The 107,094-nt window shown below is 74.2% G+C and carries 102 protein-coding genes and 1 pseudogene; 51 read left to right on the plus strand and 52 right to left on the minus strand.

Annotated elements, in window-relative coordinates; genetic code table 11:
- Positions 1–91: 91 nt before the first annotated feature.
- Positions 92–1,561, minus strand: a complete 1,470-nt coding sequence (locus AC0B61_RS28025; protein ID WP_471743815.1) for a DUF2252 domain-containing protein — start codon at positions 1,559–1,561, stop codon at positions 92–94.
- 194 nt (positions 1,562–1,755) lie between these two features.
- On the opposite strand from AC0B61_RS28025, the gene AC0B61_RS28030 reads away from it, so the two are divergent.
- The gene (locus tag AC0B61_RS28030) at positions 1,756–2,178 is read left to right on the plus strand and encodes a ribosomal maturation YjgA family protein (RefSeq protein ID WP_471743817.1); all 423 of its coding nucleotides are present in this window, start codon (positions 1,756–1,758) and stop codon (positions 2,176–2,178) included.
- Positions 2,179–2,212: 34 nt separating this feature from the next.
- Here the strand turns inward: AC0B61_RS28030 and AC0B61_RS28035 are convergent, their stop codons facing one another.
- Positions 2,213–2,995 carry an SGNH/GDSL hydrolase family protein gene (locus tag AC0B61_RS28035; RefSeq protein ID WP_471743819.1) on the minus strand — a complete coding sequence of 261 codons (783 nt, stop codon included), beginning with the start codon at positions 2,993–2,995 and terminating at the stop codon, positions 2,213–2,215.
- A 217-nt stretch (positions 2,996–3,212) separates the two neighbouring features.
- Between AC0B61_RS28035 and AC0B61_RS28040 the strand changes: the two genes are divergently transcribed.
- A complete protein-coding gene (locus AC0B61_RS28040) occupies positions 3,213–4,175 on the plus strand; it encodes an MBL fold metallo-hydrolase (protein ID WP_471743821.1) in 963 nt (320 codons plus the stop codon).
- Positions 4,176–4,441: 266 nt separating this feature from the next.
- On the plus strand, positions 4,442–5,263 hold the full coding sequence (gene ddaH, locus AC0B61_RS28045) for a dimethylargininase (protein ID WP_471743823.1): 822 nt from the start codon (positions 4,442–4,444) through the stop codon (positions 5,261–5,263).
- Between the two features lie 34 nt (positions 5,264–5,297).
- Here the strand turns inward: ddaH and AC0B61_RS28050 are convergent, their stop codons facing one another.
- Positions 5,298–6,479, minus strand: coding sequence for a globin domain-containing protein (locus tag AC0B61_RS28050; RefSeq protein WP_471743825.1), 1,182 nt, complete (start codon positions 6,477–6,479; stop codon positions 5,298–5,300).
- 108 nt (positions 6,480–6,587) lie between these two features.
- Positions 6,588–7,031, minus strand: coding sequence for an RrF2 family transcriptional regulator (locus tag AC0B61_RS28055; protein ID WP_471743827.1), 444 nt, complete (start codon positions 7,029–7,031; stop codon positions 6,588–6,590).
- Positions 7,032–7,361: 330 nt separating this feature from the next.
- On the opposite strand from AC0B61_RS28055, the gene AC0B61_RS28060 reads away from it, so the two are divergent.
- Both AC0B61_RS28060 and AC0B61_RS28065 read left to right on the plus strand, forming a co-directional pair.
- Positions 7,362–8,972 carry a YVTN family beta-propeller repeat protein gene (locus tag AC0B61_RS28060; RefSeq protein WP_471743829.1) on the plus strand — a complete coding sequence of 537 codons (1,611 nt, stop codon included), beginning with the start codon at positions 7,362–7,364 and terminating at the stop codon, positions 8,970–8,972.
- A 222-nt stretch (positions 8,973–9,194) separates the two neighbouring features.
- Positions 9,195–10,325, plus strand: a complete 1,131-nt coding sequence (locus tag AC0B61_RS28065) for an aminotransferase class I/II-fold pyridoxal phosphate-dependent enzyme (protein ID WP_471743831.1) — start codon at positions 9,195–9,197, stop codon at positions 10,323–10,325.
- 110 nt (positions 10,326–10,435) lie between these two features.
- On the opposite strand, the gene AC0B61_RS28070 is transcribed toward AC0B61_RS28065, so the two are convergent.
- Together AC0B61_RS28070 and AC0B61_RS28075 are read right to left on the minus strand one after the other, a co-directional pair.
- Positions 10,436–11,218 carry a glucosamine-6-phosphate deaminase gene (locus AC0B61_RS28070; RefSeq protein WP_471743832.1) on the minus strand — a complete coding sequence of 261 codons (783 nt, stop codon included), beginning with the start codon at positions 11,216–11,218 and terminating at the stop codon, positions 10,436–10,438.
- A gap of 284 nt (positions 11,219–11,502) precedes the next feature.
- Positions 11,503–11,910, minus strand: coding sequence for a hypothetical protein (locus AC0B61_RS28075; RefSeq protein ID WP_471743833.1), 408 nt, complete (start codon positions 11,908–11,910; stop codon positions 11,503–11,505).
- A gap of 321 nt (positions 11,911–12,231) precedes the next feature.
- Between AC0B61_RS28075 and AC0B61_RS28080 the strand changes: the two genes are divergently transcribed.
- The 3 genes from AC0B61_RS28080 to AC0B61_RS28090 all read left to right on the plus strand — a co-directional run bounded on the left by AC0B61_RS28080 (position 12,232) and on the right by AC0B61_RS28090 (position 15,746).
- The gene (locus AC0B61_RS28080; protein WP_471743835.1) at positions 12,232–12,993 is read left to right on the plus strand and encodes a serine/threonine protein kinase; all 762 of its coding nucleotides are present in this window, start codon (positions 12,232–12,234) and stop codon (positions 12,991–12,993) included.
- Positions 12,990–14,555, plus strand: coding sequence for a protein kinase domain-containing protein (locus AC0B61_RS28085; RefSeq protein ID WP_471743837.1), 1,566 nt, complete (start codon positions 12,990–12,992; stop codon positions 14,553–14,555). Before AC0B61_RS28080 ends, AC0B61_RS28085 begins: the two co-directional genes overlap by 4 nt.
- Positions 14,556–14,645: 90 nt before the next feature.
- A complete protein-coding gene (locus AC0B61_RS28090) occupies positions 14,646–15,746 on the plus strand; it encodes a calcium:cation antiporter (protein ID WP_471743839.1) in 1,101 nt (366 codons plus the stop codon).
- Positions 15,747–16,127: 381 nt separating this feature from the next.
- Here the strand turns inward: AC0B61_RS28090 and AC0B61_RS28095 are convergent, their stop codons facing one another.
- Positions 16,128–16,358, minus strand: coding sequence for an LPXTG cell wall anchor domain-containing protein (locus AC0B61_RS28095; RefSeq protein WP_471743841.1), 231 nt, complete (start codon positions 16,356–16,358; stop codon positions 16,128–16,130).
- Positions 16,359–17,046: 688 nt separating this feature from the next.
- On the opposite strand from AC0B61_RS28095, the gene AC0B61_RS28100 reads away from it, so the two are divergent.
- From AC0B61_RS28100 to AC0B61_RS28130, 7 genes are all read left to right on the plus strand, one after another.
- Positions 17,047–18,330 carry a geranylgeranyl reductase family protein gene (locus AC0B61_RS28100; RefSeq protein WP_471743843.1) on the plus strand — a complete coding sequence of 428 codons (1,284 nt, stop codon included), beginning with the start codon at positions 17,047–17,049 and terminating at the stop codon, positions 18,328–18,330.
- A 159-nt stretch (positions 18,331–18,489) separates the two neighbouring features.
- A complete protein-coding gene (locus tag AC0B61_RS28105) occupies positions 18,490–19,164 on the plus strand; it encodes a TNT domain-containing protein (RefSeq protein WP_471743845.1) in 675 nt (224 codons plus the stop codon).
- Between the two features lie 157 nt (positions 19,165–19,321).
- Positions 19,322–19,963, plus strand: coding sequence for a GNAT family N-acetyltransferase (locus tag AC0B61_RS28110; RefSeq protein ID WP_471743847.1), 642 nt, complete (start codon positions 19,322–19,324; stop codon positions 19,961–19,963).
- 151 nt (positions 19,964–20,114) lie between these two features.
- On the plus strand, positions 20,115–20,558 hold the full coding sequence (locus tag AC0B61_RS28115) for an HAD family hydrolase (protein WP_471743849.1): 444 nt from the start codon (positions 20,115–20,117) through the stop codon (positions 20,556–20,558).
- A gap of 66 nt (positions 20,559–20,624) precedes the next feature.
- Positions 20,625–21,032 (plus strand): hypothetical protein, encoded by a 408-nt coding sequence (locus tag AC0B61_RS28120; protein WP_471743851.1) that lies wholly within the window; start codon positions 20,625–20,627, stop codon positions 21,030–21,032.
- Positions 21,033–21,036: 4 nt separating this feature from the next.
- Positions 21,037–21,336: a PRC-barrel domain containing protein gene (locus AC0B61_RS28125; protein WP_471743853.1), complete on the plus strand. Its 300-nt coding sequence runs from the start codon at positions 21,037–21,039 to the stop codon at positions 21,334–21,336.
- An 11-nt stretch (positions 21,337–21,347) separates the two neighbouring features.
- A complete protein-coding gene (locus AC0B61_RS28130; RefSeq protein ID WP_471743855.1) occupies positions 21,348–21,932 on the plus strand; it encodes a type 1 glutamine amidotransferase domain-containing protein in 585 nt (194 codons plus the stop codon).
- Between the two features lie 33 nt (positions 21,933–21,965).
- On the opposite strand, the gene AC0B61_RS28135 is transcribed toward AC0B61_RS28130, so the two are convergent.
- From AC0B61_RS28135 to AC0B61_RS28155, 5 genes and pseudogenes are all read right to left on the minus strand, one after another.
- A complete protein-coding gene (locus AC0B61_RS28135; protein ID WP_471744007.1) occupies positions 21,966–22,844 on the minus strand; it encodes an ATP-dependent DNA ligase in 879 nt (292 codons plus the stop codon).
- Between the two features lie 93 nt (positions 22,845–22,937).
- Positions 22,938–23,816: pseudogene (gene ligD, locus AC0B61_RS28140) on the minus strand (non-homologous end-joining DNA ligase); the annotation flags it as partial.
- Positions 23,817–23,914: 98 nt separating this feature from the next.
- Positions 23,915–24,262 (minus strand): MmcQ/YjbR family DNA-binding protein, encoded by a 348-nt coding sequence (locus AC0B61_RS28145; RefSeq protein ID WP_471743857.1) that lies wholly within the window; start codon positions 24,260–24,262, stop codon positions 23,915–23,917.
- Between the two features lie 4 nt (positions 24,263–24,266).
- Positions 24,267–24,692: a VOC family protein gene (locus AC0B61_RS28150; protein ID WP_471743859.1), complete on the minus strand. Its 426-nt coding sequence runs from the start codon at positions 24,690–24,692 to the stop codon at positions 24,267–24,269.
- A gap of 30 nt (positions 24,693–24,722) precedes the next feature.
- Positions 24,723–25,643, minus strand: coding sequence for a helix-turn-helix domain-containing protein (locus tag AC0B61_RS28155; protein ID WP_471743861.1), 921 nt, complete (start codon positions 25,641–25,643; stop codon positions 24,723–24,725).
- 210 nt (positions 25,644–25,853) lie between these two features.
- Between AC0B61_RS28155 and AC0B61_RS28160 the strand changes: the two genes are divergently transcribed.
- The gene (locus AC0B61_RS28160) at positions 25,854–26,288 is read left to right on the plus strand and encodes a CBS domain-containing protein (protein ID WP_471743863.1); all 435 of its coding nucleotides are present in this window, start codon (positions 25,854–25,856) and stop codon (positions 26,286–26,288) included.
- 213 nt (positions 26,289–26,501) lie between these two features.
- On the opposite strand, the gene AC0B61_RS28165 is transcribed toward AC0B61_RS28160, so the two are convergent.
- Positions 26,502–27,398: a helix-turn-helix domain-containing protein gene (locus tag AC0B61_RS28165; protein WP_471743865.1), complete on the minus strand. Its 897-nt coding sequence runs from the start codon at positions 27,396–27,398 to the stop codon at positions 26,502–26,504.
- Between the two features lie 138 nt (positions 27,399–27,536).
- On the opposite strand from AC0B61_RS28165, the gene AC0B61_RS28170 reads away from it, so the two are divergent.
- Positions 27,537–28,121 carry a pyridoxamine 5'-phosphate oxidase family protein gene (locus AC0B61_RS28170; RefSeq protein ID WP_471743867.1) on the plus strand — a complete coding sequence of 195 codons (585 nt, stop codon included), beginning with the start codon at positions 27,537–27,539 and terminating at the stop codon, positions 28,119–28,121.
- Between the two features lie 4 nt (positions 28,122–28,125).
- Here AC0B61_RS28170 and AC0B61_RS28175 read toward each other — a convergent pair whose 3' ends face one another.
- Together AC0B61_RS28175 and AC0B61_RS28180 are read right to left on the minus strand one after the other, a co-directional pair.
- Positions 28,126–28,566, minus strand: coding sequence for a GNAT family N-acetyltransferase (locus AC0B61_RS28175; RefSeq protein WP_471743869.1), 441 nt, complete (start codon positions 28,564–28,566; stop codon positions 28,126–28,128).
- Positions 28,567–28,709: 143 nt separating this feature from the next.
- The gene (locus AC0B61_RS28180; RefSeq protein WP_471743871.1) at positions 28,710–29,105 is read right to left on the minus strand and encodes a transglycosylase family protein; all 396 of its coding nucleotides are present in this window, start codon (positions 29,103–29,105) and stop codon (positions 28,710–28,712) included.
- Positions 29,106–29,578: 473 nt separating this feature from the next.
- Between AC0B61_RS28180 and AC0B61_RS28185 the strand changes: the two genes are divergently transcribed.
- The 5 genes from AC0B61_RS28185 (at position 29,579) to AC0B61_RS28205 (ending at position 36,010) form a co-directional block, all read left to right on the plus strand.
- Positions 29,579–30,157, plus strand: a complete 579-nt coding sequence (locus AC0B61_RS28185; RefSeq protein ID WP_471743873.1) for a universal stress protein — start codon at positions 29,579–29,581, stop codon at positions 30,155–30,157.
- A 119-nt stretch (positions 30,158–30,276) separates the two neighbouring features.
- Positions 30,277–31,731, plus strand: a complete 1,455-nt coding sequence (pdxR, locus tag AC0B61_RS28190) for a MocR-like pyridoxine biosynthesis transcription factor PdxR (protein WP_471743874.1) — start codon at positions 30,277–30,279, stop codon at positions 31,729–31,731.
- A gap of 395 nt (positions 31,732–32,126) precedes the next feature.
- Positions 32,127–33,533 carry a family 2B encapsulin nanocompartment shell protein gene (locus AC0B61_RS28195; protein WP_471743876.1) on the plus strand — a complete coding sequence of 469 codons (1,407 nt, stop codon included), beginning with the start codon at positions 32,127–32,129 and terminating at the stop codon, positions 33,531–33,533.
- A gap of 840 nt (positions 33,534–34,373) precedes the next feature.
- Positions 34,374–35,258: a hypothetical protein gene (locus AC0B61_RS28200; RefSeq protein WP_471743878.1), complete on the plus strand. Its 885-nt coding sequence runs from the start codon at positions 34,374–34,376 to the stop codon at positions 35,256–35,258.
- Entirely contained in the window at positions 35,237–36,010 is a 774-nt protein-coding gene (locus AC0B61_RS28205; RefSeq protein ID WP_471743880.1) for a bestrophin-like domain, read from the plus strand. The genes AC0B61_RS28200 and AC0B61_RS28205 overlap by 22 nt, the downstream gene beginning before the upstream one ends.
- Before the next feature lie 204 nt (positions 36,011–36,214).
- On the opposite strand, the gene AC0B61_RS28210 is transcribed toward AC0B61_RS28205, so the two are convergent.
- Positions 36,215–38,590, minus strand: a complete 2,376-nt coding sequence (locus tag AC0B61_RS28210; protein ID WP_471743882.1) for a glycosyl hydrolase family 18 protein — start codon at positions 38,588–38,590, stop codon at positions 36,215–36,217.
- A 233-nt stretch (positions 38,591–38,823) separates the two neighbouring features.
- Here AC0B61_RS28210 and AC0B61_RS28215 point away from each other — a divergent pair, with 233 nt between their 5' ends.
- From AC0B61_RS28215 to AC0B61_RS28225, 3 genes are all read left to right on the plus strand, one after another.
- Complete coding sequence (locus AC0B61_RS28215; protein WP_471743884.1) at positions 38,824–39,471, plus strand: class I SAM-dependent methyltransferase; 648 nt, start codon at positions 38,824–38,826, stop codon at positions 39,469–39,471.
- A gap of 50 nt (positions 39,472–39,521) precedes the next feature.
- On the plus strand, positions 39,522–40,187 hold the full coding sequence (locus tag AC0B61_RS28220; RefSeq protein WP_471743886.1) for a hypothetical protein: 666 nt from the start codon (positions 39,522–39,524) through the stop codon (positions 40,185–40,187).
- 269 nt (positions 40,188–40,456) lie between these two features.
- Positions 40,457–41,044: a TerD family protein gene (locus AC0B61_RS28225; protein WP_471743888.1), complete on the plus strand. Its 588-nt coding sequence runs from the start codon at positions 40,457–40,459 to the stop codon at positions 41,042–41,044.
- Positions 41,045–41,225: 181 nt separating this feature from the next.
- Here AC0B61_RS28225 and AC0B61_RS28230 read toward each other — a convergent pair whose 3' ends face one another.
- From AC0B61_RS28230 to AC0B61_RS28240, 3 genes are all read right to left on the minus strand, one after another.
- Positions 41,226–42,140 carry a TIGR03619 family F420-dependent LLM class oxidoreductase gene (locus AC0B61_RS28230; RefSeq protein ID WP_471743890.1) on the minus strand — a complete coding sequence of 305 codons (915 nt, stop codon included), beginning with the start codon at positions 42,138–42,140 and terminating at the stop codon, positions 41,226–41,228.
- A 225-nt stretch (positions 42,141–42,365) separates the two neighbouring features.
- Positions 42,366–43,829 carry a lytic transglycosylase domain-containing protein gene (locus tag AC0B61_RS28235; protein WP_471743891.1) on the minus strand — a complete coding sequence of 488 codons (1,464 nt, stop codon included), beginning with the start codon at positions 43,827–43,829 and terminating at the stop codon, positions 42,366–42,368.
- Between the two features lie 280 nt (positions 43,830–44,109).
- Positions 44,110–44,268 carry a mycothiol transferase gene (locus tag AC0B61_RS28240; protein WP_471743893.1) on the minus strand — a complete coding sequence of 53 codons (159 nt, stop codon included), beginning with the start codon at positions 44,266–44,268 and terminating at the stop codon, positions 44,110–44,112.
- Between the two features lie 233 nt (positions 44,269–44,501).
- Between AC0B61_RS28240 and AC0B61_RS28245 the strand changes: the two genes are divergently transcribed.
- Together AC0B61_RS28245 and AC0B61_RS28250 are read left to right on the plus strand one after the other, a co-directional pair.
- Positions 44,502–44,885: a hypothetical protein gene (locus AC0B61_RS28245; protein WP_471743895.1), complete on the plus strand. Its 384-nt coding sequence runs from the start codon at positions 44,502–44,504 to the stop codon at positions 44,883–44,885.
- A 44-nt stretch (positions 44,886–44,929) separates the two neighbouring features.
- On the plus strand, positions 44,930–45,304 hold the full coding sequence (locus AC0B61_RS28250; RefSeq protein WP_471743897.1) for a hypothetical protein: 375 nt from the start codon (positions 44,930–44,932) through the stop codon (positions 45,302–45,304).
- Between the two features lie 9 nt (positions 45,305–45,313).
- Here AC0B61_RS28250 and AC0B61_RS28255 read toward each other — a convergent pair whose 3' ends face one another.
- The 3 genes from AC0B61_RS28255 to AC0B61_RS28265 form a co-directional block, all read right to left on the minus strand.
- Positions 45,314–46,927 (minus strand): alpha/beta hydrolase, encoded by a 1,614-nt coding sequence (locus AC0B61_RS28255; RefSeq protein WP_471743899.1) that lies wholly within the window; start codon positions 46,925–46,927, stop codon positions 45,314–45,316.
- A 186-nt stretch (positions 46,928–47,113) separates the two neighbouring features.
- Positions 47,114–47,755, minus strand: a complete 642-nt coding sequence (locus tag AC0B61_RS28260; protein WP_471743901.1) for an NAD(P)-dependent oxidoreductase — start codon at positions 47,753–47,755, stop codon at positions 47,114–47,116.
- An 81-nt stretch (positions 47,756–47,836) separates the two neighbouring features.
- On the minus strand, positions 47,837–48,775 hold the full coding sequence (locus AC0B61_RS28265; RefSeq protein ID WP_471743903.1) for an EamA family transporter: 939 nt from the start codon (positions 48,773–48,775) through the stop codon (positions 47,837–47,839).
- Between the two features lie 111 nt (positions 48,776–48,886).
- Between AC0B61_RS28265 and AC0B61_RS28270 the strand changes: the two genes are divergently transcribed.
- Positions 48,887–49,384 carry a MarR family winged helix-turn-helix transcriptional regulator gene (locus tag AC0B61_RS28270; protein WP_471743905.1) on the plus strand — a complete coding sequence of 166 codons (498 nt, stop codon included), beginning with the start codon at positions 48,887–48,889 and terminating at the stop codon, positions 49,382–49,384.
- Positions 49,385–49,475: 91 nt separating this feature from the next.
- On the opposite strand, the gene AC0B61_RS28275 is transcribed toward AC0B61_RS28270, so the two are convergent.
- On the minus strand, positions 49,476–50,324 hold the full coding sequence (locus tag AC0B61_RS28275; RefSeq protein WP_471743907.1) for a methyltransferase domain-containing protein: 849 nt from the start codon (positions 50,322–50,324) through the stop codon (positions 49,476–49,478).
- 29 nt (positions 50,325–50,353) lie between these two features.
- Between AC0B61_RS28275 and pdxR (AC0B61_RS28280) the strand changes: the two genes are divergently transcribed.
- A complete protein-coding gene (pdxR, locus tag AC0B61_RS28280) occupies positions 50,354–51,844 on the plus strand; it encodes a MocR-like pyridoxine biosynthesis transcription factor PdxR (protein ID WP_471743908.1) in 1,491 nt (496 codons plus the stop codon).
- A gap of 169 nt (positions 51,845–52,013) precedes the next feature.
- Here the strand turns inward: pdxR (AC0B61_RS28280) and AC0B61_RS28285 are convergent, their stop codons facing one another.
- Positions 52,014–52,859: a patatin-like phospholipase family protein gene (locus tag AC0B61_RS28285; RefSeq protein ID WP_471743910.1), complete on the minus strand. Its 846-nt coding sequence runs from the start codon at positions 52,857–52,859 to the stop codon at positions 52,014–52,016.
- A gap of 93 nt (positions 52,860–52,952) precedes the next feature.
- Between AC0B61_RS28285 and AC0B61_RS28290 the strand changes: the two genes are divergently transcribed.
- From AC0B61_RS28290 to AC0B61_RS28310, 5 genes are all read left to right on the plus strand, one after another.
- Positions 52,953–53,513 (plus strand): TetR family transcriptional regulator, encoded by a 561-nt coding sequence (locus AC0B61_RS28290; RefSeq protein WP_471743912.1) that lies wholly within the window; start codon positions 52,953–52,955, stop codon positions 53,511–53,513.
- A gap of 253 nt (positions 53,514–53,766) precedes the next feature.
- Positions 53,767–54,915: a glycoside hydrolase family 3 N-terminal domain-containing protein gene (locus AC0B61_RS28295; protein WP_471743914.1), complete on the plus strand. Its 1,149-nt coding sequence runs from the start codon at positions 53,767–53,769 to the stop codon at positions 54,913–54,915.
- A gap of 231 nt (positions 54,916–55,146) precedes the next feature.
- Positions 55,147–55,608, plus strand: a complete 462-nt coding sequence (locus AC0B61_RS28300) for a hypothetical protein (protein ID WP_471743916.1) — start codon at positions 55,147–55,149, stop codon at positions 55,606–55,608.
- Between the two features lie 231 nt (positions 55,609–55,839).
- Positions 55,840–56,184: an ArsR/SmtB family transcription factor gene (locus AC0B61_RS28305; RefSeq protein ID WP_471743918.1), complete on the plus strand. Its 345-nt coding sequence runs from the start codon at positions 55,840–55,842 to the stop codon at positions 56,182–56,184.
- A gap of 46 nt (positions 56,185–56,230) precedes the next feature.
- Positions 56,231–56,422, plus strand: coding sequence for a DUF6126 family protein (locus AC0B61_RS28310; protein ID WP_471743920.1), 192 nt, complete (start codon positions 56,231–56,233; stop codon positions 56,420–56,422).
- Between the two features lie 84 nt (positions 56,423–56,506).
- Here the strand turns inward: AC0B61_RS28310 and AC0B61_RS28315 are convergent, their stop codons facing one another.
- The gene (locus AC0B61_RS28315) at positions 56,507–59,062 is read right to left on the minus strand and encodes a cytochrome P450 (protein ID WP_471743922.1); all 2,556 of its coding nucleotides are present in this window, start codon (positions 59,060–59,062) and stop codon (positions 56,507–56,509) included.
- 504 nt (positions 59,063–59,566) lie between these two features.
- On the opposite strand from AC0B61_RS28315, the gene AC0B61_RS28320 reads away from it, so the two are divergent.
- From AC0B61_RS28320 to galE, 3 genes are all read left to right on the plus strand, one after another.
- Positions 59,567–61,807 (plus strand): RICIN domain-containing protein, encoded by a 2,241-nt coding sequence (locus AC0B61_RS28320; protein WP_471743924.1) that lies wholly within the window; start codon positions 59,567–59,569, stop codon positions 61,805–61,807.
- Between the two features lie 242 nt (positions 61,808–62,049).
- Complete coding sequence (locus AC0B61_RS28325; RefSeq protein WP_471743925.1) at positions 62,050–62,727, plus strand: hypothetical protein; 678 nt, start codon at positions 62,050–62,052, stop codon at positions 62,725–62,727.
- A 186-nt stretch (positions 62,728–62,913) separates the two neighbouring features.
- On the plus strand, positions 62,914–63,927 hold the full coding sequence (gene galE / locus AC0B61_RS28330) for a UDP-glucose 4-epimerase GalE (protein WP_471743927.1): 1,014 nt from the start codon (positions 62,914–62,916) through the stop codon (positions 63,925–63,927).
- A gap of 66 nt (positions 63,928–63,993) precedes the next feature.
- Here galE and AC0B61_RS28335 read toward each other — a convergent pair whose 3' ends face one another.
- Both AC0B61_RS28335 and AC0B61_RS28340 read right to left on the minus strand, forming a co-directional pair.
- Positions 63,994–64,701: a lysozyme family protein gene (locus AC0B61_RS28335; RefSeq protein WP_471743929.1), complete on the minus strand. Its 708-nt coding sequence runs from the start codon at positions 64,699–64,701 to the stop codon at positions 63,994–63,996.
- 130 nt (positions 64,702–64,831) lie between these two features.
- Positions 64,832–65,038: an antitoxin gene (locus AC0B61_RS28340; RefSeq protein WP_471743931.1), complete on the minus strand. Its 207-nt coding sequence runs from the start codon at positions 65,036–65,038 to the stop codon at positions 64,832–64,834.
- Between the two features lie 256 nt (positions 65,039–65,294).
- On the opposite strand from AC0B61_RS28340, the gene AC0B61_RS28345 reads away from it, so the two are divergent.
- Both AC0B61_RS28345 and AC0B61_RS28350 read left to right on the plus strand, forming a co-directional pair.
- Positions 65,295–65,912, plus strand: coding sequence for a DUF6542 domain-containing protein (locus AC0B61_RS28345; RefSeq protein ID WP_471743933.1), 618 nt, complete (start codon positions 65,295–65,297; stop codon positions 65,910–65,912).
- Positions 65,905–67,650 (plus strand): LCP family protein, encoded by a 1,746-nt coding sequence (locus tag AC0B61_RS28350; RefSeq protein ID WP_471743935.1) that lies wholly within the window; start codon positions 65,905–65,907, stop codon positions 67,648–67,650. Before AC0B61_RS28345 ends, AC0B61_RS28350 begins: the two co-directional genes overlap by 8 nt.
- A gap of 129 nt (positions 67,651–67,779) precedes the next feature.
- On the opposite strand, the gene AC0B61_RS28355 is transcribed toward AC0B61_RS28350, so the two are convergent.
- Together AC0B61_RS28355 and AC0B61_RS28360 are read right to left on the minus strand one after the other, a co-directional pair.
- Complete coding sequence (locus tag AC0B61_RS28355) at positions 67,780–68,589, minus strand: nucleotidyltransferase (protein WP_471743937.1); 810 nt, start codon at positions 68,587–68,589, stop codon at positions 67,780–67,782.
- Positions 68,590–68,873: 284 nt separating this feature from the next.
- On the minus strand, positions 68,874–70,193 hold the full coding sequence (locus AC0B61_RS28360; RefSeq protein WP_471743939.1) for a DUF6777 domain-containing protein: 1,320 nt from the start codon (positions 70,191–70,193) through the stop codon (positions 68,874–68,876).
- A gap of 632 nt (positions 70,194–70,825) precedes the next feature.
- Between AC0B61_RS28360 and AC0B61_RS28365 the strand changes: the two genes are divergently transcribed.
- Positions 70,826–72,172 carry a streptophobe family protein gene (locus AC0B61_RS28365; protein WP_471743941.1) on the plus strand — a complete coding sequence of 449 codons (1,347 nt, stop codon included), beginning with the start codon at positions 70,826–70,828 and terminating at the stop codon, positions 72,170–72,172.
- 35 nt (positions 72,173–72,207) lie between these two features.
- Here AC0B61_RS28365 and AC0B61_RS28370 read toward each other — a convergent pair whose 3' ends face one another.
- From AC0B61_RS28370 to AC0B61_RS28450, 17 genes are all read right to left on the minus strand, one after another.
- A complete protein-coding gene (locus AC0B61_RS28370) occupies positions 72,208–72,582 on the minus strand; it encodes a DUF1304 domain-containing protein (RefSeq protein ID WP_471743943.1) in 375 nt (124 codons plus the stop codon).
- Positions 72,570–73,712 carry a serine/threonine-protein kinase gene (locus AC0B61_RS28375; protein ID WP_471743945.1) on the minus strand — a complete coding sequence of 381 codons (1,143 nt, stop codon included), beginning with the start codon at positions 73,710–73,712 and terminating at the stop codon, positions 72,570–72,572. Before AC0B61_RS28375 ends, AC0B61_RS28370 begins: the two co-directional genes overlap by 13 nt.
- Entirely contained in the window at positions 73,709–74,395 is a 687-nt protein-coding gene (locus AC0B61_RS28380) for a hypothetical protein (protein ID WP_471743947.1), read from the minus strand. The genes AC0B61_RS28375 and AC0B61_RS28380 overlap by 4 nt, the downstream gene beginning before the upstream one ends.
- Positions 74,396–74,616: 221 nt before the next feature.
- Positions 74,617–77,073, minus strand: a complete 2,457-nt coding sequence (locus AC0B61_RS28385; RefSeq protein WP_471743949.1) for an FHA domain-containing protein — start codon at positions 77,071–77,073, stop codon at positions 74,617–74,619.
- A 348-nt stretch (positions 77,074–77,421) separates the two neighbouring features.
- Positions 77,422–77,901: a hypothetical protein gene (locus AC0B61_RS28390; protein ID WP_471743951.1), complete on the minus strand. Its 480-nt coding sequence runs from the start codon at positions 77,899–77,901 to the stop codon at positions 77,422–77,424.
- Positions 77,902–78,124: 223 nt separating this feature from the next.
- A complete protein-coding gene (locus tag AC0B61_RS28395; RefSeq protein ID WP_471743953.1) occupies positions 78,125–78,919 on the minus strand; it encodes a DUF3050 domain-containing protein in 795 nt (264 codons plus the stop codon).
- Between the two features lie 68 nt (positions 78,920–78,987).
- The gene (locus tag AC0B61_RS28400) at positions 78,988–79,956 is read right to left on the minus strand and encodes an alpha-ketoacid dehydrogenase subunit beta (RefSeq protein WP_471743955.1); all 969 of its coding nucleotides are present in this window, start codon (positions 79,954–79,956) and stop codon (positions 78,988–78,990) included.
- Positions 79,953–80,978 (minus strand): thiamine pyrophosphate-dependent dehydrogenase E1 component subunit alpha, encoded by a 1,026-nt coding sequence (locus AC0B61_RS28405; protein WP_471744009.1) that lies wholly within the window; start codon positions 80,976–80,978, stop codon positions 79,953–79,955. The genes AC0B61_RS28400 and AC0B61_RS28405 overlap by 4 nt, the downstream gene beginning before the upstream one ends.
- 125 nt (positions 80,979–81,103) lie before the next feature.
- Positions 81,104–82,018 (minus strand): phytanoyl-CoA dioxygenase family protein, encoded by a 915-nt coding sequence (locus AC0B61_RS28410; RefSeq protein ID WP_471743957.1) that lies wholly within the window; start codon positions 82,016–82,018, stop codon positions 81,104–81,106.
- A gap of 109 nt (positions 82,019–82,127) precedes the next feature.
- Positions 82,128–83,177, minus strand: a complete 1,050-nt coding sequence (gene hppD / locus AC0B61_RS28415; protein ID WP_471743959.1) for a 4-hydroxyphenylpyruvate dioxygenase — start codon at positions 83,175–83,177, stop codon at positions 82,128–82,130.
- A gap of 59 nt (positions 83,178–83,236) precedes the next feature.
- Positions 83,237–84,493, minus strand: coding sequence for a beta-ketoacyl-[acyl-carrier-protein] synthase family protein (locus tag AC0B61_RS28420; protein ID WP_471743961.1), 1,257 nt, complete (start codon positions 84,491–84,493; stop codon positions 83,237–83,239).
- Positions 84,494–84,569: 76 nt separating this feature from the next.
- Positions 84,570–86,183 (minus strand): class I adenylate-forming enzyme family protein, encoded by a 1,614-nt coding sequence (locus AC0B61_RS28425; RefSeq protein ID WP_471743963.1) that lies wholly within the window; start codon positions 86,181–86,183, stop codon positions 84,570–84,572.
- Between the two features lie 197 nt (positions 86,184–86,380).
- Positions 86,381–87,034 (minus strand): beta-ketoacyl synthase chain length factor, encoded by a 654-nt coding sequence (locus AC0B61_RS28430; RefSeq protein WP_471743965.1) that lies wholly within the window; start codon positions 87,032–87,034, stop codon positions 86,381–86,383.
- Positions 87,035–87,048: 14 nt separating this feature from the next.
- On the minus strand, positions 87,049–88,197 hold the full coding sequence (locus AC0B61_RS28435; protein ID WP_471743966.1) for a beta-ketoacyl synthase N-terminal-like domain-containing protein: 1,149 nt from the start codon (positions 88,195–88,197) through the stop codon (positions 87,049–87,051).
- Between the two features lie 83 nt (positions 88,198–88,280).
- Positions 88,281–88,565 carry an acyl carrier protein gene (locus tag AC0B61_RS28440; RefSeq protein ID WP_471743968.1) on the minus strand — a complete coding sequence of 95 codons (285 nt, stop codon included), beginning with the start codon at positions 88,563–88,565 and terminating at the stop codon, positions 88,281–88,283.
- Complete coding sequence (locus AC0B61_RS28445; RefSeq protein WP_471743970.1) at positions 88,562–88,855, minus strand: phosphopantetheine-binding protein; 294 nt, start codon at positions 88,853–88,855, stop codon at positions 88,562–88,564. Before AC0B61_RS28445 ends, AC0B61_RS28440 begins: the two co-directional genes overlap by 4 nt.
- Before the next feature lie 105 nt (positions 88,856–88,960).
- Positions 88,961–90,406 (minus strand): class I adenylate-forming enzyme family protein, encoded by a 1,446-nt coding sequence (locus tag AC0B61_RS28450; protein WP_471743972.1) that lies wholly within the window; start codon positions 90,404–90,406, stop codon positions 88,961–88,963.
- A gap of 185 nt (positions 90,407–90,591) precedes the next feature.
- Between AC0B61_RS28450 and AC0B61_RS28455 the strand changes: the two genes are divergently transcribed.
- The 4 genes from AC0B61_RS28455 to AC0B61_RS28470 all read left to right on the plus strand — a co-directional run bounded on the left by AC0B61_RS28455 (position 90,592) and on the right by AC0B61_RS28470 (position 94,993).
- Positions 90,592–91,686: an alpha-hydroxy acid oxidase gene (locus AC0B61_RS28455; protein WP_471743974.1), complete on the plus strand. Its 1,095-nt coding sequence runs from the start codon at positions 90,592–90,594 to the stop codon at positions 91,684–91,686.
- A 44-nt stretch (positions 91,687–91,730) separates the two neighbouring features.
- On the plus strand, positions 91,731–92,597 hold the full coding sequence (locus AC0B61_RS28460) for a class I SAM-dependent methyltransferase (RefSeq protein WP_471743976.1): 867 nt from the start codon (positions 91,731–91,733) through the stop codon (positions 92,595–92,597).
- A 177-nt stretch (positions 92,598–92,774) separates the two neighbouring features.
- Positions 92,775–93,710 (plus strand): alpha/beta hydrolase, encoded by a 936-nt coding sequence (locus AC0B61_RS28465; RefSeq protein ID WP_471743978.1) that lies wholly within the window; start codon positions 92,775–92,777, stop codon positions 93,708–93,710.
- On the plus strand, positions 93,707–94,993 hold the full coding sequence (locus AC0B61_RS28470) for an aminotransferase-like domain-containing protein (RefSeq protein WP_471743980.1): 1,287 nt from the start codon (positions 93,707–93,709) through the stop codon (positions 94,991–94,993). Before AC0B61_RS28465 ends, AC0B61_RS28470 begins: the two co-directional genes overlap by 4 nt.
- An 86-nt stretch (positions 94,994–95,079) precedes the next feature.
- On the opposite strand, the gene AC0B61_RS28475 is transcribed toward AC0B61_RS28470, so the two are convergent.
- The 4 genes from AC0B61_RS28475 to AC0B61_RS28490 all read right to left on the minus strand — a co-directional run bounded on the left by AC0B61_RS28475 (position 95,080) and on the right by AC0B61_RS28490 (position 98,549).
- Entirely contained in the window at positions 95,080–95,844 is a 765-nt protein-coding gene (locus tag AC0B61_RS28475) for an ABC transporter permease (RefSeq protein ID WP_471743982.1), read from the minus strand.
- A gap of 112 nt (positions 95,845–95,956) precedes the next feature.
- Positions 95,957–96,931 carry an ATP-binding cassette domain-containing protein gene (locus AC0B61_RS28480; protein ID WP_471743984.1) on the minus strand — a complete coding sequence of 325 codons (975 nt, stop codon included), beginning with the start codon at positions 96,929–96,931 and terminating at the stop codon, positions 95,957–95,959.
- Between the two features lie 173 nt (positions 96,932–97,104).
- On the minus strand, positions 97,105–98,253 hold the full coding sequence (locus AC0B61_RS28485; RefSeq protein ID WP_471743986.1) for a glycosyltransferase: 1,149 nt from the start codon (positions 98,251–98,253) through the stop codon (positions 97,105–97,107).
- Entirely contained in the window at positions 98,250–98,549 is a 300-nt protein-coding gene (locus AC0B61_RS28490) for a hypothetical protein (RefSeq protein WP_471743987.1), read from the minus strand. The genes AC0B61_RS28485 and AC0B61_RS28490 overlap by 4 nt, the downstream gene beginning before the upstream one ends.
- Before the next feature lie 141 nt (positions 98,550–98,690).
- On the opposite strand from AC0B61_RS28490, the gene AC0B61_RS28495 reads away from it, so the two are divergent.
- The 5 genes from AC0B61_RS28495 (at position 98,691) to AC0B61_RS28515 (ending at position 103,422) form a co-directional block, all read left to right on the plus strand.
- Positions 98,691–99,623: a 3-oxoacyl-[acyl-carrier-protein] synthase III C-terminal domain-containing protein gene (locus AC0B61_RS28495; RefSeq protein ID WP_471743989.1), complete on the plus strand. Its 933-nt coding sequence runs from the start codon at positions 98,691–98,693 to the stop codon at positions 99,621–99,623.
- A gap of 106 nt (positions 99,624–99,729) precedes the next feature.
- Complete coding sequence (locus AC0B61_RS28500; protein WP_471743991.1) at positions 99,730–100,020, plus strand: phosphopantetheine-binding protein; 291 nt, start codon at positions 99,730–99,732, stop codon at positions 100,018–100,020.
- 4 nt (positions 100,021–100,024) lie between these two features.
- On the plus strand, positions 100,025–100,807 hold the full coding sequence (locus AC0B61_RS28505; RefSeq protein WP_471743993.1) for a hypothetical protein: 783 nt from the start codon (positions 100,025–100,027) through the stop codon (positions 100,805–100,807).
- A complete protein-coding gene (locus AC0B61_RS28510; protein WP_471743995.1) occupies positions 100,804–101,481 on the plus strand; it encodes a 4'-phosphopantetheinyl transferase family protein in 678 nt (225 codons plus the stop codon). Before AC0B61_RS28505 ends, AC0B61_RS28510 begins: the two co-directional genes overlap by 4 nt.
- A 147-nt stretch (positions 101,482–101,628) precedes the next feature.
- Positions 101,629–103,422, plus strand: coding sequence for a condensation domain-containing protein (locus AC0B61_RS28515; protein WP_471743997.1), 1,794 nt, complete (start codon positions 101,629–101,631; stop codon positions 103,420–103,422).
- Positions 103,423–103,451: 29 nt separating this feature from the next.
- Here AC0B61_RS28515 and AC0B61_RS28520 read toward each other — a convergent pair whose 3' ends face one another.
- Both AC0B61_RS28520 and AC0B61_RS28525 read right to left on the minus strand, forming a co-directional pair.
- Entirely contained in the window at positions 103,452–104,111 is a 660-nt protein-coding gene (locus AC0B61_RS28520) for a hypothetical protein (RefSeq protein ID WP_471743999.1), read from the minus strand.
- Between the two features lie 146 nt (positions 104,112–104,257).
- A complete protein-coding gene (locus tag AC0B61_RS28525; RefSeq protein WP_471744001.1) occupies positions 104,258–104,890 on the minus strand; it encodes an RNA polymerase sigma factor in 633 nt (210 codons plus the stop codon).
- 235 nt (positions 104,891–105,125) lie between these two features.
- Between AC0B61_RS28525 and AC0B61_RS28530 the strand changes: the two genes are divergently transcribed.
- Entirely contained in the window at positions 105,126–105,929 is an 804-nt protein-coding gene (locus AC0B61_RS28530; RefSeq protein WP_471744003.1) for an SAM-dependent methyltransferase, read from the plus strand.
- A 126-nt stretch (positions 105,930–106,055) separates the two neighbouring features.
- Positions 106,056–106,988, plus strand: coding sequence for a class A beta-lactamase (gene bla, locus AC0B61_RS28535; RefSeq protein ID WP_471744005.1), 933 nt, complete (start codon positions 106,056–106,058; stop codon positions 106,986–106,988).
- The last annotated feature ends 106 nt before the right edge of the window (positions 106,989–107,094 follow it).

Below are 107,094 nucleotides of genomic sequence, written 5' to 3' on the forward strand. Positions count from 1 at the left end.
ACCAACTCCCCATCCCACTGTCCCAGCACACCAGCAGTCTGACCCCACACCGAGTGACGCGGGGCCAGAACCCCTGATTTTCAGTGAACTTCTAGACGCCCTGTTCGGCGGGCAGCCGCCCGAGGCGCACGGCCGTGAGCAGATCGGCATGGTCGGCCTCGGTGCGGTCCGCGTAGGCGACGGCGAAGGCCGCGACCGCCTCGTCCAGCGCCTCGCTCTTGCCGCAGTACCCGGCCAGCAGGCCCGGGTCGGCGGTGTGCGCGTGCGCCCTGGCCAGCAGCGCGCCGGTGATCCGGGCGTAGTCGTCCAGCTGCGCCGGCCGCAGCGCAGCCGGGTCGACGCTGCCCTTGCGGTTGCGGAACTGCCGTACCTGGTACGGGAGTCCGTCGACCGTCGTCCAGCCCAGCAGGGTGTCGCTGACCACCTGCATGTGCTTCTGGCCGAGCACGACCCGGCGGCCCTCGTGCCCGTCCCGCTCCGCCTCCGGCAGGTACGGCAGCAGCGCGGACGGCCGGGCCTCCTTCACCTGCAGCACCAGCGGCTGGTCCCGGTGGTCGGTGAGCAGCACCACGTACGAGCGGGTGCCCACGCTGCCGGTTCCCACCACGCGGAACGCCACGTCCTGCACCCGGTACCGGGACAGCAGCGTGCGCACCTCGGCGGGCAGCGTCGCCACGTACGGGCCCAGCGCGTGGGCGACGGTCCGGGCGGTCGCGTCGGACACCTCGGTGAGCACCGGGGGAGCCTCGGTGAAGCGCCAACCGCCGTCCGCCGTGCGGGTGGTGCTGCGGGCGGCGAACCTGGCGCTGGTGTTGCCGAGCGCCTTGGCGCCCACCTTGTCCAGCACGTCGGCGAGGTCGTGCGCGTCGGCGAAGGAGACCAACTGCTCGTCGGCGACGGCGTTCCAGGCGTCGAGCGCGGGCAGCTTGGCGAGCGTTCGCATGGTCCGGCGGTACGCGCCGGCCACCTGCTCGGCGGCCTCCCGCGCGGTCGTCCCGCTCGCCCCGGTCTGCCGGCCGGCCAGCACCAGGCTGGTGGCGAGCCGCTTGAGGTCCCACTCCCACGGGCCGTGCACCGTCTCGTCGAAGTCGTTGATGTCCATGACGAGTCGGCCGCGCGCGTCGCCGTACAGGCCGAAGTTGGCGGCGTGCGCGTCCCCGCACAGCTGCGCGCCCACCCCGGTCACCGGCGTGCCCGCGAGGTCGGCGGCCATCAGCCCGGCCGAACCGCGCAGGAACGCGAACGGGCCGGCGGCCATCCGGCCCACCCGGATCGGCACCAGGGCGGCGATCCGGCCCGCGTTCGACGCCTCGATCGCCTCCACGGCCGTCGGCCGCCCGGGAGCGACGGCGAACTCCGCGTGCCGCTCCCGGGGCACCCGCCCGCGCAGCTCCTTGCCCCGCTCCCGGGCCCGCCCGTCCTGCGCCGGTGCGAACCCGGCCACCGCGAACCCGCGCCGGGCCCGCGCGGCCGGGCCGCCCGCGCTCCGCTGCGCGACGAGCACCGGTCCGCTCCGGCCCCCTGCCGCTCTCGGCTCCGCCCCGTCCGCTGCCTCGGTCATCCGCGCCACCGCGCCCGCCCGTCCCTTCCGGTCCTCTCCCGCCCGCGACCTGCGCGGATGGTGCATCGGGGGGAGTGACGTACGGCGCCGCACGGTGGTTCCGGCGGGGCGGGTGCGACTCGTGCGCGGGCAGGAGCCACGGGAGCGCCTGGGCGCGGGCGGAGGCCGTGCGGCGCCGGGGTAGCGTGAGGCAGGTGGATGATCTTCGGGGGAGCCTGTACGCCCGTCTGCCGGCCGCGGCGGCAGCAGTGGTGACGGTGGCGGCCGGGCTGGGCGTGCGCGCGGTCGCGGACGGCGACGTCGCCAAGGATGCGGGGGACGCGCTCTACACCGTGCTGCTGTACGTCCTGGTCCTGCTGGCCGCCCCGCGCGTGCGCCCGATCGGCGCGGCCGCGCTGGCTGCCGGGCTCAGCTGGGCCGTCGAGCTGTTCCAGGCCACCGGGCTGCCGGACGCGTGGGGCCGCAGCAGCGCGCTCGCCCGGCTCGTGCTGGGCTCGACCTTCGACCCGCCGGACCTGCTCTGGTACCTGGTCGGCGCGGGCTGTGCCGTCCTGCTCCACCGGGTGGTGCGGATCATCCGTCCCGCACCACCCGGCCGAGCAGCCCGACCGGCCTGACCAGCCTGGCCGACCGGGCTCGCCTGACGATGCGTCAGAGCGGCAGCAGGTCCGGACGCTTGGGCTCGAGGTGGTCGCCCGAGGACTCTCCGCGCAGCCGCCGCCCGACCCAGGGCAGCAGGTGCTCGCGGGCCCACTGGATGTTCTCGCGCCGCTGGTCGGCGGGAGTGAGCACGCGGGCGTCCGGCCAGGGGGCCTCCGGGTCGTGCTCGGTGGCCAGGCCCAGCGAGCGGGCGGCCAGCAGGGCGACCCGCTGGTGGCCCTCGGGGGACAGGTGCAGGCGGTCCTCGCTCCACGCGCGCCGGTCCTGCACCGCGCGCAGCGACCACAGGTCGGCCACCTTGCAGCCGTTGCGGTCGGCGACGGCCCGCATGTGCCCGTTGTAGGTGGCGATCTTGCCCCGCAGGTGCTTGAGCAGCGGCACGTCCCGGGTGTCGAAGCCGGTGCAGATCAGCACCGTTCCGGCGGACTCGGTGAGTCGGACGACGGCGGCCTCGAAGCGCTCGGCCACCTCGTCCGGGTCGCTGCCCGGCCGCAGGATGTCGTTGCCGCCGGCGCAGAAGGTGACCAGGTCGGGCTGGAGGCGGCGGACCTGCGGCACCTGCTCGGCCGCGACCTGGTCCAACAGTCGGCCGCGCACCGCCAGGTTGGCGTAGCGGAAGGTGCCCGGCGGACGCCCGTCGGCGAGCATCCCGGCCAGGCGGTCGGCCCACCCGGCGAACCTGCCGCCGGCACCGGGGTCGTTGAGACCCTCGGTGAAGCTGTCCCCTAGGGCGGCGTAGGAACTGAGGTCAAGGGTCTCCTGGAGGTTCGGCATGAAAGAGATAGTTCACCCAATCAAGTGACCTACGCCACCGTAGGTCACCCTGGCGGCACGTGAGATGGACCACGTACCCTCGGCGGCCCGCCCGGCGGCTCAGAGCGCCGTGGTCCGCAAAGCACAAGAACCGCACCCCCTACCGCTTTTGGGCGTGCCCGGCCGATGCTCGAAGGGAGCGGCCACCCCGGCCGCCGTCCTCCCGGGGGAGACATCCATGGCTTCCAAGCGCTCCGACGAAACACAGCGCTCCGACGAAACACAGCGCCCCGACGACACCACGCGCCCCGACGACACCACGAGCTCCGACCCGTCCGAGAACTGGTCCATCGACGACCGCTGCACCAACTGCGACGTCGCGCGGCAACTCGCGCCCGGCCTGGTCCGCGAGCACGCCGGCCGCTCCGAGCTGGTCCGCCAGCCGCGGGACGACGCCGAGCGCCGCCAACTGCGCGCCGCCGCCCACGCCTGCCCCACCCGCTCGATCCGGCCCGGCACCGGCAGGCTCGACCCGGCCGGCGACCCCTTCCCACTCGCCCTCACCGACGAGGTGCTGCTGCTCGGCCACAACTCCCGGCTGACCGCCGGCGCCAACTCCTACCTCTGTCGCCGCCCCACCGGCTGGGTCATGATCGACACCCCGCGCTACAGCGAGGCCCTCGCCGCCCGCTACGCGACGCTCGGCCCGGTCACCGACATCCTGCTCACCCACCGCGACCACGCCCGGCACGGCCGCGAGTACGCCGACCGGCTGGGCGCCCGGCTGTGGATCCACGAGGGCGACCTCGCCGCCGCCCCCGACGCCGACCAGGTGCTGCGCGGCACCGAGCCCGTCGAGATCGCCCCCGGCCTGGTCGCCCACCCCTTCCCCGGCCACACCCTCGGCAGCGTGCTGTACGTCGCCGACGAGCGGTACTGCTTCAGCGGCGACAGCCTGTACTGGTCGCGCACCACCGGGGATGTGGAGGTGCAGGAGGCCGTCACCTGGTACTCGATCGAGGAGCAGGCCGCCTCGCTGGAGCGCGGCCTGGGCGTGCTCCGCTTCGAGTGGCTGCTGCCCGGTCACGGGGACCGGCGGCGAATGCCCGCCGAGGAGGCGGACCGGCGGCTGCGCGCCCTCGCCCTTCGCTGCGCGGCGCTGCGGCCCGCGCCGGTGGACTTCACGGCGGTCCGCTGGTAGCCGCCGTGCCGGGCTGCGCCGCACCGGCCGACCGGGCCGGCCCACGAGCCGCGCGCGGGGGCCGGAATCCGAGCCCGGACCGTCGCCGCCAACCGGCGCGGAGAGCTCGTGCGCCGGGGCTCGCGCCGGGTGCGCGGGGGGCGTGCGCCCAGCGGGGGCGTTCGCGCGGGTGTGCGAACGGCGTCGCCGGGGCAGCCGCCTCTGCGACAGAGCGGTGTTCCGTACCGGCGGGACTCCGGCCCCCGCGACCCAAGGACGGTCGACCCATGCCCACACAGACTCCGGAGCGCACCGCCCGGCCACGGACCTACCTGATGTGCCGGCCGACCCACTTCACGGTCGACTACGCGATCAACCCGTGGATGGACCCGGCCCAGCCCACCGACACGGCCCTCGCGCTCCGCCAGTGGGAACGCCTCCACCGGACCTACCGCCGCCTCGGCCACACCGTCGAGCTGATCGAGCCGGTACCCGGCCTGCCCGACATGGTCTACGCCGCCAACGGCGCGACCGTGCTGGACGGCCGGGCCCTGGTGGCGAGCTTCCGCTACCCGGAGCGCGCCGCCGAGTCGGACGCCTACCAGGCCTGGTTCGGTGCACGCGGCTACCGGGAGGTGCGCCGCGCCGGGCACGTCAACGAGGGCGAGGGCGACCACCTGGTAGTGGGCCGCCGGGTGCTCGCCGGCACCGGCTTCCGCACCTCGCGCGCCGCGCACGCCGAGGCCGGCGAGCTGTTCGGCGTGCCGGTGGTCAGCCTGAACCTGGTCGACCCGCGCTTCTACCACCTGGACACCGCGTTAGCCGTCCTCGCCGACGACCACGTCATGTACTACCCGGAGGCCTTCGACGCCGACAGCCGGGCCCTGCTGCGCCGGCTCTACCCGGACGCGATCCTCGCCGACCGCGCCGACGCCGAGGTGTTCGGGCTCAACGCGGTCTCGGACGGCCGCCGGGTGCTGCTGCCGGAGACTGCCAAGAACCTGGCGGGCCGCCTCGTCGAGCACGGCTACGAGCCGATCCCGGTGGACGTCTCCGAGCTGCTGAAGGGTGGCGGCGGGGCCAAGTGCTGCACCCTGGAGCTCAGGTAGCCGTGCCGGCGTCCCCCGCCGACGCCGTCCGGAGTCAGGCGCCGAGCCAGAGGTCCGGGCCGAACACCTCGTAGTGGATGTCCGCCGCCGGAACGCCCGCCGTCAGCAGCTGTGCGCGGACGGCACGCAGGAAGGGCAGCGGGCCGCAGAGGTAGGCGGTGGCGCCGGCCGGGACCTCGACGGTGGCGAGGTCCACCAGCCCGGTGCGCTCGGCCGGCCAGTCGCCGAGCGGCTGCTCGTAGAAGACGTGGGCGGTGGCGTTCGGCAGCTTGGCGGTCAGCTGTTCCAGGTCGGCGCGGAAGGCGTGGCCGAGCTGGTCGCGGTCGCCGTGCACCGAGACGATCCGGCGGGTGGAGCCGGTGGCGGCCAGGTGGTCGAGCATCGCGGTCATCGGGGTGTTGCCGATGCCGGCGGAGGCGAGCAGGAGCGGGCCGTCGCCGTCGGCCAGTACGAGGTCGCCCAGCGGGGGCGACAGTTCGACGGTGTCGCCGGTGCGCAGGTGGTCGTGCAGGTGGCCGGAGACCTCGCCGCCGGTCTCGCGCTTGACGGTGAAGCGCAGCGCGCCGTCGGCGCCGCCGGAGAGGCTGTACTGGCGGATCTGCCGGGCGCCGTCGGGCAGTTCGGTGCGCACGGACACGTACTGGCCGGGGCGGGCGGCGGGGACGGGGCGGCCGTCGGCGGGGCGGACGAGGTAGCTGGTGGCGGTCTCGGTCTCCTGGTAGCGGGTGACCACGGTGTACGGGCGCCACAGGTCGGCCGGGTCGCCGCCGGCGGCGACCTCGGCGCGCAGCCGGTCCTCGATGGCGACCAGTCCGTTGGCCATCAGCCAGTAGACCTCGTCCCAGGCGGCGGCGACCTCGGGGGTGACGGCCTCGCCGAGCACGTCCACGATGGCGGCGAACAGGTGCTCGTGGACGGTCCGGTACTGCTCGGTGTCGATGCCGACCGAGACGTGCTTGTGGGCGATCCGCGCGAGCATCGCGTCGGGGCGCCGGTCCGGGTGGGCGATCAGCGCGGTGGCGAAGTGGGCTATCGAGCCGGCCAGCGCCTCGCGCTGGGTGCCGTTGGCCTGGTTGCCCCGGTTGAAGAGGTCGCGCAGCAGTTCCGGGTGGGCGGCGAACAGCCGGTCGTAGAAGCGCGGGGTGATGTCGCCGATGGCGGCGCCCACAGCGGGCAGGGTGGCCTCGATGACCTCGGCGGACTTCGCGGACAGCATCAGTCGGGCTCCTCATTCGTTTCGTAACTGGTATCTGAGATGCGTATTAAAGGCCGGGCTTGGCTCGGTGGAAGCACCCGGCCCGGGGTAGGGGTGACCGGCGGGTGGTCAGTCGATGGGTCCGGCGCTGAGACCGAGCAGGACCGGCCCGGTGGGGGCGGCCACCAGATCGTCGATGGAGAGCTGGTCGAGCGCGGCGAAGAACGCCTCCTGGGCGGTGCGCAGCGCCCCGCGCAGCCGGCACGCGGCCCGTAGTGGGCACGGCGGGTCGTCCTCGCAGCCGACCACGTCGCCGACTCCTTCCAACTCGCGCATTAGGAGTCCGAGCGAGCCGGTCCGCCCGGCGAAGGTGAGCGTCAGGCCGCCGCCGCGACCGCGCCGAGCCTCCACCACGCCGAGGTGCTGCAGGCGGCTGACCACCTTCGCCGCGTGGGTGTACGGCACGCCGACCGCGTCGGCCACCTCGCGGGTGGTCGGGTGGTCGCCCTCGTCCAGGACGGCCAGGCGCATGGCGATCCGGAGGGCGATGTCGGTGCTCTTGGTCAGCCTCACGGTCGAAACGCTAGCGAATGCGAGTCTGAAACACCAATTTACTGCCCGGACCTGATCGCGTTGGTGCGGAGGCCGCCGCCGGGAACCGGTCGAATCTGAACAGTTGGCGACATTAGTGGTCACTCCCTGACGGGAAGTCAGGCTGCCTTCTACGCTTCGTGCGGCCCCGGGCCCGGCCCGTCGGTACGACCCGTACCGCCCGCACCGCCGGTACCTCCTGCACCGCCCGCACCGCCGGTACCTCCTGCACCGCCCGCACCTCTCCGACCGCCGACCCACTTGGAGCGATCCGTGAGAACACGCCGATCCCCTCATCGCGCCCTGACGGCGGTGGCAGCGATAACCGCGGCCACGGCCGCACTGCTGGCCCAGCCGGGCACCGCCGTGGCCGCCGCACCACCGCCGACCGTCACGGCCCAGGTGCCGGTGGCGCCCTACCCGGCGGGCGTCGCCCTGGCACCGGACGGCGGCCACGCCTACGTGACCAGCCAGAGCAGCGGCACCGTCAGCGTGCTGGACACCGCGAGCAACACGGTGACCCGCAGCTTCACCGCCGGCACCGGCTCGTACGCGGTCGCCCTCTCACCCGAGGGCCACCGCGCGTATCTGACGCACCACCTGGACAACACGGTCAGCGTCGTGGACACCGCGAGCGGCACGGTGACCTCGACCGTCCCGGTCGGCTCCCAGCCCTGGGGCCTGGTCCTCTCGCCGGACGGCTCCCGCGCCTACGTGAGCAACGCCGCGTCGAACACCGTGAGCGTCCTGGACACCTCGACCGCCACGGTCACCGCGACCGTCCCCGTCGGCGCCGAGCCGCACGGGCTCGCCGTCTCGGCGGACGGCAAGCGGCTGTACGTCGCGGCCTCCGGCGACAAGGCGGTGAACGTCGTCGACACCGCGGGCAGCGCGGTGAGCGCCACCGTCCCCGTCGGCCACAGCGCCTTCGGCCTCGCGCTCAGCCCGGACGGCGGCAGCCTCTGGGTGGCCGACGGCGACGACAGCACCGCCGCCGTGATCGACACCGCGGCGAACACGCTCCTCGGCACCGTCCCGGTCGGCTCCGGCCCGTACGCCGTCAGCCTCTCGCCGGACGGCTCGGCCGCGTACGTGTCCGACTACGCGGACAACACGCTGAGCGTGGTGGACACCGCGAGCCGGAAGGTCACCGCGACCGTCCCGGTGGGCGCCAGTCCGTACACCCTGGCGCTGGCCGCCGACGGGCGGCACGGCTACCTCGCCGACTTCACCGGCGGCGCCGTCCAGCTGCTGGCCTTCCCGCTGCCGGTGCCGGCCGTGACCGCGGTCACCCCGAACGGCGGCTCCGGGACGGGCGGCACCACGGTGACCGTCACCGGCACCGACCTCAACGGCGCCACCGCCGTCACCTTCGGCGCGGCCGGCGTGGCTACCTCGTTCAGTTGCACCAGGACCAGCTGCACCGCGACCACCCCGGCTACCACCGTGACCGGCCCGGTGGACGTCCAGGTCACCACGGCCGGCGGCACCAGCGCGGCCGTCGCCGCCGACCGCTTCACCTACGCGGCGCCGGCCGCCCACCTGGGCGTCATGCTCACCGCGACCCCGGTGACCCAGCTGTTCGCGAGCCGCGTGGACTACACGGTCACCCTCACCGACCAGGGCCCCGACCCGATCACCGCGGCCACCGTCGCCGCCGCCCTGCCCAGCGGGCTCACCACCACCTCCACCGACTGCACCGTCGCCGCCGGGAAGCTCACCTGCACGCTGGCCGCCCCGCTCGCCAAGGGCGCGAGCACCACCCGGCACTTCACGGTGCACCTCGGCCTGCTCTCGCTGCTCCGCAGCTGGGACGTCACCGTGGCCCGCACCGCCGGCGCGCCCGCCGACCCCTCGCCCGCCACCAGCCGGGACACCCGCAGCTGCTCCGCCGTCCTCGGACTGTCGATCACCTGCAAGTAGCGCGTGCACACAGCTGCTGCGCGGGCCCCGTCGGAGTGATCCGACGGGGCCCACGCCGTTCGTCCTGTGGTCCTGTCCTTCTGGACGACGTGTCCGGTCCGGACGTACAGTCCAGAGCTCTTCGAGCACGACCGGACGGAGCGGTTGGCGTCCTCCTCCGGCCGAAGCCGAGGATTGCGAGCCTCGCGCACCCGGTCCGCAGGCCCCAGGAAGGACAGGCCCATGCCCCAGCTCCCCGACTTCCGGCTGGAGACCCACCTCGCACGTTGGGAGTTCACCGCCCGCCACCACCTCACCGCCTCCGACGCGCAGACCATGACGATGGGCGAACTGCTCGCCCTGGCCGGCCCCGAGGACCGCGAGGCCTGGGACACCCTCGCCCTCGGCTACACCGAGACCCTCGGCGACCCCGGGCTGCGCCGGGCGGTCGCCGGCACCTACGAGCGGATCGACGCGGAGGACGTGATCTGCTTCGGCGGCGCCCAGGAGGGGCTCAACCTCGCCATGCGGGTGCTGCTCGAACCGGGCGACCACGCCGTGGTCGTGACCCCCAACTACCAGTCCGCCGAGACCATCCCGCTGTCCCTGTGCGAGGTCACCGGCGTCGCGCTGGACGAGCGGCAGGACTGGGCCCTGGACCTCGACGCGGTCGAGGCGGCGCTGCGCCCGAACACCAGGGTGCTGTCGGTCAACTTCCCCAACAACCCGACCGGCACGGTGATCGACGCCGCCGACTTCGTCCGGCTCGCCGAACTCTGCGACGAGCGCGGCATCCGGCTCTTCTCGGACGAGGTCTACCGCGGCCTGGAGCGCGACCCGGCCCGCACCCTGCCGCAGGCCGCCGACCTCTCCGAGCGCGCCCTCTCGCTCAACGTCACCTCGAAGTCGCTCGGCCTGCCCGGGCTGCGGATCGGCTGGATCGCCTGCCGGGACCGGGAGTTGGTCTCCCGCCTGGAGCGGGCCAAGCACTACGCCACGATCTGCAACTCGGCGCCGAGCGAGGTGCTGGCCCGGATCGCGATCACCGCCCGCGAGCGGATCCTGGAACGCAACCGCGGCATCATCGCGGAGAACCTGCCGCAGTTCGACGCCTTCTTCGCCGGGTTCGCCGACCTCTTCGAGTGGCGCGCCCCCGACGGCGGCTGCGTCGCCTACCCGCGCTACCTCGGCGCCGACGGCGTGGAGGACTTCTGCACGGGCCTGGTCGAGCAGGCGGGCGTCCTGCTGCTGCCCGCGAGCACCTTCCGTTCGGCGCTCACGCCCACACCGACCGACCGCTTCCGCATCGGCGTCGGCCGCCGCGACCCGGGCCCGGCGCTGGACACCTTCGCCGACTGGCTCCGCAAGCGCTGACGCCGGGGCCGCCCGTGCGACGGCGCGCCGGCCACCGGGGATCGGTGGCCGGCGCCCCGGCCGGTCAGACCGGCGCTGCCGCCGCAGCCGTCACGGCCGCGTGGGAGTGCTCAGAGCTTCTGCCAGACCGGCTTGGCCGCGTAGGTGTCGCGGAAGTAGGCGGCGAGCTTGAGGCGGGAGGCGGCGGCCTCGTCGACCACCACGGTCGCGTGCGGGTGCAGCTGCAGCGCCGAGGCGGGGACGACCGCGGACAGCGGGCCCTCGACGGCCAGGGCGACGGCGTCGGCCTTGGCCTCGCCGGTGGCCAGCAGCACCAGGTGGCGGGCCTCCAGGATGGTGCCGATGCCCTGGGTGATGACGTGGTGCGGGACCTCGTCGATGCCGGCGAAGAACCGCGCGTTGTCCTCCCGGGTCTGCCGTGTCAGGGTCTTGATCCGGGTCCGGGAGGCGAGCGAGGAGCAGGGCTCGTTGAAGCCGATGTGGCCGTCCGTGCCGATGCCGAGCAGCTGGAGGTCGACCCCGCCGGCCTCGGCCAGCGCGCGGTCGTAGGCGGTGGCCGCCGCGGCGATGTCCGTCGCGTTGCCGTCCGGGCCCAGGAAGGAGTCGGCGGTCAGGCCGAGCGGCTCCACGACCTCGCGCAGCACCACCGAGCGGTAGGACTCCGGGTGGCCGGCGGGCAGGCCGACGTACTCGTCCAGCTGGCAGATGCGGGCCCGGGAGGCGTCCAGCCGGCCGTCGCGGACCCGCGCGGCGAGGGCCTGGTAGATCGGCAGCGGGGTCGAGCCGGTCGCCACGCCGAGCAGGGCGTCGGGCTTGCCGGTCAGCAGATCGGTGATCGCCGCGGCGATGAGTTCGCCGGCCGCTGGGGCGTCTGGGACGATCACGATTTCCATACTGGGTCCACCGTTCTGAGGCGCGGCTGAGGTCTAGACCTCCGAGGTCTAGACCAGTTTGCCGTGAACGGGTGCCCCAGGTCCACCCGGGAGCCGGTGCGAGCGGTCCCCACCTCCCGTTCTTCCGTCGGGCGGGGGCTGACGGGGTCCTCCCGGCGCCCCTCGCCCCGTGGCGCCGAATGCCGACGGGCCGACCGCCGGGAACGGGGATCCCGGCGGTCGGCCCCGAGCGGGGCCGAGGCCCCGGCTCGTCCTGCCGTGTGATGCTGCGACTACCGCTGCGATCAGAACGGGTTGGTACAGGTGGTGACCTGCTTGGCCGCGTCCAGCGCCGGGCCGGCGGTGGCGCAGACGATGCGCAGGTCGCCGGTGACGACGCGCGGGGTGACGGCCTTGGCCGAGCCGCGCCGCACGGTGGTGGCCGAGGCGACGGTCTCCCACGGGCTGCCCCAGGCGGCCTGGGTGCGGACCTCGACCTTCACGATCGTCAACTGGGCGGGATCGGCGACGACCTGGGCGACGCCGACGATGCCCTCGCCGTCGGCCTGCTGCGAGATGCAGGGCCGGTTGAGCACCGTGGCGCAGGCCCCGGTGCCGGGCTCGGATGTGGCCGTGGCGGCCATGGCCGGGCCGGCCGTGAGGCCTGCGATCCCTGCCACCGTCATCATCACAGCTGCGATCCGAGTGCGCATGGTATGAACCTCCTTGGAATTTAAGGGGATCTCACTCTCTGAGATGAGTCTTGCACACATTGTGGACGTCGTGTGGTGTGCGTTGCGTCACACTGATGGTGACTGTTCAACTACATACTGCAACGATTCGCCGACTGTTCGGCGCCCGGACACCTCACGTCCGTGACGGCCGACTCCGGCGCCGGCCGGCCGGGTTGGCGATGCCGGCGATTTCGGCGGGGTCGGCGGAGTTGGCGGTGTTCCTTCACTCGTCCGGGTGGCGGATGGACACCGCGGCGAACCGGACGGATACCATCGACCCGATCCCACGGAGGTGGCTGCGTGGACACGGTCATCGTGCAACTTCCCGGTCCGGCGCCCGAGATGGCGCCCGGCGCAGCGCCCGGCCTGCTGCGGATGGGCCCGGGTGAGGTCGCGGTGTTCGGGCGCGGCGAGCCCGGGCGGCCGGTCGCCGTCCCGCTGGCCGACCAGGGCGTCTCCCGTCGCGCGGGCGAGGTCGTCGCGGCCGAGGACTACTGGCGGCTGTCCAACTTCAGCACCTCCGCCACCTATGTCGTGGAGAACCTGGAAGGGGCGGGCGAGCACATCAAAGTGGCGCCCGGCCGGCTCGGCGCGCCGGTGCCGTTCGAACTCTCCCGGGTGCTGCTGCCCGCCCTCGGCGAACCCGCCTCCTTCAAGGTCTTCGCCCCGCAGCACGCCTACCTGGACGGCCGGCCGGGCGGCGCCGACGGCGAGCACACCGTCAGCCCGTTCGCCCTCGACCCGACCGCCAAGTACTTCCTGGTGCTGCTGGCGCTCTGCGAGCCCCGACTGCGCTCGCCCTCCGCCGCGGCCGTCCCCGGCGTCACCGAGGTCCTGGCCCGGCTGCGCGCCCTGCCGGCCTGCCGGGGGCTGACCCGCTCGGCGGTGAACTACCACATCGACTACCTGGTGGAGACGAAACTGCGGCTGCGCGAGCCGTACGAGGACGGCCCGGGCGGCGGCAAGCGCGAGGAACTCGCCGCGCTGGCGCTGAAGTTCGACCTCGTCCGGGAGGAGCACCTGGCCCTGCTCCCGCCCCGGCGCCCGGCCGCGCGGCCGTGAGGGCCGCCCGGCCCGATCCGCCGCCGCCGGGGGAGTGGCCACCGGACGGCCCGCCGTCCGCCGATCTGCCCGTCGACCGGTCCCTCGACCCGTCGTTCGACCCGTCGTTCGACCTTTCCGACGGCTACCTGATCGCCGGCTACCGCACCGGCGCCTTCCTCGGCGCGGGCGCCTGGGGCCGCGTCCACGCCGCCGAGGGCCCGGACGGCACCCCCGCGGCCGTGAAGATCCTCGGCCCCGCCCGGTTCAGCCCCGGCCAGCGCCGGACCGTCGCCCGGATGGCCCGCAGCGAGGAGCGGTTCAGCCGCCGCGCCGACCACCCCCACCTGATCCGCACCCTCGCCGTGGTCACCGTCGAGGACCCGGACCGCCCCGAACTGGACGGCGCCGTCGCCCTGGTGATGGAGCGTGCCGCCCGCAGCCTGCAGGACGTCCTGGCCGACGCCCGCCCCGGCACGGCGGTGCCCGGCGCCGAGCGGATCCTCACCGGCGTCTGCGCCGGGCTGACCCACATGCACCGGGCCGGCTGGGTGCACGGGGACCTGAAACCGGCCAATATCCTCCTGATGGCCGACGGCACCGCCAAGATCGCCGATTTCGGCCTCACCGCCGAGCTGGAGGGCACCCACGCCTACGCCCCGCCGCTCGGCTCGCCCGACCACGTCCCGCCCGAGTGGTGGTCCCAGCGCACCGGCGCGCGCGGCATCGCCGTGCGCCCCAGCGCCGACGTCTGGGCCTTCGGCGTGATCACCCACCAGCTGCTCACCGGCGGCCTGCACCCCTTCCTGGGCGCTACCGCCCGCGCCCGCTCGCTGGCCGCCCAGGCGTACGCGCGCGGCGCGGCGCCCCTGCGGTTGGACGAGGCGCTGCCGGCGCGCTGGCGGGCCGTGGTCGCCGCCTGCCTGGCCCCCGGGCGGGAGGAGCGGGCCCGCGTCGACCTCGCCGCCCTGGTCGCCCGGGCCACCGCCCGACCGGCCCGGCGCCGCCGCGCCGCCGTCCGGGCCGGCGCGGGCCTGCTCGCCGGCGCGCTCGCCGTCCTCGCGCTGACCGGAGCACCCGAGCCCGCCGGGTCGACGGGCCACCGCGCCGCGCCCCCGCTGCCCGGCGCGATCCCGGCCGGCTCGGACGTCCCGGTCGCCTACCGGGGCATGATCGAGGACGCCGCGCGGCGCTGCCCCGAGCGGGAGGTCACACCGGCGCTGCTGGCCGCCATGCTCAAGGCCGAGAGCGGCTTCGACCCGGCCGCCGCCCACCCGGAGACCGGCGAGTACGGGATCGCCATGTGGACGCCCGCGGTGTTCGAGGCCTGGGCGAAGGCGGCCAGCCACGCCGGCCCCAAGTCCTACCTGGACCCGGGCGACGCGATCGCCGCGATGGGCAACTACGTGTGCTGGCTCGACCAGCAGCTCAAGCACGCCGGCTTCACCAGCGACCTGCCCGCCCTGGTCACGGCCGCCTACCGGACCAGCGACAAGACCGTGGAGGCGGCCGGCGGCGTCCCGGAGCGCGTCCGTCCCCATGTCGACAAGGTGATCCGGTACCTCTCCGACTACGGCGGATGACGGCACGAACCGGAAGGAGTTATGCCGCATGCCTCCGTATCCGGCGCGGGCACCCGAGTGACGGGCCCCCGGTCTGGGATCCTCGGCGGCATGATCACGAAGCTCCGCGCGGTGGCCGCGCAATGGACCGTCGTCGTCCCGGTGCTGTCGTTCGTCGTCCTCGTCCTGACCTGGCACAAGGACCTGCCCGGCTGGGTGGTGGGCGTGGTCGCCTGCTTCCTGGTGGCGGCGGTGCTGTCCGCCGTGCACCACGCCGAGGTCATCGCGCACTGGTCGGGGGAGCCGTTCGGATCGCTGGTGCTCGCGATCGCGGTCACCGTGATCGAGGTCGCGCTGATCGTGACCCTGATGGCGGACGGCGGCGAGAAGTCCTCGACCCTGGCCCGGGACACCGTCTTCGCCGCCGTGATGATCACCTGCAACGGCATCCTCGGCCTGTCCATCCTGGTCACCGCCGTCAAGTACCGCACCGCCGTCTTCAACGCCGAGGGCACCGGCGCCGCGCTCGCCTGCATCGCCACCCTGGCGACCCTCAGCCTGGTGCTGCCGACCTTCACCACCAGCTCGCCGGGCCCGCAGTTCTCGACCACCCAGCTGACCTACGCGGCCACCGCCTCGCTTCTCGTCTACGGACTGTTCGTGGCCACCCAGACCGTCCGGCACCGCGACTACTTCCTGGCCGTCAGCCCCGAGGGCCGGGTCCTGGACGAGAAGGACCACGCCGCCCCGCCCACCGTCCGGGCCGCCGGGGTCAGCCTGCTGCTGCTCGCCGTCGCGCTCGTCTCGGTGGTCGGCCTGGCCAAGGGCGTCTCGCCGACCATCGAGAAGGCCGTGGACGACGCCGGCCTCCCGCACGCCGTCGTCGGCGTGGTGATCGCCCTGATGGTGCTGCTGCCCGAGACCATCGCGGCGCTGCGCGCGGCCGCCCGCAACCGGGTGCAGACCAGCCTCAACCTGGCCCTGGGCTCGGCGCTCGCCAGCATCGGCCTCACCATCCCGGCGGTCGCGATCGCCTCCAGCTGGCTGTCCGGCCCGCTCGTCCTCGGCCTGGGCCCGGCGCACATGGTGCTGCTGACCCTGACGATCGTGCTGGGCATCCTCACGGTCATCCCGCGCCGGGCGACTCCTCTGCAGGGCGCGTTGCACCTGGCGGTGCTGGCGGGGTACGTGGTGCTGGCGGTGAACCCGTGACGGCCGGTCAGCCGTAGTCCCGGGTGGAAGCCCCTGGCCCGTTCCCCCGTGAGGCCAGGGGCTTCCGGCGTTCCCGGGGCCAGGGGCTTGCCGGGGCCGTGGCGGGGCGCACGGGTCTGGTGAGGTTCGTGGTGCCGGTGGTGAACCCGGGACGGCGGGCCGCCCGTAGACCTGAATGAGGGCCGCCGATCCACCCCCGTGGTCGGGGGCCCTCGTCGACGACGGCGCCGTCGGCCGTGACCCCTCGGGACACGGGCGCCGTGGTACGGCAGGGAGCCCCTGGACCTGCAGCTGCTCGCGGATCCAGGGGCTCGGTGGTGCCGCGGCTCAGCCGCGGCGGGCGCCCGGGGCGGGGTCAGTGACCCGGCCGGGCCAGGTGCCTCAGGAGGAGGTGCGGCGACGGCGGGTGTAGACCACCGTGCCTGCGCCCGCGACCAGCAGGGCGGTGCCGGCGCCCGCGTACAGCAGGGTGGCGTCGCTACCGGTGCTGGCCAGCTTCTTGCCGTCCGAGGCGGCCCCCGGGATCGGGGTGGGGACGCTGACCTTGGCGGGCAGGGGCAGCGGCTCGTCCGGGTTGACCTGGGTGTCGGTGGTCGGGGTGTGTCCCGGCACGGTGGCGGTCGGCGGGTTCGACGGGCCCGGGCCCGCTCGGCGAGGGCTTGCCGGTCGGGGCCGGGACCTGGCCGCCGCAGTCGACCTTGAAGACCTTGTGCTTGGGGTCGTTGAGCTTCGTGTCCTTCGGCACTTCGCCGCCGACCAGCTCGACGGACTGCCAGTACAGCTTGTAGTGGCCGTCCGGCAGGTGGATGTCCTCGGTGCGGACGTGGCCGTGGCCGTCAACCGGGAGGCCGCCGTACGCGACCGGGACGCGCCTGCGCGGCGGGAGGCAGCCTCTGGTCGGCCGTTCGGTGGGAGCCGGTGCCGTACGACGGGAGGGGCACAAAAGGTCCCGCAGAGCCTCACGTGACGCAAGGGAGGTTTGGCCGAAATGCAGCGCCGTGCACGGATTTTCCGACTAGTCCGTTGTAACGATCCGATCACCCGGTTGTCATGGTTTCGTGTGCGTTCCGGCCGGTACGACCACCGACGGCGGTGAACTCGGCGCCCTCGCTCGGCGGGTGAACCCGCAGGGTCGAGGTGGCCGGTATTGACCGCTCCCCGGCGGCGGCCTGCGTGTCGGGGCGGCGGCCGGGCACCAGGGTTCAATATCGTCCGTCTGGAAACCCCCCAGTACGCCCGGTACACCCAGTCCGCAGATCCCGTTGCGCGCGCAGCCGATCCGACCCCGTGGGAGAGTGCGATGCCCGGCCCAGAGCAGACCGCCGAGGAGAGCGCCGACGTCATCGTGGTCGGGGCCGGCCCGGCCGGTTCCACCGCCGCCGCCCACCTCGCCCGGACCGGCCTGGACGTCCTGTTGCTGGAGAAGTCGGTCTTCCCCCGCGAGAAGGTCTGCGGCGACGGCCTCACCCCGCGCGTCGTCAAGCAGCTGACGGACCTCGGCATCGACGTCTCCGAGGAGGCCGGCTGGCTGCACAACCGGGGCCTGCGGCTGATCTCCGGGCGGCGCTCGCTGGAGTTCGACTGGCCCGAGCTCTCCGCGTTCCCAAGCTACGGACTGGTCCGCCGCCGCGCCGACTTCGACCAGCTGCTCGCGCGGAAGGCCGCCTCCGTCGGCGCCCGGCTGGTCGAACGCGCCAACGTGGCAGGCCCGTTGGTGGACGAGCGGACCGGCCGGATCACCGGGGTCACCGCCAAACTGGGCGAGGAACGCCGGCCGGCCACCTACCGGGCCCCGATCGTGGTCGCCGCCGACGGCAACTCCACCCGGCTGTCCGTCGCGATGAAGCGCTACCGCCGTACCGACCGCGCGATGGGCGTCGCCTACCGCACCTACTTCACCACCCCGCGCCACGAGGACCGCTACCTGGAGGCCTGGCTCGACCTGCGCCACCCCGACGACCCGGCCCGGCGCCTACTGCCCGGCTACGCCTGGGTGTTCGGCATGGGTGACGGCACCGCCAACGTCGGCCTCGGCGTCCTCGACACCGCCAAGGCCGACGTGGACTGGCGGGACCTGCTGCGCCGCTGGTGCGACGACCTGCCGCCCGGGTACGGCTACACCCCCGACGGCGTCACCGAACCGATCCGCGGCGCCGCCCTCCCGATGGGCCTCAACCGCCAACCGCACTACGCGGACGGCCTGTTGCTGATCGGCGACGCCGGCGGCACGGTCAGCCCGGGCACCGGCGAGGGCATCGCCTACGCGATGGAATCCGGCCGCTACGCCGCCGAGACCATCGTCCAGGCCCTCGCCCGCCGCACCGACCGCGGCCGCGAACTCGCCCTGCGCGGCTACCCGCAGGCCCTGCGCTCCGCCTACGCCGGCTACTTCGCACTCGGCCGGCTGGCCGCCGACCTGCTCGGCCGCCCCCGGCTGCTCGGCGCCGCCGGGGCCGTCGGACTCGGCCACCCGGCGCTGCTGAAGGTGGCGTTCCGGCTGATGGTCAACCTGACCGAGCCCAACTCCAAGGACGCCCTCGACCGGCTGCTCCACCTGGTCGGGAGGGTCGCCCCGGGACGGTGACCCGGTCGGTGGTGGGCGGTGGCCGAACCGGGGAATCCGACACGCCAGTAGCCTCGTCATGTTGACGAATGATCAGCAGATCCGCTTGCCTGGTGCCGTCCGGACACGGAGGGTGACCGAAGTTCCCCTCCGCATGACACCCCCAACGACGGAGACACCGTGCGCCTTCGCCTTCGCCTGTTCGTCGCGCCCCTCGCCGCAGCCGCCGCCCTGCTCGCCCCGAGCATCCCGGCCGCGGCCGCCGACACGGCCACCGCCGGAGGACGGGCGGCCACCCCGTCCGACCAGTGCTCCGCGGCCTTCTTCCATGACGACGCCCGACTCGGCCCGCAGGACCTCCCGACCACCGGTCCGGTCGGCCGCCAGCTCGCCGGGTACCAGCGCACCGGCGGTGCGAGCGACCGGGACTTCCTGGCGAAGTACTACGACCCGGCTGCCAACGGCGGCAAGGGCGGCTGGATCTACCCGCCCGCCGACGGCTACGTCACCCTGCCCGACGGCAGCCCCATCGAGTTCGACCTCACGCTCTACCCCAACCAGAACATCGACCGCTACGGCAGCGAGTACGGCGCCTTCCTCGCCCCCGAGGGCCTGCCCTACGCCGACCGCGCGATTCCGCCGCAGAGCCTGGACGGCAACCCGCCGGCCGGCTGCAACTACCACGACTACAAGGTGGTCAAGGCGTTCAAGGTGCACGCCGGCCCGATCGCGCCGTGGTTCAACCAGCCCGGCTGGGGCCTGCAGTACCAGCTGGACGGGGCCCTGGTGTCCGGCAGCCCCGCGAAGCTCAACGTGATGTGGCTGGTCGACAACGGGTACCTCGCCCGGATCTGACCCCGTCTCCGTCTTCGCCTCCGCAACAGCGTCCGGTGCCCATTCGGGCCCCGGACGCCGCGTTCGCAGCCCGCCGTCGGCGGCCGGGCACTCGGGCGGGCCGGTCGGAGCGGATTATCCGCTGGCGGCCCGCGGGAGCGGGAGGTAGGAAGGCCGGATGACCACCAGCGAAACCGCCGCCGCCGCCGCCACCGCCACCGCCGCCACCGCCGCCGACCGCCGCGTCTTCCGCCCCGCCGTCCTCGACCTCGGCGACGCCCTGCTGCGCCCCTGGGGGCGCAGCCTCGACGTGCCCGGCGGCGTCGTCCCCGCCCTCGTCGCCGCGGCGACGGACCCGGACATCGCCCGCTGGAACCCGCTGAGCACCACCGATCAGGAAGCCGCCGAGGCCTATCTGGACCGCTGCGACGCCCACTGGGACGACGGCACCATGGCCGCCTTCGCCGTCACCGACGCCGCCGGCGGCACCCTCCTCGGCAACGCCTTCCTGCGGTGGAGCAACCAGGCCGCGGCCATGGTCGGCTACTGGCTGCTCGCCGCCGCCCGCGGCCGCGGCCTGGCCACCCGCGCCACCACCGCCGCCACGCGCTGGGCCGTCGAGACCGCCGACGCCCGCCGCATCGAGCTGTTCCACGCCGTCGGCAACGACCGCTCCTGCCGGGTCGCGGACCGCGCCGGCTTCCCGTACGAGGGCACCCTGCGCGCCTCGTGGCGCTTCGCGGGGCGCGACTACCAGGACGAGCACCTGCACGCCCGGCTGGCCTCGGACCCGTTCGCCGCCCCGGCCGGGCCCGCCTGACCCCGTAGCGGACCCGCGCGCGCCCACGCCTCCGCGCCCACGCCTCCGCACCCGCCCCTCCGCGGCCGGCCAGGCAGCGCGCAGGACGGGGGAGCGGCCTAACCTGGAAGGGCGCGCACGGCGCGTGGCCTGCGGACGGGAAGCGGTGGCCATGACGGTGATCTCGGCGGCTCTCTTCGGTACCGACTGGCGGCCCGGACTGCCCGGCGGTGCCGAACTGCTGCGCGAGTGCGCCGCCCGCGGCTGGACGGTCGTCCTGACCGGCCCCGCCCCCGGCGGGGCGCCGGCGCTGACCGTGGCCGAGCCCGGCGGCGAACCGCTGCGGGCCGCGCTGGAGCTGGTGGACGGCGGGCCCTCGCACGCCGTGGCCGTGGCCGGCAGTGTGCGCGAGGTGCGGGCGGCGCGGCGGGTCGGGGTGCCGTGCGTCGCCCTGGAGACCGGCGGCGACGCCGGCCCTGAGCTGCGGGCGGCGGGAGCGGCCGAAGTCCACCGCGACGCCGCCGCCCTGCTGCGCGTCCTGGACGACAGCCTGCTCGCCCGCCCCCGGGCCTTCGGACCCGTGGACGCCGCAACGGGCGCGCCCCGGAACGGTTAGCGCCGGCCCGTACCGGGAAACCGCCCGGGTGCGAGCACGTCACCGGAAGTGTCGGAGGTGACCGAGATGGACGGCCCCGCTTTGAGCGGATGGGAGCGGCGACTCCTTGAGGAGATCGAGTCCGATCTGCGCCAGGACACACGGCTCGACCGGAAACTGAGCACGATGGGCGCCAAACGGGCCGGCCGGGTGCGTGGCGTGCTCCGCGCGGTCGGACGCCGGCTCTCGGCCGGGGTGGTGGTGACCGCCCTGGTCATGACCGCGATCTGCCTCGGCGTGGGCGTCCGGACCCCGACCACGGCTGTGCTGACCGCGCTCGGGGTGGTCTGGGCGGCCTCGGTGGCGGCCGCGGTCGCCACCGCCGAGCTGCTGCGCCGCCGGAGCACCTCCCGCGACCGCCGGGGCCGTCCGGCCCAGCCGGAGGAGCAGCGCGAGCGCCGGGAACGGCGGCCCTGGGACCGGCCGGAGGCGTGAGGCGATGAGCACCGAACTGTGGGAGTACCGCCCCGGCTCGTCCCACCCCGCCGCCGACCCCGGCCTGGTCGGGTACGAGGTGCTGGCCACCGACGGCCCGGTCGGCCGGGTCGAGCAGGACACCGGGGACCATCTGCTGGTCGACGCCGAGTCCTGGGTGCCGGGCACCCGGGTGGTCGTCCCGGTCGGCCTGGTCGCCCGCGTCGACCACCTGGTGCTGGCCGTCCACCTCGACTGCCCGAGGGCCAGGCTCAGTTCCGCCCCGCCCGCCGCGGTCGACCTGACCGCCCCCCACCAGAGGTGAGGAGACGAGTCATGGGCTGGCCCTCCACCACACTCACCGACCGGACGATCGCCTTCCTGGTCGCCCCGTACGGCGTCGAGCAGATCGAACTGACCTCGCCCTGGCAGGCCGTCGCCGAGGCCGGCGGCACCCCGCGCCTGCTGTCCACCGCCGAGGGGCGGGTCCAGGCCGTGCGGCACCGCGACCCCGGCGACACCTTCGCCGTGGACGGCCTGGTCGCCGAGGCGGACCCGTCGGCCTACGACGGCCTGGTCCTGCCCGGCGGCGTCGCCAATCCCGACGACCTGCGCCTGGACCGGGCGGCGGTCGCCTTCGTGCACGCCACCTGCGCCTCCGGCCGCCCGGCCGCGGCGATCTGCCACGGCCCCTGGACCCTCATCGAGGCCGACGCCGTCCGGGGCCGCACCCTCACCTCCTGGCCGAGTCTGCGCACCGACCTGGTCAACGCCGGCGCCCACTGGGTCGACGAACCGGTCCACATCTGCCGGGACGGCCCGGGCTCGCTCGTCACCAGCCGCAAACCGGACGACCTGCCGCTCTTCGAGGACGCCCTGGTGACGGAGTTCGCCCACGCGGCGGCGAAGCGGCGGAAGTGACGGTGGGCCGTCGGCCGTCGCGGTGTACCGGCGTCAGTCGCCCCGCAACCGGACGAAGGTGGCGGTGGGCGGCCGCCCGGTGAGGGTGAGTTCGGCGCGCAGCGGGCCGGTGAGGGGGTGGACCGGGCCGTGGTCCGGGTCGGTGGTGGCCGGGCCGAGGAGGGGGCCGACGACCTCGGCGACCTCGCGGGCCTGCACGGCGGTGAGCCGCGGGGTGGTCAGGAAGACGCGGCCGTCGTCCAGTCCGAGGATCAGCGCGTGCGGGCGGGAGGCCGGGCCGGTGACGGCGCGGACGGTGGCGTCGAGGGTGTCGCTGCGGCGGTACTTGACCCAGATGCGGCCGGCTCCGCGCGGACGGTAGGGGGACGCGGCGGCCTTGCAGACCAGGCCCTCCACCCCGGTGTCGGCGAGCTGCGCCATCCACTCCAGGGCCTCCGCCCGGTCGGTGGTGGCCAGCACGGGCTGGATCGGCGGCGGGACGTCGGCCAGGGCGGCGAGCAGCAGTCGGCGGCGGTCGGTGAGCGGCAGCCGGCGGACGTCGCGGCCGGGCAGGGCCAGCAGGTCGAAGACGATCAGGCCGAGTGCGACGTCCGGGGCGGCGGCGCGGGCCTGGCGGGTGCGCAGCAGCTCGCCGAAGGCGAACCGGCCGCCGCGCCAGGCGACCAGTTCGCCGTCCAGGACCAGCCCCTCGGGGAGCCGGGCGACGGCGGCGGCGATCGGCGGGAACTCGGGGGCGAGGTCGCGGCCGGTGCGGGACTGCAGGAACGGCGGGCGGTCGCCGCGGGCGAAGGCCACGCAGCGGAAGCCGTCCAGCTTCAGCTCGTACTGCACGCCCCCGCCGCCGAGGCCGTCGGCGGGCGGTACGGCGGTGACGGCGGCGGGGCGCACCACCTCGACGGGCGGGTGCAGCACCTGGCGCGACTGCTCCGGCCGCGGCTCCCGGCCCTCCTGGGGCTGCCGTGTCCGCTGCTCCGGCTGTTGGCGTGACGTCCCCGAAGGGGCGGGCGGCAGCGGCCGGGCCTGCTCCGGATCCAGCAGCGGGGCGAACAGGTCGCCGTGGGCGGCCAGCCGGTCGGGGACCTCGGCGAGGGTGAAGGCCAGGTCCGGCTCGCCGCCGGCCCGTTCCAGCTCGGCCCAGGACAGCGGGGTGGAGACCGTCGGTTGGGGCCGGGCCCGCAGGGTGTAGGGCGCGGCGGTGGTCTTCTTGGCGTTGTTCTGCGACCAGTCGACCAGCACCCGGCCGCGGCGCCGGGCCTTGGCCATGGTGTGCACGACCAGCTCCGGGTGCTCGACCTCCAGGGCGGCGGCCAGTGCCTTCGCGTAGGCGGAGACCCGGGTGCTGGGCGTGGGCTCGATCGGGACCAGCAGGTGCAGGCCCTTCGAGCCGGAGGTCTTCACCCAGGCGGTGAGACCGTCGGCCGCGAGCCGTTCGCGCAGCAGCAGCGCGACCGCCCGGCAGGTGAGGATGTCCGCGCCCTCGCCCGGGTCGAGGTCCAGGACCAGCCGGTCGGCGACGGCGGGCGCGGCGGCGTGCCACTGCGGGACGTGCAGCTCCAGGCAGCCCAGGTTGGCGACCGTGAGCAGTGCCGCGCCGTCGTCGAGCACCAGCTGGCGCAGTTCGCCGCGGTTGCTCGGCACCTCGACGGTGCGCACCCAGTCCGGGGTGCCGGGCGGCGGGTTCTTGGCGACGAACACCTCCGCCTCGACGCCGTCCGGGCAGCGCAGGAAGGAGACCGGGCGGTCGCGCAGGTGGGGGAGCAGAGCGGTGTGGACGGCGGCGTAGTAGCGCAGCACCTCGCCCTTGAGGGTGCCGGTGCGCGGGTAGTACACCTTGTCGAGGTGGGAGAGGGCGAGGGTGCGCCCGTCCACCGTCATCTGCGGCATGGGCCGCCTCCGAAGCCTCCGGTGGGGTGCCCCCCGCACGTCAGTCTGCCCCGGTTCGGCGGTCACCGCCCCGGGTGCCGGGACGGTGCGGCGGGCGGCTACCGCCCCGCGCCGACCAGTGCGTGGGCGTCCGCGACCAGGTCCGCGATCCTGGTCCAGTCCGGGGCCGGGCCGTCCAGGTAGACGCCCAGCCACCCCCGGTGGCCCACGTACGGCGGCCGGAAGTAGCGGTCGGGGTCCTCGCCCAGCAGGCGTTCCTGCGCGCCGCCGGGCGCCGCGCACCAGAAGCCGAGGCGGTCGTCGTGGTGGTGGTCGGCGAGCATGGCGAACATCCGGGCGCGGCGGCCGGAGCCCGCGAACCAGCTCGGTTCCCCGTGGCTGACCCGTTCCTCGACGTCCGGCAGCGCCAGGCACAGCGCGCGCAGCCTGCTCACCGGCGTGGGCACCGCGTCACCCCACGGCCGGGCGGGGCGCGCCCGGGTAGGTGCCGAAGTACCAGCGGTTGCCCTCCGGGTCGGCGGCGGCGAAGTCGCGCGAGCCGTAGTCCGTGTCGTGGGGCGCGGTGGTGATCCGGGCCCCGGCGGCCACCGCGCGGGCGTGCACGGCGTCCGGGTCGGCGGTGACCACGTACGCGGTGAAGCCGCCCGGGCGACCCGGCCAGGGCTCGGCGCCGTCGGGCGTCCCGCGGTCCGAGCCGAGCATCACACCGCCGCCCTCGGGCCAGGCCAGCTCGGCGTGGGCCACGAGCTCGCCCTCACCGTAGGTGACGACCTCCTGGAAGCCGAAGGCCTCGACCAGGAAGCGGATCAGGCCCCGGGCGTCGGTGGCGCGCAGACTGGGCCAGACCTGCGGGGCGGGGGTCTCGGTGGCGTCCATGGCTCTCTCTCCTCGGGATCGGCTGGGGTGCTACGACTCCCACTCTGCGGCCGCCCCGACCGCCCCGCCTTGGACGTTTCGGAACTTCGCGTCCTCCGGCCCCTCCGCCGCCAGCCACGCGCTCGGCGCCACCCCCGCCAGCGCCCGGAACTCGCGGGCCAGATGCGCCTGGTCGAAGTACCCGCAGCGCACGGCCAGTTCCGCCAGGCGGGCCGGCGGGGCGGAAGCGGCCAGCAGATGACGGGCCCGGTCGAAGCGCATCACCCGGGCGGCGGCCTTCGGCGTAAGCCCGGTCTCCCGGCGGAACCGCTCCTGCAGGTGCCGGGCGCTCCAGCCGCTTTCCCGGGCCAGCGCCGCCACCGGCAGACCGCCCCCGCTGCGCCGCAGCTCCCGCCAGGCCCGGCCGACCTCCGGCGGCACCTGACCGGACGGCCTGACGGCCCCCAGCAGCGCCCCGTCCAGCGCGGCGAACCGCTCGTCCCAGCTGCGGGCGGCGCGCAGCCGCTCCCGCAGTCGCGGGCCCAGCCGCCCGAGCACCTCCTCGGCGGGTACGTCCACGCCGGCCAACTCCCCGGCGGGCAGCCCGAACAGCGCCCGGGCGGCGAGCGGGTGCACGGCGACCTGCACCCCGGACTGCGCGCCCTCGTGGGTGATCAGCGCGGGCGCGGTGTGCAGGCCGCCGAGCAGCGTCGGGTAGCTGCCGGGCGGCTGCGCGGGGTCGGGGTGCGCGGCGATCACCAGCGGTTCGTCCAGGGTGAGGATCAAGGTCAGGTACGGGGAGGGCAGGCCGCGGTGCACGGCGGGCGCGAGGCCTCGCTGCCGGTAGCCGGAGTACCGGGCGACGTACGGGCGCAGCGCGGTCGCGGGCCGGGCCCGGACGGCCTCGTCGAGGGGCGCTGCGGGGTCGGCTGCGGCGTCCGCTGCGGTGTCCGGTCGGGCGTGCGTGGTCATCCTTCCAGTATCGGAGGCCCGGCGGGCGTGGCCGCGGGCTGGGCGGCGGGGTGCGGCGGCGGGGTGGTCGTGGGCGGTCCCCGGCGCGGTCGCGGACGGGCGCGGTGTTGCTTATGGTGAGGGCGCGGTCACCCCGTCCGTGCCCTGCCGGGCGCCCGGGGGAGCACCGCCGGGGGGAGACCGGGGGGAATCACCGACGAAGGAGACCCCGTGACCACCGCCCGAGACATCATGCACACCGGCGCCCAGTGCATCGGCGCCCACCAGACGCTGGCCGAGGCCGCGAAGATGATGCGCGACAAGAGCGTTGGCGCGCTGCCGATCTGCGGCGACGACCAGAAGCTGAAGGGCATCATCACCGATCGCGACATCGTGCTGAGGTGTATCGCCGAGGGCAAGGACCCGGCCTCGATGACGGCCATGGAGCTGGCCGGCCACCTGCACTGCGTGCGCGCCGAGGACAGCATGGAGACGGTGCTGCGCAAGATGGAGCAGCACCAGATCCGGCGCATCCCGGTGATCGACGGGGAGCGGCTGGTCGGCATGATCAGCGAGGCCGACCTGGCGATGGGCCACCGCGACGGCCAGCGGCTGACGGACCAGCAGATCATCGACTTCATGGACAGCGTCTACCTGAAGCAGTGACCGGGCCCGGTCGGAACCCGACCTGAGCCAGGCCCCGTCCGCACCCGTGACCGGCCGGTCCCCTCGTACCGGCCGGGCCCTTAGAAGGTGCCGGACGGGGCCGTCGCGCGTCTTGTACAAATGCGCACGAGGACGGCTCGGCGAGCGGACGGCTCGGCGCGCGTGCGGGCGTGGACGGGTGCAGGCCCCGGCGACCCGAGGGCGCCGACGTCCCTACGCCGCGCCGGTGTCGAGGACGGCGCTGGTGACCCGCCCGGCCACCCGGTCGGCGGGCTCGGGCCGGGCTGCGGTGCCGCGCCGGGAGGCCAGGAACTCGCGCGGCGAGCAGCCGACCATGGCGCGGAAGCTGCGGTCGAGGTGGGACTGGTCGTAGTAGCCGCACAGCGTGGCGAGGTCGGCCCCCGTGGGGTGGTCCACCCGGGCGGCGAGGACGCCGAGGGTGTGCTGGAGCCGGAGGATGCCGGCGGCCTGTTTGGGGGCGAGGCCGAGGTGCTCGCGGAAGCGCAGCTCCAGTCGGCGGCGGCTCCACCCGGTGCCGTCGACCAGGGTGTGGATCGGCGCCAGTCCGTGGGAGCGCCGCAGTTGCTGCCAGGCCCAGCGGACGGACGGTTCCCAGTCCGGGCCGTACGCGAACAGCGCGGCGAAGTACCCGTCCAGCATGGCGAACCGGGCCGGCCAGCCCGGGGCGTCGGCCAGCCGGTCGGTCAGCGCCCGCAGCCGCGGGCCGAGGACGTCCCCGGCCTCGGCCCACTGCCCGCCGAGGTCGCCGGCCAGCGGACCGAACGCCCGGAACGCGCCCTGCGGGGTGAGCGAGACGGCCAACCCGTGCAGGACGCCCGTGTGTTCGGCGATCGTCGCGGTGCGGCGCAGGCCGGCCGCGACCGATCCGAAGGAGGCGGCGGGGGCGGGGGTGACGGCGTCGGTGAGGCGCATCGCGCCCTCGAAGGCGAGCGCGACCGTGACCACGTCCGTCGGCACCTCCAGCCGCCGGCGGGGCTCCCGCAGGGCGAGCCGGTAGCCGCGGTAGCCGAGGACGTACCGGCGCAGCGGCGCGGCGGGCGTGCCGAGGACCATCCCGGGCGCGGTCGTCGGGAGGGCGCTCTCGACCATCTCAACTCCCGTGCTCCGCCGGGCGGCTGTGCTGTGCACGGACCATCGTAGGCCGCTCGGCCGCCGGCGGCCCGCCGGGCCGTCTCATTGGCCGGATTCCTGTTCCTCACCAGCCGGGATGCGGGGAGAATCGCCCCCATGGGAAAGCAGTACGCATGCATAGACGGCCGGCTGCGCCAGTTCATCGAGCGCCAGCCGGTCTACTTCGTCGCGACCGCCCCGCTGGCCGCGGACGGGCACGTCAACCTCTCGCCCAAGGGCCGCTCCGGCACCCTCGCCGTGATCGACGAACTCACCCTCGCCTACCTGGACTTCGGCGGCTCGCAGGCCGAGACGGTGGCCCACCTGCGGGAGAACGGCCGGATCACCCTGATGTGGTGCGCCTTCGACGGCCCGCCGACCGTGGTGCGGGTGCACGGCCGGGGCGAGGCGATCTTCCGCGACGACCCGCGGTTCGCCGACCTGCTCGGCCACTTCGACCCCGATGCCGACGGTTCGGGGCTGCGCGCGATCGTGCTGGTCACGGCGGAACGGGTCAGTGACTCCTGCGGGTACGCGGTGCCGTTCATGGACTACCGCTCCGACCGGGACCTGCACGCCCAGTACTTCGACCGCAAGGACGAGGAGGAGTTCGGCGCCTACTGCGAGCGCAAGCCGCTCGTCGGCACCAGCATCGACGGCCTGCCCGCCGTCCCGCTGCCGCTCCCGCCCCGGCCCGCCTGACGGATCACGGGCCGACGGGCGGGCTGCCGAGGACCATCAACTTCTCCGGGTCGGGGAACGGCCTGAAACCGGCTTTGGCGTAGAGCTCGTGGGCATCCAGGGTGGAGAGCATCAGCCGCTTCAGCGCGTACGGCCGCAGGTGCTCCACCACGGCCCCGGCCAGCCACGTCCCCAGCCCGCGGCCGCGGTGCGCGCGGTCCACGTAGACGTCGCAGAGCCAGCCGAAGGTGGCGAGGTCGGTCACCACCCGGGCGAACGCGACCTGCTCGCCGCCGTCCGCGTACACCCCGAACGGCACTGAGGCGCGCACCGACTGCGCCACCACCTCGCGGTCGCGCCCGAGCGCCCAGAACGCGTCGGTCGAGAGCCAGTGGTGGACGAGGTCGAGGTCGATGCGGTCGGGATCGGTGTCGACCTGGTAGCCGTCCTCGCGAGTGATGATCATGAGGCGGGATGCTAGCCGACCCAGCGGACCGGGACAGGGCGGACCGGGACCGGGCGGACCGGGACCGGGCGGTGGGGCTGCAGGCACGACGAAGCCGCCGCGCCCGGCAGGGGTGCGGCGGCAGCGTCGTGCCAGCGTGGGTCCTACTTGGTCAGACCGGCCTTGACGGAGCAGACCGGCCAGGCGCCCGGGCCCTGGGCGGCGAGGACCTTCTCGCCGACGGAGATCTGCTGGTCCTTGGTGGCCAGGTCGGCGCGCGGGGCGAAGGAGGTGCCGCCGAAGGCCGCCCAGGTGCTGGAGGTGAACTGCAGGCCGCCGTAGAAGCCGTTGCCGGAGTTGACGGCCCAGTTGCCGGTCGCCTCGCAGGAGGCGACCTTGTCCCAGACCGTGGCCGGCGCCGCGGAGGCGCTGGTGGCCGTGACGAGGCCGGCCACCGGGAGGGCGAGGACCGCCCCGGCCATCAGCGCCATCCGGACGCGGTTGCCGCGCTTCGGGGTGGCGGTGGTGGTGGCAGCGGCAGTCTCGTTACGGAAGGTCATGGATTTCCTTTCGGAGGGGGTTGCGAGCACGCGGAACCAGGCCCTCGGAAGGCCGTCGGTTTCGGGGACACGTCACTCGCGTGGTCCGGCACCGTTCCTGCTCGGGGGCGGTGGGGCCCATCCGGAGCGGATCGCTCGGTGCAACGGGTTCGAAGTTACGGGGGTGGTCGTGGAGGATTCAAGGATTTGAAGGTTTAGGCACGTCAGAGGCCGGTTACCGGGCGTAATGATCAAGGAAACGGGCTGATTTCTACCGCTTTGCCCCCATTTCCAAGATCAAATCACCCTGGGAAGTGCGCCGCGTCACGCGGAACGGCGTGTGAGGCCGGGCACATCGTCGACAGCGCGTGACGGTCTGCCAGCCGCCGGTGCCGAATTCACGACGCCCGCCGCCGCCGCGGGTGGCTCGCACCACAGGCCTCACCGGGGAGCCCCCTGCCCTCACTCCCCGTGTCGGCAATAGCCTCAGGACCATGAGCAACGACAGCGATGCAGCGGACACGGCGGACGCCGGAGAGGCGGACGCGCGAGGGGCGGACGCGGGAGGGGTGGCCGGAGCCGGAACGCCGATCGGCGCAGAAGGCCACGAGGTCGCGGCCGCGCCCGCGGGCTTCGAACTGGGCACCGACGGACCCGCGGTGATCCTGGCCGGCCTCGACGGCTCGGACTCCTCCTGGCGCGCCACCGCCTACGCCGCCGGACTGGCCCGCCGCCAGGGTGCCGTCCTCGCGGTGGCGTACATCCAGCCGATCCTCGGCGCCGCGACGGCCCTGGCCGGGGCGGCGGTGGAGGAGACCACCCAGGAGATCGCCGAGGAGCTGCTGGCCGCCCTGCGCGAGGCCGAGGAGCGGGTGCGCGAGGTCTGGAAGGTGAAGTGGCGCTTCCTGACGCTGCGCGGCGACCCGTACGGCGGGCTGGCCAAGCTCGCGGACGAGTTGCGCGCCGACGCCGTGGTGGTCGGCGTCTCCGAGCAGGCCGGACACAAGGTGATCGGGTCGGTGGCCGTCCGGCTGGTGAAGGCGGGCCGCTGGCCGGTGACCGTCGTCCCGTAGGGGCTGGGGCCGCAGACGGAGCTGCAATCGGGGGCCGACCGCCTGTGCGCACTGGGTGCCTGTCTGGATGCCTGCCCGCCTGGCGGGCGGCGGTGGGGCGGCGGGTAGGGTGCGTGAACATGACGGACACGCGGGGCACGCACCCCTCCGGGCCCGCCCACCCGACCGGAAACGACCTGCACCTCGAGCTCCCCGCCGCCGGTGGCCGCCGGGCCGCGCTGATGGCAGCCCTGCGCGAGGCGATCCGCAGCGGGCGCCTCGCGCCCGGCACCCGGCTCCCGCCGTACCGTGCACTCGCCGCCGACCTCGGGCTGGCCCGCAACACCGCCGCCGAGGCCTACGCCGAACTCGTCGCCGAGGGCTGGCTGACCGCCCGTCAGGGCTCCGGGACCACCGTCGCCGAGCGCGCCGAGCCCGTCCCGTCCGCCCGGGCCCGCCGGCCCTCGCCCCGCCCCGGGCCCCGGCACGACCTGCGACAGGGCCGGCCCGACGCCTCCTCCTTCCCCCGCGCCGCCTGGCTCGCCGCCGCCCGACGGGCCCTCACCGCCGCACCCAACGAGGCCTTCGGGCCCGGCGATCCGCAGGGCCGACACGAACTGCGCACCGTCCTCGCCGACTACCTGGCCCGCGCCCGCGGGGTGCGCACCGACCCGGAGCGGATCGTGATCTGCTCCGGCTTCGCCCACGCGCTGCGGCTGCTCTTCGACGGCACACGGCCCGTCCTGCCGCCCGCCGAGACCGGGCCGCTCGCCGTCGAGGCGTACGGGCTGGGCTTCCACCGCGGCCTGCTGGCCGCCGCCGAGGTGACCACCGTTCCGCTGCCGATCGACGAAGAGGGCGCCCACGTCGACGAGTTGGCGCACCATGAGGACGTCCGCACGGCCCTGCTCACCCCTGCCCACCAGTTCCCGACCGGCGGCCCCCTGCACCCGGGCCGCCGCGCCGCGGTGGTCGACTGGGCGCGCGGCCGGGGCGGATTGATCCTGGAGGACGACTACGACGGCGAGTTCCGCTACGACCGCCAGCCGGTCGGCGCCGTGCAGGGCCTCGACCCCGAACGGGTCGTCTACCTCGGCACCACCAGCAAGAGCCTCACGCCCGCGCTGCGCCTCGGCTGGATGGTGCTGCCCGACCACCTGGTCGACCGGGTGCTCGCCGCCAAAGGCGAACGGGAGGGCTGGGCCAGCGCGTTGGACCAGCTGACCCTGGCCGAGTTCATCGACTCCGGCGGCTACGACCGGCACGTGCGCCGGATGCGCCGCCGCTACCGCGACCGCCGCGACCAACTGGTGGCCGCCCTCGCGGCCGGCGCCCCGCACATCGCGGTGTCCGGCATCGCGGCCGGTCTGCACGCGGTGCTGCGCCTGGAGCCGGGCACCGAGCGCTCCGTCCTCAAGGCCGCCGCCTACCGGGGCCTGGCCGTGGACGGACTCGCGGACTACCGGCACCCGGCGGCCGACCCGGAGGCCATGCCCGCCGTTGACGGTCTGGTGGTCGGCTACGCCACACCGCCCGACCACGCCTACCCGGCGGCCCTCGCGGCGCTGTGCGACATCCTGCCGCCGTCGGCCTGAGCGCGAGGGGACGGCCCGGGCGCGGCCAGTGTGCCGGGTTGACGCCGGGCGGCGGCCTGCGGAGCTGCCTGGCGGGGCCGCCGGCGGGGTGGGAAAACCGTTGGTGGCACCGGCTCCGCGCTCGCGAACGGATGTTCCTCCGGTCGGCGGGGCGATGGGGGCGAACCGTGCGAGATTCACCCTATCGGGGGGTGCTGGGCGTCCGTACGGGCTGGGCCGGGTCCTGGTGATCTAGGGTTCCGGATGGGTCGCCGGGAGACGGCGGCTGCATTCGCGAATCTTCGCCAACGCCCTCACCAGTATACGGATCTGATGATTCGTCACGGCATGCGTCAAGGGCGGACCGGATGGCCCTGGCCGCGCGAGCCGAACCACAGGAATGGAGACCCCTGCCGATGCCCGTGGACACCAGCCCGGAGACAGAGCAGGTCAAGCAGCAGAGCCTTGCGACGGCCGCTGCCCGCAACCTTGCGACCACGACCAAGTCCGCACCGCAGATGCAGGAGATCACCTCCCGCTGGCTGCTCAAGGTGCTCCCCTGGGTGCAGGCCGCCGGTGGCGCCTACCGGGTCAACCGACGGCTCACCTACGCCGTGGGCAACGGCGTGGTGGAGTTCATCAAGACCGGCTCGCAGGTCCGGGTGATCCCGGCGGAGCTGGGCGAGCTGGCCCTGCTGCGCGGTTTCGAGGACGAGGAGGTGCTGGTCGCCCTCGCCGACCGCTGCCAGCAGCGGGACTTCGGCCCCGGCGAGGTGCTCACCACGCAGGGCGAGGCCGCCGACCGGATCTTCCTGATCGCACACGGCAAGATCAACCAGATCGGCACCGGCAAGTACGGTGACGAGACCGTGGTCGGCGTGGCCGGCGACGGCGACCGCTTCGGCGACGACGCCCTGCTGAACCCGGACGCCCTCTGGGAGTTCACCGCCAAGACCGCCACCGCCGGTGTCGCGCTGACTCTGACCCGGGCGGACTTCGCCGCCATCCGGGACAACGCGCCGAGCCTGCAGGAGCACCTGCAGGCCTTCCTCGCCCTTCCACTCCAGGCCCAGAACGAGCGCGGCGAGGCCGAGATCGCGATGTCGGCCGGCCACCACGGCGAGTACGAGCTGCCCGGCGCGTTCGTGGACTACGAGCTCAAGCCGCGCGAGTACGAGCTGAGCGTCGCGCAGACCATCCTCAAGGTCCACACCCGCGTCGCGGACCTGTACAACCAGCCGATGAACCAGATCGAGCACCAGCTCCGGCTGACCATCGAGGCCCTGCGCGAGCGCCAGGAGCACGAGCTCGTCAACAACCCGGAGTTCGGCCTGCTCAACAACGCCGACTTCGACCAGCGGATCCAGACCCACTCCGGCCCGCCCACCCCGGACGACCTGGACGAGCTGCTCAACCGCCGCCGTGACCCGGACTACCTCCTGGCCCACCCGAGGACCATCGCGGCGATCGGCCGCGAGTTCAACGCCCGGGGCCTGTACCCCACCCACGTCGACCTCGGCGGGCAGCAGGTGCCGGCTTGGCGCGGGGTGCCGATCCTGCCGTGCAACAAGATCCCGATCACCAAGGAGAACACGAGCTCGATCCTGGTGATCCGTACCGGTGAGGACAACCAGGGTGTGATCGGCCTGCACCAGACCGGCATCCCGGACGAGTACCAGCCGTCGCTCTCGGTCCGCTTCATGGGGATCGACGAGAAGGCGATCATCTCGTACCTGGTCAGCGCCTACTACTCGGCCGCCATCCTGGTGCCGGACGCGGTGGGCGTGCTGGAGAACGTGGAGATCGCGCACCGCCGCCACTGAACCCGCGGAACAGCGAGCACGGGCCGTAACCGGTCGGCTCGAAGATCGTTTGACCTGATGACGGACGGCCCGCCCCCGGAGGCGGGCCGTCCGCGTGATCATTTCTGGCCACTTCCGGTCGTGTCCGATCGACTTTTGGGCGGGAAGTCGACCACTTCCGGCCCGCCTGCCGGTCCTGCGGCTGCGCATCGACTCAAGTGCCAGTTCCAGTGTTCCGGTTTCAGCCCCCAGTTCCAGCGCCAGTTCCAGTCCGCGCCCGAGCCCCAGCCCGAGCGAGAGCCCGTTTCGGCCCCCAACGACCCGAGAGGTGTGTGGAGTCATGCCCCAGCGTCGGCAGTTCCGACGGATACCGCTGCACGGCGGTGGGACTGCGGCCTCCGGGCGGCGGGTACGGCTGATCGGCGCGGCGGTCGGTGTGGTCGCGATGTGCGCGTTGGCCACCGGCGCGACCGCGTCCGGGGCCGAGCATGCCGCAGGACACTCACCCGGCCCGGCCGTGGACACCTGCGTGTGCACGGAGACAGACGTGTCGGTCTCGGTGGGGCCGGGCGGGAGCGTGGGCGTCGGGGTCGGCGTCGACGTACAGGTCGGGGTCAGTGTCGCCCCGAGCATCGGCACCGGCCAGCACGGCCACAAGCCCCCGCACGGGCATCACCCGTGCCACACGCCCAGGGCCACCCCGGTACCGGTCGCACCGCTGCCCTCGCCCTCGACGGGGCTCCGGCAGGAGCAGGGGCGGCCGGACGACGAGCACGCAGGGCATGGCGGGCACGGTGGTGGGCATGGTGAGCCCGGCGGGTGGAGTGGGAACGACGGGTGGGATGCGCACGACGGGTGGGGATGGCATCACGGGCATCACGGGCATCACCACCACCCGTACCCCTGCCCGAGTCCGACGCCCACCCCGACGCCCACGCCTACGCACACCCCTACCGCGACTCCTACGCCGACGCACACCCCTACCGCGACTCCTACGCCGACGCCGACGCGCACCCCCAGCCCGACGCCCACCCCGACCCGGACGCCTACGCCGACCCCGACTCCCACACCGACGCGCACCCCCGCCCCATCGCCGACACCTACGCCGTCACCGACTCCTTCGCCGTCACCGTCACCGACGCCGTCCCCGACCCCGACGCCGTCGCCGACCCCGTCACCGCCCAGCCCGACACCGGCTCCCACTCCGCCGCCCTCGCCGTCGGCACCGGCGCCTTCGGTGCCCCCGCCGCCGGCGCCCGTACCGCCTCCGCCACCGCCGGCGCCCGCCCCGCCCGCCCCGGCGGCCCCCGCACCCGCAGCCCCCGCGCCGGCCCCGCCCGCGCCCGCCGCACCGGCGGACCCGAGGCCGGTGGCCCCCAGCCCTGTCCAACCGAGTCCTGCCCAACCGAGTCCGGCCCCGCGGAGCCCGGATCCGTCGAGTCCTGCTCCGCCGAGCCCGCTGTGGCCGACCCCGTCGGCGCGGCCGGTGTTCCACGCCCCGGCGTCGAAGCCGATGGCGGTGTCGAGGCACCACCACAGCGCCTCGATGACCACGACGATGCTGCTGATCATGATCCCCGGCGTGCTCGCCGCGGCAGCCCTGCGTCCCGGTCGTGGCCGCGGTCGAGGCCGGTCGGGCCGGTCCTGACCGACCGGGGCTCCGGCGCCGAGTCCGCCGCCGAACTTTCGTTCCGTCACAAGCCAAGCCAGAGAAGGGACTTCCCATGTCCGAGTGGGTGGCGTTGACCATTGCCATGGCGTCGGCCTGTGCCGTCGTGGTGGCGGTGGTGCTGCTGAGGCACCGCCGGGTGAACAAGATCGAGGAGAACACGGACGAGACTCCGGACGTCATCGAGTACATCACGATGATGATCGGCGTCGTGTACGCGATCGTCCTCGGACTCGCCATCGCGGGTGTCTGGGAGGCGCGCGGCGCCGCCCAGGACGACCTGTTCCGCGAGGCCCAGTCGCTGCGCGAGGTGAGCGACCGGGCGGTGGTCTACCCGGTCGAGTTCCGCGATCAGGTCCGTGCCGATGTGGACGCCTACGTCAGCTACGTGGTGAACGTCGAGTGGGACTACATGCGCGAGAACGGCGAGATCAGCCCGAAGGGCGACCAGTTGCTGCAGAAGCTGCAGACGGACGTCGCCACCCGGCCGCCGGCCTCCGACCTGGAGGCGCAGGCGTACCAGCCGATCCTGGACCGGATCGGCCAGGCCTCCGACGCCCGCGACTCGCGCGGACAGAACGCCGGGCCGACGATGCCGGGGATCGTCTGGTTCGGACTGATCGGCGGTGCGGTGGTGACCGTCGGCATGCTGTTCGCGCTCCAGATTCGGCGCACACCGCGGGAGTTGGCCTTGGCGCTCTGCTTCAGTGCGCTGATCGGCTTCCTGCTGTTCATGATCTGGGACTTCGACGACCCGTTCTCCCGCAGCGTCTCGGTGACCACCCAGCCGTTCCAGGACCTCTTCCCCTCGCTCGACCTCAAGGGCTGAGCCGACTGGAGGGGGGCCGGTCCCGGACGCGGGATCGCCGGTTTCCAGAGGCCGTTGCACCACGTCGTCGGTTCGGTCAGGCCGCGAGCAGTTCGTGCAGGCGCTCGGCTGGGGTTCCCAGCCGAGCGTTCTGCGTGAGGGCTGTTGGACGAGCCCTGCCGCGCGGCCGTAGCCGTGGCGCTGACGGCAGGGCCTGACCTGACGTCAGTGCAGGCTGTCGTCCAGCGAGTTGAGCATCGTTCCGGACGCGTCGTCGTTCTCCAGGGAGAAGGCGAACAGGCCGCCCAGCCCCTTGCTCCTGGCGTAGGCCCCGCGCGCCTGGACGGCCTGCGGGGTGTCGCCGGTCCAGAAGTTGGTGCCGTCGTAGACCCAGCTGCTCTCGGTGACCTGGTCCCAGTGGGTCTGCGCCGCGGCGGGGTTCAGCTCCTTCCAGGCGGCCAGACCGGCCTCCTGGCTCAGTGGCCTGGCGGCCGTCGGGCCGGTCGCGCTCTGGTACAGGCCGAAGTTCGAGCCGGCCGGGACGCCGGTCCAGCCGCGCCAGTAGAACGGGATGCCGAGCACCAGCTTGTTCGCCGGGAAGCCGCCGGGGATGCCGTACTCGGGCAGGCCGGTGGTGTACGCGGCGACCGTGGTGTCCACGGTGTACTTGCGGGTGCCCGGGGTGATCGGCGTGGTCGGGTCGGCCGGGCTGTCGTGCAGCGGGTCCTGGTGGTTGGTCGGGCCCTTGGCGTCCCACGCGCCGTGCATGTCGTAGGACATCACGTCGGCGTAGTCCAGGTAGGCGCCGATCCGGTCGGTCTCCAGCTGGGCGACCTTGTCCTGGCCGCTGGGCAGGGCCGCCGTCAGCAGGTAGCGCTTGCCCTGCGCGGTGCCGAGGGCGTCCAGCTGGCTGCGGAACTCCTTGAGCAGCAGCGTGAAGTTCTGCTTGTCGGCGGCGGAGTAGTGGTTGCCGGTGTGGCCGCCGGCCGAGCCCGGATACTCCCAGTCGAGGTCGATGCCGTCGAAGATGCCGGCCGCCGACGCCTGACCGCCCGAGGCGTCACCGGCGACGCCGGTCGGCAGGTTGCCCTTGAGGAACATGTCGATGCAGGAGGAGACGAAGGTCCGCCGGGAGGCGTCGGTGGCCGCCGCGTCCGAGAAGTACTTGGAGTACGTCCAGCCGCCGATCGAGATGGTGAACCGCAGGTTCGGGTAGGCGGCCTTGAGTTGGCGCAGTTGGTTGAAGTTGCCCTTGAGAGGCTGCTCCCAGGTGTCGCTGCTGCCGTCCACGCTGGTGCCGGAGTTGTAGTCGGCCTGGTAGTCGGCATAGGCGTCGCCCGCGCCGTCACCGGCGTTCGGGTTGGACTCGTTGGCCGAGTCGGAGGCCTTCACCGCCTGGAAGCAGGTGAACTTGGCGGGGTCGATGTTGGCGAACGCGTAGTGGACGACGTCCAGCTTCGTCGCGGCGCCGGCGGTGACGACGTTCTTCGGGTAGTACGCGTTCTCGTAGATGCCCCACTGGTCGAAGTAGGCCGAGCGGACCGGCCGGGGCGCGGGCGCGGCGGCGGTGGCGGTGCTCACCGGGGCGGACTGCGCGGAGGCGTGGCTGCCCGAGTAGCCCTGGACGCTGAAGGTGTAGCTCCGGCCAGGCAGCAGTGAGCTGACGGCGACGGAGGTGCCCATCGAGGTGGCGACCAGCTGGCCGTTGGACCACACCTTGTACGCGACCGGGCCGTCGCCGCTGGTGAGGGTGGACGGCTGCCAGGTGAGCACCACGGCGTCGGAGGTGGCCTTGGTGACGGCGAGGCCGGTGGGGGTGGTCACCTTGCCGTCCCCGGCCGGGCCGCTGGCGGTGGCCGTCGGGGTCGGGGTCGGGGTGCCGGTGGGGCTGCCCGTCGGGCTCGATGTCGGGCTGCCGGTCGCGGTCGGGCTGCTCGTGGCGGTGGGGCTGGTGGATGCGGTGGGGCTGCCGGTCGCGGTCGGGCTGGAGGTGGCGGTCGGGCTGCCGCTGGCCGTGGGACTGGTGGACGAGGTGGGGCCGGCCGGGCCGGTCAGCGTGAGGTCGTCCGCGTAGTACGCGCCGGTGCCGTACCAGCCGTGGGTGAAGACGGTGACGGAGATCGTCGAGGCGCCGGTGGTGAAGGTGGTGCTCAGCTGGTTCCAGCCGGTCCCGCCGGGCGTCCAGGCCGAGGAGTTGACGCCGGCGCCGGTGGCGCCCAGGTAGACGTAGCTGCCCTGCACCCAGCCGGCCAGGGTGTACGTGGTGTTCGGCCGGACGGTGACGGTCTGCTGGCACTGCGCGGTGTCGGCGGCCGAGGCGGCGCCGCTGAGCGCGTGGCTCCCGCTGTGCACCGGGGTGGTGACGACGGAACCGTTGGCGCAGGTCCAGCCGGCCAGGGTGCCGGTCTCGAAGTCGCCGTTGGCCAGCAGGTCGACCGGGGCGGCGGAGGCGGAGCCGAAGGTCAGGGCGAGGGCGGCGCCGCTGGTGGTGAGCGTGGCGGCCAGTGCCAGCGCGGTGGCCCCTCTGCGCTGGGCGGCCCGGCGTCCGGTGCGCTCTTCGCGGGAGCGGTCGGGCCGTGCGGGCATGACGCGGTCGTGCATGCGGTGGGTCCTCCGGATGTGTGGGGGTTCCGGCGGTGCGTCGGCCCGGACGGGCCGAAGGGAGCCGACCCGGGCGCGGTGGGGGCGCGCGGGCGGGTGACACGACTGAACAGATTGGACTGGACCAATATGCGCCGTCAAGGGTGTTCGGGTGCTGGACCGTTCCGGCGCCCGGTCACGGCGGGCCGGTAGGTTGACCGGGACGAGCAGGCCGACCGAACGGAGGAGGCGCGATGGACAGCCAGGACTGGGACGACCGCTACGCCGCGAGTGAACTGGTGTGGGGCGCCGCGCCCAATCGGTGGGTGGTGCGCGAACTGACCGGCGCGGCCCCCGGGCGCGCCCTCGACCTGGCCGCCGGCGAGGGCCGCAACGCCATCTGGCTGGCCGCCCAGGGCTGGGAGGTCACCGGACTGGACTTCTCCGCCGTCGCCCTGGAACGCGCCGAACGCCGCACCGCCGACCTGCCCGACGAGCTCGCCGACCGCCTCACCTGGCGCCACGGCGACGCCCGCACCTTTGAGGCCCCGGCCACCGGCTACGACCTCGTCCTGATCGCCTACCTCCAGCTCCCCGCCGCGGACCGCCGGGCCGCACTGCGGCGCGCCGCCGAAGCGCTCGCCCCCGGCGGCACCCTGCTGGTCGTCGGACACGACCTCAGCAACCTCACCGAGGGCATCGGCGGCCCGCAGGACCCGGCGGTGCTCTTCACCCCCGAGGACGTCCTGGCGGACCTCGCCGACCTCGGCCTGCACACCGTCCGCGCCGAGCGGGTGCTCCGTCCGGTGGGCGGCGAGCCCGGGCACAAGGGCGGCGCCGGCGGGGGCGAAGCCGGTGTCGCGGTGGACGCACTGGTACGGCTCGAACGGGCCGCCGCGTGACCGGCCGTGCGACGGGGCGTGCGACGGGCCGCGGGCCCACCCGGCGCGCTGTGCTGACCGGGCTGGCGGGCATCGCGCCGCTGGTGGTGGCGGGGTGCGCCTCGGACGCGTCCGGCAAGGCCGGGAAGTCCGCGAAGTCCGAGAAATCCGCGAAGTCCGGGAAGGGCACCGCAGCGGCCCCGGCGAGCGATGCGGGCGGCGAAGCCTTCGTGATGGTCATCCGGCACGGTGAGAAGCCCGACGGCGACCACCCGGGCCTGGACGAGAACGGCAAGCGGGACGGCAAGTCCCTGACCGAGCGCGGCTGGGCCCGCGCCAAGGCGCTGCCCACGCTGTTCTCCCCGCCCGCGCCAGGCCTCCGTACCCCGGCGCGGATCTTCGCCGCCGCCGACCAGGGCCCGCTGGCCGGCGCGCACCGGATGCGCCAGACCGTCACCCCGCTCGCCGCCGAGCTCGGGGCGGCGGTCGACACGCAGTACGCCGAATCCCAGGAGTCCGCGCTGGCCGGTGCCGCGCTCGCCGGGGCGCAGCCGGTGCTGATCTGCTGGGAGCACTCGCGGATCCCGCGCATCGTCGAGGCGCTCGGCGCCACCGGCAGTGGCGCGCCCTCCGCCTGGCCGGACCGGTTCGATCTGGTCTGGGTGTTCTCCCGGCCGGCCGGCGGGGCGTGGACCTTCCAGGAGGTGCGGCAGCACCTGCTGGACGGCGACGCCTGATCCGTGCGGCGGCAGTGCGAGGACTGACGGATCGTCAGTGCACTTTTTGATGCAGCCGATTTGTCGGGCGGCGCCTTCGGTTCCGAGAACGCGCACAGCGCCGCCGCAGGATTGGGTCGCCGATTCCCTCCGTGTGCGGACCATTGTCGAGGGTGAGGCGCGGGGGCGTGCGGGGTAAGGGTGCTCCCAGGACGCCGGCGGATGATCACAGATTTTCTACAGTGCTGTAGATTCGCGGCACGCGGCGGTGGCAGAACGAGGAGGGTGCGATGAGTGTTTCGCTGGCCAAGGGACAGAAGATCAGCCTGGAGAAGCCGGGCGGCGGTCAGCTGAGCCTGATCCGGATGGGACTCGGCTGGAAGGCGGCGGAACGCAAGGGCTTCCTGGCCAAGCTGCTCGGCGCCGGCCGGGAGATCGACCTGGACGCCTCAGCCGTGTTGTTCGCCCAGGGGCGGCCGGTGGACGTGGTCTTCTTCCAGCACCTCACCAGCAACGACGGCTCCGTCCGGCACAGCGGGGACAACCTGGTCGGCGGCTCCGGCGGCGCGACCGACGACGAATCGATCACGGTCGACCTGACCACCGTCGCGGCGGAGGTCGACCAGATCCTCTTCACCGTCAACTCCTTCACCGGGCAGAGCTTCCAGGAGGTCGAGGCGGCCTTCTGCCGGCTCGTGGACGAGACCACCGGCGCCGAGCTGGCCCGCTACACGCTCACCGGCGGCGGCCCGTACACCGCGCAGATCATGGCCAAGGTGCAGCGCACGGCGACCGGTTGGCAGATGACCGCGATCGGCCAGCCGGCCAGCGGGCGGACCTTCCAGGACCTGATGCCGGAGCTGGTCAAGCACCTCTGAGCCCAGCCCGGCCGGGCTGCGCCGGACCGGACTCGGTGCACCTGTCCGGATGCTCCCGGCGCGGTCTTCCGGCGCGGTCTTCCGGCCTCGGCCCGGCAGACGCCGCGCGGTTGGAAGCCCAGCGCCGCCACGGTGATCGGGCCGGGCCCGGGAGCCGCCGGCCCGATCACCCGCAGTGACGTCAGTCGAGGAGCGGCACGACCTCGGCGGCGATCCACTCCATCGCCTTCTCCAGGTGCTCGCCCGCGATCGGCAGCCAGAGCGTGCAGGCTTCCAGCCCGGCGGCGGCGAGCTGCCCCAAGTCCTCAGCCACGCTCGCGGCGGTGGGCGCATCGCCGCCGAGCGGGCGACCCGGGGGCGGTGCGATGGCGGGGATGCCGGGCGGGGTGAGGAAGGCGGCGGAGGCCAGCGTCAGGTGCTCGATGTCCGTTCCGTCGCGTCCGTCCTCCCCCGTGGCCTCCTCGGCGGCGAGTTTGCGCAGGCGCCCTCGTACGGCGGTGAGCTCCTCGGCGTCGACGCCGGTGCCGTACCAGCCTGCGCCGTGGCGCAGCACCCGGCGCAGCGCGGCGTCGCTCTGGCCGCCGATCCACAGGGGCGGGCCGCCGGGAGTGACCGGGGCGACGCCCAGGCGGGCCGCGCGCAAGGTGGTGAACCGTCCGTCGTAGTCGGCGGGCCGGTGCGCCCAGAGCGCGCGGGCGGCGGCGAGGTGATCGTCGGTGCGGGCGCCGCGCTCGCGCACGGGGACGCCGACGGCCGCGAACTCCTCCGGGTTCCACCCGGTTCCGACCCCGAGGAGGAACCGGCCGCCGGACACCACGTCCAGCGTGGCCGCCTGGTTGGCGAGCACCAGCGCCGGGTAGTACGGCGCGACCAGCACCGACGTCAGCAGCCGCAGGCGCGTCGTGGCGCCCGCGACGGCGGCCAGCAGGACGAACGGATCGGTGTCCAGACCGGAGCCGCTCTCCAACAGGCGGTTGCCGACGGCGACATGGTCGAATCCCAGCTCCTCGGCCCGACGGGCGGCGCGGAGCGGCGCGCCGCCGTCAGCCGTCGGCGGGGCGGGTTGGAGCGAGACACCGAGGCGGAGCTGGGGCATGGCGCGGCCTTTCGACGGGAGTCCGGTGGTGGTGGGGGCCGGACGGCGCTCGACCGTCCTTCCACCTTCCACTCGACCTCAACTGCCGCACCGGTGCGGTTCGTTCCGCCGAAGGAGTAAAGCCTTGATCCATGCGGCGTCGGGACGCCTGTGACGGGCGGTGGTTGCGCGAGGGGCGCGGTTCCCGGGACGGGACCGCGCCCCCTTCGGGCATCAGGGCCAGGGTCAGCCCTTCGGCGTCGCCGAGGGCGAGAACGAGGCGCTGGGCGTGCTGCTCGGCGCCGGGCTCGGGGTGCCCGTCGCGGTCGGCGTGGGAGTCGGGCAGCCGGGGGTGCCGGTGGGCGTCGCCGTCGGGGTACCCGTGGGCGTGGCCGTGGGGGAGGGGGTGCCCGTCGGGGTGGGTGTACCGGTGGGCGTGGCCGTGGCGGTGGCGGTCGGATCCGGGCAGGGCGCGGGCGTGCCGGTCGGGGTGCCGGTGGGCGTCGTGGTCGGGGTTGCCGTCGGGGTGCCGGACGGCGTGCCGGTCGGGGTGGTGGGGGGAGTGGTGGTCGGCTGCGCGGTCGGCGACGGCGAATCGCTAGGCGTGGGCGTCGCGGTGGGGCTCGTGGTGGGGCTCGGGGTGGGCGTGACCGGCGCGGACGGGTCCTGGGTCGGGTTCGGGGTCGGCGTCGTGCCGGCGCCCGTCGTCCCGCTGCCCGTTGTGGCGCTGCCTGTCGTGCTGCCGTCGACCGGGAGGTACGGCGAGGGCAGCGAGGGCGTCGGGACCGAGGAACCCGGTCGGTTCGGGACGGAGGTCACCGTGCCGCTGCCGTAGTGGGCCATCCAGTTGCGGACGGTCCGCAGGTACTCGCCCGAGTTGTTGTAGCTGAGCACAGCCCGGTCGAGCTGCGCCGGGTCGGCGAGGTCGCGGCCGCCGGCGCACAGGTAGCGCCCGGCGGTCTCGGCGGCGTCGAAGATGTTGCTCGGGTCGGCCTTGCCGTCGCCGTTGGCGTCGACGCCCCAGGATTCCCACGTGGACGGGATGAACTGCATCGGGCCGACGGCGCGGTCCCAACGGGTGTCGCCGTCGTAACGGCCGCCGTCGGTGTCGGGTATCGCGGCGAATCCGTTGCCGTCCAGCGCCGGACCGAGGATGGGGCGCAGCAGCGTGCCCGAGGCGTCCACCTGGCCGCCGTTGGCCTGGCCGGACTCGACCTGGCCGATCGCGGCCAGCAGCTGCCAGGGCAGGTGGCAGCCGGGGGAGCGCTGGGCCAGTGAGGTCTCGGCCTGGCGGTAGGCGGCAAGCACCGTGGCGGGCAGGGCAGGCCCGGTGGCCGCGAACGGGCCGGCGTCGGGCGCACCGGGCAGGGCGCCGGGCGGCTGCGGGAGTTGGACGGTGCCGCCGCCGTCGGCCGGGACACCGGTGCCGAAGGTGCCGGGCGAGGGACTGCCGAGCGGGGAGTCGGCGGTCTGGCGGTCGGCGCCCTGGGAGGTGGCACCGCTGGCCGGACCGGAGTCGGCGGCGGCGACCGGGGCGAGCCCGAGGCCCGTCACCTGGGAGCCCGTCAGCGCGGCAAGCGCGGCGAAGGCCGCCGCCGTGCCCGTGACCCGCTTGCCGACCCGAAGCTTCCGGCCGCCCGGCTTTCGGTCGCCCTGCTTCCTAGCGCCCTGCTTCCGCTCGCCCTGGGTGCTGCCGAACCTCGCCGTCATCCGTGTCCCCTCCCGCCGCCGCCCGGACCATCCCAGAACGGCCGACCTGTCGTCATCGTGCCCGTCCACCTGATGACGGCACCCGCCACCGGGACGATTAGTATCACGACGATCTGACAGGGACAGGGTGACCGGAAGAGGGCCCGACGCCCACCGCGGAGTTGACGACGCACTTCAGCGGGGGTGCGTACGGTCCCCTCCTACTGATTGTTCCAGAATGAGTGTGAGCTCTGGACCTGCGCTCGACGATCTTGGTCGGCGGAGCGGAACGGCCCGCCCGTCAGGGGCCGACCAAGGGCCGCCTGCCGTCGATGAGTTCGCGCACGAGGTCCAGGTGACCGGCGTGGGTGGCGGCCTCGGTGATCACGTGCAGGACGACCCCGCGCAGCGGTTCGGCGGGACGGATACCCCGAGGCCCCGGCAGGGCGGTTCGGGGCACGGGGGTGGTACGTGCGCGGCGTTTCCCGCTCCGGGCGGCGCCCGCAGCCGACCCGTCTGACCTGCCGGGACGTCCGGAGCGGAGGTCGGCACCTCTAGCAGGGCAGGCGCCCGGACGCCAGGGTGTGTCCCCAACTCGGCCCTGGACGGGTGACGTTCTGGCGAAAGTGGGCATGCCAGGAATCGCCGCCCGGCATGCTGTGCCGCGTGATGATGCGGATGGAGGTCCAGACCGTGAGCCCGAACCTGCCGGAGACCGTCACCGAGGGGACGGTCGTCCTGCCGGCGCCCCCTCGGGTCGTGGGCGATCTGGCCCGTGACCTGTCCCAGGCGGCAGCCGCCGTCCGGGCGGTGTCGCGGAACTGCCGCTCCGGCGGGGACGTCGCGATCGCGGCGTACACCGCCGTGGTGTGCACCGGGCGTTCGGCCGCCCTCGCCCTGGAGGAGGCGGCCGCCTGGTGCCACCAGGCCCCCGGCGCCGAAGTGCACTCACTGGCCTGGGCCCGGGTGCCGGGGCACCGCGAGGACGTCCACGAGTACCGCGTCACCATGGCCGTCAGCTTCCCCGACGACGAGACCGGAGAGCACCGCGGGGACACCCACCACGGCCGCCGCTGAGGTCGTATCATCGCCCCCATGGGTGAGGGGGTACGAACGACATGGTGAACGAGACAGCGAACGAGTCGGCGAACGCGACGGTGACCGGTCCGGTTGGTGGTGCGGACGGCATGGGTGCCGCCGCTCCGCATTCCGGCGCCACGGCCTCCGGCGCCATGGCTTCCGGGAACGACGGCGACGGCCCGCAGGAACTCTCGCGGGCCGCCGCCGTCACGGTCACCGTGTTGGCCGCGCTGTGTGGTTCGGCGGTACTGCTGGCCGTGTTGCACTGGCTCGGGTGGGCCGTCCCGGGGATCGGCTGGATCGTCGCCAAGGCCGGGATCAAGATCGCCGTCGGCGGTTTCGCCGGGCTGGCCGTCGGGCTCGCCTGGCTCCGGGCCCGGCTGCGGGAAGGGCTGCGGGCACGGCCCCGGAGCTGACCGAGTGCGTCAACCCGCCTGCGGAGAAGCGCAGGTGAGGTCGCGGGCCGGAGCCTCGTCGTCCAACAGGTAGCGCTCGACCACGTCGGTCACGCAGGCGTTGGGCCCGGGGTACTGGCCGTGGTCGCCGTTGCCGGTGACGGTGACCAGCCGCGAGCCGCGCAGCGCGCGGTGGGCGCCGAGCGCTGCCTCGTAGTAAGTCGCCGGGTCGTGGACCGAGTTGAGCATCAGCGTGGTCGGAAGGTGGGCGCCGGTGACCTTCACCTTGGGCGCCGGCGCGACCGGCCAGGACGCGCAGACCGCGCTGAAGGCGAGCGTCCGGGCCCCGGCCAGCGGGAAGCGGGCGGTGTTCTCGGCGCCTCGCTCGACCCAGGTGTCGAGGTCCTTGGTCCACGGGGTGTCGGTGCAGGTCACCGAGAAGTACTCGGCGAGGAAGTCCGGGCTGAGGTAGTGGCCGAAGGCGTTCACGGCCGTGGCCTTGTCCGTCGGGTCGGCGGTCTGCCAGTTGTCGACGGTGGTCAGGATCCGGGCGAGGATCGGGAAGTTGTCGGCCTCGTAGATCGCCCCGATCGCGACGTTGTCCAGCTGGTTCGGCCCGATCGTCAACGAGCCCTCCACGATGGGTTGGTCGTGCAGTGCGGCGCGCCGCTGCTCCCAGTGCGCCGTCACCTCCTCCGGCGTCGAGCCCCAGTGGTAGGTGGCGTCGCGGGCCGCGAGCCAGGGCACGAAGTCCTCGTCGAAGCGGCGCTGGAAGCTCATCGGCTGGCCCAGCTCGAACTTCTGCCAGGTGTCCTCGAAACCGATGTTGCTGTCCAGCACCATGCGCTCGACCCGGTGCGGGAAGAGCGTCCCGTAGTAGGCGCCGATCATCGAGGCGTAGGACGGCCCGAAGTAGCTGAGCTTGCGCTCGCCGAGCAGGCCGCGGAACAGGTCGATGTCGTGGGCGGTCTGCTCGGTGTTCAGGTAGGGGATCAGGTCGCCGCTCCGCTGCTGGCAACTGGCGGCCAGCTTCTTGGAGTTGGCGATGACCCGGTCGATCGCGGCGGGTGACTGGTCGCGGTAGTCGCCGGTCAGGAAGTCCCGGAACTCCTCCGGGGTCTGGCACACGGCCTTGGTGCTCTGGCCGACGCCCCGCTGGTCGAAGCCCACGATGTCGTACGCGGCGCCGACGGCCGGGGCCGCAGTGGCCAGCCCGGCCGGGCGCAGCAGGCCCGAGGCGCCGGGGCCGCCGGCCGCCATCAGCAGGGTGCCCTTGCGCTTGGCCGGGTCGGTGGCGTGGTGTCGGGAGACGGCGATGGTGAGGTCGGCGCCGACACCGGGGTGGTGCCAGTCGCGCGGGGCGGTCATGGCGGCGCAGTCCAGGGCGGGCTGCGTGGCGCACGGCTGCCAGTTCAGGGTCTGGTGGGTGTAGCGGGCGGGGGCCGGGTCGGCGTCGCCCGGGTCGCGGGCGGTGTCGGCGCTGGCGGTGGCGGGCAGGGCCAGGCCGGCGAGGACGGCGGCGGCGACGGCCAGCGCGGCACGCCGGGCGCGGGGCGAGGCGGTGGCCGGCGTGGCGTGGGCCGGCGTGGTGTCGGCCGGTGCGGTGGTGGTCGATGCGGTGGTGGTCGATGCGGTGTTGGTCACGAGAACGATCCTGTCCCACGCCGGTCTGACGATCGATCACCCCCGCTGCCGTCTTCGGGGTGGTGCTGGATACACCCCTGTCCGGGGGAAAGCTTCAGTTTCCCGCCGGTGGGCGGCTTGTGGCGGTCCGTGGCGGTCGGCAGAGGCCCGTGGCGGGTCCGGGCCGGACCCGCCACGGGCGTCAGGTCAGTACGCGGCGGTGAACCGGGCGCGGCGGTGAGCGGGCCGCTCGACCTCGTCGAGGAGCACGATCGCGAGGTCCTCCATGGAGATCGCCGAGTTGCCGTCGGCGTCGACCAGCAGCTCGTCCCGTCCGAGCCGGAAGCGGCCGGTGCGCACGCCCGGTTCGAGCAGCGCGGCCGGGCTCAGGTACGTCCAGTCGACGTCGGCGTCGGCGGCCCGGTAGAGGTCGAGCTGTTCGCTGCAGGCCAGCGCGATACCGCGGATCTCGGCGGGGAAGTCGGGGTCCTCCACGACGGTCGCCCCGCCGGCCCCCGGGACGGTCAGGCTGCCCGCGCCGCCGACGACCAGCAGCCGGACGCCGGTACCGGCGATGCCCGCCAGCAGGCCCTTGGTGGCGACGGCCAGTTCGTGCTCGCTGCCGCGTGCCGGACGGGTCGCGGTGATCACCACGTCCTGGCCGGCGGCTATCCGGGCGACGTCCTCGGGGTCGCGGGCGTCGCCCGTCACGAGGGCGACGGTGGCCGGCAGGCCGTGCGGCTTGGCCGGATCCCGGACGACGGCGGTGACCTCGTGGCCACGGGCGAGCGCCTCGCTCACGACACGGCTGCCGACGTTGCCGGTGGCGCCGAACACGGTGATGCGCATGGGGAGTTCTCCTGGGGTGCGGGTTCGAGTACGGGTTGGGGTGTGGGTTGTGATGTGCGTCGGGTCCTGCAGCGGGAGCGGTCAGACGTTCTCGCGCACGGGCGGCACGGGCGGCACGGGCGGCGCAGATGCCGACCGGGCCACGGGTGCCGACTGCGTGACGGTGCGGGGCCGCTGGATCTGGGCGACGCCGAGTGCGCCGAGCACGATCAGTGCGCCGATCGCCTGCAGCGGGCTGAGGTCCTGCCCGAGCGCCAGCCAGCCGATCAGGGTGGCGACCACCGGGCTGAGCAGCGAGAGGAAGGAGAGGGAGGTCGGCGGCAGTGCCCGGAGCCCGCGGAACCACAGCGCGTAGGTGACGGCCGCGCCGATCAGGCACAGGTAGCCGTAGCCGAGCACGTTGGCGGCGGTGTAGTGGGACGGCGGCGCCCCCTCGGTGACCAACGTGACCGGCACCAGCAGCAGCCCGCCGGTGGTGAGCTGCCAGCCGGTGGTGGCCAGCAGCGGCGCGGGGGAGACCCAGCGCTTGGACAGGACGACGCCGGCGGCCATCAGCACCGCGCCGCCGAGCGCGGCGGCCACCCCGAGCGCGTCCAGGTGGGCGTTGGCCCGCAGCACCAGCAGGCTCACGCCCGCCACGCCAGCGATGCCGGACAGCACGGTGCGCAGGGTGAGCCGGTCGCCGAGGACCGCGGCCGAGAGCCCGGCGGTGATCAGCGGTTGCACGGCCCCCACGGTGGCCGCGATGCCGCCGGGGAGACGGTAGGCGGCGATGAAGAGCAACGCCTGGAACGCCCCGATGTTGAGCGCGCCGAGGACCAGCGAGCGCCACCACCAGCTGCCCTGCGGCAGTCGGCGGGTGAGGGCGATCAGCAGCAGTCCGGCGGGCAGGCAGCGGATGACGGCGGCGAGGAGGGGACGGTGGGGCGGGAGCAGTTCCGTGGTGACGAGGTACGTCGTCCCCCAGACGGCGGGGGCGAGGGCCGTCACCAGCACGATGGCGAGGCGATGTCTTAGCACTAAGCCAATGTATCTCAGCGCTAAGGCATTCTTCACCGCGGAGGGTGGGTGACGTGGCTCACAGTTATCTCACCGCTAAGGAATCTGGCTGGGATCGCCTACCCTGGAACCGTGGCAGATCATGTGGACCGCGTCGTCGCTCAGTGGGCCGCCGAGCGGCCGGACCTGGACGTCTCCCCGATGGAGGTGTTCGGCCGGCTCAAGCGCCTCTACCGCCTGGTGGACGCGGCGCTCAACCGCACCTTCGCCGACCACGGGCTGGACGCCGCCTCCTTCGACGTCCTCGCCACCCTCAAACGCGGCGGCCCGCCCTACCGCCTCACCCCCACCGGCCTGATGCAGTCCGCCATGGTCACTTCCGGCGCGATCACCCAGCGCCTAGACCGGCTGGAGGCCCGCGGCCTGGTCACCCGGACCCGCAGCGACCAGGACGGCCGCAGCCGCGAGGTGGCCCTCACCGCCGAGGGCCACGCCCTGATCGAGCGCGCCCTGCCGGACCACCTCGCCACCGAGTTCGGCCTCCTCGAAGGCCTGGACGACACCCGCACCGCCGCCCTGGTCGATGCCATGCGCGCCCTGCTGGTGGCCCTCGGGGACAGCACCGACTGAGAGCCGACGGATTCATGAGGTGCGGCCATGAGCGGGACTCATGGGGTACGGCCCATGAGCCCCGCTCATGGCGCGTAGGCATGAGCCGGCCTCATGGGTTGATCGCGAGCGCCTTGAAGAAGGTGTAGTGGAAGGTCCCGCCCGGCTCGGCCGCGCGGCGCAGGTCCGTGATGCCCTGGTCGAAGGCCTCCGGGGTGGTGAGGCCGGCGGCCAGTGCCTCCGCGCGGACGGCCTCCACCATCGCGACGAAGGTCCTCAGGGTGAACCCCTCCACCAGGGCCGGGCGGGCGCCGTCGGTGTAGACGGTCCGCGGTCGGACCGTCACGTCCGCGAATCCGGCCGCCGTGAGGATCGGATGCAGGCGTCGGCCGAGCAGGCCGTCGCCGCCGGCTTCGGCCTGGAGGCGGACCAGGTGGTCGATCGTCCGGCGGGCCGCCGGGCTCTCCGGGTGGAAGAGGGCCGAGCCGTGGTCGCCCTCGATCACCGTGATGGTCCCGCCCGGCCGCAGCACCCGCCGGAGCGCGGCAAGTCCGGCCGCCGGATCGGGCAGGTGTTCCAGGACGAAGCACAGGAAGACGTGGTCGAACGCGCCGTCCGGGAACGGCAGTCGGTGCAGGTCGCCGTGGTGCCAGCTCACGTTCGCGCCGGGCATCTGCGCCGTCACCCGGGCGCGGGCCTGCGCCAGCGACTCCGCCGAGAGGTCCGCTGCGGTGAGCAGCACGCCGGGGCTGGCGGCCAGCAGGTGCACCGTCTGGGCGCCCACGCCGCAGCCCGCCTCCAGGACCCGGCTGCCCGCCGGGTACGCCGTGTCCGCGTGCAGGAGTCCGGCGAGGGTGTCCGCCTGGTCGCCGAGGCGCAGCGCTTCGGCGTGCGAGTAGCCGTGGACGTAGGCGTGGGCGTGGGCGTTCGTGTCGTCCGGCAGTGCCGTTTCCGTGGTCATGGCCCTTACCTTCGCGCCACTATGGTCCAGTGAACAGGTCCAAAGCTGCCGCATCCGGCAGGTCCAATGAGACCGGCGCCGACTTCCTCCAGCTCGACACCGCCGAGGCCCCGCTCGGCGGCCTCACCGACTGGCTCGCCCGGAGGCTGCGCGAGGCGGTCGCCGACGGACGGCTTCCGGCGGGCAGCCGGCTTCCCGCCAGCCGGGTGCTCGCGGCCGAACTCGGCGTCTCCCGCGGGGTGGTGACGGACGCCTACCGGCGCCTCGCCGAGGAAGGGCAGGTGAGCGGGCGGGGCCGGGGCGGCACGGTCGTGGTCGCGGCCCCGCCTCCCGTCGCGCCCGTGGTCGAGCCGCCCGGCCCGCGCCCCGAGGCACCTGCCCTCTTCCGGGACCACCCCGGTCCCGAGGTGTTCGACCTCCTGCGCGGCGCCGCCGCCCGGATCGACCTCACCCCCGGCGTGCCCGACCTCGCCGCCTTCCCGCGGACGGCCTGGCTGCGCGCCGAACGCGCCGTCCTTGACGGCCTCGCCGCGCACGACCTCGGCTACGGCGACATCCGGGGCACCCCCGCCCTGCGCCGGGCGGTCGCCCACTGGCTCGCTCGCAACCGCGGCATCCGCGCCGACCCCGACGAGGTGCTGATCGTCGCCGGGACGGCCCAGGCCCTCGCCCTGCTCGGCCGCGCCCTTGAGCGGGAAGGCATCACCGAGGTCGCGGTCGAGGATCCGGGCTCGCTCGGCGCCCGCCAGCACCTCGCCCACTGGCTCGCCGCCACTCCGCCCGTCCCGGTCGACGCCGAGGGCATCCGGGTCGACGCCCTGCGCGCCACCGGCGCCCCGGCCGTCCTGCTCACTCCGGCGCACCAGTACCCGACGGGCGTCGTCCTGGGCGGCGAGCGCCGGCGGGAGCTGGTGCGCTGGGCGGCCGAGGGCGGCCTGGTCATCGAGGACGACTACGATGCGGAGCACCGCTACGACCGCCCGCCCGTCCCGGCGCTCCGGGGCGCCCTCCCGGACCAGGTCTGCTACGCGGGCAGCATCTCCAAAGTGCTCGCTCCCGCCCTGCGCACGGGCTGGCTGCTGGTGCCCGCACGCCTGCGGGGTGCCGTCCTCGACGCCAAACGGTTCGCCGACCTCGGCAACCCGGTGCTGCCGCAGCTGGTCCTCGCCCGGCTGATGGAATCCGGCGAACTCGACCGGCACCTACGGTTGCTGCGCCGCCGCCACCGTCGCCGCCGGGACGCCATGATCGCCGCCATCCGCAGCCACCTCCCGGACGCCACGGTCCACGGTGCGGCGGCGGGCCTCCACCTGATGCTGACCCTGCCGAAGGAACTCGGCTGCACCGACACCGAGTTGGCCACCGCCGCGCTGGCCCGGGGGGTCAAGGTGCAGCCGCTGTCCTGGCACGCCCGGCTGCCATACCCGCCGGGCCTGGTCCTCGGCTACGCGGCGGGCTCGCCGCCCGAGATCACCGAGGGCATCGCCGTCCTGGGCGAGTTGGTCCGCCGTGCCGGGTGAGTCGGTCGGACGAGCGGGTGCCACCAGGGGTCGGCCCCGATGCGGGCGAGCTCGGCGTCGTACTGCTCCGCTTCGAAGTCGACCGCCGGCGGGAGGTCCTGCAGCTGCGGGACCTCCCAGTCGGACCAGGGAGGATGCGCATCTCCAGTCGATCGAACATCAGGCCACTCTAGGAGCCGCCCGCGTCGGCTTCTCTCCGCCATGTGGAGCGGAGTTGTGCGCCGACCTCGCCCGCCTGGCGAAGACCTGCCCGGTAGGCCGGTTCCCAGGCTGCCAGGGCGCCGGGGTCCGAGCCGAAAGCGCGCACCGCGGCCGGATCGGGGCCGATGGTCACCACGGTGTCCGCCCCCACGGCCGCCAGCTGCTGGTTGAGCGGCTCGCGGGGAAACAGGTGCGCCATCGGCTCGACCACGACGAGTGTGCGGGCTCCGGCGGCGAGGTCGGTGTTGGTGCCCGCCCGCAGCGCACCGTCCATGTACCGCCGGCCGTCGATGGCAACCGGCGGCGCGGCCCCGGGGAAGGCGCTGCTCGCCGCCACCGCGTGCACCAACGGCACGCCGCTGTCGCGGTCCCACACCACGGGCTCACCGGTGGTGGCGTCCACGGCGGTGATCAGCAGTCGCCGCTCCGGCCACGTGTCGGCGCCGATCAAGGCGGCTCGCCCCGCGATCAGTGCCTCGTCGGCTTCGGGGTCGGTGCTGTCGAGCGCGAGCCGGCCGACGCGGCGCCTGGCCTCGCCGGGTTCCAGGCTGCGGTCGCCCAGCACGGCGAACACCTCGCTCATCCGCGCGGGGTTCGCCTTGAGCCGGTGAGTGTCCGGGCGATCCGCACTCGCGAGCCGCCCCGGGTCCTGCCCGGTGGCGAGTACCGATCCGACGATCGCGCCGGCCGACGTGCTGACGATCAGGTCGGCCTGGCCCAGATCCACGCCGTCGCGGCGCAAGCCGTGGGCCAGCCCGGCCATCCAGGCCGTGCCGACGTGACTCCCGGGGCCCAGGACGAGTACTCGGTCCAAGGAGCGCATGGTGGTCTCCCCTCGTTATTGAAACAGTCGTACCATATACTCGTCGAAGCCGTTCCCCATCCGGGCGCCGAGAGGAGATCCACCGTGGGGCGACCCGCAGATCCCGCCCGTCGCGACCGCACGCTGGCGCGGGCGACCGACTACGTGCTGGCGCACGGCCTGGCCGGGCTGAGCCTGCGGCCACTGGCCGCGGCCCTCGACACCAGCCCCCGGATGCTGCTCTACGACTTCGGCAGCAAGCAGGAGTTGGTGGCCGCGGTCCTCGCCGAGGCCCGCCGCCGGGGTGCGGTGCGCCTGGCCGAACACCGTCCGGCGGCGAAGGGCTCCGTGCAGGAGCGGCTGCGCGGCATCTGGGCGTGGATCAGCGCGGACGAACGTGCGCCGTTCGTCCGGCTGTTCTTCGAGGTGCACGCGGACGGCCTGGTCCACCCCGAGAACTACCCCGACCAGGGCCAGGCCATCACCGACTGGTTCGACACTCTCGGTGCGACATTCCGCGACGTCTGCACCGGTCCTGACGACACCGTCACGCCCACATTGGTGATGGCCGTCGTCCGAGGTCTGCTGTTCGATCTCACAACCACCGGCGACCGCCACCGCACCGATCGCGCGCTGGACCGCTTCGCTGAACTCCTCGGGCAGTGAACGCACGTGAGCTGGGAGCATGCTGTCGGTCAGCAACACCGCGACCGCCTCGGGCGCGCTGGCGCCCGGCTTCGCCCGTCGGTCGGCGGCTGGTCATGCGCGGCGGTTCGGGCGTTCCTCCCTGTGTGACCGCCAAGACGCCGCTCCGACCTGACTGTCGGAAGATCGGATGAATCTGGTGTCGGACGGACTGGCGGGCCGGGAGCCTGGGTACGCTGACGGGCCGAAGTCCGGTGTCGATCCAGGAGGCGTGATGGCCCCGTTCCGGCGTGTCGCCCAGTTGGGGGTGGCGCTGGCGGTCCTGGGGGCCGGGCTCGCGCCGGCCCCGCTCGGATCGGCGTCCGAGCCGCGCAGCGCCCAGCCCGAGAGGACCGTCGCCATGGCAGCCCTGGACCACGAGGACTCCCGTGAGCTCGCCGGACGGCGGATCGTGCTCTCGTACCCGGGCCCCACGCCGCCGCCCGAGGTGCTGCAGACGATCCGGGAGGGTCGGGCGGCCGGGGTGATCCTGTTCGGTGAGAACGTCACCAGCCCCGGGCAACTCGCCGAAGCCGTCGACGAATTGAAGCAGGCGGCAGCCCAGGCGCCGCATCCGCACGCCCTGCTGCTGATGACCGACCAGGAGGGCGGCAAGGTGCGCCGGCTGCCCGGCGCCCCCGAACTCTCCGCCCGCCGCGCCGGACTGGCCGCGAACCCGGCGGCCGCAGCGGCGGAGACCGGCGCCGGCGCCGCCCGCACCCTCGCCGACGCCGGGCTCAACGTCAACCTCGCCCCCGTGGTCGACGTGTACGACACCCCGGACAACTTCATCGACCACTTCGAGCGCTCCTACAGCCAGGACCCCGCCACCGTCGGGGAGTTGGGCAGCGCATTCCTCGCCGCCCAACAGAGCCTGGGCGTGGCCGCGACCGCCAAGCACTTCCCGGGCCTCGGCGCCGCCGCCCGCGACGAGAACACCGACGAACGCCCGGTCACCATCACCGTCCCGCTGGAGCAGGTCCGGGACCGCGGCGAGGCCCCCTACCGGGCCGCCATCGCGGCGGGCGTACGGCTGGTGATGGCCTCCTGGGCGGTGTACCCGGCGCTGGACCCGCAGCGCCCGGCCGGGCTGTCGCCCGCCGTCATCCAGGGCGAGCTGCGGGGCCGGCTCGGCTTCGACGGGGTGACCGTCACCGACGCCATGGAGGCGGGCGCGCTCGCCCCGTACGGCGACACCGGCGACCGCGCGGTGGCCGCCGCCGAGGCCGGCATGGACCTTCTGCTCTGCTCCGCCCGCGATCCGCAGCAGGCCGAGGACGCCACCGAGGCCCTGGCCGCCGCCCTCGACGCCGGCCGCCTCGACCGCCGCGCCTTCACCGCCGCCGTCGCCCGCGTCGACGCCCTCCGGGCCTCCCTCGGCTGACCGTTCACCTGAGGGCAACGTGGGCGTTGTCCGGGAGGTGTCGAGGGTTTGAGTCGGCCAGACTGATTTAGCCATCGAAGGTTTAGTTTCAGTCGAGACCTAGCTTTCAAGGGTGAATGGCGACTGGAGCATAGGAATCACATGGCAGAGTCTCTGTCGCTGGCCAATGAAATGTCACATGTGCCACGCCACCTGTCCCTGACCGTCCTCGTACCCTCCCAGGAGGAACCCATGAACCGCATCGCCAGGATCGCCACCGGTGCCGCCGGCGCCGCCGCCCTGCTCGCCGCGCCCGTGCCGGCGCTCGCCGCCACCCAGTCGGCTGCCGCCACCACCGTCACCACCTGCGGGTGGTCCGGTCTGCAGGCCGGGCTGTCCACCAAGGTCTGCGCTGATGTCACGGGCAACAGCGTCGTGCTGTACGGGCAGATCGGGCTGGCCGGCCCGCCGTCCCCCGGCACCCCGTGGCCGCCGGCGCCGCAGGAGCTGCTCACCCGGCTGTCGGCCGACGTGGCCGGCGGCGGCTCGCTCGGTGCGGTGAGCGGCCGCACCGTGTTCCAGGTCAGCACCGTGCGGGTCGACGGGATCACCACGACGGCGCCGTGCGGGTCGACCGTGCACGCATCCTTCTCGGTCGAGGCGATCTGGCGCGGACCGGCCCCGGTGACGGTCGATGTGCCGGTGGCGTGCTGACGACCCATCATTGTGCCTGCCGGACCCGTGAGTTGGCAGACTCTCGGGCCCGGCGTCGGCATGTCCCGGCGCGGTCGCGCGTGTGAGGCGGGTCACCCGGGCGGGCCGGTCGCGGGTCGTCACGCTGTGACAACTTGAAGAAATCTTCATCTGTCGCGATGATGCCTACCGGCCGCGCGGACCCCGCGCGGCCCGACGACCCCCGAACCGCACCCGAGGGAGGGCCCGACGATGCCGGTCCCGCTGTACCAGGCCAAGGCGGAGTTCTTCCGCACCCTCGGCCACCCCGTGCGGATCCGGGTCCTGGAACTGCTCCAGGACGGCCCCCGGCCGGTGCGCGAGCTGCTGGCGGAGATCGAGGTCGAGCCGTCCAGCCTCTCCCAGCAGCTCGCGGTGCTGCGCCGCACCCAGTTGGTCACCGCCACCCGGGAGGGCAACACGGTGGTGTACGCGCTCAGCACCCCGGACGTCGCCGAACTCCTGCGTGCGGCGCGCCGGATCCTGACCGAGCTGATCACCGATCAGGGCACGCTGCTCACCGAGTTGCGCGTACCCGGCGTACGACAGGCCCGCTGAGCTGCGCCCGGCCCGCCCGCCCGCCCGATCCGAGGAGAACCCCCCCATGAGCGACAGCGCCCGCGACGGTGTCCACGACAGCGCGCCCGGCAGCGGCCGCGGTGGCGCCGGCGACGGCACGAGCGAGGAGAAGAGGCGCCGCAAGGCGATGCTGATCCGCGCGGGCATCTACGTCTTCGCCACGCACCTGTTCGCCGGCTTCGTGCTGTTGCTGTTCGCGCTCGGCGGCCGGAAGTAGCGCGACACGGGCGGACGGCTCATCGGCGTCCGTTCATCGGCCTCCTCTGTTCAGCGGCGTCCTCCGTTCAGTGGCGTCCTCGGTTCAGTGGCGGCGGTCGCTGTCGGGCACCAGGTACCGGTCGCTGGTGCTGGTCCACGCCTGCACGCCCGCGACGAGCTCCCGGGTGCCATCGAGGTACCAGCGGCCCGCCGGGTGGCGGTGCTGAAGCTCGCGGCGCAGGTCCTCGCTCTCCTGGCGCAGCCGTACGATCCGGTCACGCACCGCGCGGACGGCCCGGCTGCGGGTGCAGCCGCGGGTCCGCTGCAGGGTGAGGACGGTGTTGAAGGCGGCGGCGGTCTGCCGCTCCTCCCGTTCCAGCGAGTAGAGGTCGTTGATCAACGTGGCGGCGTCGGCCGTGTTGGCGCGCAGGCGGTGCAGGGCGGGCTCCGCGTGCAGAGCGGCGGGGGCGTCGGCGCCGTGGACCCGTTCCAGTATGTTCATGAACGGGTAGAGGCAGCTGCCGTGCCGGCGCAGCCGCATGGTGTCCGCCAGGCCGAGGCCGTGGGCGGGCACGGTACCGCGGGCGCGATGGTCGGCCTCGGCGGGGAAGGTCGCCAGACAGGACCGCCACTCGCGGGCCGCTCGGGCGCGCCAGGCGGGGGACATCGAGGCCGTCTGACGATCCCACAGTTCCTGCCAGGCCGACAGGAGTTGGCTCTGCGACGGGGTGCCGTCGCCGTCGAGGACCGCGATCAGCGGGTCGACCAGGGCGTGGGCCTCGGCCGGTCGGCGGCCGGGCGGACCGTCGAAGCGGTCGTCCAGGATGGTGAACCAACCCAACATGTCGACCAGCAGGTCGAGTTCGGGACCGCGGACGCGGGGGAAGGCGTGGCCGATCAGTTCGTGCAGGGCGTAGGCGCGGTAGCCGGGCAGCTCGGACGGGGTGAGCAGGCCGTGGCGGACCGCCCAGTCGGCGTGCCGGTCGGCAGCGGCGCGCAGCTCGTGCGCGGGGCGCGGCGCCCGGGGCCGGTCGAGGGGCGTCGAGGGGGCGGTGGGGGAGCGGTCGATGGAAGGGGCGGTGGTGCCGAACGGGCAGCGGCCCGGGGGCGCCGGTTCGCCGGGGGCCGAAAGCGTGCCGCTGCCGAGAACCGTCTGATCCGCACGGGACGCCCGCTCCGCGCCGGTCGCTCGCTCCGCGCCGGTCGCTCGCTCCGCGCCGGCTACCTGCTCCGCGCCGGTCGCGCGTTCCTCGCGCGGGGCCAGTCGGACGCGGAGCCCGTGTGCCTGGACCGTCGTCCAGACCACCTCCCGGGCTCGCGACCCCGGCAGGGCGACCGGCCGCCAGCGGCGCAGGATCGCGGCCGCCGCGACCGTCAGCTCCGCCCAGGCGAAGGCCTCCCCGATGCACTTGTGCTTGCCCGCCCCGAACGGCAGGAAGGAGGGCCGCCCGGCGCCGCCGCCGTCCTGCCAGCGTTCGGGCCGGAAGGCGAGCGGTTCGGGGTAGCGCACCGGGTCGCGGTGCAGCGCGGTGAGGCTGTAGAGCAGCTCGGTGCCGGCCGGGATCCGGTACGGGCCGAGCTCCACCGGCACCTGGGCGGTGCGCATCAGGAAGGCGTTGGGCGCGTGCAGCCGCACCACTTCCTGGGTGACGCTGCGGGTGTAGGTGAGCCGGGCCAGCGCCTCCGGGGTGGGCACGGTGCCGGCGGGCAGGTGCCGGTCCAGCTCGGCGAGCATGCGGGCCTCCACCTCGGGGTGGCGCAGCAGTTCGTCGAGCAGCCAGGTCAGCGTGGTGGAGACGGTCTCGGTGCCCGCGCCGAACATGGTGATCGCCTCGGACCGGACGTCGGCCTCGGTGAGCGGGCGGCCGGTGGCCGGGTCGGTCGCGGCGCGCAGCAGGGCGGCCAGGGTGCCCCGGCAACCGTCGGAACGGGCGTCCGTCGCAGCGCGGTTGACGGCCTGGTCGACCACCTGGTTGAGCACCCGTACGGCGGCGTCGAAGCGGCGGTTGACGGCCAGCGGCAGGCGGGCGAGCGCCGGGTGCGGATAGAGGGACTGGACGATCTGGCCCTTCACCATGTCCGGCAGCGCGCGGTGGAAGGCGAGGGTGGCGTCCTCGCTGAGCCGGGCGTCGAACAGTGAGCGGGTGACGATCTCCAGCGCGAGGTGGTTCATCTCCTTGGCCACGTCGAGGACTTGGCCCGGGCGCCAGCGTCCGGCCCGTTCCTCGGTGACCTGGTGCATCACGGCCAGGTACTCGCCCATCCGGTCCGGCCCGAAGGCGGGCTGGATGATCCGGCGGCGGTCGCGGTGGGCCTGGCCGTCGGACATCAGCAGGCCGTCGCCGAAGGCCGTCTTGAGGGTGTCCTGGACGGCGCCGCGCGGGCAGTCGTAGGCGAGTGCGACGAGCAGGGTGTGGACCAGCCGGGCGTCGGTGACCACGCAGACGGTGCGCGGCCCGAGCCGGACGCGGACCACGCCGCCGTGGCGGGCGAGCGAGCCGAGGAATCCGAGCGGGTCGCGCAGCAGGGCGGCGGCGTGCCCGAGGCCGGGGAGCGCGCCGGGGGCGAGTGGGGGGACGGCCGCGCGGGTCAGCGGGGAGGGCCCCGGCGCGGTTCTCGGGGGGACGATTCGTTTCCGTGTCTCAGTCAGCAGGGTCATGACACTGCCTCTCACCAGAGGGGCCGGTGCGGGCGGTGCCGGGAGGCACCGGCGGCCGGCCGGGAGTCGGGGGACCGGCGAGTGCGGACCCCGCGCGCACCCCTGCTGGAGGGCGCACGCCATGGCAAACGCGCCGGTCCCACGGGCGTTGCGCCGAACGCGTGTGGATCACTCCAACGGCCGATCGGCGCGTACCGGCCGCGCCCCTTGGCAGAACCGGGTTGACCTGCAGGGATGCCCCGGCCGGAGGGTCCGCTACCGCCCCCGCCGGGGAGTGCGCACGCCCCGAGTGCGCTCCCCGGATCTTTCGTGCCCGGACCGTCTCGCGGGCGTCCCGCCCGTCCCGCCCGTCCCGCCCGTCCCACCGACTCGATCGAACGGGTCGAAGAATTTCGCAAGGGTTTTCTGTTATCCCGGGTGGTCCCGTCCGCTCTCCGGAGTGTCGGAAGGCCCGAGCCCTGCTTCAACCCAGGGCGCGGGCCATCGCACGAGGGAAGGAACGCGATGGGACACCGGAGCAGCGAGCTTCGCCGGCGCAGGCGCCGCAGGCTCACCCGCAGGAGCGCCCTGGTCGCCGCGGCCGTGGCGGTGGGGCTGGTGGCAGGGACGCTCGGCATCCGCAGCGCGCTGGAGCCGACGGCCGTGCAGAGTGCCGTCACGGCCGCGGAGGGTGCGGCCGACCACTCGGGCTCGCAGGCCGGGCTGATCAGTGACGACGGCGGGCCGGGGGAGACCGGCACCGCCGAGGGGGCCACCCGGGCGCCCGCCCCGAAGCGGGACGAGAAGGCCGCCCCGCCCACGTCCATACCCAAGGACCAGCCCGAACGCGGCCTGGTCTACGCGGGGTTGAGCCTGCCGACCAGCGATCGCTGCGGCGGCACGCTGGAGGTGACCGGCAGCGCCCAGTGCAGCCACGGTCCGGACGTGCCGCCCAAGGGCGTGGACATCCGCCAGGACGTCCCGCCCGTCGCGGCCCCGGCCGCCCAGGCGCCCGCGCTCACCCCCGTGGCCGGTGCCCAGCCGCCGGCCGCCGCCGACCTGCTGAAGGGTGCCGCGCCCGTCCTGGACGCCACGCAGAAGGCCCTGCTCGGCGGCTCCGGCAGCGCTGCCGCGGACACCGCTCCGGTCGCTCCGGCAGCCTCGGCCGCGCCCGCCGGTTCGAAGCTGGTCTGCGAGGGCGACGGCAGCAGCGGCAACCGCGTCCAGGCGGTGTACGTGCACACCCCGGGCAGCGACCGGTTCGCCCAGTACCTGCCCTCGTTCAAGAAGTGGGCCGCCGACGTCGATGTCATCTACAACGCGAGTGCCGCGGAGACCGGAGGCGAGCGGCACGTCCGCTTCGTCACCGAATCGGACTGCACCGCCTCGGTGTTGAACGTGCAGATCTCGGACGCCGAGATCCAGGACTTCAACGCGAGCAACCGCGCGCTCGCCGCGCAGGGGTTCAACCGCAAGGACCGCAAGTACATGATGTTCACCGACGCCAAGGTGTACTGCGGGATCGGAACCTTCGCCGGCGACGAGCGCCCCGGCCAGGACAACCTCAGCAACTTCGGCCCCTCGTACGGCCGGACCGACTCCGGCTGCTGGAGCGGCAGCACTGCCGCGCACGAACTGGGCCACAACCTGGGCGCGGTGAACAACAGCGCGCCCAACTCCAGCAAGGCCGGCCACTGCACGGACGAGTGGGACATCATGTGCTACTCGGACGCCCCGAACTACCCGCAGATGCGGACCGTCTGCCCGGACCGCGCCCATGACGACCGGCTCGACTGCAACCACGACGACTACTACAACACCGCTCCGAAGCCCGGTAGTTACCTGACCACGCACTGGAACGTCGCCAACAACCGTTTCCTCATCAGCGGCGGCGGCACCGGTCCGACCCCGACCCCGACGCCCACCCCGACCCCGACGGCCACGCCGACCCGTACGTCCACGCCGTCCCCGACGCCCACCGGCGGTCCCACCGCCACCCCGACCGGCTCGCCGACGCCGACTTCGACACCGACGGCGACACCGACGGCGACCCCGACCGCCACCCCGACTCCGGGGAACACCGGACCCGACATGACGGTCAGCCAAGTCACTCAGACGTCGGCGATGTTGAGTTGGAGTGCGGCGAACGCAGCCGCCGGGTACGACGTCCTGCTGAACGGCCAGCCGATCGGCACCGTCCGCTCGACCGTGGTCGGACTGGTCCGCCTCGCGCCCGGCACCTCGTACACCGTGGCCGTCGCCGTCCGCGACGCCGCCGGGACGGTCGGCAAGCCCGGCCGCGCCGTGACCTTCCGTACGGTCGCCGACGCCGGACGCCCGCAGCCGGGCGCGGCCTACACCCTGGTCAACGGGCTCACCGGCCAGGCCGCCGACCTGTGGGGCAGCTCGATGAACGACGGCACGGTGGCCATCGCCTACCAGCGCACCGGCTACGCCAACCAGAAGTGGCAGTTCGAGGACGCCGGAAGCGGCGCGGTGCGGATCAAGTCCGCTCGCTCCGGCAAGTGCCTCCAGCTCGGCGGCGCCCCGGTCGCCGGCCAGTACGTCGCACAGCAGCCGTGCTCCGACGCGGCCGCGCAGAAGTGGCAACTCGCCTCGGCCGACGGCGGTTTCACCGTCACGGCAGACGGCGGCGCGCTGGTGCTCGGGCTCAGCGACCGGTGGTACTACGGTGGTTGGCTGCTCGAGCTGCAGCAGCCGAACGGGCGGCCGTACCAGAGCTGGTCCCTGCTGAAGACCTCGTGAGGCCGCGCAGCCGAGAGTCTGCGAGCTGGCACGCCGGCACACTGCACGTCCGTACGTCCGTACGTCGATGTGCCGGTAAGTCGATGTGTCCGTAAGCCGTTTGCGTCCGTGCGCCGGCGCGGCCGTCCTCCACCCGAGGCGGCCGCGTCCGGCGCCACCGCTTCCGCGCCCCGTCCCCACGCCCCGTCCCCACGTCCTGTTCCCACGTCCTGTTCCCGCACCGCCACGAGGAATTGCCCGTCATGCGAACCCGCCCGCTCCTCGCCGCCCTCGTCCTCGCCTCGGCGGCCGTCCTGCCCGCCGCCATGCCCGCCGCCGCCCACGGCGACAGTGTCCACCTGGACGTCACCGGCCAGCAGAACGGTCACGTCAGCACGGTCGCCAGCTGGGAGAACGACCACGACCCGGTCACCGAGGACTTCGCCGGCACGCTCTCCGCCGTCGCGGCGGACGGCCGCGCGGCCGGTCCCTGGCGCCTGGTCACCGTGCCGGGCCACCCGGGGACGTACACCACCCGGGAGATCCTCCCCGCCGGGCACTGGCGGGTGACCGTGGACTGCGCCTTCCCCTCGCTGGGCCACGTCGAGCGCGAGCTCGACGTCGAGGCCGCCGCCATCGACGACCCGGTGCCGGCGGGAACGGCAGCGGTGCCGCCGTCGGCCGCAGCCCCCGCCACTCCGGCTCCGGAGACGACCTCCGGGCCCACGCCCGCGGCCACCGAAGCGCAGGCGGCCACCGAAGCGCCCACGGCCACCGAAGCGCAGGCGGCCACCGCGGGGCCCGTCCGCGCGACCGCGGCCGCCCCCGTCCGTGGGACCACCTCCGGCCTCGCCACCTGGGCGGTGGTCGGCACCGCCGCCGCAGCCGTGCTGCTGGTCGGCGCCGGCACCGGCATCTGGCTCCGTCGCCGCCGGGCCTGAGCGACCAAGGGTGAACGGCCGCACCCCGCGCAGCGTGCCCTGCGCGGGCCCGCGCAGCCGCCCCCCGCGCAGCCCCCCCCGCCCAGCCGCCGCCACGCCTGAGGAACCAGCCGGGTACGAACCCACGTCCCTTGTGATCACCGGACGCCACCGGGCGCCCGGCCGACCGCGAGGGAGCGTCCGCGTATGAAGAAGGTCCTGATCACCGGCGGGGCGGGATTCATCGGCAGCACGGTGGCGTCCGCCCTGCTCGACCGGGGGATCACCCCGGTCGTGCTGGACGACCTCTCCAAGGGCCGGGCCGAGTTCGTCGAGGACCGCGTCTTCTACCGGGGCGACATCGCCGACGCGGCCCTGCTCGACCGGATCTTCACCGACCACCCGGACATCGACGCCACCGTGCACTGCGCCGCGAAGATCGTGGTCCCGGAGTCGGTGGCCAAGCCGCTGTACTACTACCGGGAGAACGTCGCCAAGACCGTGGACCTCCTGGACTCCCTCCAGCGGCTCGGCTGCACCCGCGTCGTCTTCAGCAGCTCCGCCTCCATCTACGCGCCCACCCCCGACGCCCGGGTCGACGAGAGCTGCCCGGTCGACGCCAACAGCCCGTACGCGCGCACCAAGCAGATGATGGAGCAGGTGCTCCAGGACTGGACCGGGGGCGAGGGGGCCGAGGGCCAACGGGTCATCGCCCTGCGGTACTTCAACCCGATCGGCGCCGACCCGCAGCTGCGCACCGGTCTGCAGGACCTCAACCCCACCCACGCCCTCGGCAAGCTGATCGAGGCGCACACCACCGGCGCCCCGTTCACCGTGACCGGCGTCGACTGGGCGACTCGTGACGGCTCCGGCATCCGCGACTACGTCCACGTCCAGGACCTGGCGGAGGCACACGTCGCGGCGTTGCTCCGCTTCGACCGGGTGATCGCCCCGGGCGCGGCGGATCGCTACCGGGTGATCAACGTCGGGACCGGCGACGGCACGACCGTCCGTGAGCTGATCACCGCCTTCGAACAGGCCGTCGGCGCCCGGCTCGACGTCCGGGAGGCGGGCCCGCGCCCCGGCGACGTGATCGGCTGCTACGCCGCCGTCGACACGGCCCGGGACCTGCTCGGCTGGGAGCCCCGGCGCGGCATCGCCGAGGGGGTCGCCGACGCCCTCGCCTGGCGCGCCAAGTGGGCCGCCCGCGTGGGGGTCTGACCACCGATAGACCGAGACCGTCGTCGGGCCGCCGCCGCTACAGGGCGGGAGGTCCGGCGACGGTCCCTACTTCACGGCCTCGCCGGATTTCGCCCAGTTGTCGTGCAGGCGGTCGAGGTAGGACTGCGCCTGGGAGCCGATCTTGACGCCTCGGGCGAAGGCCAGCATGTTGCCGGCGCCCGCGTTGTAGCCGAGGGCCATGAGCTCGTCGCCGGTCAGCGGCGCGCTGGGGTGGGCGGGCAGCTGTGCGGCGAGGTCGTGCAGGTGCCAGGCGGCGGCCTGGACGGCGAGGTTGCGGTCGTCCGGGAGCTCCTCCCACTGGCGGGAGGCGAAGGGGCGGCCCGGCTTGGTGTCGTCGAAGGCGGCCCGGTGCATGTTGGCGATGCCGAAGGAGGCGTCCGGCTTGCCGCGCTGCCAGGCCCGTTCGAGCTCGGGGTCGTGCGGCTTGTACGACTCGTTGTAGAGGATCGCCATCAGCAGCTGCGGGTTGACCCCGGCCTCGGCGGCGTACTGGCGGACCGGCGCGGCGTAGTCGGCGGGGTCGTAACGGCCGGAGGGCTTCGACGGCTTGGCCGAGGAGCCGGTCGAGGGGCCGGTTGAGGAGCCGGTCGAGGAACCCGCGGAGGAACCCGCCGACGCCGCGGCGGCCGGGGACGGGTCGGCGGAGGCCGGGCCGTCGTGGCCGCCACCGCGGATGAGGCCCAGGACGGCCACGACCACGCCGCCGATCACCAGCCAGCGCCCCCAGCCGGACCCGCTCTGCTTCTCGCTCACCGCTACCGGCTCCTCCCCGTTCGCCCGTACGCCGGTTCCCCGGTGCGCCCTGCCGTCCGTCCGCCCCGTGCGCTCGTCCGCCCCGTGCGCTCGTTCGACCGCCGTGCGGGCGGTCGGGTCCGGTGGCAGGTTACTCGGTGGGCTTCTGGCCGCCGTCGAGGTTGTGGAGGAAGTCCTTCGCCTTCTCGACGCCGGTGTCGATCTGCCCGCTGTACTTGCCGTCCGTGCGGTCGTCGATCACGTCGCCGACCTTCTCCAGGCCCTGCCCGATCACGTCGCCGTGCTCGCGGGCGAGGTCGGTGGCCTTGTCCGCGAGGTTCTTCAAACTCTCAAACATGGTGACGCTCTGCTCCTCTGACGCGTTCCTGATGGTGTGCCGACGTGGCGGGGATTGAACCATCCTAACGATGGCCCGCCAGGCGGTTCGCCGCTGCCGGAGGGTGGCGGATGACTTTGCTGAAACGGGTTTGTATGCTCCAGCCCATCTTCTACAGAGGTGTAGAGGACGGGGGTGCCACCAGGACCGAAGGCGTCCCGGCATCCACGGCGGTGCGAACGCGCCGCCCCAGCGGCAACGATCGAGGGAAGTGCGCATGGCCGGCCAGCGGGCGAGAACGCCGTACCAGGACGCGGGACCGCGCTCCGAGGACCGCCCCCTCCCCGCCCAGCGCACCCGCACGGCCGGCGGCCAGGCGGCCGGAGCTCCGGCCGCGGACCCCGGGGCGACGCGACCGACCCGGCTTCAGCGGGCGGGGACGGTGCGCCGCCGGCAACAGGCGCGCCGGCGCGGCGGGCTGGTGGCGGGGCTCTCGGCGGTCGGCCTGCCTGTCCTCGGCGGCGTCGCCGACGAGCTCGGCGGGCCCGGCGTCGGCACCCTGTTCGCGGTGGGCTCGGTCCTCGGGACGGCGGTCGCGGCGGTGCTGTGCAGTCGGCCGGGCCGCTGGTGGGTGGTGACGGCCGCGCCGGTCGTGGTGCTGCTCGTCGCGTCCGGCGTCGAGTACGCGGCGCACCCCGACAGGTACCAGGGCAGGAACCTCGGCACGGGCGCGCTGCGCTGGGTGGTCGGGGCGTTCCCGGTGATGGCGGCCGCGGTGGGGGTGGCGCTGGTGGTGGTCGTCGGCCGGGCGGTGGCCGACCGGCGGCGGGCCGTGCCGGAGGGTCGGCGGCGCGACAGTGCGGACGCCCCGAGCGGAAGGAGCCGCCGTGGCTGAGCCCAACCGGAGGCGCAGCGGCGTCCGCAACGGCGTCCGCGACGGTGTTCGCGACGGCGTGCGCAACCGCGTTCGCGACAGCGGCCGTGCCGCAGGCCTGCGTGGCCGCGGCCGGCCGCGGGGCACCGCGTCGCTGACCGTCGCCGGGCGCACCCTGGCCTGCGCCGTCTCGGTCGCGGTGCTCGGTGCCAGCGGCTTCACCTGGTACGAGTACCGCAGCCTGGACGACGGCATGATCAAGTCCACCGCGCTGAGCGAGGCCAAGAAGAACGCGCCGCCGCACCTCGACAAGTCCGTCAACCTGCTGCTGATCGGCCTCGACAGCCGCAAGGACATGGACGGCAACGACCTGCCGAAGCAGTTCGTCGAGGAGGAACTGCACGCCGGCTCCAGCGAGATCGGCGGCTACAACACCAACGCCCTGATCGTGCTGCACATCCCGGCCAACGGCGGCAAGGTCACCGCACTGTCCGTCCCGCGCGACGACTACGTGCAGACCGTCGGCGCCGACGGCAGGATGCACAAGATCAAGGAGGCGTACGGCATCGCCAAGGGAGCCGCCGAGCAGAAGCTCGCCGGAAAGGGGCTCTCCAAGGCCGAGTTGGAGCGGCAGAGCCGGGAGGCCGGCCGCTCGGCCACCATCCAGACCGTGCAGAGCTTCCTGGACGTGCCGATCGACCACTTCGCGGAGGTCAACCTGATCGGCTTCTACGACATCGCCAAGGCGGTCGAGCCGATCCAGGTCTGCCTCAACCACCCGGTGGACGATCCGATCATCGCCCGGACCGCCACCCACGAGGGCGGCGGCACCGGCCTCAAGCTCCCGGCCGGGATCAGCTCCCTGACCGCCGCCCAGGCCCTCTCCTTCGTCCGCCAGCGCCACCACCTCACCAACGGCGACCTTGACCGCACCCACCGGCAGCAGGCGTTCATCTCCTCCGTCGAGTACCGGCTCAAGCAGCAGGGGATCCTGAACGACTTCGGGCAGATGCAGAAGCTGTTCGCGGTGGTGAAGAAGGACGTGGTGATCGACAACGAGTGGAACGTCCTCGACTTCGCCCAGCAGGCGCCCAACCTGACGGGCGGGAACGTGGAGTTCAACACCCTGCCGATCACCGGGTTCAAGACGGTCGGCGGGCAGGAGGTCAACACCGTCAACCCGGACCTGATCAAGAAGATCGTCCGGCAGCTGTTCAACCACGAGGCGGCACCGGCCGCACCGGCCGCACCGGCCGCGACCCCCGGCGACACCTCCGTCGATCCGGCCGCCGTTGCCGCCGCCGCCTCCGCGACCGCCTCGGCCTCAGGCAATGCGGCCGCCTCGGCCTCGGCCTCGGCCTCGCCGAGCGGGCCGGCGAAGGCGGTGGTCGACGTCAACGCGGCGGCCGGCGCGGGCGCGGCCGCCAACGAGTCCAAGGCCCTCGCCGAACTCGGCTACCAGGCGGGCAGGATCGGCGACGCGCCCGCCAGGACGCGGGTCACCACCGTGGCCTACGGCACCGGTGCCCGGGCGGATGCCCAGCAGCTCGCCACCCGCTACGGCGTCACCGCCACGGCCGCCACCGCCGTCCCCGCGGGCCACATCCTCCTCACCCTCGCCGTGACCCGCACTCCGACCCCCACCGCCGCTACGCCCTCGGCCGCCGCCGCGTCGGGCGACCCGTCCGCCGACCCGGTGGCGGGCCTGCCGATGCAGGGGCCCGCGGTGAAGGCGGGCGGGATCCCCTGCGTGGACTGAGCCGCACGGCTCGTGGGGGAGGCAGCGCGTCCCGAGGGGAGCGCCCGGTCGCGGCCTGGGCAAGGGCGGCCGGCTCGCTTCCTCCGCGCTGCCTCCTCCATCCGGCCTCCCGTGCGGGGCTTCCGGCACTCAGGGGCGCGGGGCCTTGATGCCGTGGACGGCGGCGTACTCCGCGGCGAGCCAGGGGCCCAGGTCGTCGATGAGCATGGCGAGGGCGGCGCGATCCGCCGTAGCGGTTCGGGCGGTGGCGGCGGCGAGGCGCATCTGGCCGGCGCGCTCGGGGTAGTAGGCGGCGAAGGCCTCGGCGGAGGCGGTGAGGTCGCTGGTCCAGCCGCCCCAGCGGGGCATGACCAGGGTGAAGCCGGTGCGGACGAGGCGGCGGGTCACCGTGCGGGTGAGCGCGCGGAGTTCGGCGTCCGTGGTGGCGGTGGCCGCGCGTTCCCGCCAGACCGGGAGGGCCAGGGCCAGATCACCGTTGGTCTCCCGGGCGAGCAGCGAGGTGGGGCGGTAGCGGGGGAGCCGCTCGGCGAGGTCCGGGCCGAGCAGCGGGGTGCAGAGGCAGGCGATGAACCAGCCCAGGTCGTGGCGTTCGAGCTCGCTCAGCAGGGCGCCCGTGCTGAAGAGGAGCACGCTGGCCCCGTCGATCTGCGCGAACTCGGCGTCGAGCGCGGCTTCGAGGGCGTCGGCGTCGGCCCGGTCCGCCGCCGTGGGCCGGTGGTGCAGGGCGAGCAGCAGGTCGAGGTCGGAGACGCCGGGGACGGCGGTGCCGCGCGGGACGCTGCCGTAGACGTAGGCGCTGTGCAGCCGGGTGGGGCCGAAGGCCTGGCCGATCCGCTCACGGGCGGCGTCTACCACGGGCGCGAACGGCGCCGGCACGCCGTCCAGAGAGCCCTCCCGTGCGATGAACCCGTCGTCGTCCAACCCCTGAGTGGTGGTCATGACGGCACTCTGCCCTGCCGTCGGCTTGCTGACCAGCGAATTTCCGTCCCTGCGGTGGAGTGTCAGTGGCGTGTGCAAGCATCCATCGCACACGAACACGAAGGTGGCGGGAGGGGATCGGCACGGGCACTTGGGACATCGGGCGCGGCGGACGGGCGCACGGGCGGGCGGGCGCACGGGCGGGTGCTCGGCCTGGGCGACACCCGCGTGCTGCTGCCCTGGCACGCAGCGCTGCCACCGGCCCGGGTTCGGGCAGTGGCAGCGCTGCGCGGGTGGGCGCCGGGTCAGCTCGTCGTGGCGCTTCCCGTGGTCGGGCAGGGCGGCAGCGTCGACGGCGCGGTGGTCGCGCAGGTCGCGGTCGGCCTGGCCGGGGTGGTGGTGCCCGCCGCCGACGTACTGGTGACGGCCGGCTTGCCGGCGCTCGTGGTGGTGGTGCCCGTCGTGGTGCCGGAGCTCGTGGCCGCGCTGCTCGGCGGCTGACCGGACGTCGAGGCTCCCGTGGAGGCGGACGAGGTGCCCGTCGACGCGGTCGTCCCGGACGGTGTCCCCGAGGAGGCGGAGGAGGTAGCCGAGGAGGACGACGGCCCACCCGAGGAGGTGGTCGAGCCCGAGGTCGTCGAGCCCGAGGTGGTCGAGCCGGACGTCGTGGCGCCCGACGTGGTCGAGCCAGAGGTGGTGGAGCCGGACGTCGTGGAGCCGGACGTCGTGGCGCCGGACGTCGTCGCTGAGGTGGATCCCGAGGGCGGGTTCGAAGCCGTTCCCGACGGCGTGGACGGCTTCCACGGCGCCGGCGGCGGGATGCCGGGCACCAGCGGGCCCCGCGGCGGCTCGACGTGCTTGTCCACGATCTCCATCCGGCCGGTCATCCGGGAGAACCAGCCGCCGGTCTGGACGTCCACCAGGATGATCTCGGTCACCGGCTGCGGCGCCGGCACCACCACGACCAGCGTGGTCGGCTGGAAGCCCGCCCAGGCCTTCCCGGTGTACTTGGCGTTGCTCACCAGCACCGGCGGCTTCAGCGGGTTCCCGCAGGCGCAGCGGACCCGGGGCACGCCCTGGGCGTCGACCAGTACGGCGGTGCCCGCCTGCAGGGCGGACTGGTACTCGACCACCACGCCGCTCTTGTAGCTGTGGTTGGTCACCCGGGCGTCCGTCCGCAGGTACGCCGGGGTCAGCGAGCGCAGGTAGCCGGGGACGTCGGCCTGCGCGATACCGGCCGCGGAGGACCAGGCGCGTCCGGTGTCACCGGTCGAGACCATGCCGATCAGGCGCTGGGTGTCGCAGCTCGACTTGCCCATCGTTCCGGCATAGAGCCCGGCGGAGCTGCCCTCGACGCTGTGCAGGGCGGCCGATGTGCTACCGCCCTTGGGGGTTGCGCCGCCCGGGTGGGAGGCTGCGCCGCCCGGCTGAGCCGGCGCGGAGGTGGGTGCGGGTGCGCTCACCCCCTGGGTCTCCACCGACGGGGTGAACGGGTCCGGTCCGGGGTCCGCCGGGGCCTGCAGGGCGACCTCGTTCGCGGCCGGCACGGCCTCGTTGTGGCCGCCCTGGTTGGTGACGATCAGCACGGTCGCCAGCACGGCCGCCGCCACCGTGCCCGCCGCCACTGCCAGCCCCTTTCCGGAGCGCCACCACGGCCGGCGCGGCCTGCCGCCGGCCATCCCGGAAGAACCGGAGCCGCCAGGACCGCCGGGACCGCCGGGGCCGCCGGACGACGGCCCGGACGGCCCGGAGTCCCAGGGCGGGCCCGAGGGCGGCGGGGGAACGGACGGCGGCCCGCTCGTGCCGCCGCCGGACGGCGAGCCGGCCAGCGGACCGGACGGGGGACCGGAGGGAGGACCGTACGGCGGCTCGCTGGGCGGGCCGGACGGAGGCGGTTGGGGGGTCATCGAGGCTCCGTTTCGGAGGCGGCCGGCGCTCGCGGCGGGCGCGGGAAGCTCCTGCCGCTGGGTTCCATTTCTCCCCCCGCGCCCCGCGCGTCGCAACAGCAGGTGCCCGCGCCGTCGCCGAGCGTGCCCGCCGACCGTCGGCCACTCTGGAAGCCGACCGGCCGAAGAAGGGCCGGACCGCCGACCAAGCCGAGCCCGACCGGGCGACCGGTGCGAGACCCGTTGCGAAACCCGTGTGAGACCCGTGCGAGGCCCGGCGCGCGACCGGGAGCGCGACCCCACTGCGCGACCCCGTTGCGCCACCCGGCGGCGGACCGGACCGCGCACCCATCGAACGACCAGGAGGCGGCATGCAGCAGCCCACGACCCCGGTCGCCGGCCCGCCCGGCGCCGTCCGCGGCTGGTTGGACGCGCTCGCCGTCGTGCTGGCCGGGCTGGCCGCGATGGCGGCGGTGGCTGCGCTCGGCCTCTGGCTGGCCGGCGCCGACGACCTCCCGGACGGCGGCTTCCTCGCCGTGCTGGCGGGGACGCTCGCGCTCGCCGTCGGCGGAGCGGTCCGACTCGACGGCGGCGCGGGCGGCTTCGCCGCCCTGGACGCCGGAATCAGTGCGATGCCGCTGACCGTCTCCCTGGCCGGCGCGGTCGCGATGGCCGAGGTGTTCCTGCGTCAGCTGCGCTTCCGCGCGGTGGCGGGCGGCGGCGAACTGCTCGGCCGGATCGCCCGGACGGTCGTGGTCTGGCTGCTCGCCCTCGTCCTGCTCGCCTTCGGCGCCCGGCACAGTTTCGTCGTCCCGCTCGGCGGCGACCTCGTCCAGGCGCTCGGCGGCGTGCTCGGGCTCACCCCGGAGGTCGGCTTCCACGCGGACGTGCCGAGCACGGTCGGCATCGGCCTCGCCTGGCTCCTGCTGGTGCTCGCGGCCACCTTCGCGGTGTCCCGGCGCGCACCCCTGCCGCGGGGCCTCGTGCCCTACCAACTCGCCGTCCGCCCGGCCGCGTTCGCGCTGTGGCTGGTGCTGCTGGCGTACCTGGCGATCGGCGCGGTGGCGGGGGTGCTGACCGCGATCGTGCACGGCAACGCCCGGCAGACCCTGGCCGTGGTGCTGCTCGCGCTACCGGACCTGGTGTGGCTGGCCTTCGGTGTCGGGCTCGGCGCGCAGTGGCACGGACGGCTGGCGGGCGGGCTCGGCCTGCCCGTTCCCAAGCCCCTCGCCGACGTGCTGCGCGCACCGGAGGGCCAGCAGGCGACGGTCGACCTCGGCACCCTGGCCGACCAGGACGCGCGCAGCTGGTGGCTGCTGCCGTTGGCCGCCGTCCTGCTGCTCGCGGCCGCCTTCCTCGCCGCCCGCCGCTCGCCGCGCACCGTCCGGCTCTGGCAGCACGCCGTGCGGTTCGCGCTGGCCACCGCCGTCACCGTCCTGCTGGTGGGGCTATGGACCCGGATGGACGCCGACTACGGGCTCTCGGTGCTCGGTGTCGGCCTCGGCCAGGGCGGCCTCGGCGACCTGCTCGGCGCCGTCCTCGGCGGCGCGAACCCGCTGGCCGGATTCGGCAGCGGCAGCCTCACGCTGCGGCCGTCGCTGTGGACGGCCGTCCCGCTCGCGGCGGGCTGGGGCCTGCTCACCGGCGCGCTCGGCGCGCTGCTCGCCACCCGGGTGCGGCACCGCGGGGAGGTGTCCGGGAACGAGGATGGACGGTAGCCCCGCCGGCGCATGGCACGGAACCGGACAGTCCGTCAAAAAGCTTCTGCGACAAGGATGACTGCCGCGGGGACGGCCTGGCCGAGCGCGCCGCGCCACAGCCTGGGCTCCGAGGCGAAGAGGGTGACCCCGCCCGCGACCATGAACGCGGCGATGTAGAGGATGATCGACCGGCCCGATCCGCTGTGCCCGGTGTGCAGCAGCACCAGGCCCGCGACCAGGCCGAGGGCCAGGAACAGGTTGTAGAAGCCCACGTTGAAGCGCCACAGCCGGACTTCCGGAGCGTCCGCCGTGTTGCCGGTGAGCAGGTAGCGCACCCGGGGGTGCCCGTAGAGGAAGCTCTCCAGCGGCCACACGACGAGGTGGATCGCGGCGGCGACCATGGCGAAGACCTGGCTCACGGCGTCCATGGCGGGCGGCTCCCTCCTGGCGCGGACGGCGGATACCGACCGGAGAGCCGATGCGGCCCGGACGGCGGGTACGGCCCGGACGGCGGGTACAGCCCGGACGGCGGGTACGGCCCGGACGGCGGGTGGACGACCGGTGCGGCCCAGGCGGGCGGCTCCGGCACCGCCCTGGGCCTGCCCGCCTCGAACACCGGGACGACCTGGGTGGGCGGCCCGTCCCCGCTCCGCCGGCCCGGCGCCGGGCCGGCGGCGGCCGGGGCGGTCGCCGCCCGCAGCTCGGCGACGAACTGCAGGCAGCTCGCGTACCGCTCCTCGGGTGACTTGGCGAGCGCCCGGGCGATCACGCCCCCCACGGCGGCCGGCAGGTCGGGCCGGCTCTCGTGCAGCGTCGGCGGCGCGTCGTTGAGGTGGGCCCAGAGCAGCGCGAGGTCGCTCTCGCGGCGGAACGGCGGGGCGCCCGCGAGCATCTCGAACACCACGCAGCCGAGGCTGTACTGGTCGCAGCGCCCGTCCAGGGGCCTGCCGGAGATCTGTTCGGGCGCCGCGTAGTCGAGCGTCCCGACGATCTGGCCGATGTTGGTCAGCCCGCTGAGCGACAGCGACTTCTTGGTCAGCCCGAAGTCCGCCAGGTACAGGTGCTCGGGGTGCTCACTGTCCGTCCCGGCGGCGACCAGCACGTTGCCCGGCTTGACGTCCCGGTGCACCAGGTCGTGGTCGTGCGCGGCGTCCAGGGCGGAGGCGATCTGGAGGGCCAGCCGGGCGGTCCGCTCGATCGGGAAGGGGCCGCCCCGGTTCATCAGGGCGCGCAGGTCGCCGCCCTCGACGAAGCGCATCGCGATGAACAGGATGCCGTCGTGCTCGCCCGCTTCGAACACCGGGATGATGTGCGGATGGTCGATCGCGGCGGCCGCCTCGGACTCGTGCATGAAGCGCTGCCGGAACACCTCGTTGCGGGCCAGCTCGGGGGCCAGCAGCTTGACCGCGACCGTCCGGCCGAGCCGCAGGTCCTTGGCCCGGTAGACCACGGCCATCCCGCCGCGCCCGACCTCGCTCTCCAGCCGGTAGCCCGCCACCTTCCGTCCGACCAGGCCGGCGGGCAGGCTCGGGGCGGACGGCTGCTCGGCGGCGGTCACGGCTCGCCGGCCCGGGTGGGGGCGTACGGGCTGTGCACCGGCGGCGACGGGGCCCCGGCCGCCGTCGTCGGCGCCGTGTCGGGCTTCGCCGCGGGCTTCGGCCTGGGCCTTGCCGCAGGCCTGGGCGAGGGCGTCGGCGACGGCGAGGGTGACGGCGTCGGCGAGGGCGTCGGCGTCGGCGTTGGCGAGGGTGACGGCGGAGGCCGGTCGGTGGCCGTGTACGTCTGGAGCTGCAGCCCGTCGCCGTAGCACCAGCGGTCGTGCACCGGGTCGAACACCCAGAGCGCCTCGCCGTCCACCACCAGGCCGACCCGCAGGCCCCGGGAGCGCTCCCAGAAGGCCTCCAGGTCGAGGGTGCCCGCCGCCAGGTCCTCCAGCAGGGCGCGGTAGCGGGCCAGCGCGTTCTCGGCCTCGGCGAGCGCCGGCCGGGGGTCGGCGGTCCGGGCGGGAGGGCCGCCGGCGGCGGGCGGAGGCTGCGGGAGGACGACCAACAGCCGGCCGTCCACCCAGGTGGTCCAGCCGTTGGCGCACAGCACCTGCGCCCAGTCGCCCTGGCGTCCGAGCAACTGCAGCGGGAGCAGCGCGTCGAGCCCGGCCGAGGGGCGTACCGGATCCGGGGCCGCCCAGGAGGCCAGGCCGCCCGGCGGGGCGACGTGGGTGGGGCGGAACGCGAACTCGTCCATGGGCGGCTACATTTCCTCCGCCGCGCGATCCCCGGCGCGCGCGGCACGACTCGCACCGCAGGTCGTCTCCCACTCTACCGGCGGCGGCCCGGCCCGACCCGGCGTCGCTGCGGGCGACTGACCGTGAGGGCTTGGGGCGCCTGACCGTGAGGCTGCGGACGCGTGACCGTGAAGGCTTGGGGTGCCTGATCGCAGGCCCCGGGGCCGCCGTGCTCGCAGGCCTACTTGCGCATGATCGCGGGCTCGTGCCTGCGCAGCAGGGCGAGCACCAGCAGGCCGTACGCGGCGGACAGCGCCGGCAGCATGACGATGCTGAACTCCCACCCGGTCCGCTCGTGGCGGAACATCGGGTCCGCGGTGATGTCGTTCGGGAACAGCGTGTGCAGTTCCACCGTGCGGGCCATCGCCGACATGCCCCAGCGGGACGGCACCAGCCAGGCGAACTGCTCCAGCCCCGGGACGCCGTAGAGCTTGAGCATCAGGCCGCTGAAGACGATCTGGACGACGGAGAGGAGCACCAGCAGCGGCATGGTGGCCTCCTCCTTGTCGACGAGCGCGGAGACCACCAGGCCGAGCATCATCGCCGAGAACGCGAGCAGGGCGACGGCGACGATCAGTTCGGGGAGTTGGGGCATCACGACGCCGGTCGGAACCGCGGCGGAGAGGTCGACGCCCGCCAGGCCGACCACCGTGAGCACACTGGCCTGACCCACCGTGACGACGCCGAGGACCACCACCTTGGAGACCAGGTACGCCGATCTGGACAGCCCGACCACACGCTCCCGCCGGTACACCGCGCGTTCCTTGACCAGTTCGCGCACCGAGTTGGCGGCGCCGGTCAGCAGCCCGCCGATGCAGAGCGTGAGCAAGCAGTTGACGGCGTTGACCGGGGTGAGGCGGGAGCCGGCCATCGCGCGGCACATCAGGCCGATGACGAACGGCAGCACCACCATGATGGTGAGGAACAGCCGGTCGGCGGCCAGCACCGCCGCGTACCGGCGCACCAGGGTGCTCAGCTGCGGGAGCCAGCCCTGCGGCTTCTCCCGGCCGATCGCCGGCCGCCGTTCCGCCGACCGCGCCGGCGTGGGGGCGGGCACCGAGGGGACGGCCTCGGCCGTCACGTACCGCCGGTACTGCGGTGAGGCGCGGAAGCGGTTCTGCCAGTCGTCGTGGTGGCCGTTCTCGGACCGGCCGGTGGTGCCGGTAGTCCCGTCAGCCCCAGGAGCCCCAGGACCCCCAGGAGTCCCGGGGAGCCCGGAGGTCTCGGAGGCTTCGAAGGCTTCGAAGGCCTCCGGCCACTCCTGGTAGCCGAAGTAGTCCAACGCCTCGTCGGGCGGCCCGTAGTACGCCGTCCGCCCGCCCGGGGCGAGTACCAGCAGCCGGTCGCAGACGTTCAGGCTGAGCACGCTGTGCGTCACCACGACCACCGTGCGGCCGTCGTCGGCCAGCCCGCGCAGCATGTGCATCACCGAGCGTTCCATGCCCGGGTCCAGGCCGGAGGTCGGTTCGTCGAGGAAGAGCAGGGACGGCTTGGTGAGCAGTTCCAGGGCGACGCTGACCCGCTTGCGCTGGCCGCCGGAGAGACTGGCGATCACCTGGTCGGCCCGCTTGTCCAGGCCCAGCTCGTGGATCACCTCCCGGACCCGGGCCTCCCGCTCGTGCCGGGCGGTGTCGCCGGGGAAACGCAGCTCGGCGGCGTAGGACAGGGCGCGGCGGACGGTGAGCTGGGTGTGCAGGATGTCGTCCTGCGGCACCAGACCGATCCGGCGGCGCAGTTCGGCGTAGTCGCGGTAGAGGTCGCGACCGTCGTACAGCACCGTGCCCTCGTCGGCGGGGCGCAGCCCGGTGAGCGCGTTGAGCAGGGTGGACTTGCCCGCGCCGCTCGGGCCGGCCACCGCGAGCAGCGACTTCTCGGCGAGCGGGAAGCCGACGTCGTCCAGCAGGACCCGGTGGTCGGCGCCGACCCGCACCACCAGGTGCTGCACGTCCAGGGAGATCTCGCCGGTGTCGGTGTACTCGACCAGGTGGCCGTCGGCGAGGCAGAGCGCGGAGTGGCCGATGCCGACGATGTCGGCCGGGCCGACCGGGGCCCGCTCGACCGGGCGGCCGTTGAGGTACGTGCCGTTGTGGCTGGTCAGGTCGACGATCTCGTGGCCGCCGTCGGGCAGTTCGCGCAGTTCGGCGTGGTGCCGGGAGACCAGCAGGTCGTCCAGGACGAGGTCGTTGTCGTGGGAGCGGCCGATCCGCACGGTGCGGCCGGGCAGTTGCAGGACGGCGCTCGGGCTGCGGAAGGTGCCGGAGTTCTGCGGAGCGACCAGTGACGTGCGCGCGTCCGGCCCGGCAGCGGGGCCGGGGGCGGGCAGGCCCGCGAAGGTCGCGGACGGGCCGTCGGCCGGATCGCCGAAGCGCAGCCGGGTGCCGGGGCCGACGTCCTCACGGCTCACCCGGTGGCCCTGGTCGTACGTGCCGTTGGTGCTGCCGACGTCCTCCAGCAGCCAGTGACCGTCGGTGGCGCGCAGGATCGCGTGGTGCCAGGACACCCGGGGGTCGTCCAGCACGATCTCACTGGTCGGGTCTCGGCCGAGGTGGTAGGCCCGAGCCGGGTCGATCAGCTGGGAGTCGGTGTCGGTGACCAGGACGAGGGGTGGCGCGGTGAGCGCGCCGGAGCGCTCTCCCATGCTGGGAATTCTATCGCCGACGGGCGTGAAGGGCCTTTCCGGGCCGCGTGATTGGACTGGACCACTGGCGGGCGCGGCACTATCGTTCGGCGTGTCCGTTCACGGACCGTCGCCGAGCGCCGCCGAACAGCTCCTGAGCGCGGCGCGGTGGGTCGTCGGGCGTGTCATCGAGTGCTTCGGAACGGAACCCATGGGCATCTGGCCCCAGTTGCGCCGGTCGCGGACACAGCTACTACGCGGACGACTACACCCCGCCGGTCGCGCCGCCCGCCTGCCCGGGCCGGTACGAGGGCTGCCGGACGGCGTCCTGGTGCGGCGCCGTCCGGCAGCGCGAGGCGGGGCGGTGGGTCAGCGCACGGTCACGGTGAACACCGGGGAGGCGGTGTTCCCGCTGACGATGCGCAGCTCGTTCGGGCCCTTGAGGCCGAGCTTCACACCGAGCGAGTACGAGCCGTTGCGGGCCGTCGGCATGGAGGCCGGCAGGGTGACCCACGTGCCGTGCTGCTTCTGCTGCAGGGTCACCGTGCTTCCCGCCGGGAGCCCGGTGGTCGTGCCGGTGACGCGGAACAACTGCCACGCCTGGACGGCGGAGACCGACGGCTTGGCGGTGAGGGCGGCCTGGGCAGCACCCTGCTGCGCGGCGGTCGCGGCGGTCGCGGCGGTCGCGGCGGTCGCGGCGGTCGCGGCGGTGGCGGTGGTGGCGGTGGTGGTGGTCGTGGGCTGGGTGGTCGGGGCGGCGGCCATGGCGGCGCCCGCCAGTCCGAGCGAGAGCACGCTGAGGGTGGTCACGGCGGCCAGGCGCAGGGAGTTCCGCTGGGAGACGATCACGGGTGCACCCCTTTCAAGGGGAGGTGGTTGTCCGTCCCGAAGGCACGGTCGGTGCTTTTCGGGCCCTGTCATCCGTAAGGACGCCATGCTCCGTGCACGGGTTGACAGCGGATCGTCACCGTCGTGTAACAGTCGGTGTCGCTTCACTCTCCACATGTGCGAGATCGCTTGCTCAGCAAGGGTTCTGACACCGAGTCGACCAGTGCTGTCGGCGATGGCTGGTCTAGGAGGCGTGGAACGACTGCTCGATGGCGGTCCACAGGCGGACGCGGGCCCGCAGTGCGGTGCGGACGGTCTCGGCGCAGGAGTCCCACTTGGCCTGGTCGTCGCCGCAGAGGTCGATCAGCATCTGCATCGCCATCGGGGTGTGCTGTTCGCCGTCGACCTCGATGTGCCGGGCGAGGTAGTCCTTGAAGACGGTGAGCACGCCGTCCGGGTCGTCGATCGCGATCACCTGGGCGAACATCTCCGGGATCAGGTCCTCGCGGCCGAAGGCGAAGGCGGCGGCCCGGCAGTGCACCGGGTCGTTCCCGATGACGGACCACGTGGTGCCGGTGAAGTCCACGGCGGCCTGCGGCACTTCGGCCTTCTCGAGGGCCTCCGGCACGGGGGTGCCGGTGCGCAGCAGGGCCAGGAACTCCTCCACCGGGCGGGGGTCGGCGCCGGCCTGGCGCATGCCCTCCAGGTACAGCTCGAAGTGGCTGGTGTAGCCCTCGCCGAGCTCGTCGCTCTCCTCGACGAGCACGATCTCGTTGATCAGCCGGCGGCTGGCCGTCGGGCCGCTGGGCACCCACGGGACCTCGACGCAGGTGAGGTCGCGCTGCAGGCTCTTCAGCAGCGACATGAAGTCCCAGACGGCGAAGACGTGGCTGTTGAGGAAGGTGCGGACGCGCTCGATGCTGGTGAGCCGGTGGTAGACGGGATGGCCGACCACCTCGCGGCGCAGCGGGTCGATGGCGCGCTGCAGGCTGGTCAGCCCAGGGTGGGAACGGTCCCAGTGGTAGCGGTTGGTGGACATGCGGGCTCCTTGTGGGTCCGAGCGGTTTGCGAGTGCCGAACGTGCTTTGCGCGTGCTTCACGCGTGCTTCACGCGTGCTTCATGAGGGCGTACAGCGCGTGCCGCAGTTGCCCCCGGTTCGGCTGTACGGCCCGGTCGAGGGCGGGGGCGAAGGGCAGGACGGCGCCGTCGGGGCGGGTGATCCGGCGCGGCGGGGCGATCAGGCGCAGTTCCTCGGCGGCGGTGGCCAGCACTTCGGCGCCGAGGCCGCAGCTGCGGTTGGAGTCGTCCAGGACGACCAGCCGTCCGGTGCGCTCCAGTGATTCGGCGAGCGCCGGCCAGTCGAAGGGGTGGACGGTGCGCGGGTCGAACACCTCGACCGAGATGTCCTGGGCGACCTCCTCGGCGACGGCGAGCGCGTCGTGCACCAGGTGCCCGACGGCGACCACGGTGACGTCGCTGCCCGGGCGGTGGATCCGGGCCCGGCCGAGCGGGACGGGCGCCGGCTCCCCGGTGACGGTCTCGCGCACCGGCAGGGCGGCGGCGGGCGCGAACACCACCACCGGGTCGGGGTCCTGGATCGCCGAGCGCAGCAGCCCGTAGGCGTCCGTCGGGGTGGCGGGGACCACGGTCTTCATCCCGGCGTGCATGAACAGGCTGTACGGGTGGTCGGAGTGCTGGCCGGCCCAGCCGTCGCGGGAGCCCGAGCCCGGCACCAGGCAGGTCAGCGGGACGGCCGCCTGGCCGCCGGTCATCAGCGAGAACTTGTGGGCCTGGTTGACGAGTTGCTCGAAGACCAGGAACAGCAGGGACGGGATCTGGAACTCCAGTACGGGCCGCCGGCCGGCCAGCGCGGCGCCGACCGCCATCGCGGTGAAGGCCTGCTCGGACAGCGGGGTGTCGACGATCCGCTCCGGGCCGAAGCGGTCCAGCAGGCCGAGCGTGGGCCCGGCCAGGCCGGCGCCGATGTCCTCGCCGAAGACGCAGACCGCCGGATCGGCGGCGAGTTCGTCGGCCAGCGCCCGGTTGAGCGCCTTGGTGTACGAGAGCCTGGTCACGGTGTCACTCCCGCCCGGGGCCGCAGCCCGTCGGCGTACAGGTGGTCCAACGCGCCTGCCGGATCCGGGTGTTCGGAGGCGAGCGCGAACTCCTCGGCGGCGGCGAGCTGTTCGGCGACCGAGCGGTCCAGCTCGGCGACGGCGGCGGGGTCGAGCGGCGCGGCGGCCCGGGGGAGCGGGTCGCGTTCGCGCCAGGCCTCGACCTCCGCCGGGGCGCGGTAGCGCAGCTTCATCCGGCGTTCCATGGTGTGGTGGCCCTCGTAGCGGTAGGTGCGGCACTCCAGGAAGCCGGGGCCGTCGCCGCCGCGCGCCCGCTCGACGGCGCGCAGGGCGGAGGCCCGGACGGCCTCGGTGTCCATGCCGTCCACCTCCTCGGCGGGAATGCCGAAGGCGGCCGCCCGCCCGGTGGCGCTGCCCGCGACGGCGGTCGCGGCGGGCAGGGTGGTGGCGTAGCCGTTGTTCTCGCAGACGAAGAGCACCGGGAGGCGCCACATCGCGGCGAGGTTGAGCGACTCCAGCAGGACGCCCTGGTTGAGCGCGCCGTCGCCGAAGAACGCCACCGCGACCGGGGACGGGCGCCCGGCCGGCGCCTCGTCGGCCTGCGCTTGCTCGGCGTGCAGCTGGCCGGCGTGCGACTGCCGGGCCGGTGTCTGCTCGGCGTGCGCCTGCCGGGCCGCCCAGGCGGCGCCGACCGCGATCGGGGCGCCGGCGCCGACGATCCCGTTGGCGCCGAGGATGCCCAGCGAGAGGTCGGCGGCGTGCATGGAGCCGCCCCGGCCGCCGTTCAACCCGTCGACGCGGCCCAGGAGTTCGGCGAGCAGCCGGTGCGGCGCGGCGCCGCGGGCGAGCACGTGGCCGTGGCCGCGGTGGGTGCTGGTGAGCCGGTCCTCCGGGCGCAGTGCGGAGCAGACGCCGACCGCGACGGCCTCCTGCCCGATGTACGGGTGGATGCCGCCGGGGATGGCGCCGCTCCTCACCAGGCCGAGCGCCAGTTCCTCGAAGCCGCGGATCAGCCGCAGCATCCGGTAGCGCTCGGCGGGGGTGCCGAGCGGGGCGGGTCCACCGGGCCCGGACGCCGGTCGCGGGCGAGCCGTCACGGCTCCCACGGCCGTCACGGCTCCCACGGCCGTCACGGAGTTCACTGCTGTCACGGCCGGCCCTGCCAGATCGCCGGGCAGAACTCGGGGTCGGCGTAGTCGGGCCGGCCGTCGGCGGTGCGGCGCACCAGCACGTCGTGGTTGTACACCACGGGGCTGCCGTCGGCCTTGTCATGCCGGCTGTACTCGTTGGCGCCGTCCTGCAGGTGCAGCGAGACGGCCCGGCGCGGGAAGGAGGCCAGGTTGGGGCCGCTGCCGTGGTAGGTGCGGCAGTGGTGGAAGGACAGGTGGCCGCGCGGGATCCGCATCGGGACCTTGCGGACCTGCTGCCCGTTGTGGGCGGCGTTGGAGGTCAGGATGCCGTCGAGCTCGGAGCGGTCGCGGTCGGCGAAGTGCCGGGTGGAGTCCTCGCCGGAGGGCAGTTCCTGCCAGCGGTGGCTGCCGTCGACCATGGTGATGGTGCCGTTCTCCTCGTGGCAGTCGTGGAACGGGACGAAGGCGGTGAGCATCTCGGGGGAGGTGCAGGTCTGCCAGTAGTGCTTGTCGAAGTGCCACGGCACCTGGTTGCTGGGCTCACCGGGCACCGGCGGCTTGTAGATCAGGGTCGCCTGGAAGATCCGGATCTCCTCGGCGCCGGCGAGCAGCGCGGCCACCGCGCCGACCAGTGGCTTGCGCAGGACCGCGCCGATCGCGTCGCTCTCGTAGTGGACGTAGTCGTTGTGCCGCTGCACGGGGCCGTCCGAGGGCTGCCAGGAGGCCAGTCGGGGCGGCCGGACGGGCAGCTCGCGGTCGCGGTGGCCGGCGTAGTACAGCTCGGTGGCGGCCTGCAGGGTGTCCAGTTCCTCGTCGCTGAACAGCCGGCGGGACAGGTACCAGCCGTGCTCGCGGTAGTGGGTCACCTCGTCGGGGGTGGGCAGCAGGGCGCGCTCGGCCTCGGTGAGCCGGAACTCGGCGGTCGCGGTCATGGTGTGGGCCTCCTTCGGAGGTGCGGGGTGGTCGGACGGAGACACCGGACGGAGCCGTCAGTGGGAGACGGTGGGCGGAGCCGTCGGAGGAAGCCGTCGGGCGGCGACGTCAGACGGAGGCCTCGGAGCTGTGCCGCTCGATGGCCTCGTACAGGGCCTTGATGTTCGCGGTGCCGAAGGTGCCGGCCCCCTGGCGCTCGATCAGTTCGAGGAAGTAGGTGCGCCGGGGGTGGGTCGAGCGGGCGAAGATCTGGAACAGCTGGCCGCCGTGGTCCTGGTCGACCAGAACGTGCAGGTCGCGCAGGGTCTCGACCGGGATGGCCGTCTCGCCGAAGCGTTCGGCCAGGGCGTCGAAGTAGGCGCCCGGGGTGGTCAGGAACTCCACGCCGCGGGCCCGGATGGTGCGGACGGCGGTGGTGATGTCGCGGGTGCTGAAGGCGAGGTGCTGCACGCCGGCGCCGCCGTGGGCGGCGAGGAAGTCGTCGATCTGGCCGGGGCGGCGGCTGGTGTCGGGTTCGATCAGGGTGAAGGTGACCGTGCCGGACGGGCTCTGCACGACCTTGGAGTCCATGGCCTGCCCGCCGACCTCGATGTACTCCTCGAAGATCGTGTGGAAGCCCAGCGCGGCCTCGCAGAACCGTACGGATTCGGCGAGCCGGCCGGCCGGGAGGCAGATCGCGACGTGGTCGAGCTGGTCCAGCAGGCTGGGCCCCGGGGCGGGTTCGGCGGTCCGCGGCGGGACGAAGCGCAGCGCGGTGTCGCCGAACCCGGCGATCAGGGCGCCGTCGCGGTCCAGCACGTGCGCGCCGTGCCGTTCGGCCCGCGCCAGTGCGGCCTGCGGATCGGCGCAGCCGAGCGCGAGCACGGCGACGCCGTCCCCGTGCCGGGCGACGTAGTCGGCGACGGGGTGCTCGGGGTCGGCGGCGTCGGCCAGGTGCAGCCGGATGGTGCCCTGGCGCAGCTCGATGGTGCGGGTGCCGTCGGGTGCGGTCGCCGGGGCGTCGGCGGTGAAGCCGTAGTCGGCGCAGAGCCCGGCGGCGGTCTTGTCGGCGTCCGCGCAGTGGAACTCGGCGTGGGTGATGGACTGGATGGACGGGGTGCTCTGGACGGACTGGACTGACGGGATGGCTGGGACGGACGGGATGGTCTGGATGGACAACGGGATCTCCCCCCGGAGGGATGGCAGGTCGAGGATCGGCGCGCTACCCGGCGAAGCGGTTACCGGGCGGCCCGGGTGGAGGCCGGGCCGAGGATGAGGCTGAGGTTGTGGCCGCCGAACGCGAAGGCGTTGCTCAGCGCGGCGCGCACCGGGGTGGTCCGGGCGGCGCCCCGGACGTGGTCCAGGTCGCAGGCCGGGTCGGGGTCGGTCAGGTTGAGCGTGGGCGGCAGCGTCCCCCTCGCCACCGCCAGGGCGGTCACCGCCGCCTCCAACGCGCCTGCGGCGCCGAGGAGATGGCCGGTGGCGCCCTTGGTGGAGCTGACCGCGGGCGGCTGTTCGCCGAAGACGGCGCGCAGGGCCGCGGTCTCGGCCGCGTCACCGAGCCTGGTGCCGGTGCCGTGGGCGTTCACGTAGTCGATGTCACCCGGGGCCAGGCCGGCGTTGGCGAGCGCCGTGCGCATCGCGTCGGCGGCGCCGGCACCGTCCGGGCGGGGCATGGTCGGGTGGTGGGCGTCGGTGGAGGCACCCCAGCCGAGGACGTCCGCGTAGCCGGCGGCCCCGCGCGCGTCGGCGTGCTCGGCCCGTTCCAGGACGAGGACGGCGCTGCCCTCGCCCAGCACGAAGCCGTTGCGGCGGGCGTCGAACGGCCGGCTGGCCTGCTCCGGATCGTCCCAACCATGGGCGAGCGCACGGGCGTTGGTGAAGGCGGCGGCAATGGTCGGGTGCAGCGAGGACTCCGTGCCGCCGCACACCACCACGTCCGCGTCACCGGCCCTGATCAGCCGCAGCCCCTCGGCGATCGCCTGGGCGCCGGCCGCGCAGGCCGTCACCACGGCGGAGCTGTAGCCCCGGATGCCGTGCTTGATCGCCACCCGGGCGGCGGCCATGTTGGAGAGCATGCCGGGCAGCAGGTACGGGCTGACGCCCGGGCGGCCGCGTTCCAGCCGGCGGTGCGACTGCTGCTCGAACGTCTCCAGCCCGCCGCCGCCCGTCGCCAGCACCACGGCGGTGCGGTGCGGGTCGGCGTCCCGGCCGACCACCAGGCCGGCGTCGGCGAGCGCGTCGTCGGCGGCGGCCAGCCCGAGCAGGACGAAGCGGTCCACGCAGCGGGTCTCGGTGGGCGCCAGCACCTCCCGGCCGTCCACGGCGGGGGCGATCCCGGCGGCGGGCAGCCAGCCGTGCGCGGCGTGCCCCTCGGGGACGGCGCGCAGCCCGGACCGGCCGGTGGCCAGCGCCTCGAACACCTCGGCGGGCTTGCGGCCGAGCGGGGAGACCAGGCCGATGCCGGTGACGACGACGCCGGTGCGCGCGCTCATGCGCCCACCTCGCTTCGTACGGCTCGTACGTGTCGTACGCGTCGTACGCCTCGGACTCTTCGTGCGCGTCGTTCGCTCACGCGTCCACCGCCGCGAGGTGGCGCCGGCGCAGCAGGACCTTGCGGACCTTGCCGGTCGGGCCGAGCGGGATGTCGTCGGGGGAGACCACCAGCACCCGGCGGACGGTCGCGGCGGTGGCCTCGTCCAGCGCGGCGACGACCGCCTTGGTGCGGTCCGTGGCGTCGGCGCCGTCGGTGAGGAGCAGCAGCACGTCGGTGACGACGCGCTCGCCGTCCCGGACCGCGACCACCGTGCAGTCCAGCACGTCCGGGCAGGCGGCCAGCACCCGTTCCTCCGACATCGCGGTGAACAGCCGCCCGCCGTCCGGGAGTTCGACCGAGTCGACGGCGCGGTCGACGTGGTAGTAGTAGCCCTCCTCGTCCCGGTACATCAGGTCCCCGGTGAGGAAGCGGCCGCGGATCCGGGTACGGAAGGTGGTGGCCGAGTCGTTCCAGTAGCCGAGCGCCAAGGTCGGGGAGGCGGTGGCGAGTTCGCCGACCTCGCCGGGCCCGAGCGGCTCGCCGTCCGGGCCGACCACCGCGCAGTCGACGAAGGCGTGCGGGCGGCCCACACAGCGGCCGTAGCGTTCGGTGCCGGGGCCGTGGGTGATGAAGAAGTGCGAGTGGCCCATCTCGGTGGAGCCGAGGCCGTCCACGAACTGGGAGCCGGGCACACGGGTGCGACCCTCGCGGGTCACGGTCTCCCGGCTGCCGGTGGCGATCAGGCGGCGGATGTGCACCTCGTGGGCGCAGTCGCCGGTGTTCCACCAGAGCGCGACGGAGTCCAGGCCGCGGGCGCTGAGGTCGTGGCGGGCGAGGTCGGCCCAGGTGGCGGCGAAGCCGACCACCCCGGTGGGCTGCCACCGCTCGATCGCGGCGAGCACTCCGTCGCCGGACTGCCGTGACAGGAAGGCGAGTCGGGTGTGTGAGCTGAGCGCGAGGTTGAGCGCGATGAGCGTCGCGGCGTGCGGCGCGGGCAGGGCGCTGAGCATCCGCTCCTGGCCCTGCGGGCGGGGCAGCCGCAGCCGGTGGCGGATCGCGGCGTACAGGCTCGCGTGCGAGTGGACGACGGCCTTGGGCATCCCGGTGGTGCCGGAGGAGTGGGTGATCGCCACCGGGTCGCCGGACCAGTGCCGGTACGGTGCCGGGGCGGTGTCCGGGTCGCCCGCGCCGAGGGTGCCGATCTCCGGCAGCAGCGGTGCGCCGGGGTCGTGGCCGGCCAGGGCGGCCAGGTGGGCGGGGTCGGCGAGGACGCCGGCCGCGCCGAGCCGGGCGATGTAGCGGGCGGCGCGCTCGCCGTCCAGGTTGGGGTTGAGCAGTGCGGGGATGGCGCCGAGCCGGGCCAGGGCGAGGAAGGCGAGCACGTGGTCGGCGGCATCGTCCGCGTACACCACGACGGGGTCGCGCCGGGTGATGCCGAGGGCGTGCAGGGCGGCGGCGCGGGCCCGGACCGCGCGGTCGAGCTCGCGCAGGGTGAGGGGCTGCCAGGCGGGGTGCTCGTCCACCGGGGTGTCGAAGCTGAGCAGCGGCTCGTCGAGGTCCGTCCCGAGTGCGATCCGGGCGGTCAGGACGTTGCCGGCGCCGATGTCGGGGTCGTCCGCGAGCAGGGTGCGGAGACTGCGGATGGTCACGGGGGTGGATCCCTCCCTCGGGGCCGGTGGACGGCCCGGGCGGCTGATCGGATGGCAGGGTCGGTCGGCCGCGCGGGCGGCGGGTGACGAGGCGGGGTCGGGCGGCGCTGGTCTGCCGGGCGGCGCTGGTGTGCCGGGTACGGCTGCGTCAGGCGCCGGGCCTCGGTGGTGGATACGGCCGGGAGCGCCCGGCGGGTTCAGTTCCGGGGCTCGGCGTCCGCGGGCTCCGGGGCCGCGACCAGCACGGCTGCGGCCCGGTCCCCGTCGGGCGTCTGCTCGACGGCCACGACCAGCACCCGGTCGGCGTCGCCGTCCGCGAGCAGCAGCGCGGCGAGCTCGTACGCCTCCGCCGGGACGTGGCCGGTGCGGGCCCCGGCGTCGGGCCCCGCGCAGGCCCCGACCTCGGCGCCGGTCAGGCAGATCGCCACGACGGGACCGGTCAGGCCCCAGCGCGCGGAGATGTGCCCGAGGACGGCGTTCGGGTTGGACTGGAAGAAGAGCAGCGGGCCCGTACGCCGCCCGGGTTCGGCGCTCTGCTCGATGGCCCGCGCCGTGTCGAGGTCACCGCTCGCGCTGGCCAGCAGCAGGCCGGTCCGCCCGGCGGCGGGCGGTTCGCCGTGGTGCGCGCGCAGACAGCGTTCGGCGGTGTCGGCGACCAGCGGGCTGAAGCCGGAGGCGGCGAAGCCGGGCAGCGGTGGCGGCGGCCCGTCCAGGCCGGGCGAGGGGCGGTGGGCCTCGGCGAGGATCCGCAGGCCGTGGGTGTGGTCGCCAGCGGTCGTCACGGTGGCGGTGGCTGGCATGGAGGTGGTCGTCATGGTGGCGGTGGTCGTCTTGGTGGCGGTGGGTGTCATCCGGGGCTCAGGTGTCATCCGGGGGCCAACAGCAGGGCGGTGTTGGCGCCACCGAAGGCCGAGTTGAGGCTGAGGGCGTAGCGGGGGCGGGCCGTGCGCGGGCCGTCCAGCACGAGGTCCAGGCCGACGTCCGGGTCCGGGCCGAGCCAGCCGGCATTGACCGGGAGCAGTCCTGTCCCCAACGCGCCGATGGTGACGGCGAGTTCAAGCAGGGCGGAGGCTTCCAGGGCGTGCCCGTGCACGGACTTGCTGGAGCTGATCGGAAGCCGGTCGGTGTACCGGCCGAACACCCGCCGCAGGGCGCGGGCCTCGGCCTGGTCGGCCAGGGTGGAGCCGGTTCCGTTGGCGTTGACGTAGCCGACCTCGGCCGGTTCGACACCCGCACGGGCGAGCGCGGCCTCGATCGCCCGGACCACCCCGGTGCCGTCCGGTTCGGGTCGGCAGACGTGGTGGGCGTCCCCGGCGCGGCCCCAGCCGGCCAGCCGGGCGAGGACGGGCGCCCCGCGTCGTTCGGCGGCCGGGGCGGCCTCGACCAGGACGGCGGCGGCCGCGTCGCCCAGCAGGGTGCCGGTGCGGCCGGCGCTGAACGGGCGCAGCTCGCCGTCGTGGGCCAGCGCGCGCCCGGCGTCGAAGACCGCGAACACGCCCGGTCCGACCAGGTGGACGGCCGCGACCAGGACCCGCTCGTGCCGGCCGGTGGCCACCAGGAAGGCCGCGTCGGCGACGGCCGTGGAGGCGGCCACGCAGGCGCCGGTGTACACCCGGGTGACGCCCGGGGCGCCCCAGCCCGCGCGGACGCCGGCCGCCACCGCGTCGGCGGTGCTGCGGGTGCGTTCGTCGCTGTGCAGGGCGAGCAGCACGGGCAGGGCGGCGCCGTCGGCGGCGGTGAGTCCGGCCTGGCGGCAGGCCTGGTCGATCGCGTCGAGCACGGCTGCGGCCGCTGGAGCGGCTGGGACGGCACCGGTCGGACGCGCGACGGAGGCCGAGGCCCCGGCGCCGGTCTGGGGCGCGGTGTCGGGAAGCAGCGCGGCCCGGGTGGTGCGGCGGGCGCTCACGTCGAAGCGGGTGACCGGGCCGAACGCGGCCTTGCCGTGGGCGGCGGCCTCTGTCAGTACGGGCAACCCGTGCCCGGCGGCGCTGAGCACACCGACGCCGGTGACCACCGGACGGCCTGACAGCGGTCGGACCGGTACCGGGCGGACCGACGCCGGAGGTCCGGGCGGGCCGGCCCCCGGAGCGACGCCGCTCACGGCCGTGCGCCCGCGCGCTCGAGCAGGATGGCTTCCCGGAGCAGTTCGGTCGCGTCGTCAACCGTCCGCACCGCGCCGAAGCGCTCGTCGTCCAGGTCCAGCTGCAGCCCGTAGCGCTGCTCGAACTCGGTGATGAGCCAGGTGAGTTCGAGTGAGCCGAGTTCCTCGGGCACGGTGTCGGCGGCGTGCTGCCCGAACGCCGCCAGCATCGTCAGGACCTCGGCCCGGTCCGGCAGGGCCTCGGGGCGCTCAGCAGTCCCGGGACGCTCGGCGCCAGTCACGCGGCGCTGCCGGCGGTGGCGGGGGTGGCGGAGGCAGGGGCGAGGGCGTCGATCCGTCGGGCGACGTCCGCGGTGAACTCGTCCAGGGTCATCAGCGCGGTGGTCTCCATCTCGTCCAGGTCGAACTTGATCCCGAACTCGTCCTCGACCTGCACCGAGAGGTCGGCCAGCGCGAGCGATTCGAGGTCCAGCCCGGCCGGGCCGAGGTCGGTGTCCCCGGTGACCTCGGCGACGTCGTACTGCATCTCGGCCAGGGCGGCGAGGACGAACACGCGGATGCGGTCCTGCATGGTGGTGGCTCCTTGTCGGGGTGGTGGCGCGTGCGACGCCGGGTCGCGGGTGCGTGCGGAGTCGGGCTGTGGCGAGGGCGTGGTCAGGGCGCGGTCAGGGCGCGGTCAGTGCGCGACGGTCGAGGCGGTGTCGCGCAGGGCGGCCGGGTCGCGCAGCAGTTTCCCGGTGGCGGTGCGGGGGAGTCGCGGGAGCAGGGCGAGCCGGCGTGGCCGCTTGTAGGCGGCGAGGCGGCGGGCGAGCCCGTCGTGGAGGAGGGCGAGGTCGGCGTCGGGTTCGGTGGCCAGGTAGGCCTCGATCGCGCCGCCGTCGAAGACGACCACGGCCTCGCGGACCTCGGGCAGTGCGGTGAGGGTCTGCTCGACCTCGGTGAGGTCGACTTTCAGGCCGCCGATCGAGACCTGGGAGTCCAGTCGGCCGAGCACGGTGACCAGGCCGTCGGCCTTGTCCAGTTCGGCGGCGTCGCGGGTGTGCAGCCAGCCGTCCGACCAGCGCGTCGGGTCGTGCAGCCCGGGGTACGGGGAGGACGCCGCGCCGAGCTGCAACTCGCCCTTCACCAGGCGCGTGCGCATCCCGTGGACGGGCCGCTTGGCCGGGTGGAGGGTGCCGTCGAGGTCGGTGGCGATGACCCCGGTCTCGGTCATGCCGTACATGGTGCCGAGCGGGACGCCGTAGCGTTCGGTGAAGAGTGCGGGCAGGCCCGGGCGGACGAGTTCGCCCGCGACGATCATCCGTCGTAGCCGCGGCAGCGCGGGGGGAGCGACCGCTCCCGCCAGCAGCTCGGCGTGGAAGGGCACCCCGATGACCGTGGTCGGCCGGTCGGAGTCGGCGACCGCGGCGAGGATGCCCGCCGCCGTCATCCGCTGCGGCACGGTGAGCGCGGCGTGGGCGTACAGGCCGTTTAGCAGCCCGCCGACCAGGCCGAGCACGTGCACCACCGAGGACAGCAGCACGACCCGTTCGCCATCGCCGGGGAACTCCACCAGCCTTCGGTAGCAGTCGAGTTCACGCAGCAGGTCGGCGGCGGTGCGGGCGATGACCTTGGCCGGGCCGGTGGATCCGGAGCTGAGCTGGATCAGGGCGTGCCCGGTGCCCGCCGGTTGTCCGTCCGGCAGGGGGACGGCCACCGGCTCCACGTCGGAGAAGCCGCGCAGGGCCGCCGCGGGCCGATGGGCGGAGCCTATCAGCACCTGCGGGGACAGCCGTGCCACCGCCGCCTCGACCTCGTGGTCGGTCAACCGGTGGTCGAGCAGGGCGACTTGGGCTTCCAGTCGCCAGCATGCCAGCAGCACGGCGACGAACGCCACCGAGGGCGGCAGCCGTAGGGCCGCCGTCCCGCCGGGGCCGAGCCCGGCGGCCGTCAGTCGCACGGACTGCTCATCGACGAGGGCGCGCAGGGCGTCCCGGTCGAGGGGCGCGCCGAGGTGCAGGCACTCCTCGCCGCCGGGGCCGGCCAGCAGCAGCCGGTCGACCCAGTCGGCCGGGGCGTCGGTGTGCGGCGGTGCGGAAGGCGGTGCGGAAGGCGGAAGTCGAGAGGGGTAAAAGCCGGTCAACGCGGCTCCACACGAGTGAGGGGATTTGACATGAACGCCGTTCACAACAAAGGCGGTCAATTCCGTTGCCAGACGATGGCACAGACGTTAGGTCAAATCAAGGTCTATACCAATGTGGTCATTGCTCCTACGCTGCCGAACCGGGACTGGTCCGCGCGTGGCCGTCCGGGAACGAGGAACTGCCCGTGGGACCACTCACGCTGGCCGGGATCGAGCGCGCAGCACGCGCACAACTTCCCCCGGAAATATGGGATTTCATCGAAGGCGGCAGCGGCGCGGAACGCACCCTGGCGGCGAACCGGGAGATGTTCGGGCACTATGCGCTGCGCCCCCGCACCCTGGTCGACGTCTCCGCCTGCGACCCGGCACTGACCCTGCTCGGCGCTCCGCTCGGCCTCCCGCTCGGAATCGCCCCGATGGCCTACCACCGGCTGGTCGACCCGGAGGGCGAGACCGCCACCGCGCGCGCCGCCGGCCGGGCCGGCGCCCTGCTGATCGCCGGGATGTTCGCCAGCCGCACCCTGGAGGAGATCGCGGCGGCCGCCACCGGCCCGCTCTGGCTCCAGCTGTACTGGCTGCGCGAACGCGCCGTCCTCGCCGCCCTGGTGGAACGCGCCGAGGCGGCCGGGTTCCGCGCGCTGGTGCTGACCGTGGACGCCCCCCGGATCGGCCGCCGCCTGCGCGACCTGCGCAACGGCTTCGCCATCCCGGCCGCCGTCCGCGCCGTCAATCTGGACCCGGCCCTGATGTCCGCCAGCCACCGCTCCGCAGGCGGCAGTTCGGGCATCGCCGAGCACGCCCGCGAACAGTTCGACCCCGCCCTGAGCTGGGCCGATCTCGGCTGGCTGCGCGAACGCACCCGGCTGCCGCTGGTCCTCAAGGGCATCCTCACCGCCGAGGACGCCCGACTGGCCGTCGAGCACGGCGCCGACGCCGTCCTGGTCTCCAACCACGGCGGCCGTCAACTCGACGGCGCGATACCGGCGCTGGCCGCCCTCCCCGAGGTCGTCCAGGCCGTCCCCGCCGAGCTGCCGGTCCTGCTCGACGGCGGCGTGCGCACCGGCGCCGACATAGCCGTCGCCCTCGCCCTCGGCGCCCGCGCCGTCCTGGTCGGCCGCCCGGCGTTCTGGGGCCTCGCCACCGACGGGGAGGTCGGCGTGCACCGGGTCCTCGACCTGCTGCGGGAGGAACTGGAGCACACCATGGCCCTGTTGGGCCGCCCCCGGCTGTCCGACCTGGACCGCACGGCCCTCGCCCCCTGGCCCTGCGCGGTCGGCTGAACCGCGCGGCGCCCGCGGCACGTTCACCGAGAAAGAGACCCGACATGACCGAACCGGCCACCGGCCCCGAACCGACCACCGACCCCGAACCGGCCACCGACCCGGCACGGGCCACGACCGCCGAACCGGCCGCGCAGCCCGCACGATCCGAACGGTTCCTGGGCTGGGACTGGGACGACCCCGAGGGCCTGGCCACCCGCCTGGACGACTTCAGCGTGGACGTCGCCACCTGCGACCAGCTCGAAGCGCACCCGGGCGGGCTGCCGCACGACCACGCGGAGTTCCGCGAACTCGGCCTCACCGGAATCGAGTTCGCCGCCTTCCGGACCGCCCACCCGCAGGGTCTGGGCACCGATCTGGCCGCCCTGCGCGGCCCAGGGTCGGCCACCGAGCCCGGCACCCTCTACCGGGTCGACGGCGACCGCTGGTTCACCCAACTCGACATCGCCCGGCCGCTGCCCTTCGCCGACGCCAGCGTCGACTGGGTGTACGCCGAGCACCTGATCGAGCACGTCACCATGCCGGTCGCGATCGGCTGGCTGCGCGAGGCCCGCCGGGTGCTGCGCCCGGGCGGCGTCCTGCGGTTGACCACCCCCGACCTCGCCCGCTACCTGGTCGGCTACGCCACCGGCGACGGCTTCCTCGCCAAGCACCGCCGCCGGCTGACCACCCTCGGCTTCGGCCCGCCGATGCCCGCCCGCCCGGCCTTCCTGGTCAACCAGATCTTCCGGTACTACGGCCACCAGTGGATCTACGACCTGGACGAGCTGCGGCACGTCCTCACACTGGCCGGCTTCGCGCCCGAGCAGATCCGCCAGCGCGCCTACCGCCAGGGCACCCGTCCGGACGTCGCCGACCTCGACACGGCCTTCCGCACCGACGAGACCGTCTACGTCGAGGCCGACCGCTGACGACCCGGGCCCGTCACCGGCCGACCGGGTCCACCGCCGACCAGGCGCGGGCCCACTGCCGACCAGGCGCGGGCCCACCGCCGACCACGCGCCGGCCCACGGCCGACCACGAGCGGGCCGGCCTCCGCACCAGCCGCACCCCTCGCCGCACCCGCCGCACGAGAACGGGACCACCCCATGCCCCTGCACCCCCAGGCCGCGGCCCTGCGCGCCCGGCGCGCGAGCACCGGCGCACCGCCGCTCTACACCCTCACCCTGGCCGAGGCCCGAGCCGCCGACCTCGCCGACATCCGCGCCGCGGCCGGCACCCCCGAGCCGGTGGCCGCCGTCGAGGAGCACCGCATCCCCGGCCCCGGCGGCGAACTCGCCCTGCGGCTCTACCGACCCGAGCCGCGGGGCCGCGAACTCCCGGCCCTGCTCTACCTGTTCGGCGGCGGCTGGACCCTCGGCTCGCCCGACACCAGCGACGCGGTCTGCCGCCGGCTCACCAACGCCGTCGGCTGTGTCACCGCCTCCGTCGGCTACCGGCTCGCCCCCGAACACCCCTTCCCCGCCGCCCTGCACGACTGCCGCGCCGCACTCCTCCAGCTCGCAGCCCGGGCGGAGGAGTTCGGCATCGACCCCGGCCGCCTCGCGGTCGGCGGCGACAGCGCCGGCGGCAACCTGACCGCCGCCCTCACCCTGCTGCTGCGCGCGGAGGGCGGCCCGCGGCTGCGGCACCAGCTGCTGGTCTACCCCAACACCGACCACGCCGCCGGCACCCCGTCGCTGCGCGACCACGACGACCCGGTGCTGTTCAACCGCCGCTCGGTCGCCTGGTACTGGGGCCACTACCTGGCCGACCGGGCCGACGCCGCCAGCCCCTACGCCTCCCCGCTGCGCGCCGCCACCCTGGCCGGCCTGCCGCCCGCGACCGTCCTCACCGCCGAGTACGACCCGCTGCGCGACGAGGGCGAGCAGTACGCCGAGGCGCTGCGCGCCGCGGGCGTCCCGGTGGAGCTGCGGCGCTACCAAGGCATGCCGCACGGCTTCTTCGCCATGACCGGCACCCTCGACGCCGCCGCCGACGCCCAGGCGTTCGCCGCCGGGCGGCTGCGGGAGGCCCTGCGGTGAACCTCCGACTGGAGGACCTGCACGTCTCCCTCGCCGACCCGCTGCTGGACGCGATGACCTTCCTCAACGAGGCCGTCACCCGCTACCCGGACGCCGTCTCCTTCGCCCCCGGACGCCCGTACGAGGGCTTCTTCGAGCCCGAGGACGTCCCCCGCTACCTCGACACCTACCTCGCCCACCTGGCCGGGCGCGGCCTGGACCGGGACGCGGTGCGCACCGCACTGTTCCAGTACGGTCCCACCAAGGGCATCATCGCCGACCTGGTCGCCCGCACCCTCGCCAATGACGAGGGCCTGACCGTCGCCCCTGGATCGCTGGTGCTCACCGTCGGCGCCCAGGAGGGCATGCTGCTCGCCCTGCGCGCGCTCTGCGCCGGCCCGGACGACGTCCTGCTGGTCGGCTCGCCCTGCTACGTCGGCGTCACCGGCGCTGCCCGGCTGCTCGACCTGACCACCCGGCCCGTCCCCGAGGGCCCCGGCGGCGGCCCCGACCCGGCGGCCGTCCTCGCCGCCGCCCGGGCCGTCCGCGCCGAGGGGCGGCGCCCGCGGGCCCTCTACGTCGTGCCGGACTTCGCGAACCCCTCGGGCACCAGCATGCCGCTCGCCGCCCGCACCCGGCTGCTGGAGGTGGCGGCGGAGGAGGGCGTCCTGGTCATCGAGGACAACCCGTACGGCTTCTTCGCCCGTACCCCGGGCCCGCGGCCCACCCTCAAGGCGCTCGACGGCCGCCGCCAGGTCGTCCACCTGGGCTCCTTCGCGAAGACCTGCTTCCCGGGCGCCCGGCTCGGCTACGTCGTCGCCGACCAGGAGGTGGTCGGCCCGGGCGGACGGCGCAGCCTGCTCGCCGACGAGCTGGCCAAGCTGAAGAGCATGACGACGGTCAACACACCCGCGCTCAGCCAGGCCGTCATCGGTGGCATGCTGCTCACCCACGACTGCCGGCTGCGCGCCGCCAACGCCCGCGCCACGGCCCACTACGCGGCCGGCATGGACACCCTGCTGCGCGAGCTGGACCGGCACTTCCCCGCCTCCGAACGGCGCCGGCTGGGCGTGTCCTGGAACCGGCCGGACGGCGGCTTCTTCGCCGTGCTCACCGTGCCCTTCGCCGCCGACGACGCGGCCATGGAACGCTGTGCCCGCGAGTACGGGGTGCTGTGGACGCCGATGGCGCCGTTCTACCCGGCGGGCGGCGGTGAGCACCGACTGCGGCTGTCCATCAGTTCGCTGACGCAGGCTCAGATCATCGACGGGGTCGCGAAGCTGGCGGCGTTCATCTCCTCCTGAACGAACGTCCGTCGCCTCTTGAGCGGCACGTGAAGGGGCCCGGCTCGCAGCGAGCCGGGCCCCCTCCATGTGCCGTCATCTGCCGTTCAGCGCACCCGGGTGGAGAACAGGCGCGCCGACCAGTACACCGCCAGGACGGTCATCACCACGACCACCAGCAGCCCCTGCCAGACCGCGTCGTCCCCGGCGTGCCCGGAGAACAGCGCGCGCATGCCCTCCACCGCCCAGTAGAAGGGGTTCCACCTGGCGAGCTGCTGCAGCCAGTCCGGCGCCAGGGTGAGCGGCAGCAGCACCCCGGAGAGCAGCGCGATCGGCTGCGCGATGGTGTTGACCACCGGCGCCATCGCCGCGTCGGCGGGCACCATCAGCGCGATGCCGAAGGAGATCGCCGAGGTCATCAGCGCCAGCAGACCGAGCAGCAGGTAGGCGAGCAGCAGGTTGAGCGGGCTCACCCGCAGGCCGAACGGCAGCGCGATCAGGGTGATCAGGACGGCCTGCACGAGCAGCGCCACCATCTCCCGCAGCGCCCGCCCGAGCAGCAGCGCCAGCCGGCTCACCGGCGTCACCCGGGCGCGTTCGATGATTCCGGCCTTGAGTTCGCCGAGCAGGCTGAAGCCGGTGAACAGCCCGCCGAAGATGCACAGCACCGCCAACAGGCCCGGCACGTAGACCTGGTAGGCGTCGGCGTAGCTGTTCGCGCCCTCGGGGGCGAGCACCTTCCTCAGCAGTGGGGCGAACAGCAGGAGGTAGAACAGGGGCTGGATGATGCCGACGGCGATCCAGACCGGGGTGCGGATCATGAGCAGGAGCTGGCGCTGGAAGACCAGCCAGGTGTCGCGGGCGAGCTTCACGGTCTCCCCAGGGGGTCGTACGGGTCCGGGTGGCGGGAGCGGGGCATGGCGCGGCGTGGGTCACAGCGCGGCGGCGTGGGGCATGGCGCGGCGGCGCCGGTACACGGCCGGGTCAGGACTGCCCTAGCGAGCGGCCGGTTCGGGCCAGGAACACGTCGTCCAGGCTTGGCCGTTGGAGCTGCACGGTGCCGGGTGTCACGCCCGCCGCGTCCAGTGCGCGCAGCAGCTGCGGGATGGCCGCGGCGCCGTCCTCCAGGTACAGCCGCAGTCCCTCGTCCCCGTTCGGCTCCAGCCGGTGCAGGTACGGCTGCGGGCGCAGCACCTCGGCGGCCCGTTCGGCGGCGGCCCCGCCGTCGGCCAGGCCGATCAGGACGACGTCGCCGGAGATCTCCCGTTTGAGCGCCTCGGGGGTGCCCTCGGCCACCACCTGGCCGTGGTCGACGATGGCGACCCGGTCGCAGAGCGCGTCGGCCTCGTCCAGGTAGTGGGTGGTGACGACGACCGTCATGCCCTCGGTGCGCAGTCGGCGGATCTCCTCCCAGACGTGGGCCCGGCTGGCCGGGTCCAGTCCGACGGTGGGCTCGTCCAGGAACAGCACCCGGGGCTGGTGGATCACCCCGAGCGCGATGTCGACCCGGCGGCGCTGGCCGCCGGAGTAGGTGGCGCACGGCCGGTCGCCGAACTCGGCCAGGTCGAAGGCCTTGAGTGCGTCCTCGGCGGCCTGGACGGCCCGGGCCTTGGCCGCGCCGTGCATCCGTGCCTGGAGCACCAGCTCCTCGCGGGCGCTGACGTTGTCGGTGGTGCCGCCACCCTGGGCGACGTAGCCGATCCGGCGGCGGACCCCGGCGGGGTCGGTGAACAGGTCGGCGCCGGCGATGACGGCCCGGCCGCCGTCCGGGCGGATCAGGGTGGCCAGCATGCGCAGGGTCGTGGTCTTCCCGGCGCCGTTGGGCCCGAGGAAGCCGTGGATCTCGCCGGCGGCGACCGACAGGTCGATGCCGCGTACGGCGTCGACCGTCGGGTTCCCGCCGCCGCGGCGGGAGGTCTTCTTGCGGTAGGACTTGCGCAGTCCCGTGGTCTCGATCAACCGGAACTCCCGTACGGGGTGGGCTGCCACGGCACCTGGGAAGGCGGTGCTCGGCACCGGCGGAGGGCGGTGCTGGTGCGACACCCTAGGGTGAACTCCGGCCCGGAAACAATGGCCTAGACCAATGGACGGGTGATCTCCCGGTCTGCTAAAGGGACTTCCGCAGGGCCCGCTCAGGCCAGGGCCTCCAGCCGGTCCGCCGCAGCCGCCGCACCGCCCCCGGCCAGCAGTTCCCTCCCGACCTGAACCGCCCGGCCGCGGTAGCCCGTTGTCTCCAGCACGGCCCGCAGCGCGTCCGCCAGCCGCTCCGGCGACACGCGGGCGAACGGCACCCGCACCCCGGCCCCGGCCGCCGCCACCTGCGCGGCGACGAACGGCTGGTCGTGCCGGATCGGCGCGGTCACCAGCGGCAGGCCGTGCGCCAGCGCCTCGCCCACGGTGTTCATCCCGCCGTGGCACAGCACCGCGTCCAGCGCGCCGCGCGCCATCAGCTCCAGCACCGGCGCCCGGTCCACCGCGACGGCCCGCGACGGCAGTTCGGGCAGCAGCTCGCGCGGCGCCGCGACCACCGGCTGCACGCCCGCACCGCACAGCTCCAGCGCCCGGACGGCCCGCGCGAGGAAGTCCGAGCCCACCTCGCCGGCCAGCGTGCCCATGGTGACCAGCACCCGCCGCCGGCCCGGCAGCAGCCGCCCCCACGGGAACTCCGGATCGTGCGGCCGCGCCGCGATCACCGGCCCGACCAGCGCGTGGTTCGCCGACGCCGGCGCGGAGCCGGTCAGTGCCGGACCGGTGGTGGCCAGCACCAGGGCGGGGGAGAAGCGCGGGTCGACGTACTCCTCGGCGGCCAGCCGGGCGCGCTCCCACAGCCCGCGCAGCAGCCCGGTCATCCACGCCTCGACCTGCGGCAACGCGCCGTACGGCCGGCCCAGCTCCATCGCCCCGGGCGCGAAGCTCGCCCACGGCAGGCCGTGCCGGTGCGCGACCAGCGCGCCCGCCGGAGTGTGCTGGTCGACCAGCAGCACGTCCGGCCGGTACTCCCGCACGGCAGCGTCCAGCGGTTTCGCGGTGAACCGCGCGTACGGGACGATGAAGCCCTCCCAGAGCGAGCGCAGCGCGGCCAGCCCGTGCCCGCCCTGCGCCCGGAACGCCCGGGTGCCGGTGCCGAGCACGTGCGCGCCGGGCCCGAGCAGCGGCCGCAGCACCGACTCCGTGCCGGTCCAGGCGACTTCGTGGCCGCGCGCCGCCAGTTCGGCGGCGATGCCCGCGGCCGGGTTGACGTGGCCCGTCAACGGGGGCATCACCAGCAGGTACCTGGTCATCGGACGTCCTCCTCGGGGAGCAGTCGCCGCACGTCGGCGACGGTCAGCGCCTCCAGTGCGGCGAGGTCCAGCCCGGCGCGCAGCCCGGCCAGGTCCGCGCCCGGACCGAAGCGCTCGCGCAGGCGCTCGGCCAGTACGGCGAGTTCGCCCTCGTCCAGCAGCAGGTCGCCGTCCAGCCGGGCGTCCGGTGTGACCAGGCGCGCCCAACCGGGCGGCGCACCGGCGGCCTCGACCACGAGGGCGACCAGATCAAGGTCCAACGGCGCAGCAGCGTACGGAGGTTCAGGAATCGACATGAGAGATCTCCCACCTGCTCGACGGCACGGGGTGAACGCGGCGGAACCGCAGCGGAATCGACGGATTCCGGGGTACGGCCGCGGCGGAGGGCAGCCCGCGATCACTTGTGCGACCCGGCGGGCGTCGGAATACTAGCCCGCGTGACCGCACTGGAGGCAGTGGCCGTCCACCTCCCCCCACACGCCGTTCCCATCGAGGCGGTGGGCGAGCGCATCGGCCTGACCCCACGTCAACTCCGTCTCTTCCGCCGCTTCCACGGCCTGGACCAGCTGCGCCTGGATCCGACCGGGACGCTGCCCGACCTGCTCGACGCCGCCCTGGACAACCTGCCGCAGCTGCGCGGACGCGAACGCGACATCCGCTTCGTGATCCACGCCCGCAGCATGCCGGTGGCGGTGCCCCACCCGCTCAACCCGCTGCACGACCTGCTCGCCGCGCGCGGCCTCGGCCGTGCCGGCGCCTTCACGGTGACCCACCACGCCTGCGCGGTGGGCCTGCTGGCCATCGACCTGGCCGGTCGGCTGCTCGCGGCCGAACCCGACCCGGCGGCGCTCGCGCTGGTCCTGGCGGGGGAGAAGACCTTCACCAGGGACGCCCAGGTGGTGCCCGAGACCGGCATCTTCGCCGAGGGCGCGGCCGCCTGCCTGGTCAGCGCCGCGGGCGAACGCCACCAGGTGCTCTCCTTCGCGGTGCGCCAGCGCCCGGAGTTCGACGGCCGGCTGGCCGAGGACCCGGCTTTGCTCGCCCGCTACCAGCGCGAGTACCCGAACGTGATGGTCGAGGCGATCGAAGCCGCCCTGGACCAGGCCGGTCTGGACCTCTCCGACCTCGCCGCGATCCTCCCGCACAACGTCAACCAGGCGTCCTGGCGGATGATCGCGCGCCGCCTCGGCTACCCCGTCGAGAAAGTCGTGCTGGACAACGTGCGGTCGGTCGGGCACAGTTTCGCTGCAGACAGCCTCATCAATCTTCACACCGCCATCACGCGGGGGCTGCTCCGCCGCGGCGACCGCTACCTGATCGCCGCCGCCGGCGTCGGCGCCACCTTCTCCGCGATGGCCGTGCAGTGCTGACGCTCCGTCAGTCACGCGCCGCTCTTCGGTGCACACCCCAGAGCCGGTAGGGCTCACTCCGGCGCCGCCGGCGCACACTTCCCACGTATGACGGGACGGGACACCCATGTCAGAACCCGCGGTCCAGACCACCGACCCCGAGCTGCGCGAGCGCATCCTGCACGGGATCGGCGCACTCCTGCCACGCGTGCTCAAGCGCGACCTGCCCGAAATCCCCATGGACGCCTGCCTCTTCGACGACCTCGGCCTCACCTCCGCGGGCACCATCGAGCTCATCCTGGAGCTGGAGGAGTCGCTCGACATCCAGGTGGACGTCGAGCAGATCACCGAGGACGACCTGCGATCGGTCACCAGACTGGCCGACTACGTCGCCGGGCACGTCATCCCCGAGGACTGACCGGGTGGCCCCCGGCTCCTCCGGCCTGCGGATCACCCGGGCCCTCGCCCGCCGCTTCGACGGCCGCTCGGAGACCTCGCTCGACCCGGACCTGCGGGTGTTCGTCGCGGACCTCGTCCGCCCCTACGGCCTGCCGCTGCGCGAGGACCTGCTGAGCGAGGGCGCCGGCCACTCCTACGAGGAACTGGCCGACGGGCTGCTGCGCGAGGCGCTCGCCGAGGACGAGCCGGTGGACCTGCTGATCCTCGCCTTCGACACCCCGGACGTCCGCCCCGGCGCGCCGTCCTCGCTCGCGCTCAGCCGGTCCGTCCCGGGCACCCCGCTGGCGTTCGCGATCTGCGACCAGGGCACCGCCGCGGCGTTCACCGCCCTGCGCCTGGCCGCCGAGCACCACCGCACGGGCGGCTGCCGACGGGCCGTGGTGGTCCTCGCCGAACAGACCGCGCTGCACTACGAGCCGCCCGCACCGGTGGAGCTGCCCGAGCGGCACGCCGCGGTGGTCCTGGTCTGCGAGGAGGCACCCGGCGCCGGGCTGGCCGTCCGGCAGGCCACCGGCGCCCCGGCGCCGGAGGACACCGTGCGGGCCGAGGCCGAGCACCTGGGCGACGACACCCTGCTCGTCCGCGGGCCCGGACTGGCGTCGCACGAACCGCCGGCCCAGCCGTTCACCGGCCTGTGGGCGCAGCTGGCCGAGCACCTGCCGCGGTGGCGGGAGCAGGAGCGGCCCGTCCTGCTCGCCGACTACGACCGGCGGCTCGGCGTGCTCAGCACGCTGGCCCTGCCGTGAGCGGGGTCGCGCTCTGGCTCATCGACACTGACCAACCCGCGGACACCGTCGCCGAACTGGCGCTGCTGCTCGACGCCGACGAACGCGCCCGGGTGGTCGGCGCGGACCCTGAGCTGCGCCGTCGGTTCACCGTGGTGCGCGGCGCCGTCCGGCAGCTCGTCGGCGCCCGGCTCGGCGTCCGCCCGGCCGAGGTCGTCTGGCGGCGCGGGCGCAACGGCAAGCCCGAGGCCGAGGACGCCGGCGGCCTGCGGGTGAGCTGGTCGGCTTCCGGCGCACTCGCGGCGCTGGCCCTCGCCGAGGGGAGGGCGGTCGGGGTCGACGTCGAGCGGCTCCACGGCGCCCGGACGGCCGAACGGATGGCCGCGCGCTGGTTCCCCTTCGAGGAGGCTCGCTTCGTCGCGGAGCCCGCCGAGCCGTCCGAACGGTCCGCGCGCTTCACCGCCCTCTGGTGCCGCCGCGAGGCCTGGGTGAAGGCGTACGGCGGACGGCTGGCGCAGTCCTTCCGCGGGTCCGTGGCGGGCCCGAGCCCGGTACTGGTGACCGAACCGGGCGGACTCGGCGAGGGGCCGGCCCGGCTGCGCGACGTGCCCGTGCCGGGCGCCTTCCGGGCCGCCGTCGCCGCGCTCGGATTATCGCCGTTACATGTCAACTCTGCTGTATGGAAAGCAAATTGACGAACCATCGAATCGGGACAGCTTTGGTCTGGACCAGCTTGCGGCGGCGCTGGTAGCGTCGCGATCATCTCCCCGCCGAGCACTCCCTCCCTCCCGCCGAGCCCTCCCCGCCGAGCCCCTTTCCGGCGGCCGAAAGGCGCGTACGACGTGACTCCGCACTCCCTGATGTCCCCCCTGTCCGCCGAGGCCCCGCCCGAGCAGGCCCCGCCCGAGCGCGCCTCGCCCGAGCGCGCGCAGCCCGCCGGGCACCCGTCCGGCCGGCGGGTCACCGTCCGGTTCGCCGCCGCGAGCAGTGGCTCCGGCCCTCTCACCCGGGGGCAGGACAACATGCTCCGCTGCATCCGGCGTGAGGCCCCGGAGCAGATCAACAAGGATTCCGTCTGGCCGGTGCCCGGGGGCACCTCCCTCGCGGCCGGACTGGTCGGGCTGCGCGCGCTGGTCGAGCGGCACGAGTCCCTGCGCACCTCCTTCCCCGCGGGCCCCGGCCCGGACGGCTTCCCGGACCGCCAGGTGGTGCACGCGGACGGCTGGTTCGACGTCGCGGTGGTCGAGGCCGGGACGCTCGGTGACCGCGAACTCGACGCGCTGGCCGCCGTGTTGGGAGGCGCCGACGTCGCCGTTCCGATCGACCTGGCGGCGCCCCCGCGGGTCCGGTTCACCCTGGTGGCCCGGGGCGAGCGGCTGCTGCGGCTGGTCGCCGTGGTCTGTCACGCGGGCGCCGACGGCGCCGCCACCGCCGTGATGATCCAGGACTGGCACGCCCTCGCCGCCGGGCAGGAGTTGGCGCCGGTCACCGCGCCGACCCCGTTGCGGATCGCCGCGGCGGAGCAGAGCCCCCAGGGGCGGCGCAAGTCGGCCGCCGCGCTGCGGCACTGGGCGAAGGTCCTGGACACCGGGGCCCAGACCGTCTTCGCCGATGCCCGGATCACCGGCCCGGCGCGCGACCACGCGGCCCTGCTGGTGCGGTCACGCGTCGCGGCCGACCACCTCGCCGCCGTCTGCCGCCGCACCGGCGCCAGCCCGTCCGTCGTCCTGCTGGCCGCCTTCGCCGCGCTGGTCGCCCACCGCGCGGGCCGCGACGAACTGGTGATCTCGGCACTCTCCGCCAACCGGCAGCGCGCCGTCCTGGCCGACCACGTCGGCACCCTCGCCCAGGACGCCCTGATCCTGCTCGACACCGGTACGGCCGATCTCGACCAGCTGATCGGCCGTACCAAGTCGGCCTCGCTGAGCGCCTACTGGCACAGCATCCTGGACGCCGAGGAGGTCTGGCAGCTCATCGAGGACGTCGCCCACCGGCGCGGCACCCGGTTCGGCCGGCAGGTGGTGGTCAACGACCTGAGCCTCACCATCCCGGCCGCCGTCGCCGACGCCCAACCGGCGCCGACCGCCGACCCGGAGCTGACGCCGCTGCCCGTGCCGCCGCTGGAGGTCCGGCTGATGCTCACCATCCTGCGGACCGCCGGCAGCCTGGACTTCGCGCTGGTCGCCTGCCCCCAGGTGCTCGACCCGGAGGAGGCCGACCGGTTCGCCCGGGCGCTGCCGGCCCTCCTCGCCGCCGCCGCCGCCGAAGGGCCGGTGCCGCTCGGCGCCCTGTCCGCCCTGGTCGGCTCGCCGGGCGGCGGGCGGGGCGGCGAGTGGTGCCTGATCGACGGTTCGTGGGTCGATCCGGCAGCTGTCCGCGCACTCCTGGACGCGGCGCTGGGGGAGCACCGACTCGCGCTGGCCGACGGGCGGTTGGTGGCCCACCTCACCACCGACGACCCCGGGTTCGGCCCCGCCGCCGCCCATCGCGCGGTCGTCGCGGCCCTGCCCGGCCGGGACACCGCGATGGCGCCGCACGAGTACGTCGTCCGGCGCGCGACCCCGCGCGGCGTGCGGGTCGAAGCCGGAAGCGGCCGGGCTCCCGAGATCGTCGCCCGGCTGTCCGCACTCACCTGAACGAAGGATCACGGCCGATCGCGGCGGCCTCACCCCAACGGGGTCCGGTCGTCGGTGGCGAGCCCCCGGGCAAGGTCCCACGAGCACGCGGAGGTCGCCCCCGAGGTGAGCCCCCACGGGCTCGGCACCTCCTCCACGTCGTCGTCGCCCTGCAGCGGCAGCCGATCGATCACCGCGACCAGCGCGGGCGGCAGTTGCGGGGCCAGCCCCCGGTGCACCCGGGAAAGGATGTCGCGCCGTACCTCCTCCGGCAGCAAGGGCCTGCTCATCCGCAACGCCCGTGGCCCGGGCGGGCGTTCGTTCGCGGTCAGCTGGTCCGACCAGGCCCGCCAGTAGTCGGCGTCGTCCGTCTCGCCGAGCATCAGGTGGTGCAGGTGGAGGCAGTACGCGGCCGTCCCGCTGCCCGAGCCGGCCGCGAAGCGCCACCAGAACTCGGCTCCCTCCTCCTTTCCGGTGGCGTAGAGCAGCGCGCCGAACACCTCCGCCCCCTCCGGCTGGATCCGGCGCGCGTTCACCAGCAGGTCGAGCCCCCGGGAGGCGTCCGGCGCGCCCAGCACCAGGGCGACCACCAGACCCAGCTCGAACGCGGCCTGCTCGTGCTCCGACGACAGGTGGGTCGGCGCGGCCGTCAGCCGGGCCTGGCGCACGGCCGCGATCCGCTCGGCGTGGGCGCGTTCGGGGCGGGGCACGTGGAAGACCGCGCGCCCCCCGTCGGCCCCGGCCGCCCCGGCCGCCGTGCACGTCTCGCCCGCCGGACACGGCCCGCTCACCATCCACGCCGCATCGGGCGCCCCGGCCGGTGGCCCGGCGGGTGGTCCGGCCGGTGGCCCGTCCGTCACAGTTCGCCCCCTCGGTCCGGGAGTTCGCCCACTCCGAGCCGGCTCGCCAGCCGCTCGCGGGCGTGCCGCAGATTGGAGTGCACCGTCGCCACCGGCCGTCCCAGGTAGGCCGCGATCACCTTGACGTGCAGGCCCAGAAGGTACCGCAGGATCACCACGTCCCGTTGCCGGTCCGGCAGTTCGAGGATCGCGGCGTACAGCCGCACCTCGTCCGCCTCGCTGTGCAACAGCCCGTTCGCGACCTGCTTGAACGCGCCGATCACCGCCGCGAAGGTGACCGCCTCCACCTCCACCGGCTCCTCGGCGGACACCCAGTCCGAGACGTGCCGGTTGGCCAACCGCCAGGCGTAGGCGGCGGGTTCCTCGAACCGCAGCACCTGCGGCCAGCACCGGGCCAGGTCGGCCTTGACCGCCTCGACCACCAGGGCGGCGTCGGCCTGGCTGCCTATCCGGGTCAACGCGAGGGCGTGCCAGGCGGGTTCGTGCGTGTCGCAGAACGCGGTGTAGGTGAGGTCCAGGCGCAGGCCGAGGTCCGTCCCGGCCGTCCGCTCCGACGTCGTCCCGCCGGCGCACTCCACCGCCGTCCCGCCCCGGTAGCCGCGCACGAGGGCACCCCTGTCGATCGTCATCGAGCCTGCTTTCCGTGGCCGTGGGCTGCTCGCCGGGCCACCCGAGGGTCGGGCTGTCCGTGCCCATCCTCATTCCACCAGGCCTGTCACTCCAGGCTGCAAAGCGAATACAGATTGTCATCCCATGTGATCCAGCGGCTGATTGAATCGGACCGACCGCGATTGACCGCCGCCAACCGTGGGCAGCAATCGACCGGTTGCGAGCGAACCACCGGGCTACCGAGGGGGAAACAGGATGGGTCTCTACGACGGGGTGGACCTGCGGCTGAACGTGCCGCACTCGGCCCGGATGTACGACTACTACCTCGGCGGCTTCACCAACTTCGCCGCCGACCGCGAAGCCGCCGGACACGCCCTCGCCGTCGCGCCCTGGCTGCGCACCGCCGCCCGCGCCAACCGCTCCTTCATGCGCCGCTCCACCCGCGCCCTCGCCGAGGCGGGCTTCGACCAGTTCCTCGACATCGGCACCGGCATCCCCACCTCGCCCAACCTCCACGAGATCGCCCAGAGCGTCCGGCCGGGCACCCGCGTCGTCTACGCCGACAACGACCCGATCGTGCTCTCCCACGCCCAGGCCCTGCTCACCGGCACCCCCGAGGGCCGCACCGCCTACGTCGAGGCCGACGTCACCGACCCCGCGGGCCTGCTCGCCGCCCCCGGGCTGCGGGACACCATCGACCTCTCCCGCCCCGTCGCGCTCTCCCTCAACGCCCTGCTCCACTTCGTCCCCGACACCCACGGCGCGTACGAGCTCGTCGACCACCTCAAGTCCGTCCTCGCCCCTGGCAGCGCCCTCGTGATGAGCCACGTCAGCCCCGACTTCGCACCCGAGGACATCGCCCGCCTGGTCCGCATCTACGAGTCCGCCGGCACCGCCGCCCAGGCCCGCACCCGGTCCGAGTTCGTCCGCTTCTTCGACGGCTGGACGCTGCTCGCCCCCGGTGCCGTCCCCACCCCGCAGTGGCGCCCGTCGGCGGACGAGCCGGTGATCGACGCCCCGGACGCCTCGGCGTACGCGGCGGTGGCCGTCAAACCGTGACGGGCGGTACGCAGCCCGGCTCACCGGCCCGGGCGATTCCGGCCGCTGACGAACCATCGCCAGACCGGTCGCGTCCTGTGATCGAGAAGGCGGCTCGCGCCGCGACGCTCGATCAGAGGGGGCACCATGAACCCGCAGCCTTCGGAATCCCGCCACAGCCGCCGCGCCGTCCTAGGCCTCGGAGCGGCGGTCGCCGTCACGGCCGCGACGGGCGGAACCGCACACGCCGCGAGCACGACGAGGGCGAGCGGAGACGCCGACCTCCACCGGCTCCTCGCGGCCCTCGAACAGGAACACTCCGCCCGGCTCGGCGTCTTCGCCCGGAACCTGACCACCGGCCGGACCGTCCGGTACCGCGCGGACGAGCTGTTCCCGATCTGCTCGGTCTTCAAGACCGTCGCCGTCGCCGCCGTCCTGCGCGACCTCGACCGCGACGGCGAGTTCCTCGCCCGGCGGATCCGCTACACCCAGGCCGACATCGACCTGGCCGGCGGCGCGCCGGTCACCGGCGAGCCCGCGAACCTGGCGAACGGCATGACCGTCGCCCAGCTCTGCGCCGCCGCCATCGACCACAGCGACAACACCGCCGCCAACCTGCTGCTCCACGAACTCGGCGGGCCGCCGGCCGTCACCCGCTTCTGCCGCTCGATCGGCGACGGCATCACCCGCCTGGACCGCTGGGAGCCCGAACTCAACTCGGCCGAGCCGGACCGCCTCACCGACACCACCAGCCCCCGCGCCATCGCCCGCACCTACGACCGCCTCGCCCTCGGCCGCGCCCTCCCGCCCGCCAAGCGCGACCGCCTCCTCGCCTGGCTGCGCGGCAACACCACCAGCACCCACCGCTTCCGCGAGGGACTCCCGCAGGACTGGACCCTCGCCGGCAAGACCGGCACCGGCGAGTACGGCACCACGAACGACGTCGGCATCGCCTGGACCCCGACCGGCGCCCCCGTCCTCCTCGCCGTCCTCACCACCAAGCCGACGGACCCCGCCGCCCCCAAGGACGAACCCCTCGTCGCGAGGACCGCCGCCCTCCTCGCCCCCGCGCTCGCCTGACAGCCGGACGCCTAGATGACTGATGCCAAGGGGTTCAGTGGTCGTACGCGGTCAGCGAGCGCATGACGGGCTGGCCAGTGTGGTCGTTGTGCCAGATCGCGGCGGT

The organism is Kitasatospora sp. NPDC023385 (genome assembly GCF_055664045.1).

What these genes read in the sequence shown, in the direction of transcription:
- AC0B61_RS28025 (WP_471743815.1), bottom strand. Translation starts at nt 1,561, where the DNA reads ATGACCGAGGCAGCGGACGGGGCGGAGCCGAGAGCGGCAGGGGGCCGG.
- AC0B61_RS28035 (WP_471743819.1), bottom strand. Translation starts at nt 2,995, where the DNA reads ATGCCGAACCTCCAGGAGACCCTTGACCTCAGTTCCTACGCCGCCCTA.
- AC0B61_RS28040 (WP_471743821.1), top strand. Translation starts at nt 3,213, where the DNA reads ATGGCTTCCAAGCGCTCCGACGAAACACAGCGCTCCGACGAAACACAG.
- ddaH (WP_471743823.1), top strand. Translation starts at nt 4,442, where the DNA reads ATGCCCACACAGACTCCGGAGCGCACCGCCCGGCCACGGACCTACCTG.
- AC0B61_RS28050 (WP_471743825.1), bottom strand. Translation starts at nt 6,479, where the DNA reads ATGCTGTCCGCGAAGTCCGCCGAGGTCATCGAGGCCACCCTGCCCGCT.
- AC0B61_RS28065 (WP_471743831.1), top strand. Translation starts at nt 9,195, where the DNA reads ATGCCCCAGCTCCCCGACTTCCGGCTGGAGACCCACCTCGCACGTTGG.
- AC0B61_RS28070 (WP_471743832.1), bottom strand. Translation starts at nt 11,218, where the DNA reads ATGGAAATCGTGATCGTCCCAGACGCCCCAGCGGCCGGCGAACTCATC.
- AC0B61_RS28075 (WP_471743833.1), bottom strand. Translation starts at nt 11,910, where the DNA reads ATGCGCACTCGGATCGCAGCTGTGATGATGACGGTGGCAGGGATCGCA.
- AC0B61_RS28090 (WP_471743839.1), top strand. Translation starts at nt 14,646, where the DNA reads ATGATCACGAAGCTCCGCGCGGTGGCCGCGCAATGGACCGTCGTCGTC.
- AC0B61_RS28100 (WP_471743843.1), top strand. Translation starts at nt 17,047, where the DNA reads ATGCCCGGCCCAGAGCAGACCGCCGAGGAGAGCGCCGACGTCATCGTG.
- AC0B61_RS28110 (WP_471743847.1), top strand. Translation starts at nt 19,322, where the DNA reads ATGACCACCAGCGAAACCGCCGCCGCCGCCGCCACCGCCACCGCCGCC.
- AC0B61_RS28115 (WP_471743849.1), top strand. Translation starts at nt 20,115, where the DNA reads ATGACGGTGATCTCGGCGGCTCTCTTCGGTACCGACTGGCGGCCCGGA.
- AC0B61_RS28120 (WP_471743851.1), top strand. Translation starts at nt 20,625, where the DNA reads ATGGACGGCCCCGCTTTGAGCGGATGGGAGCGGCGACTCCTTGAGGAG.
- AC0B61_RS28125 (WP_471743853.1), top strand. Translation starts at nt 21,037, where the DNA reads ATGAGCACCGAACTGTGGGAGTACCGCCCCGGCTCGTCCCACCCCGCC.
- AC0B61_RS28130 (WP_471743855.1), top strand. Translation starts at nt 21,348, where the DNA reads ATGGGCTGGCCCTCCACCACACTCACCGACCGGACGATCGCCTTCCTG.
- AC0B61_RS28150 (WP_471743859.1), bottom strand. Translation starts at nt 24,692, where the DNA reads ATGGACGCCACCGAGACCCCCGCCCCGCAGGTCTGGCCCAGTCTGCGC.
- AC0B61_RS28155 (WP_471743861.1), bottom strand. Translation starts at nt 25,643, where the DNA reads ATGACCACGCACGCCCGACCGGACACCGCAGCGGACGCCGCAGCCGAC.
- AC0B61_RS28165 (WP_471743865.1), bottom strand. Translation starts at nt 27,398, where the DNA reads ATGGTCGAGAGCGCCCTCCCGACGACCGCGCCCGGGATGGTCCTCGGC.
- AC0B61_RS28170 (WP_471743867.1), top strand. Translation starts at nt 27,537, where the DNA reads ATGGGAAAGCAGTACGCATGCATAGACGGCCGGCTGCGCCAGTTCATC.
- AC0B61_RS28175 (WP_471743869.1), bottom strand. Translation starts at nt 28,566, where the DNA reads ATGATCATCACTCGCGAGGACGGCTACCAGGTCGACACCGATCCCGAC.
- AC0B61_RS28180 (WP_471743871.1), bottom strand. Translation starts at nt 29,105, where the DNA reads ATGACCTTCCGTAACGAGACTGCCGCTGCCACCACCACCGCCACCCCG.
- AC0B61_RS28185 (WP_471743873.1), top strand. Translation starts at nt 29,579, where the DNA reads ATGAGCAACGACAGCGATGCAGCGGACACGGCGGACGCCGGAGAGGCG.
- pdxR (WP_471743874.1), top strand. Translation starts at nt 30,277, where the DNA reads ATGACGGACACGCGGGGCACGCACCCCTCCGGGCCCGCCCACCCGACC.
- AC0B61_RS28195 (WP_471743876.1), top strand. Translation starts at nt 32,127, where the DNA reads ATGCCCGTGGACACCAGCCCGGAGACAGAGCAGGTCAAGCAGCAGAGC.
- AC0B61_RS28200 (WP_471743878.1), top strand. Translation starts at nt 34,374, where the DNA reads ATGGCATCACGGGCATCACGGGCATCACCACCACCCGTACCCCTGCCC.
- AC0B61_RS28205 (WP_471743880.1), top strand. Translation starts at nt 35,237, where the DNA reads ATGTCCGAGTGGGTGGCGTTGACCATTGCCATGGCGTCGGCCTGTGCC.
- AC0B61_RS28210 (WP_471743882.1), bottom strand. Translation starts at nt 38,590, where the DNA reads ATGCACGACCGCGTCATGCCCGCACGGCCCGACCGCTCCCGCGAAGAG.
- AC0B61_RS28215 (WP_471743884.1), top strand. Translation starts at nt 38,824, where the DNA reads ATGGACAGCCAGGACTGGGACGACCGCTACGCCGCGAGTGAACTGGTG.
- AC0B61_RS28225 (WP_471743888.1), top strand. Translation starts at nt 40,457, where the DNA reads ATGAGTGTTTCGCTGGCCAAGGGACAGAAGATCAGCCTGGAGAAGCCG.
- AC0B61_RS28230 (WP_471743890.1), bottom strand. Translation starts at nt 42,140, where the DNA reads ATGCCCCAGCTCCGCCTCGGTGTCTCGCTCCAACCCGCCCCGCCGACG.
- AC0B61_RS28235 (WP_471743891.1), bottom strand. Translation starts at nt 43,829, where the DNA reads ATGACGGCGAGGTTCGGCAGCACCCAGGGCGAGCGGAAGCAGGGCGCT.
- AC0B61_RS28260 (WP_471743901.1), bottom strand. Translation starts at nt 47,755, where the DNA reads ATGCGCATCACCGTGTTCGGCGCCACCGGCAACGTCGGCAGCCGTGTC.
- AC0B61_RS28275 (WP_471743907.1), bottom strand. Translation starts at nt 50,324, where the DNA reads ATGACCACGGAAACGGCACTGCCGGACGACACGAACGCCCACGCCCAC.
- AC0B61_RS28295 (WP_471743914.1), top strand. Translation starts at nt 53,767, where the DNA reads ATGGCCCCGTTCCGGCGTGTCGCCCAGTTGGGGGTGGCGCTGGCGGTC.
- AC0B61_RS28300 (WP_471743916.1), top strand. Translation starts at nt 55,147, where the DNA reads ATGAACCGCATCGCCAGGATCGCCACCGGTGCCGCCGGCGCCGCCGCC.
- AC0B61_RS28305 (WP_471743918.1), top strand. Translation starts at nt 55,840, where the DNA reads ATGCCGGTCCCGCTGTACCAGGCCAAGGCGGAGTTCTTCCGCACCCTC.
- AC0B61_RS28310 (WP_471743920.1), top strand. Translation starts at nt 56,231, where the DNA reads ATGAGCGACAGCGCCCGCGACGGTGTCCACGACAGCGCGCCCGGCAGC.
- AC0B61_RS28315 (WP_471743922.1), bottom strand. Translation starts at nt 59,062, where the DNA reads ATGACCCTGCTGACTGAGACACGGAAACGAATCGTCCCCCCGAGAACC.
- AC0B61_RS28320 (WP_471743924.1), top strand. Translation starts at nt 59,567, where the DNA reads ATGGGACACCGGAGCAGCGAGCTTCGCCGGCGCAGGCGCCGCAGGCTC.
- AC0B61_RS28325 (WP_471743925.1), top strand. Translation starts at nt 62,050, where the DNA reads ATGCGAACCCGCCCGCTCCTCGCCGCCCTCGTCCTCGCCTCGGCGGCC.
- galE (WP_471743927.1), top strand. Translation starts at nt 62,914, where the DNA reads ATGAAGAAGGTCCTGATCACCGGCGGGGCGGGATTCATCGGCAGCACG.
- AC0B61_RS28340 (WP_471743931.1), bottom strand. Translation starts at nt 65,038, where the DNA reads ATGTTTGAGAGTTTGAAGAACCTCGCGGACAAGGCCACCGACCTCGCC.
- AC0B61_RS28345 (WP_471743933.1), top strand. Translation starts at nt 65,295, where the DNA reads ATGGCCGGCCAGCGGGCGAGAACGCCGTACCAGGACGCGGGACCGCGC.
- AC0B61_RS28355 (WP_471743937.1), bottom strand. Translation starts at nt 68,589, where the DNA reads ATGACCACCACTCAGGGGTTGGACGACGACGGGTTCATCGCACGGGAG.
- AC0B61_RS28365 (WP_471743941.1), top strand. Translation starts at nt 70,826, where the DNA reads ATGCAGCAGCCCACGACCCCGGTCGCCGGCCCGCCCGGCGCCGTCCGC.
- AC0B61_RS28370 (WP_471743943.1), bottom strand. Translation starts at nt 72,582, where the DNA reads ATGGACGCCGTGAGCCAGGTCTTCGCCATGGTCGCCGCCGCGATCCAC.
- AC0B61_RS28380 (WP_471743947.1), bottom strand. Translation starts at nt 74,395, where the DNA reads ATGGACGAGTTCGCGTTCCGCCCCACCCACGTCGCCCCGCCGGGCGGC.
- AC0B61_RS28385 (WP_471743949.1), bottom strand. Translation starts at nt 77,073, where the DNA reads ATGGGAGAGCGCTCCGGCGCGCTCACCGCGCCACCCCTCGTCCTGGTC.
- AC0B61_RS28395 (WP_471743953.1), bottom strand. Translation starts at nt 78,919, where the DNA reads ATGTCCACCAACCGCTACCACTGGGACCGTTCCCACCCTGGGCTGACC.
- AC0B61_RS28405 (WP_471744009.1), bottom strand. Translation starts at nt 80,978, where the DNA reads ATGCTGCGGCTGATCCGCGGCTTCGAGGAACTGGCGCTCGGCCTGGTG.
- AC0B61_RS28410 (WP_471743957.1), bottom strand. Translation starts at nt 82,018, where the DNA reads ATGACCGCGACCGCCGAGTTCCGGCTCACCGAGGCCGAGCGCGCCCTG.
- AC0B61_RS28420 (WP_471743961.1), bottom strand. Translation starts at nt 84,493, where the DNA reads ATGAGCGCGCGCACCGGCGTCGTCGTCACCGGCATCGGCCTGGTCTCC.
- AC0B61_RS28430 (WP_471743965.1), bottom strand. Translation starts at nt 87,034, where the DNA reads ATGACACCCACCGCCACCAAGACGACCACCGCCACCATGACGACCACC.
- AC0B61_RS28445 (WP_471743970.1), bottom strand. Translation starts at nt 88,855, where the DNA reads ATGCAGGACCGCATCCGCGTGTTCGTCCTCGCCGCCCTGGCCGAGATG.
- AC0B61_RS28460 (WP_471743976.1), top strand. Translation starts at nt 91,731, where the DNA reads ATGACCGAACCGGCCACCGGCCCCGAACCGACCACCGACCCCGAACCG.
- AC0B61_RS28465 (WP_471743978.1), top strand. Translation starts at nt 92,775, where the DNA reads ATGCCCCTGCACCCCCAGGCCGCGGCCCTGCGCGCCCGGCGCGCGAGC.
- AC0B61_RS28485 (WP_471743986.1), bottom strand. Translation starts at nt 98,253, where the DNA reads ATGACCAGGTACCTGCTGGTGATGCCCCCGTTGACGGGCCACGTCAAC.
- AC0B61_RS28490 (WP_471743987.1), bottom strand. Translation starts at nt 98,549, where the DNA reads ATGTCGATTCCTGAACCTCCGTACGCTGCTGCGCCGTTGGACCTTGAT.
- AC0B61_RS28500 (WP_471743991.1), top strand. Translation starts at nt 99,730, where the DNA reads ATGTCAGAACCCGCGGTCCAGACCACCGACCCCGAGCTGCGCGAGCGC.
- AC0B61_RS28525 (WP_471744001.1), bottom strand. Translation starts at nt 104,890, where the DNA reads ATGACGATCGACAGGGGTGCCCTCGTGCGCGGCTACCGGGGCGGGACG.
- AC0B61_RS28530 (WP_471744003.1), top strand. Translation starts at nt 105,126, where the DNA reads ATGGGTCTCTACGACGGGGTGGACCTGCGGCTGAACGTGCCGCACTCG.
- bla (WP_471744005.1), top strand. Translation starts at nt 106,056, where the DNA reads ATGAACCCGCAGCCTTCGGAATCCCGCCACAGCCGCCGCGCCGTCCTA.